The organism is Membranihabitans marinus (assembly GCF_021729155.1).
In the GTDB taxonomy this organism is placed as follows: Bacteria; Bacteroidota; Bacteroidia; order Chitinophagales; family Saprospiraceae; genus Membranihabitans; species Membranihabitans marinus.
Genome location: NZ_JAJQYA010000009.1, coordinates 57,672 through 160,619 on the forward strand (window position 1 = coordinate 57,672; position 102,948 = coordinate 160,619).

Annotated in this window: 77 protein-coding genes (1 of these 77 cut by a window edge); 49 read left to right on the forward strand and 28 right to left on the reverse strand. The window is 38.3% G+C overall.

Annotated elements, in window-relative coordinates; genetic code table 11:
- Together porG and LVD51_RS07870 are read left to right on the forward strand one after the other, a co-directional pair.
- On the forward strand, positions 1-13 hold the final stretch of the coding sequence (gene porG, locus LVD51_RS07865) for a type IX secretion system protein PorG (protein WP_236970665.1). 791 nt of this gene lie to the left of the window's left edge; 13 of the gene's 804 nt are visible here — the last part of the coding sequence; the start codon falls outside the window, past its left edge; the stop codon is at positions 11-13.
- A 32-nt stretch (positions 14-45) separates the two neighbouring features.
- A complete protein-coding gene (locus tag LVD51_RS07870) occupies positions 46-456 on the forward strand; it encodes a secondary thiamine-phosphate synthase enzyme YjbQ (RefSeq protein WP_236970666.1) in 411 nt (136 codons plus the stop codon).
- Positions 457-1,356: 900 nt separating this feature from the next.
- Here LVD51_RS07870 and LVD51_RS07875 read toward each other — a convergent pair.
- Both LVD51_RS07875 and LVD51_RS07880 read right to left on the reverse strand, forming a co-directional pair.
- Complete coding sequence (locus LVD51_RS07875; RefSeq protein ID WP_236970667.1) at positions 1,357-2,697, reverse strand: ABC transporter permease; 1,341 nt, start codon at positions 2,695-2,697, stop codon at positions 1,357-1,359.
- Between the two features lie 55 nt (positions 2,698-2,752).
- Positions 2,753-3,682: an ABC transporter ATP-binding protein gene (locus LVD51_RS07880; RefSeq protein WP_236970668.1), complete on the reverse strand. Its 930-nt coding sequence runs from the start codon at positions 3,680-3,682 to the stop codon at positions 2,753-2,755.
- A gap of 84 nt (positions 3,683-3,766) precedes the next feature.
- Between LVD51_RS07880 and LVD51_RS07885 the strand changes: the two genes are divergently transcribed.
- The 3 genes from LVD51_RS07885 to LVD51_RS07895 all read left to right on the forward strand — a co-directional run bounded on the left by LVD51_RS07885 (position 3,767) and on the right by LVD51_RS07895 (position 7,276).
- Complete coding sequence (locus tag LVD51_RS07885; RefSeq protein ID WP_236970669.1) at positions 3,767-4,438, forward strand: hypothetical protein; 672 nt, start codon at positions 3,767-3,769, stop codon at positions 4,436-4,438.
- A gap of 540 nt (positions 4,439-4,978) precedes the next feature.
- Positions 4,979-6,505: a replicative DNA helicase gene (dnaB, locus tag LVD51_RS07890; protein ID WP_236970670.1), complete on the forward strand. Its 1,527-nt coding sequence runs from the start codon at positions 4,979-4,981 to the stop codon at positions 6,503-6,505.
- 18 nt (positions 6,506-6,523) lie between these two features.
- Entirely contained in the window at positions 6,524-7,276 is a 753-nt protein-coding gene (locus LVD51_RS07895) for a pseudouridine synthase (RefSeq protein WP_236970671.1), read from the forward strand.
- Between the two features lie 42 nt (positions 7,277-7,318).
- Here LVD51_RS07895 and LVD51_RS07900 read toward each other — a convergent pair whose 3' ends face one another.
- Complete coding sequence (locus LVD51_RS07900; RefSeq protein WP_236970672.1) at positions 7,319-7,837, reverse strand: hypothetical protein; 519 nt, start codon at positions 7,835-7,837, stop codon at positions 7,319-7,321.
- A gap of 70 nt (positions 7,838-7,907) precedes the next feature.
- Between LVD51_RS07900 and LVD51_RS07905 the strand changes: the two genes are divergently transcribed.
- The 11 genes from LVD51_RS07905 to LVD51_RS07955 all read left to right on the forward strand — a co-directional run bounded on the left by LVD51_RS07905 (position 7,908) and on the right by LVD51_RS07955 (position 20,418).
- Positions 7,908-9,848 carry a CBS domain-containing protein gene (locus tag LVD51_RS07905; protein ID WP_236970673.1) on the forward strand — a complete coding sequence of 647 codons (1,941 nt, stop codon included), beginning with the start codon at positions 7,908-7,910 and terminating at the stop codon, positions 9,846-9,848.
- A 44-nt stretch (positions 9,849-9,892) separates the two neighbouring features.
- Entirely contained in the window at positions 9,893-12,847 is a 2,955-nt protein-coding gene (locus tag LVD51_RS07910; protein WP_236970674.1) for an amidohydrolase family protein, read from the forward strand.
- 35 nt (positions 12,848-12,882) lie between these two features.
- Positions 12,883-14,160: an amidohydrolase family protein gene (locus LVD51_RS07915; protein ID WP_236970675.1), complete on the forward strand. Its 1,278-nt coding sequence runs from the start codon at positions 12,883-12,885 to the stop codon at positions 14,158-14,160.
- A gap of 67 nt (positions 14,161-14,227) precedes the next feature.
- Positions 14,228-14,884 (forward strand): DUF4294 domain-containing protein, encoded by a 657-nt coding sequence (locus LVD51_RS07920; RefSeq protein ID WP_236970676.1) that lies wholly within the window; start codon positions 14,228-14,230, stop codon positions 14,882-14,884.
- The gene (locus LVD51_RS07925) at positions 14,874-15,977 is read left to right on the forward strand and encodes a diphosphomevalonate/mevalonate 3,5-bisphosphate decarboxylase family protein (protein WP_236970677.1); all 1,104 of its coding nucleotides are present in this window, start codon (positions 14,874-14,876) and stop codon (positions 15,975-15,977) included. The genes LVD51_RS07920 and LVD51_RS07925 overlap by 11 nt, the downstream gene beginning before the upstream one ends.
- Position 15,978: 1 nt before the next feature.
- The gene (locus LVD51_RS07930; protein WP_236970678.1) at positions 15,979-16,515 is read left to right on the forward strand and encodes a rhodanese-like domain-containing protein; all 537 of its coding nucleotides are present in this window, start codon (positions 15,979-15,981) and stop codon (positions 16,513-16,515) included.
- Positions 16,516-16,519: 4 nt separating this feature from the next.
- Positions 16,520-17,434, forward strand: coding sequence for a site-specific tyrosine recombinase/integron integrase (gene xerA / locus LVD51_RS07935; protein WP_236970679.1), 915 nt, complete (start codon positions 16,520-16,522; stop codon positions 17,432-17,434).
- 46 nt (positions 17,435-17,480) lie between these two features.
- The gene (locus LVD51_RS07940; protein WP_236970680.1) at positions 17,481-19,037 is read left to right on the forward strand and encodes an Ig-like domain-containing protein; all 1,557 of its coding nucleotides are present in this window, start codon (positions 17,481-17,483) and stop codon (positions 19,035-19,037) included.
- Complete coding sequence (gene lptB, locus LVD51_RS07945) at positions 19,034-19,780, forward strand: LPS export ABC transporter ATP-binding protein (RefSeq protein ID WP_236970681.1); 747 nt, start codon at positions 19,034-19,036, stop codon at positions 19,778-19,780. Before LVD51_RS07940 ends, lptB begins: the two co-directional genes overlap by 4 nt.
- Positions 19,764-20,036: a hypothetical protein gene (locus tag LVD51_RS07950; protein WP_236970682.1), complete on the forward strand. Its 273-nt coding sequence runs from the start codon at positions 19,764-19,766 to the stop codon at positions 20,034-20,036. Before lptB ends, LVD51_RS07950 begins: the two co-directional genes overlap by 17 nt.
- Complete coding sequence (locus LVD51_RS07955) at positions 20,026-20,418, forward strand: hypothetical protein (protein ID WP_236970683.1); 393 nt, start codon at positions 20,026-20,028, stop codon at positions 20,416-20,418. Before LVD51_RS07950 ends, LVD51_RS07955 begins: the two co-directional genes overlap by 11 nt.
- Here the strand turns inward: LVD51_RS07955 and LVD51_RS07960 are convergent.
- Positions 20,415-23,474, reverse strand: coding sequence for a hypothetical protein (locus LVD51_RS07960; RefSeq protein ID WP_236970684.1), 3,060 nt, complete (start codon positions 23,472-23,474; stop codon positions 20,415-20,417). The two genes, LVD51_RS07955 and LVD51_RS07960, sit on opposite strands and share 4 nt — an antisense overlap.
- Before the next feature lie 585 nt (positions 23,475-24,059).
- Between LVD51_RS07960 and LVD51_RS07965 the strand changes: the two genes are divergently transcribed.
- The 3 genes from LVD51_RS07965 (at position 24,060) to LVD51_RS07975 (ending at position 26,737) form a co-directional block, all read left to right on the forward strand.
- Positions 24,060-25,010, forward strand: coding sequence for a glycosyltransferase family protein (locus LVD51_RS07965; RefSeq protein ID WP_236970685.1), 951 nt, complete (start codon positions 24,060-24,062; stop codon positions 25,008-25,010).
- A 63-nt stretch (positions 25,011-25,073) separates the two neighbouring features.
- Positions 25,074-26,168 carry a patatin-like phospholipase family protein gene (locus LVD51_RS07970; protein WP_236970686.1) on the forward strand — a complete coding sequence of 365 codons (1,095 nt, stop codon included), beginning with the start codon at positions 25,074-25,076 and terminating at the stop codon, positions 26,166-26,168.
- A gap of 47 nt (positions 26,169-26,215) precedes the next feature.
- Positions 26,216-26,737: a YfiT family bacillithiol transferase gene (locus tag LVD51_RS07975; RefSeq protein ID WP_236970687.1), complete on the forward strand. Its 522-nt coding sequence runs from the start codon at positions 26,216-26,218 to the stop codon at positions 26,735-26,737.
- Between the two features lie 43 nt (positions 26,738-26,780).
- Here LVD51_RS07975 and aroQ read toward each other — a convergent pair whose 3' ends face one another.
- Together aroQ and recQ are read right to left on the reverse strand one after the other, a co-directional pair.
- Positions 26,781-27,206: a type II 3-dehydroquinate dehydratase gene (aroQ, locus tag LVD51_RS07980; RefSeq protein WP_236970688.1), complete on the reverse strand. Its 426-nt coding sequence runs from the start codon at positions 27,204-27,206 to the stop codon at positions 26,781-26,783.
- A 15-nt stretch (positions 27,207-27,221) separates the two neighbouring features.
- Positions 27,222-29,423, reverse strand: a complete 2,202-nt coding sequence (recQ, locus tag LVD51_RS07985) for a DNA helicase RecQ (protein ID WP_236970689.1) — start codon at positions 29,421-29,423, stop codon at positions 27,222-27,224.
- A gap of 98 nt (positions 29,424-29,521) precedes the next feature.
- Between recQ and LVD51_RS07990 the strand changes: the two genes are divergently transcribed.
- Both LVD51_RS07990 and LVD51_RS07995 read left to right on the forward strand, forming a co-directional pair.
- Complete coding sequence (locus LVD51_RS07990; RefSeq protein ID WP_236970690.1) at positions 29,522-30,523, forward strand: KpsF/GutQ family sugar-phosphate isomerase; 1,002 nt, start codon at positions 29,522-29,524, stop codon at positions 30,521-30,523.
- Complete coding sequence (locus LVD51_RS07995; RefSeq protein ID WP_236970691.1) at positions 30,501-31,211, forward strand: rhomboid family intramembrane serine protease; 711 nt, start codon at positions 30,501-30,503, stop codon at positions 31,209-31,211. Before LVD51_RS07990 ends, LVD51_RS07995 begins: the two co-directional genes overlap by 23 nt.
- Here the strand turns inward: LVD51_RS07995 and LVD51_RS08000 are convergent.
- On the reverse strand, positions 31,186-32,373 hold the full coding sequence (locus LVD51_RS08000) for an O-antigen ligase family protein (protein ID WP_236970692.1): 1,188 nt from the start codon (positions 32,371-32,373) through the stop codon (positions 31,186-31,188). The two genes, LVD51_RS07995 and LVD51_RS08000, sit on opposite strands and share 26 nt — an antisense overlap.
- 157 nt (positions 32,374-32,530) lie before the next feature.
- Here LVD51_RS08000 and pheS point away from each other — a divergent pair, with 157 nt between their 5' ends.
- The 4 genes from pheS (at position 32,531) to LVD51_RS08020 (ending at position 37,826) form a co-directional block, all read left to right on the forward strand.
- Entirely contained in the window at positions 32,531-33,565 is a 1,035-nt protein-coding gene (gene pheS / locus LVD51_RS08005; protein ID WP_236970693.1) for a phenylalanine--tRNA ligase subunit alpha, read from the forward strand.
- Positions 33,562-34,902, forward strand: coding sequence for a histidine--tRNA ligase (gene hisS, locus LVD51_RS08010; protein WP_236970694.1), 1,341 nt, complete (start codon positions 33,562-33,564; stop codon positions 34,900-34,902). Before pheS ends, hisS begins: the two co-directional genes overlap by 4 nt.
- A 12-nt stretch (positions 34,903-34,914) precedes the next feature.
- Positions 34,915-36,339 (forward strand): Asp-tRNA(Asn)/Glu-tRNA(Gln) amidotransferase subunit GatA, encoded by a 1,425-nt coding sequence (gene gatA / locus LVD51_RS08015; protein WP_236970695.1) that lies wholly within the window; start codon positions 34,915-34,917, stop codon positions 36,337-36,339.
- A 137-nt stretch (positions 36,340-36,476) separates the two neighbouring features.
- Positions 36,477-37,826: a transglycosylase SLT domain-containing protein gene (locus LVD51_RS08020; RefSeq protein ID WP_236970696.1), complete on the forward strand. Its 1,350-nt coding sequence runs from the start codon at positions 36,477-36,479 to the stop codon at positions 37,824-37,826.
- Between the two features lie 456 nt (positions 37,827-38,282).
- Here LVD51_RS08020 and LVD51_RS08025 read toward each other — a convergent pair whose 3' ends face one another.
- Positions 38,283-38,726 carry an Hsp20/alpha crystallin family protein gene (locus LVD51_RS08025; RefSeq protein ID WP_236970697.1) on the reverse strand — a complete coding sequence of 148 codons (444 nt, stop codon included), beginning with the start codon at positions 38,724-38,726 and terminating at the stop codon, positions 38,283-38,285.
- A 1,446-nt stretch (positions 38,727-40,172) separates the two neighbouring features.
- Positions 40,173-41,057 (reverse strand): MerR family transcriptional regulator, encoded by an 885-nt coding sequence (locus LVD51_RS08030; protein ID WP_236970698.1) that lies wholly within the window; start codon positions 41,055-41,057, stop codon positions 40,173-40,175.
- A 258-nt stretch (positions 41,058-41,315) separates the two neighbouring features.
- Between LVD51_RS08030 and bshA the strand changes: the two genes are divergently transcribed.
- Positions 41,316-42,455 (forward strand): N-acetyl-alpha-D-glucosaminyl L-malate synthase BshA, encoded by a 1,140-nt coding sequence (bshA, locus tag LVD51_RS08035; protein ID WP_236970699.1) that lies wholly within the window; start codon positions 41,316-41,318, stop codon positions 42,453-42,455.
- Between the two features lie 180 nt (positions 42,456-42,635).
- Here the strand turns inward: bshA and porZ are convergent, their stop codons facing one another.
- Together porZ and LVD51_RS08045 are read right to left on the reverse strand one after the other, a co-directional pair.
- Positions 42,636-44,930, reverse strand: coding sequence for a type IX secretion system anionic LPS delivery protein PorZ (gene porZ / locus LVD51_RS08040; RefSeq protein WP_236970700.1), 2,295 nt, complete (start codon positions 44,928-44,930; stop codon positions 42,636-42,638).
- Positions 44,927-45,544 carry a DUF937 domain-containing protein gene (locus LVD51_RS08045; RefSeq protein ID WP_236970701.1) on the reverse strand — a complete coding sequence of 206 codons (618 nt, stop codon included), beginning with the start codon at positions 45,542-45,544 and terminating at the stop codon, positions 44,927-44,929. Before LVD51_RS08045 ends, porZ begins: the two co-directional genes overlap by 4 nt.
- 261 nt (positions 45,545-45,805) lie before the next feature.
- On the opposite strand from LVD51_RS08045, the gene LVD51_RS08050 reads away from it, so the two are divergent.
- The 8 genes from LVD51_RS08050 to ppgK all read left to right on the forward strand — a co-directional run bounded on the left by LVD51_RS08050 (position 45,806) and on the right by ppgK (position 55,043).
- Complete coding sequence (locus tag LVD51_RS08050; RefSeq protein ID WP_236970702.1) at positions 45,806-46,291, forward strand: hypothetical protein; 486 nt, start codon at positions 45,806-45,808, stop codon at positions 46,289-46,291.
- A gap of 22 nt (positions 46,292-46,313) precedes the next feature.
- Positions 46,314-48,062: a S8/S53 family peptidase gene (locus LVD51_RS08055; protein WP_236970703.1), complete on the forward strand. Its 1,749-nt coding sequence runs from the start codon at positions 46,314-46,316 to the stop codon at positions 48,060-48,062.
- A 106-nt stretch (positions 48,063-48,168) separates the two neighbouring features.
- Positions 48,169-51,123: a glycoside hydrolase family 3 N-terminal domain-containing protein gene (locus LVD51_RS08060; protein ID WP_236970704.1), complete on the forward strand. Its 2,955-nt coding sequence runs from the start codon at positions 48,169-48,171 to the stop codon at positions 51,121-51,123.
- Positions 51,124-52,347, forward strand: coding sequence for an ABC transporter permease (locus LVD51_RS08065; protein ID WP_236970705.1), 1,224 nt, complete (start codon positions 51,124-51,126; stop codon positions 52,345-52,347).
- A 30-nt stretch (positions 52,348-52,377) separates the two neighbouring features.
- The gene (locus LVD51_RS08070; RefSeq protein ID WP_236970706.1) at positions 52,378-52,746 is read left to right on the forward strand and encodes a hypothetical protein; all 369 of its coding nucleotides are present in this window, start codon (positions 52,378-52,380) and stop codon (positions 52,744-52,746) included.
- On the forward strand, positions 52,715-53,392 hold the full coding sequence (locus LVD51_RS08075) for a peptidylprolyl isomerase (RefSeq protein WP_236970707.1): 678 nt from the start codon (positions 52,715-52,717) through the stop codon (positions 53,390-53,392). Before LVD51_RS08070 ends, LVD51_RS08075 begins: the two co-directional genes overlap by 32 nt.
- Entirely contained in the window at positions 53,389-54,282 is an 894-nt protein-coding gene (locus LVD51_RS08080) for a peptidylprolyl isomerase (RefSeq protein ID WP_236970708.1), read from the forward strand. Before LVD51_RS08075 ends, LVD51_RS08080 begins: the two co-directional genes overlap by 4 nt.
- Positions 54,283-54,287: 5 nt before the next feature.
- Positions 54,288-55,043, forward strand: a complete 756-nt coding sequence (gene ppgK / locus LVD51_RS08085) for a polyphosphate--glucose phosphotransferase (protein ID WP_236970709.1) — start codon at positions 54,288-54,290, stop codon at positions 55,041-55,043.
- Positions 55,044-55,302: 259 nt separating this feature from the next.
- Here the strand turns inward: ppgK and LVD51_RS08090 are convergent, their stop codons facing one another.
- From LVD51_RS08090 to LVD51_RS08105, 4 genes are all read right to left on the reverse strand, one after another.
- On the reverse strand, positions 55,303-56,712 hold the full coding sequence (locus tag LVD51_RS08090) for a tetratricopeptide repeat protein (RefSeq protein WP_236970710.1): 1,410 nt from the start codon (positions 56,710-56,712) through the stop codon (positions 55,303-55,305).
- 312 nt (positions 56,713-57,024) lie between these two features.
- On the reverse strand, positions 57,025-57,444 hold the full coding sequence (locus tag LVD51_RS08095) for a hypothetical protein (protein WP_236970711.1): 420 nt from the start codon (positions 57,442-57,444) through the stop codon (positions 57,025-57,027).
- Positions 57,445-57,466: 22 nt separating this feature from the next.
- Entirely contained in the window at positions 57,467-57,919 is a 453-nt protein-coding gene (locus LVD51_RS08100; RefSeq protein ID WP_236970712.1) for a hypothetical protein, read from the reverse strand.
- Complete coding sequence (locus tag LVD51_RS08105) at positions 57,916-58,521, reverse strand: RNA polymerase sigma factor (protein ID WP_236970713.1); 606 nt, start codon at positions 58,519-58,521, stop codon at positions 57,916-57,918. Before LVD51_RS08105 ends, LVD51_RS08100 begins: the two co-directional genes overlap by 4 nt.
- A 225-nt stretch (positions 58,522-58,746) precedes the next feature.
- On the opposite strand from LVD51_RS08105, the gene LVD51_RS08110 reads away from it, so the two are divergent.
- From LVD51_RS08110 to LVD51_RS08130, 5 genes are read left to right on the forward strand one after another with little or no spacing between them, the layout of a single operon-like run.
- Positions 58,747-59,292, forward strand: a complete 546-nt coding sequence (locus tag LVD51_RS08110; RefSeq protein ID WP_236970714.1) for a 1-acyl-sn-glycerol-3-phosphate acyltransferase — start codon at positions 58,747-58,749, stop codon at positions 59,290-59,292.
- Positions 59,293-59,299: 7 nt separating this feature from the next.
- Positions 59,300-61,402: an NAD-dependent DNA ligase LigA gene (ligA, locus tag LVD51_RS08115; protein WP_236970715.1), complete on the forward strand. Its 2,103-nt coding sequence runs from the start codon at positions 59,300-59,302 to the stop codon at positions 61,400-61,402.
- Complete coding sequence (gene ddpX, locus LVD51_RS08120) at positions 61,399-62,034, forward strand: D-alanyl-D-alanine dipeptidase (protein ID WP_236970716.1); 636 nt, start codon at positions 61,399-61,401, stop codon at positions 62,032-62,034. The genes ligA and ddpX overlap by 4 nt, the downstream gene beginning before the upstream one ends.
- 36 nt (positions 62,035-62,070) lie before the next feature.
- Complete coding sequence (locus LVD51_RS08125; RefSeq protein WP_394803163.1) at positions 62,071-63,033, forward strand: AAA family ATPase; 963 nt, start codon at positions 62,071-62,073, stop codon at positions 63,031-63,033.
- A 39-nt stretch (positions 63,034-63,072) separates the two neighbouring features.
- A complete protein-coding gene (locus LVD51_RS08130; RefSeq protein ID WP_236970718.1) occupies positions 63,073-64,161 on the forward strand; it encodes a DUF4837 family protein in 1,089 nt (362 codons plus the stop codon).
- 11 nt (positions 64,162-64,172) lie between these two features.
- On the opposite strand, the gene LVD51_RS08135 is transcribed toward LVD51_RS08130, so the two are convergent.
- Positions 64,173-65,036 (reverse strand): sugar phosphate isomerase/epimerase family protein, encoded by an 864-nt coding sequence (locus LVD51_RS08135; protein ID WP_236970719.1) that lies wholly within the window; start codon positions 65,034-65,036, stop codon positions 64,173-64,175.
- A 238-nt stretch (positions 65,037-65,274) separates the two neighbouring features.
- On the opposite strand from LVD51_RS08135, the gene LVD51_RS08140 reads away from it, so the two are divergent.
- Entirely contained in the window at positions 65,275-68,673 is a 3,399-nt protein-coding gene (locus LVD51_RS08140) for a HEAT repeat domain-containing protein (protein WP_236970720.1), read from the forward strand.
- A 452-nt stretch (positions 68,674-69,125) separates the two neighbouring features.
- Here the strand turns inward: LVD51_RS08140 and LVD51_RS08145 are convergent, their stop codons facing one another.
- The gene (locus tag LVD51_RS08145; RefSeq protein ID WP_236970721.1) at positions 69,126-70,811 is read right to left on the reverse strand and encodes an SWIM zinc finger family protein; all 1,686 of its coding nucleotides are present in this window, start codon (positions 70,809-70,811) and stop codon (positions 69,126-69,128) included.
- Between the two features lie 416 nt (positions 70,812-71,227).
- Here LVD51_RS08145 and LVD51_RS08150 point away from each other — a divergent pair, with 416 nt between their 5' ends.
- Together LVD51_RS08150 and LVD51_RS08155 are read left to right on the forward strand one after the other, a co-directional pair.
- Positions 71,228-73,381, forward strand: a complete 2,154-nt coding sequence (locus tag LVD51_RS08150) for an alpha/beta hydrolase family protein (protein ID WP_236970722.1) — start codon at positions 71,228-71,230, stop codon at positions 73,379-73,381.
- A gap of 12 nt (positions 73,382-73,393) precedes the next feature.
- On the forward strand, positions 73,394-74,332 hold the full coding sequence (locus tag LVD51_RS08155; RefSeq protein ID WP_236970723.1) for a dihydrodipicolinate synthase family protein: 939 nt from the start codon (positions 73,394-73,396) through the stop codon (positions 74,330-74,332).
- 143 nt (positions 74,333-74,475) lie between these two features.
- Here LVD51_RS08155 and LVD51_RS08160 read toward each other — a convergent pair whose 3' ends face one another.
- The 3 genes from LVD51_RS08160 to LVD51_RS08170 form a co-directional block, all read right to left on the reverse strand.
- The gene (locus tag LVD51_RS08160; protein ID WP_236970724.1) at positions 74,476-75,051 is read right to left on the reverse strand and encodes a DJ-1/PfpI family protein; all 576 of its coding nucleotides are present in this window, start codon (positions 75,049-75,051) and stop codon (positions 74,476-74,478) included.
- Between the two features lie 254 nt (positions 75,052-75,305).
- Entirely contained in the window at positions 75,306-76,547 is a 1,242-nt protein-coding gene (locus tag LVD51_RS08165) for an ammonium transporter (protein WP_236970725.1), read from the reverse strand.
- Between the two features lie 25 nt (positions 76,548-76,572).
- Positions 76,573-76,911, reverse strand: a complete 339-nt coding sequence (locus LVD51_RS08170; RefSeq protein ID WP_236970726.1) for a P-II family nitrogen regulator — start codon at positions 76,909-76,911, stop codon at positions 76,573-76,575.
- A gap of 1,349 nt (positions 76,912-78,260) precedes the next feature.
- Here LVD51_RS08170 and LVD51_RS08175 point away from each other — a divergent pair.
- The 5 genes from LVD51_RS08175 to LVD51_RS08195 all read left to right on the forward strand — a co-directional run bounded on the left by LVD51_RS08175 (position 78,261) and on the right by LVD51_RS08195 (position 83,439).
- Positions 78,261-79,493 carry an MFS transporter gene (locus LVD51_RS08175; RefSeq protein WP_236970727.1) on the forward strand — a complete coding sequence of 411 codons (1,233 nt, stop codon included), beginning with the start codon at positions 78,261-78,263 and terminating at the stop codon, positions 79,491-79,493.
- 393 nt (positions 79,494-79,886) lie between these two features.
- Positions 79,887-80,903: a ThuA domain-containing protein gene (locus LVD51_RS08180; protein WP_236970728.1), complete on the forward strand. Its 1,017-nt coding sequence runs from the start codon at positions 79,887-79,889 to the stop codon at positions 80,901-80,903.
- A gap of 27 nt (positions 80,904-80,930) precedes the next feature.
- Complete coding sequence (locus LVD51_RS08185) at positions 80,931-81,782, forward strand: sugar phosphate isomerase/epimerase family protein (RefSeq protein ID WP_236970729.1); 852 nt, start codon at positions 80,931-80,933, stop codon at positions 81,780-81,782.
- Between the two features lie 12 nt (positions 81,783-81,794).
- Positions 81,795-82,619, forward strand: coding sequence for a sugar phosphate isomerase/epimerase family protein (locus LVD51_RS08190; protein WP_236970730.1), 825 nt, complete (start codon positions 81,795-81,797; stop codon positions 82,617-82,619).
- A 19-nt stretch (positions 82,620-82,638) separates the two neighbouring features.
- Positions 82,639-83,439, forward strand: a complete 801-nt coding sequence (locus tag LVD51_RS08195) for an alpha/beta fold hydrolase (RefSeq protein WP_236970731.1) — start codon at positions 82,639-82,641, stop codon at positions 83,437-83,439.
- A gap of 751 nt (positions 83,440-84,190) precedes the next feature.
- Here the strand turns inward: LVD51_RS08195 and LVD51_RS08200 are convergent.
- The 7 genes from LVD51_RS08200 to LVD51_RS08230 all read right to left on the reverse strand — a co-directional run bounded on the left by LVD51_RS08200 (position 84,191) and on the right by LVD51_RS08230 (position 97,541).
- Entirely contained in the window at positions 84,191-85,336 is a 1,146-nt protein-coding gene (locus LVD51_RS08200) for a sialidase family protein (RefSeq protein WP_236970732.1), read from the reverse strand.
- Between the two features lie 23 nt (positions 85,337-85,359).
- Positions 85,360-86,760 (reverse strand): sulfatase-like hydrolase/transferase, encoded by a 1,401-nt coding sequence (locus LVD51_RS08205; RefSeq protein ID WP_262912744.1) that lies wholly within the window; start codon positions 86,758-86,760, stop codon positions 85,360-85,362.
- 464 nt (positions 86,761-87,224) lie between these two features.
- Positions 87,225-89,312: an alpha/beta hydrolase family protein gene (locus tag LVD51_RS08210; protein ID WP_236970734.1), complete on the reverse strand. Its 2,088-nt coding sequence runs from the start codon at positions 89,310-89,312 to the stop codon at positions 87,225-87,227.
- Positions 89,313-89,470: 158 nt separating this feature from the next.
- Positions 89,471-90,901 carry a neutral/alkaline non-lysosomal ceramidase N-terminal domain-containing protein gene (locus LVD51_RS08215; protein ID WP_236970735.1) on the reverse strand — a complete coding sequence of 477 codons (1,431 nt, stop codon included), beginning with the start codon at positions 90,899-90,901 and terminating at the stop codon, positions 89,471-89,473.
- Between the two features lie 140 nt (positions 90,902-91,041).
- On the reverse strand, positions 91,042-92,745 hold the full coding sequence (locus LVD51_RS08220; protein ID WP_236970736.1) for a RagB/SusD family nutrient uptake outer membrane protein: 1,704 nt from the start codon (positions 92,743-92,745) through the stop codon (positions 91,042-91,044).
- Positions 92,746-92,772: 27 nt separating this feature from the next.
- Entirely contained in the window at positions 92,773-96,369 is a 3,597-nt protein-coding gene (locus LVD51_RS08225) for a SusC/RagA family TonB-linked outer membrane protein (RefSeq protein WP_236970737.1), read from the reverse strand.
- A gap of 134 nt (positions 96,370-96,503) precedes the next feature.
- Complete coding sequence (locus LVD51_RS08230; protein WP_236970738.1) at positions 96,504-97,541, reverse strand: FecR family protein; 1,038 nt, start codon at positions 97,539-97,541, stop codon at positions 96,504-96,506.
- Between the two features lie 393 nt (positions 97,542-97,934).
- On the opposite strand from LVD51_RS08230, the gene LVD51_RS08235 reads away from it, so the two are divergent.
- Both LVD51_RS08235 and pckA read left to right on the forward strand, forming a co-directional pair.
- The gene (locus LVD51_RS08235; RefSeq protein ID WP_236970739.1) at positions 97,935-98,540 is read left to right on the forward strand and encodes an RNA polymerase sigma-70 factor; all 606 of its coding nucleotides are present in this window, start codon (positions 97,935-97,937) and stop codon (positions 98,538-98,540) included.
- 351 nt (positions 98,541-98,891) lie between these two features.
- Complete coding sequence (pckA, locus tag LVD51_RS08240; protein ID WP_236970740.1) at positions 98,892-100,454, forward strand: phosphoenolpyruvate carboxykinase (ATP); 1,563 nt, start codon at positions 98,892-98,894, stop codon at positions 100,452-100,454.
- Positions 100,455-101,196: 742 nt separating this feature from the next.
- Here the strand turns inward: pckA and LVD51_RS08245 are convergent.
- Positions 101,197-102,639, reverse strand: a complete 1,443-nt coding sequence (locus LVD51_RS08245) for a neutral/alkaline non-lysosomal ceramidase N-terminal domain-containing protein (RefSeq protein WP_236970741.1) — start codon at positions 102,637-102,639, stop codon at positions 101,197-101,199.
- Between the last annotated feature and the right edge of the window lie 309 nt (positions 102,640-102,948).

Genomic DNA, 102,948 nt, shown 5'->3' on the forward strand with positions numbered 1-102,948 from the left:
TATCAGTCGTTAAACTTTATTGTATTAGAGACAATCAAAACCCCCATGATAAAACAACAATCCATCATTTTGCCTCCACTCGGTAGAGGATTTCATTTGGTAACCGACAATATAATGCAACAACTCGGTCCATTGCCCAATTGTGGATTACTCCATCTATTTATTCAACACACATCGGCAGGGATCTGCATCAATGAAAATGCTGATCCAACGGTATTGCATGATTTTGAAATCATTTTCAATCAATTGGTACCAGAAAATATCAAGGGCATCCGCCACACCTATGAAGGACCGGATGATATGCCAGCCCATATCAAATCCACTCTGACTGGTCATGAATTAACGATTCCGATCACTAACCACCAACTCAATTTAGGTACTTGGCAGGGTATTTATTATTGCGAATTCAGAAACCACAGATCGTCACGTCATCTCATAGCAACCATCTATAGTTAATCTGGGAAGGTCTAATACTCCGACATCATTAAACCATTGATAATTAACCATTAACAATTAGTTACTAGCTACTAGTCATTAACAATTAATCACTAACCATTGATATTTAACCATTAACAATTAGCCATTGATAATTGATAATTAACAAATGGGTGATTTAAATTTAAATGCAGTGTCATCGCAGCACAGTGGCTGTGACTTCACTCGCCGTAGACCGATTTACGGGCTTTTCCCACCCATCCACGACACAGTGGTCGTGGCTCCTTCAAGCAATTATATTATTACTGTGACAAGTACTTAAACTTGTCAATTTAAATGCAGTATCGTCGCAGCGCAGTGGCTGCGACTTCACTCGCCCTAGACCGATTTACGGGCTTTTCCCACCCATCCACGACACAGTGGTCGTGGCTCCTTCAAGCAATTATATTATTACTGTGACAAGTACTTAAACTTGTCAATTTAAATGCAGTATCGTCGCAGCGCAGTGGCTGCGACTTCACTCGCCCTAGACCGATTTACGGGCTTTTCCCACCCATCCACGACACAGTGGTCGTGGCTCCTTCAAGCAATTATATTATTACTGTGACAAGTACTTAAACTTGTCAATTTAAATGCAGTATCGTCGCAGCGCAGTGGCTGCGACTTCACTCGCCATGGCCTACCCACCCGGAGCACAGTGGCTGAAAAACTATCGAATTACGGGGCAATCACGCCTCGGCACAGTGGCCTACCCACCCGAAACACGGAGGTTTCGGTTCCCTCACCATTGATCCATTAAGGATCAATGATGCTGCGCATTTTGTTCGGTCATCCTCGCCAAAGGTCGATTTACGACCTTTGATCCTTCGGATTTTGCTCGGTCACATTAATAATTAACCATTGACAATTACTAATTAAATCCTACTCCTTATAAAACAACCACTTACCCAACTCCCTAAAGCTGGCCTTTTTCCCGTACATTAATATACCCACTCGATATATTTTACCCGATATCCACACCATAAACACCACAGCCACTACCAAAAAAAACAGAGACATCACTATCTGCCACCACGGAGGATTAAACGCCAGCCGGGCTGGCATAACAATAGGAGAAAATAAAGGAAATATACTAGACCATATCGCCAAACTGCTATCCGGCACTCGTATGGTCGTCATCATTATATAAAAAGCCATTAAAACAGGAATGGTTATCGGAAGGATAAGAGACTGGCTATCCTGCATATCATCACCCACAGCTGATCCCACAGCCGCAAACAGAGATGAATATATCAAATACCCCCCTATAAAATAACATATAAATAATACCACCAATTTAAACCACTGAATCTCCTGAACCTCTTGCATGACTTGATATACCATATACTCCACTTCGTCGGGAGAAATAGAACCCGTTCGGTTAAGATTTTCGATGGTTTCCATATCGGTTTCAAAACCAAAAAACATATTGCCTATCAACACCAAGCTGGGAATAAGCAATATCCAAGATAAAAACTGTATCAATCCGATTAATCCAACACCCAGTATCTTGCCCATCATGAGTTCAAAGGGCTTAACTGAGGATATAATAACTTCTACGATGCGGTTGGTCTTCTCCTCCATCACACTTCGCATGACCATTGATCCATTGATAAAAACTATTAAATACATTATAAAACCCATAGCCATTCCCAATCCAGCACCCAAATAGGAACTGAACTCAGAAGACCGGCCTACCTCTTCCCCCGACGGATTAGATGAATCCGTACTTATGGCCGTAGTTTCTATAGTAACCCTGGTGTCCAACTGATCTAATTGAACTTGAGAAATATTCATTTCCTTTAATTTGAAATTTTTTATCTCCCTTTGGATAATAGACTTGAGGTTGGTCAATTTTTCAATATCCAAATTTTTATCTGAATAATAGGTCACCGTAATTTCATCTACAGCTACATTTTGAATTTTGGGTATCCACAATATTCCATCATAGGCCTCGCTGGAATGACTCCTCAGTGTCCTAATATCCTCCTTTGAAAAACTAAAATAAAGATTGGACTGATCTTTAATACTACCGTTAAACAAATTGGCTTGATCGACGATGAGAATACTTTTCTCGTCATCCCCATTATACCCCATAATCAACCCAACCACGACTATAAAGATCCCTAAAATCAGAGGCCCCAACAAGGTAGCCAACCAAAATTTCCTATTTTTTACTCGAATTAAAAATTCCCTCCTCGCAATTAATAAAATCTTCTTCATGTTAAATTTTTATGCTGGTATCAACCTGCTGAAGTGTCTAAAATGTCAAACCCAATTATGCATTGTGAACCATGGGCTTCACTTCACTAGGTGCTGTAACCAGTTTGATAAAAATATCATTGATAGACGGTAATATTTCGTGAAATTCCTTTAAGTAGTATCCTTCATCTAACCATTTCTTCATCTGGATATTGGCCGCAGCCAAATCTTCAAACTGCAGAACCAAGGCTGAATCATTATCGTTTTGCATGATCTCTATATCATTTGACACCACAGGCAACTGATTAGATGAAAAAGTAAATTGAAAGATATTGTCTTTGTGCTGCTGCTTAATCTCTTCAATGCCTCCAGTTAATACCAATCTGCCTTGATTCATCAACACAATCTCCTCACACACTTCCTCCACTTGTTCCATTCTATGAGTCGAAAATAATATCGTAGTACCATCTTCCTTCAACCGCAAAATCTCCTGTTTCATCATATTGGTATTTACAGGATCCAAACCACTAAAAGGTTCATCCAATATCAACAGTTTGGGTTGGTGGAGTATAGTAGCCACAAATTGGACCTTTTGTTGCATCCCTTTTGAGAGATCTTGAATTTTCTTTTTTTCCCATCCCTCCATGTTAAATCGATCGTACCACTCTTGAATTCTCAATCTGACCTCCTTTAATGACAATCCTTTTAACTGTCCCAAGTATTCAAGTTGATCTTGAACATTCATTTTCTTATACAAACCCCGTTCCTCCGGCAAATAACCAATTTCGGACTGATGTTCGCGATTCAATTCATGCCCCATAAAGGATATTTCGCCTTCATCTGCTGCTGTAATAGAATTAATGATGCGAATCAATGAAGTTTTGCCCGCACCATTGGGTCCTAGAACACCAAAAATTATACCTTCACGTACATTAAATGAAATTTTGTCCACTGCGGTATAATTTCCATATGATTTTGAAACATTTTTTATCGATAAGGTGTCCATATTTCAGTATTTTCACGTATAAATATATAGTTAGTTCTCTATTTAATTTTAGAACTCTTGATTTTTTTAAAAAAAACCAATCTTATGAAAACCAGTATTTTTAGAATAAGCTTATGTTTAATCGCTTTTTTATTTGTGCAAAACAGTTTTGCACAAGATATCTCAGAACGCTCTGCCGAGAGTGATGAAGGTCCTCACAATGCATATATTATAGTCATCGATGATCTCAATGAGAAAGTAGCCACCGATGTATGGGAAGACTTTATTAAGGATCACAAAAGCAAAATCAAACGCATTCGCAAATCAAAAGTGAAAATCGCTGAAGAAGTAGAAATCCCAGGTCTATCGGGTAAGGTTCACGTAAAATCTGAAATAGAAGGTTTAGGTAAATCCACTGAACTCAAATTGTGGTTTATCCAAAATGGTACTTATTTGTCCTCTACCGACCAACCGGAATCCTATGACCACATCGACCGATTTATCGACAATTATTTCCTAGCCTTAGATGTCGCTGAAGTAAAAGTAGAAATCGAAAACGAAGAAAATATTTTGAAAAACTTGGAGAAAGATCTCGACAAGTTGAAAAAAGACAATGACAAACTACACAAAGAAATCTTAAAGGCTGAGGAAACCATTCGTTTGGCCAAAGAAGACATCGAGACCAACTTGGCCGATCAAAAAACAATGGAGAATAAAATAGAAGATCAAAAGAAAATGGTAAACCAAACCAAAGACAAACTTTCGAAGATCCAATAAGACACATTTAACTATGTAACAATTTCTTCATAAGCCGTTCATTTTGAACGGCTTTTTTTATTTCTAATCCCCAACACCCCGGGGTTATCCACAATTCCACAATAACAGAAATTAAAAAATATTAAAAATAATAAGGGGAATAAGTTTTTTATTTCAAGAATCTTTACCAATAACCAATCACGGCATTACATATTATACATAATTATATGTAACAATTTTTTAACATTGCTTTTCCTACTATATTCCACTCAAGTAAATCAATAAATTACGTAATGATAAAGATCATATATATGATGATATGTCATTGAAAACGAAAGATTAAATATCTTATACCCAGATCATTCCATTCATCTAGTCAATGTGGATTATTTAAACTTATTCACGCAAAAAAGAAACTAATTAACATCAAAATGTGTATTAACTAACAGGAATTATTCATTTATCAACATTAAACCAACAAATGAAAAACAGAATGAAAAAAAAATCATATTAGATTATATTAGATTTGTTCCATTGCATTATATGTAAAAAAAATATTACATGTCTGAACCCACGAACTCTGTTAAAAAATTAAATACCAAACGCCTCAAAGCCATACGTCCTGAGAGCGACCCTCTAAAAGCAGGATATGGGAAGGTACAACCTCAAGCTATAGAATTAGAAGAGGCAGTATTAGGAGCATTAATGCTGGATAGAGAAGCCATGCCCAATGTTATCGACTTATTGCGGCCTGAGAGTTTTTATATCGAAGCCCACCAAACCATTTTTAGGGCTATGCAACAATTATTTAATCAAACCAAACCCATAGATTTACTTACCCTGCACGAAGAACTCTTGCAAATGGGTGAATTGAAAAATATAGGAGGAGCCACTTATCTAACCGAATTAACCGAAAAAGTAGCCTCAGCTGCCAATATCGAATTTCACGCTCGGATTATCGCTCAAAAACACATTAAGAGAGAATTGATAAGAGTATCGACCATGACTATCGAAAACTCATACGACGATACCATGGACGTATTTGAACTATTGGACGAATCCGAAAGAAGTTTATTTGACATTACTCAACAAAACCTTAATCGAAGTTATGAATCGCTAAGTACATTGGCCGGTAAAGCACAACGCAAAATGGAAGAATTGGCTTCCAAAAACGAAAGTGTAACTGGGGTACCATCAGGTTATAAAGATTTGGACAAAATCACCTCGGGCTGGCAACCTTCTGATATGATTATCGTAGCAGCTCGTCCAGGTATGGGTAAGACATCATTTACCCTGGCTTTGGCCAAGAACTCAGCCATGATGTACAACAAAGGGGTGGCCTTCTTTTCACTGGAGATGTCCGATGTTCAGCTAACCCAGAGATTGATAGCCATGGAATCGGGAGTGAGTATTAGTAAACTTAGAAATGGTAAACTCGAAGAAGATGAATGGAAACGATTTAACCAAGCTGTTGAAAAACTAAGTGAAGTTCCCATTTATATCGATGATACTCCAGCCATTAATATATTTGAACTCAGAGCCAAGTGTCGGCGATTAAAAATGAAGCACGACATCCAGATGGTTATGATTGATTATTTGCAGTTGATGACCGGCGGTGGAGACAAGAAAAATGGAACCCGTGAGCAGGAGATTTCTTCGATATCTAGAGCCCTCAAAGGTATGGCCAAGGAATTGAACATACCAGTAATTGCACTTTCTCAGCTATCGCGTGCCGTCGAAACCCGTAGCGCAGATAAGCGTCCACAACTTTCCGATCTTAGGGAATCTGGAGCCATCGAGCAAGATGCGGATTTAGTTTCCTTTATCTATCGTCCAGAATATTACGATATCATGACCGATGAGTCTGATCAAAGTTTGGAAGGTATTGCTGAAATTATCATTGCCAAACACAGAAATGGTTCTACTGACAATGTCCGACTGCGATTTATAAAAGAATTTACAAGGTTTGAAAATCTTGAAGAGTTTAGTTTTCCCGCTTTTGATCCATCTGGTGGTCAATCATCAGAAGATGAAGGCAGCATAACCAGACCTTCGAGAATGAATATCGATGACGATATACCGTTCTAAAACCACGAACTACCATTTATGATATCACAAGAGGAGCTTCATCAACATTCTTTATGGCCTATGCGACTGAATAAATTCATCGCATACGCTGGTATTTGTTCGAGAAGGAAAGCCGAAGAATTGGTAAAAAAAGGAAGTATCACGGTCAACGATGAAATCGTAACCCAGCCTTTTATCGAAGTTTTGGAAACCGATATTGTCAAATACAAAGGCGATATCATCAATATTAGTAAAAACTATTATTACCTTCTGCTGAACAAACCAAAAAACTTTATCTCCACAGCCAGCGATGAAAAAAATCGCAAAAGCATTTTGGACCTTATCCAGGAAAGTAAAACGGAAAGACTATATCCCGTCGGCCGACTCGATAGAAATACCACCGGACTTATTCTCATAACCAACGATGGACATTTTGCTCAAAAACTCGCTCATCCCAAAAACAATATTACCAAGATATACAGGGTAATCCTTGACAAAGATGTAGCAGCTGGGGATTTGGAAAAATTTCAAAATGGCGGTCAGCTCGATGATGGCTTCTTTAAACCCGATGTTGTCAATTTTGTGGATAGCAATAGTACAAAAGAACTCCACATAGAAATTCACAGTGGCAAAAATCGCATCGTTAGAAGGTATTTTGAACACTTCGGTTATACCGTTATCAAATTGGATCGAGAATACTATGCTGGGCTAACCAAAAAAGGATTGTCTAGAGGAAGATATCGCCGACTCACAGCCAATGAAATCCGAAACTTAATGCACTTGGGCAAATAATACCTTCACGCAAACAAATTTATAAGGGACTCATATACATCATTATTCAACTACTACATTGAACTTCAATCTGAGAATAGCTTCTACCGTCTGAGAGGCAGCAGACCTCGTTTCCAATCCAATTTTTATACCGATCTTGGAATTGTAAAACAGTCTCTGTAAATCTACGATATAGGGAATCATACTGAGGTCAGAACCCGTACCTATAGGCACCAATGCCAGTTCATAACTGAGGTATTCTTCTCTGGTATCGTCTGGATTAAACACGTATACAGTGGCCCGACGAACATAGCCCCAAGTCTGACCATTGGACACATTGGTAAGTACGGCAGAGGCAGGTTCTACTTTCAATACATCGGCAGCAGTAATATTTTTGGTCTCCAGATATTTTTCAAATTGAATACCTATGGTGGGGTTGAGAAAATAATGGGTTTTCAATGGTGCCAATCCCGCCCCAATACTGTAAGGTACATCTAAGGTAAATTGTCCTATTACATTTTGATTATCTTTGCATGAAGACATCAATAAGATAAATAAAAAAGCTAATATGTGGTATTTCATGTAAGTGGATCAATTTCTATATTTACATTTAACGCAAATATTTATTTTTTCGCATAATTAACAATTTTTAATGGGGAATAATAGCGTATCAAGGCTGATTTCTAAAGAAGAAAATCAAAATTTTAGCATCGCCTTACTCAAAGACTTGCATTGTCTTAAATATATGTTGGAAAACAACTGGTTTGAGACCGAGCCCATACGCATAGGTGCTGAACAGGAAATGGTACTCGTAGACGACTATTTCAAACCCAATCCTATTGCACCAGAAGTCCTCAAAAAATTTCATAAAAAACCATGGCTGACTTCGGAGTTGTCTAAATTCAATCTCGAAATCAACCTACAACCCCAAGAATTTCATTCCCATGCACTGTCGGCCATTGAAGCGGAAACTCGTTTACATCTCGATGAATTGCAATTGGAAATAGATAAATACCAAAGTCATATTGTACTGACCGGCATCCTGCCCACTTTGAGAAAGTACGATCTGTCCATGAAAAACCTATTCCCCAAACGCCGATATCGCTCTTTGTTATCGGCCATCAATGCACAGCGGAATAGTAGCAAAGCTTACGATTTGCGCCTGCGAGGTATAGATGAACTCGTTGTGCGTCACGACTCTCCATTGCTTGAAGCATGTAATACTAGTTTTCAAGTACACCTTCAAGTGCGGCCCAATGAATTTCGAGATATGTACAATATTGCCCAAGTTCTAACTGGCCCTACCCTGGCTATTGCAGCCAATTCCTCGGTAGTATTTGGCAGAAGACTATGGCACGAAACCCGAGTAGCTTTGTTTCAACAATCGATAGACACTAGATCTATTAAGGACCATATGAGGGAAATGAGTCCACGAGTCATCCTCGGCAAACATTGGATGAATAAGAATGTCATTGAAATTTTCCAAGAAGATATTGCGCGATTTCGCGTTTTGGTAGGAACCAAAACCATAGAAGACTCTATGGAGCTGATCAAATCAGGGAAAGTCCCCAAATTACGGGCCTTACAAGTCCACAACAGCACGATTTATCGATGGAATAGACCTTGTTACGGCATTAGCGAAACCGGTATACCCCACTTGAGAATTGAAAACCGTGTTCTCCCCGCCGGTCCTTCAGTCGTTGATGAAATTGCCAATATGGCTTTTTGGTTGGGCTCCATGGTGGGAATGAAGAACCGATATGGCGATGTTCGAAAACACATTGAGTTTGTAGATGTTCGAGATAATTTTGCAAAATCGGCCAGATATGGAATCGATAGTACATTCAACTGGTTTAAGGACAAAAAAATCAGTGCGACCGATTTAATCAAAAATGAATTGCTGCCCATAGCCCGAGAAGGATTACAAGCTCAAAATATCGACCCCCAAGACATCGACAAATTCCTGGGCATTATCGAAGAGCGAAACAATAAACATATGACAGGGGCTCGTTGGATGTTGCGCTCCTTCTCTTCCCTAAAAAACAGTGTAGACAAAGAATTAGCTCAAACAATACTGACATCCGCCATGGTCAAAAATCAAAAATCAGAGCAACCGATTCACACCTGGCCTTTTCCCTCAGCTAACGATTTCAAAATTGCCAATATGATAGCATATACCGTTTCCGAATGTATGATCACCGACATATTTACTGTGCGTCAAGATGATGTCATCGACATGGTCGCCGAAATGATGATTTGGAAACACATAAAACACGTTCCTGTCGAAGATAAAAAAGGGAACCTTGTAGGCATAGTTACCTACAAACAAATCATCGAAGCCTTCCTCAAACAAAAACACGATGGAATTCCCATCATTACCGTTGAAGACATTATGAATACTCAACCGCTGTGCACCGATCCAGAAACACCAGTTCGCGAAGCAATAGAAAAAATGGTGACCAACGAAACCGACGCCCTGGTCGTAGTCAATGAAAAGAAAGAACTCTTAGGAATGATTTCAGAGATGGAAGTCCTAGCCATGATCAATCGCTATCTAAAAGGACAGTCACCTCAAACTATTTTAGAATCTTAATATATTGTCCTCAACTCATAACAACATTAAAAGAATATCAAATCATGATTAGAAAAATTATCACACTTTTCCTTTTCATTAGCATTCATATCATTGGACTAAGTCAAGAGACCTTCCCCCGCAATGGAGCTGCCGATTATTCGAGTGGTCATGTAGCCTTTGTCAATGCCAATATTCACGATAGCCCAGGTCATATCATCGAAGGTGGTAGTATGATTATTAAAGAGGGTAAAATAGTGTCGGTCGGACAGAAATTAGATATTCCCGTCGGTGCCATTAAAGTAGACTTAAAAGGCAAACACATTTATTCTTCTTTCATCGATCTATACAGTCAATACGGTGTTCCTCCAACGCCCAAAATAAACAATCCTCCCACCGTTCAGATGAATTCTTTAAAGAAAGGTCCTGTGGGTTGGAATCAAACTATATCGCCAGAATACGCAGCAGTTAATGAATTTACCCTCGATGAAAAAGAGGCTAAAGAAAGACGGCTCAATGGATTTGGTTCCGTATTGTCTCATCGTATCGACGGAGTAGTCAGAGGTAGTGGATTTATCACTACTCTCAACAATACTCACTCTCAAACTACAGTACTCAAACCAACAACCTCCAGCCACCTATCATTCCGCAAGGGCTCAAGTCGACAGTCCTACCCCACTTCGCAAATGGGTATGATGGCCCTCATAAGACAACTCTATTTAGATGCAGAATGGTATCGCGAATATGGGTTCAAAGTAGAAACCAATCTCAGTTTATCGGCTTGGAATGAATTGCAAGATCTTCCGCAAATCTTTGAAGTATCCAACCATCAAGAAATATTACGAGCCGGCAGATTGGCTCGAGAGTACAACAAGATCTACATCATTAAGTGTAAAGGGGATACATACAAAAGGGTGGATGACATCGCAGATCTAAACATGCCATTAATTATTCCTGTCGATTTCCCAATGCCCTATGATGTGGAAGAGGTGATGAATGCAGATTTAATATCTTATCGTACGATGAAGGAATGGGAGTGGGCTCCAGCCAATTTAGCGGTGCTGGAATCACACAATATCCAATTTGCAATCACCGCTGATGGTCTCAGTAACAAAAAAGATTTTTTACCCAATATCAGAACAGCCATCGAATATGGCCTTTCCCCTCAAAAAGCCTTGGAAGCCCTAACTACTGTTCCCGCTCAATTGTTAAACGTAGATGATCAGCTCGGTGCACTAGCGCCGGGATATATCGCCAATTTTATCATCACCGATCAGGATATTTGGAACAAAAAAGCCAAAATATTAGAAAATTGGATTCAGGGGAAATATTTTCAAATCAATCCAGAATCCTCAGAATATCAAAATCAGTCCTATAAATTGACTATTGGCAACGAGGATTACCAACTCAATATCCATGACAATGGCAAAAGCGCTGATCTAATAGATGCCGACAGTATGAAAATGAAGGCCAATCTACAGACCGAACTCAACCGTTTTGATTTGATATATAAAAATCAAAACGATGAATATATAAGACTCATTGGTCAAAAATCGGGACAACAAATACAAGGTTCAGCCATAGATGCCGATGGAAGTACCCAATCTTTTACAGCTGTTCTTATTCCCAGTGATGAAAAAAAGATAGAAAAAGAAGATTCAGTCTCTATCCCTGAATTGAGTTCTATGATATATCCATTCGAAGCTTATGGCAGTCCAGAATTGCCACAAGCCCAAAAATACCTTATCAAAAACACCACGGTATGGACAAATGAAGCCAAAGGCATACTCAAAAACACCGATGTATTGATCGACAATGGGAAAATTGCCAAAATAGGCAAGATAACCAAGGCCGATAATGCCATAGTCATCGATGGTCAAAACTACCATCTCACCCCGGGCATTATTGATGAACACAGCCATATAGCTATCAACAATGGGGTCAATGAAGGGTCTCAAGCCAGTACTGCAGAAGTGAGAATCGGAGATGTCATCAATGCGGAAGACATCAATATCTATAGACAATTGGCCGGAGGTGTGACCACCTCCCAACTCCTTCACGGATCGGCCAATCCCATAGGAGGACAATCCGCCCTCATCAAACTGAGATGGGGTAAATCAGCCGAAGAATTAAAATTTAAAGGCGCAGCCCCATTTATCAAATTTGCCTTGGGAGAAAATGTAAAACAATCCAATTGGGGTGACCACCAAACCGTAAGGTTTCCACAGACCAGAATGGGGGTAGAACAAGTGTTTGAAGATTATTTCACTCAAGCAGAGACCTATCTCGCCAAGAAAAAATCCGGAGAAATTTACCGTAAAGATTTGGAACTCGAATGTCTCTCCGAAATCTTGACGGGCAACCGATTCATTACATGCCACAGCTATGTACAGAGTGAAATCAATATGTTGATGCACGTCGCAGAAAACCACAATTTCAGAGTCAATACCTTTACCCATATTCTCGAAGGTTATAAAGTAGCCGATAAAATGAAAGCCCATGGTGCTGCTGGATCAACATTCGCAGATTGGTGGGCCTATAAATATGAAGTAATCGACGCCATACCTTACAATGCCGCAATTATGAATAGTGTGGGTGTAAATACATCCATCAATTCTGACGATGCCGAAACCGCGAGAAGATTGAATGTCGAAGCGGGTAAAATGATGAAATACGGTGGTATGAATGAAGAAGAGGCATTAAAACTAGTTACTTTGAATCCAGCTAAAATGCTTCATATCGATGACAGAGTAGGTAGTATCAAGGTGGGTAAGGATGCCGATATTGTCCTTTGGTCTGGACATCCATTGAGTTATTTTTCTAGAGCAGAAAAAACCTTTATCGATGGTTGTTTGTACTTTGATAGAACCGAAAACGAAGATAGAGCTCAGATAATCAGAAAAGAAAGAGCCCAATTAATTCAACAAATGCTAAAAGCTAAAAAATCTGGCTCCAGGGTTCAACCCGTAAAGGAAAAGAAGCCTATCGAATATCACTGTGACACTATGGAAACCGAATAAACAAATCTAATCTATCAATAGCCAAATCAAATAATATGAATATTTATCAATATATTCTCATCTATACATTAACCGCACTTTCGTGGATATCGGTTGACGCACAAATACCCCCTCAACCTATTATCAAAGGATCTGTAGCCATTCAAAATGGAATCATTCATATTGGCAATGGGGAAATCATCCAAGGGGGATGCATCCTATTTGAGAATGGAAAAATAACCTATGTCGGTCAAGAGAATAGAAGTGCCGACACCGTAATCAATGCTCAATCTCACCATGTATATCCCGGACTTATAGCCATCAACACCATTATTGGATTAACGGAAATAGATGCCGTTAGGTCGACTAGGGATTTCTCAGAAATAGGAAGTATCAATCCACATATACGTTCCATCATAGCCTATAATACCGACTCCAAAATCATCCCGACTATTAGGTCCAATGGTGTTCAATTGGCAGAGATAGTACCGGCAAGTGGACGTATTACTGGTCAGTCTTCCGTAGTTCAACTAGACGGATGGAATTGGGAAGATGCAGTCTATCATTCCACCAATGGTATCCATATGCATTGGCCCAATCCCTATAGTTATTCTAAAGGAATTATCTCTCCGAACAAAAACTACATTACTGAGGTCGAAAAACTCTATCAATACCTCATAGAAGTCAACTCTTATAAAGACGACAAAGAGAAAAAAGAAAAAAACCTCAGACTGGAAGCCATGTCAATGGTATTGAAAGGGAATAAACCCTTATACATTCACGTGGATGATCAAAAAGCCATATTAGACGTTTTAGAATTTGGTAAAACCAATGAGTTAAAAGTAGTTATTGTCGGAGGGAGAGATAGTTGGAAAGTAGCCGAACAGATACGAAAATATGATGTATCCGTAGTTTTGGCCCCCACTCAGCGTTTGCCCTCTTCCGCTGATCGCGATATAGATCAACCATTTAAAACCCCATCCATACTCCAAGACCAAGAAGTCTTATGGTGTATTTCGGAGTCTGGATCTTGGGAACAACGCAATTTGGCCTTCCAAGCTGGTCAAGCTGTGGGATATGGATTAGATCAAGAAGCAGCCATCAGTGCTCTGACATTGAATACCGCCCAAATACTGGGTATTTCGGATAGGACAGGATCATTGGAAAAAGGCAAAGATGCCAATATTATTATTAGCACAGGAAATATATTAGATCCTATGTCTCAAAATATTATCTATAGCTTTATCCAAGGTCGCCCTGTAGATCTAGACAATAAACACAAACAGCTATACCGAAAATTCAAGAAAAAATACAGTCTATCGGAATCGAATTAATTTTGCGAAATAATAAAATTTAACTTCGCGTTTCAATCATGAGCTAAAGATTAATCGTTTATCTTATATGAAAATATTAATTTCTGTATGTATTACTCTATGCTGTTTTCAATGGGCTACTGCACAGCAGGACAAACCCAGTAATCGGCCCATCACTTATCCGGACTCGTCAAATGATAGTCAACTGGACTTTGATGAAATTACCATCAATGGAGAAATCGTTAAAGTGATGATCGTAGATGGCGACACCTTAATGCTGTCCGAATTTCAGGAAATTAGTGTAACCTCAAAACGAAAATTTAATTCTAGTGCAGAATACAGAAAGTATCTAATCTATCGAAAGTATGCACGAGAAGTATATCCCTACGCAGTAGAAGCTATTCAGACCTTTAAAACCGTAAACGAAGTAACCCAAGATATCGGATATTGGAAAAAGAAGAAATACGTGAGACGGGTTCAGGAGCAATTATTTAGTAAATTTGAGGATAACTTTAAAAATTTAACCAAAACACAGGGTAGAATTCTTATCCACATGATAGAAAAGGAATTGGATACCCCAATGTATTTGTTGATCAAAGACACTCGTGGCTGGGTAACCGCCAACTATTGGCAGGTATTAAGTGGGATGTTTGATTACGATTTAAAAGAGGGATATGTGGTAGGAAAAGACCCTATATTGGACCTTGTGTTAAATGATTTTGACCTAAAATTTAATGAAAAATAACCTTATGACGGAGCATTTTGAACCGATGGTAATAAAAGATTTCACCCCAATGGCCGGGACGACGCAATGGGAAAGCCCTTCCAACATTGCCCTAGTTAAATACTGGGGAAAAATGGGAAATCAAATTCCGCGAAACCCTTCCGTCAGTTTTACTTTACAAAACTGCGTCACTCGCACCCAGATCGATTGGTTTGAAAAAAAAGGCAATTCCTCTGAATTAGATTTTTATTTTGAAGGAAAGTTAAAACCTTCCTTTGGTCAAAGAATTCAAAAACTTATTGCCACCATAGCTGAACAAAATACCGTCTTAAATCAATATTCTTTTCGTATTTCTAGTACCAACACCTTTCCCCATTCATCCGGCATCGCCTCGAGTGCATCGGCCATGAGTGCATGTGCCGCTGGTATCATCGATATGCTTAGACAAATTAGAGAAGCTCAGGATTCTAATCCTTGGGACGAAGACTACTTCAAACAACAAATATCATTCTACAGTCGGCTCGGTAGTGGTAGTGCCTGTAGAAGTATTTATCCCAATGCTGCTCTTTGGGGAGAAGTATCTCCTGATCTGGGTTCCAATCTATGGGCGACCCCATTAGATCATTTATTGCACGATGATTTCAGACAGTATCAAGATGCGATTGTCATAGTAGACGATTCGACAAAATCAGTGTCCAGTACTATGGGGCATGGGCTTATGAATCAACATGTATTTAGTAAAATCCGCTTCGAAGAAGGACTGAGAAATACGGAAACCATGTTGAACATCCTTCGCACAGGAGACATTTCATCATTTATTGACATAGTAGAGCGAGAGGCCTTACAATTGCACGCCATGATGATGACATCCAATCCATCATATATTTTAATCAAGCCCAACACCTTAGCCATTATTGAAAAGATCAGACAATATCGCCAAGACAGCAATGTTCCACTCTGTTTTACTCTGGATGCTGGTCCCAATGTACATATTCTCTATCCATTCGCCTTCCGCGATAAGGTAAAGGAATTTATAGAAACTGAAATTATAGAGCTCAACCCGAAAATGAATTGGATTGCGGATGAAATGGGTTTGGGCACGAAACAGATATAAGATGAAGAAGCTAGGTATATATTTATCGCTTTCCTTTACCCTCCTCTTGGGTGGACTGCCTTTTGTGTACACTCAAAATCCGACCTCCATTCGAGTTTCCAATCCCAAATACGAACGCAAACTCAATACTTTACTCAGTTACAAACTTCCTCTGATATCGGTGGAATCTCTTCGCGAAAATCAATCCGAGGTCATTATCTTAGATACTAGGACTCAAGCCGAATACGAGATAAGCCATATTGAGGGTGCTCAGTGGATTGGTTATAAAAATTTTAATCCTCAAATATTGGCCGACCTACCGCCCTCAACCACTATTGTCACCTATTGCAGTGTGGGTTATAGAAGTGAAAAGATAGGGCTTAAACTCAAAGATATGGGATTTGAAAACGTATTCAATCTATACGGCAGTATCTTTGAATGGGTCAACTCGGGATATCCCATTGTCAATCATCAAGGCCAATCCACCTATGATATCCACACCTATAATCGATCTTGGTCACAGTGGATGACGAATCCTATTTTCCATAAAATTTACTAATTCTATGTTATGGAGAACTTATATACGAGGCTTTTCTACCTATTTGAGAATTGAACGCGGACTTTCTCAAAACTCAATTCTCGCCTATTCCAAAGATGTTGAGAAACTCGCATTGTTTGTATACAAGACTGATGGGGATATCGGTCTCCAACAACTATCTATTGATGTGATCCGATCCTTTTTAACCGGTCTACACCAAATAGGGATAGACAGCAGAAGTCAGTCCCGAATCCTAAGTGGGTTGCGCGCTTTCTTTAAATATTTATTAATAGAAGAAGTCATCGACAACGATCCGACTGAAGGCATAGAAATGCCTAAAATCAGCAAAAAGATACCTGACGTTCTATCTATTCGCGACACCAAAATTCTATTGGAAGGCATCGATCTCAGCAAACCACATGCCACGAGAAACAAAGCTATAATTGAAATCCTATACGCATGTGGATTAAGGGTAAGCGAATTGATCAACTTGCAAATCGACCATATTTTTTTAGATGTAGAGATGATTAAAGTCAGAGGTAAAAACGACAAAGAACGCCTAGTCCCCATCAGTCCTAGAGCTATCAAATACTTACATTTTTATTTAATGGAACGCAGGATATCCCCAATCTCCGAAAGTGACAAACACATTGTTTTTCTCAATCGCAGAGGCAGAAAATTGACCAGACATATGATATATCACATTATCAAGACAACGGCTACTGAAGTAGGTCTTCCCTATAAGATATCTCCCCATACCTTGAGACATTGCTTTGCCACCCACCTCATTGAAGGAGGAGCAGACTTGAGAACCGTACAAGAATTATTGGGTCATGCCTCTATTTTAACCACAGAAATATATACTCACATAAATAATGAATATCTTCGCGAAACAATTGAAAAATACCATCCATTGAATCAAAACAATGCACCAGACTAAAAACATATTAAAAAGCGCGATTTTACCATGGTTATTTGCAAGTGCAATGCTGTTATTTCAATGTGCTTCACCGGGCAGTATTCAAGGAGGGCCCAAAGACGAAAACCCACCCAGAGTGGACAGCCTTGCTTCATCGCCCAATCCTAGCCTTCGATTCGATGGTCGGGAAATCGTCCTTTATTTTAATGAATGGGTTCAACTAGAAGATCCCTATCAACAAATATTCATCAGTCCTCCCTTTACCGAAAGACCGAATTACAAACTCAAGGGAAGATCACTCATCATAGAGATCGATGAAGAAGAAGAACTCACACCCAATACCACTTACATTATCAATTTGGGTAAGGCCATAGTCGACCTCAATGAGAGCAATCCATTGCCGGACTACCAATATGTATTTTCGACGGGGGACTTCCTAGATTCTCTATCCATCAATGGAAAAGCCATAGATCAAATTACTGGAGAGCCATTGGAAAATATTAGTATGATGCTCTTTGACAATCTATCGGACACTGCCATCACTACAGTCTCGCCCTCCTATTTCGCTCGAAGCAATGCCGAAGGTGAATTTAAGTTTCAATACCTTAGACCGGGAGAATTTCAATTAATTGGCTTTTTGGACGAAAATCAAGATTTCAAATACGACGCGGATACAGAATCATTTGGTTTTTCGAATACCATTGTCAATACTTTACATCACCACGACACTACAATTACTTTGCCCATTTCTCTGGGCAGACCCCCTATCTACCTAGACGACGTAGACACTTCTTATCACGGATTGATTCAACTTACCTTTACAGAGGATGCCACTGATACGGCCATGATGTCCATTCGGACTTCTGATAGTGTGCGACTGATCCGCGACCAAAAAGTTGCAAATATTTGGTATGAAGACAGTCAACTGCCTCTGGAAGTGATTACTCGCAATACTGCTGGAATATCAGATACCATGACTGTCAACATAGTCAAACAATCTGCACCGGCATTTGAAGATATCAAAATAAGTAAACCATCGACTCCAATACTGGCCCATCAACCCATAAGACTAACCTCCACTTGGCCCATTGTGGATTTGGATGTCAACAATATAGAAATCGTAAAAAACAAAAATGAAGACGACATTCTAAGATTAGACTCTTTTCATATCGATTTCAACCAGATGGATCTCTATTATCCTTGGCAGGTAGATAGTAATTACCTCATTCAATTCCTTCCCCAATCCATAACCTTCAAAGACAGTGTAGTTCAAGATAGTCTATCTATTTCGCTCAAGCCTGTAAGTACGGAAAGTTTATCCTCTATCATCATCAACTTTTTGGTGGACAGCAGTCAGTACACTACCAATCAATGGATTGTGGAATTAATGCAAAAAGATAAACAGTTACAACGATTCATCATCAATGATCTAGAAAAACCACTGCGTATCAATCATCTAAAACCCGGAGAATACCAACTGCGATTAACCAAAGATGAAAACAAAAACGGAATCTGGGATGCTGCACGATTTTATGAGAAAAAGCAAGCTGAAGAACTTCTTAATATAGATATTGGGACAATTAGAGTAAATTGGATTCAGGAAACAGAGATAAAAATACCATGAAACTAGAAGCGAGAGATTTAAAAAAAATATACGGTAAAAGACCAGTAGTCAATGGGGTTTCTATCCAAGTAGAACAAGGTGAAATAGTAGGACTACTCGGGCCCAATGGAGCAGGTAAAACCACTACATTTTATATGACGGTAGGATTTATCAGCCCCAATGAAGGCAATGTGTATTTGGAAGATGAAGACATTACCAATTTGCCCATGTTTAAAAGAGCTCGTAAAGGAATTGGCTATCTACCACAAGAACCTTCAATCTTCAGAAAACTAAGTGTGGAAGACAATATTTTAGCCATCTTAGAACTCATGAATTACAGCAAAGCCCAACAAAGGGAAAAATTGGAATCACTAATTAGTGAATTTCGATTGGAAAAGGTTAGAAAGAATTCGGGAGATTCTTTATCTGGGGGTGAACGTCGACGAACAGAGATTGCTCGTTCCCTGGCATCCAATCCCAAATTTATCCTCCTCGATGAACCTTTTGCAGGGATTGACCCTATAGCAGTAGAGGATATTCAGTTTATCGTGGCCAAACTAAAGACAAAAAACATTGGTATTCTCATTACCGATCACAACGTACAGGAGACTTTGTCCATCACGGATAGAGCCTACTTAATGTTTGAAGGGAAGATACTTCGCGCTGGAACATCAGAGGAATTAGCCGCTGACGAATTGGTTAGAAAAGTGTATTTAGGTAAAAATTTTGAACTTAAAAGGAAGAACATTGATCCCAACTTGTAAATCGATACTCACTGGTATTTTCTGTATAGGGCTCTGCTGCAGTTGTCTAAAGACAGAGATATCTCTGCAGCCTGCCGATTATAAACTGATCGACTCTCTATACACCATGCAAAAAGATTCCTTAGCCACCGTCCTTGAAGCAGATTGTGAAGCTTTTCAAGATAGTGTACTGTCATTGTGGATAGACTCGATTAAACAAAAAAGAGAGATTGAGATTCAGCAATTGATTACCAAAGATAATCAAGATGAAAACTAGCCGACATACTTACAATATCTACAATAAGCCATGGGGTCTAATTATATTGACCTTATTGGCGTTCCATCTCACTTCTTGTAAAAGTGAGCCAGAACTGGATAGAGATACTCTTATATCCAATGAAATCAATAAAAGGCTCAACCAATTTATCCTAGCCCGTAAAACGGAATGCTACAACAACACGATGAACATGGCCATACGTCAGACCGATAGTCTGGTAAAACTAAATGCGGTAAAATACATAGAAGACGATCTCCATAGACCCGCCTTACCTGTCAAACCGCCCAAAGAATTGAGGCCAACTCCGAAGGATACCATTAAAAATCGCCCATTTCTAAAAGATAGCACAAAATCAATTCAAGCTACAGACACCATTAATTAATACAAGATTAATTTTTCGGATTGATAGAATCTTGTCCCTTTCTCAGTTACGTGCAACCAATACATTCCAGCAGGTAATTGAGGCATTTGATAATACAGAATTTCCTGACTTCCCAAGAGAGGGTATTCCTTTCTCCAAACCTGATAGCCCAAGGCATTGTACAATATCATTTCCGGTCGGTGCATGTCTTGAATTACTTTAATGGTCAATGGAACACCACCATTCCTGTTCAGCACATTGGGATGAACTTCTATCCAATTTTTGAGAATCAATGATGGTCTGACAAAGGTATTTAAGGGCACTTCCAAGCGAAATTGTTCATGACAACCTAATGAATCTGTAACCAAAACAGCAAAGGTATCTATGGGTTGATTCTCGATTTTATTGGTTGTATCTCCGGTCTCCCACTGATAAGAATAACCTCCCAGCCCTCCGGCAACCACAATCTCTATACTACCAGTGGAATCCTGACTTCCACTCCCTCTGACAATGGTATCTGTCAAGAATAAGTCGGAAAAATAAATATCCAAATGAAACACCGTATCGCAACTAAATATATTTGCTACCGTATCTACATATAAACCAGATTCAGTATATGGTTTATCTAAAAACCAGATTGTATCCCCCAAACATGCTGTAAACTCTCTATCTATATTTAAATAATGAGCTCTTTCTATGGTTAAATAATGCATAGAATCACAGCCATTTACACTGGTCAAATCGGCAAAATAAGAACCAATCGTCTTAAGGTAAGCATTGTTAAACAGTATGGAATCCCCAAAACACAACTGTACCGTATCTCGAATTAAATAATTGGGATAAACGGTAAGATTTATAGTGACTATAGAATCACAACCATTAAGGGTATTCAATGTATCTATGTATTTACCTGATTCGTACAAGATATCACCATTAAAATCATAGCCACCATCTCCGCATATTACGATATCTCTAGTTACTTGATAATTTTGAAAAATCTGTACCGTGTATTGAACTATAGAATCACAACCTCCTACAGCTTGTAGGGTATCCACATAATAAGAATTGGAATAGAAAGGTAAATCATCAATAATTATAGTGTCTCCATTACATAAGGGATAATAGACTGAAGTAATGATGGGGTCGTGGAATGATACATTGTATATCACTGTCGAATCACAGCCATTCACCGATTGCAAAAATTCCATCAATGTAGTGTCAGAATCATAATCTACACCTTGGAAACTAAAAACATCGCCTTGACATAATTTTTTGTCGATGGTAAAACTTCCTCCAGTATAAATTTCTAAATGAAATTCGACGATAGAGTCACAACCAGCATAATTCTGGAAGGTATCGATATAAATACCTGACCGGGTTAAAATAACAGAATCGGGACCAAAATATACCGTATCAGAGGGACAATGACCTTCAGAAACCAAAGTATAATCGTGTTCGGCCTCTCTTATACTTATTATATATAGACTATCACAGACCCGTATATCCGTTGACAAAACGGTGTCTCTTATTTCACTGTTTTCGCTATAGGTCTGACCTTTGTACTGGAATGATTGACCAGGACATAAATAAACCACCTCTTCATCTACTACAAGGGGACAAGTCACATCGATATCTATAGTATCACTGTACAATATAAAACCAGGGGTTCTGAAATTACTCATGCGAACACTGTATTTTCCTGCCCTACTGGGATTGGCATTGGACAACAACAGAGTATGGTTGGTATTTACATTGATTCTTTCACCATTGTGATACCAATTAAACTCTGTGGAAGAATGATTTTCATCGGTCAACAGTTCCAAGGTAAAATTATTCCCCTTGGATATGGTAAATGAGTCAAATTGAAAAGGAATATTGAATTGTGGTTGCAAAAACATAGTCTTTCCCAAATAAGAAGAATAGGGCAAGACATCAACAAAGGTGAAATAATTGTATTCTAAAAACAAAAACTCTAGATGGTCAAACAAATCAAGGGACAGAGAAATGTCCTTAAATTTATTGTTATTGAACCTGGCTTGTTTTAGACTTAACAAGTTTTCTAGGGTCGGTATTTCACCTTCAAATTCATTGTTATCGACCAATAAATAGTCCAACTCTTTAAAAATCAAATTGGGAATTTGGCCACTTAATTGATTATAGGATAGAATTAACTCTTCCAATTTGGGTAATTCTATAAATTCTTCTACATATATACTTCCTTGAACCTGATTATTGGCAATATCATATACACGAAGATTCGGCGCATTTTTTGGCCAACTAAAACTGCCTGTGAGTTGATTTTCGGAAACATCAAAAACTTCTAACTCTTCTTTATTCAAAATAGTAGGAAGTGATCCGGTAAGTTGATTTTTTGAAGCATTGAAATATTCTATATCTATCAGTTGCGTAAAGCCACCGATCTCACCGGTGAGCTTATTGTTTTCTACCAACAACCGCTTCAGTTTTGTCAACAGAGTAATATCAGAAATATCACCGCTAATATCGTTATTGGCGAACTCAAGTTGCTCCAAATTGATAAGGGACTTAAGACTAAATAGACTTCCCGATATATTGTTAAAAGTCAGATTAATAATTTTCAAATTAACTTTATTGCTATAATCTGGCAAGTCACCTTCAAACTGATTATAGGACAGATTGATTTCAATCAAATCATTGTTAATAAAAAATCCAGGCAAACTCCCTCTTATAAAATTTGAGGATAAATTAATTCGTTCTAGGTCGGGATTGGTGGTAAAATTGGGCAATGTCCCCACTAAATTGTTATTGGCCAAATTCAACACCTTCAATCTCGGTAGAACTAAGGCAGGTAAAAAACCATCGAGATTATTGTTGGGCAAATTAATTTCTTCTACGCAGCCTTCACTATTTAACTTCACCCCGTGCCATTTGGACATTGGATCATTGATATTCCAACGCTTAGTCCAATAAAGACCTTTAGTAGCCCCTAAAAAATCTAATAAGACCAAGGAATCACTTTGTCTATTGCAATCTTGAGCTAAGAGTGGTTGGAAAGAGATAAAAAAGAAGAATGAAATAAATATGACCAATTTATTCATAAGAATATAATTATTAACATTGTACAAATTAAAACTAATACTTATATAGCAAAAATCATTCCATATAGAGCATCCTCCATACAGATGAATATAACCAAGACACAACAAGATATAAAATATAGTTTCTCAATGCATTTTTACAATCGTTAATAATTCTGATTTATCACCGAAATCATTCATATCCGTTGTCTATAATAACCGTCTGCCTCCCCAAATTGAAAAAATATATCCTGTCCTACTTAGCTCCATACGTAAACAAAAATTTTCACTTAAATATATTATTAAAGATTTGAAATACACAACCTTAGAGTGACATTCAAAAGGAATAATAAGTTCCGAATTAAAATTTCTATCCATTCGTTCTATTTATATTGACATGAAGACGATAGGGGTGAATAGTAAAAACATTTTAAACACCATCATGTTATTGTAGACCGGAGACTAAAACCTGCATCCATCAATGATTCAACTACATTGTCCCTCGGAGTTATGTCCTATTTAATGTATAGGAGATCGATTGCTGAAAAAAAATATTGTAGTTTTGCACCGTCAATAAAAAGCATCGCAGTCCAGAAAAAATAAAGCATGAAAATTAGTGGATTCTCCATGGGTAAAAACACCCATAAACTATATTACCCCATGAAAGAGGCGGTATTATCAATTTTACCCATCGTTGATGAATATGTAATCGCTTTGGGAGACAGCGACGAAGACGATACAACCAGAGAAGAATTACTGGCCATAAATTCAGATAAAATCAAAATCATTGATACTGTTTGGGACATCGAGGCCTATCCATCTGGAATGGAACACGCCCATCAGACCGATATAGCGAAAGAAGCGTGTACGGGGGACTGGCTGATCCATTTGCAAGCCGATGAAATCATCCACGAACAAGATCATCAAACCATTGTAGACAAATGCCAACAGCGACTAAACAATATGGAAGTTGAAGGTTTCTTGTTTCAATACCACCATTTCTACGGCGACTACAACCATCTTGCTCATCAACATGGTTGGTATCAAAACGAGATAAGGATAATCCGAAATGACAAGGATATTCATTCTTTTTGGTCGGCACAATCTTTTAGAAGAATTCCCAATTTTGATGGGGTTAGTTATAAGACCAAGGAAGGGACACATAAGCTAAAGGTAGAAAAGATAAATGCACATATCTACCACTACGGATGGGTTCGTCCCCCCAGACTAATGCAAAATAAATCGAGAGCATTTAACAGCAATCACAAAGGGAAGTCGGTGGCCAATGCAGAATACGACGCCAAACCACCGGTATTCGATTATGGCAACATGAGCCAGTACACCCCATTTACAGGGAGTCATCCCGCAGTAATGACAGAGAGGATTAAGGAATTTGACTGGGCCGATGACTTGCATTTTGAAAAAAATTATCGTCCAAAACGCGAGAAGCTTAAGCACGAAAAGTTAAAATACAGAATATTGACTGCCATTGAGCAAAACATTTTTCAAGGCAAACATTTATTTCCATATGCCAACTGGATCGAAATAAAACCCTAGAAAATTCTAATAGAACTTCATCTAAAACAAAGCAAAACATAAAAAAATGTTTAATTTCCCTCTATGGGAAATAAGAAAATATCTCTTGTATTAAGCGGTGGCGGCTTTAAGGGTGCGTTTCAAGTAGGAGCATTGGAATACTTGATGTACAATCCTGTTTTTATAGAGAATGAAGTCATTGATATAGATCATTTCGATATTATTTCAGGAGTTTCTGTAGGCAGTCTCAATGGTGCTATGTTGGCCACTGGACAATTTGAAGTACTCAAAGACATCTGGTTTAATCAAATTTTAAATCAGGGTTCCAAAGTGATTTATCACTCCAAATACTTGGAACACGGTCTACCCAATACCGAAAAAATAATTGATGAATTAATTCCTGCCTTTGGGCTTTGGGACAAGATCCAACTCATTTTTTCGAAGAAAAAACAAGGGGAGTTTTTACAAAGAATTCAAGAAAACATTCTTGCTTTAGAGAGTTTCGCAGACAATAGTCCATTGCGATCCATTTTAGATCAATACATTTCTCAAGACAAATTTGTAGATGTACAATATAAAATAGGCTTTGTATCGCTGAGGGATGGCAATTACAAATCGCTTGGCCAGGAGGAATTCCCCAACGATGTAGAATTGCGTAAAGCCATATTAGCTTCCTCCACCATCCCAACAATATGGCCTCCTGTACCAGCTATTCGAACCCAAAAAGATGAATTTTATTTTGACAATGTAGACGGAGGTATTCGCAACGTAAGTCCTCTAAAGGACGTGATTGATGCCATCAATGCTCGCCCCAACGTAGGATCGGAGGAACACTATATCATTGTAATCAATTGTAGCACTCAACATTTACCCGTTATTCCCGCCAATCCCAGTCTGGTAGAAATAGCTGTACGGTCAATGTTAGATATTACTTATTCCGAAATTTTCAAAAACGATTTAGAGCAATTTATATGGATCAACAATATGTTAAAAGCTCAAAATCTCCAACAGCTCAAGATAAAAAACAAGACTTATCGCCGTTTTAAAATTAAGATAATTCAACCGAGTTATTCTATTGGCGGCACATTGGACACCGATCCTCAAGTCATTTTAAAATGGCGTGAAATGGGTTATGAAATGGCGGAAAAAGAAACCAGCAGTACCGATTGGAATGCTTAATATGAATTACATTTACGACATACTCTTGTGATATTAAACAACAACATATGAAAAATTTACAATATCCCATAGGAAGATTTCAATTTCAACCCCAAGAAAAGCTTTCTAATTATTTACAGTCCTTGACTTCATTGCCCAATAGCATAAAAAACATTATTAATGACTTTACAGAAGATGATTGGGCTATAACTTACCGTCCCGGAGGATGGAATGGTCGACAACTCGTCCATCATATAGCCGACAGTCATATGAACTCTTTTATCCGATTCAAGCTGGCTCTTACCGAAGAAAGACCCACTATCCGCCCCTATTATGAAGATCGCTGGGCATTGTTGGCCGATGTGAGCGCTGTCCACCCTATGGAATCTCTTCAGATTTTAACGGCATTACACAATCGCTGGACCATTCTTATCGAATCACTATCCCCAGAAGATCTTAATAAATCATTTTATCACCCGGGTGATGAAAAATGGGTTACGCTATTGGAAAACACGGCTTTTTATGCATGGCATTGCGATCACCACTTAGCCCATCTAAAACTGATTGACGATAAAAGAAAGAATCAATAGAATCGGATTTTCCGTCTTAAGAATACTATTATCTAACCTTGATCTACAGATCCAAGATTTGCATTACAGCCCATTTATAGCCCTTAAGCCCCATACCGATGACTATGCCATCGCAGACTGAGCTAAGGTAGGAATGGTGTCTAAAGCTTTCTCTTTTATGAATATTGCTAATATGTACCTCCATTTTGGGGATTTCCATATTGGCCAATGCATCGTGTATGGCTACTGAGGTATGAGTATACGCTCCCGCATTGATCACTAATCCATCCATGTCGGCTGCGGACTCCTGTATTTTATCGATTATAGCCCCTTCACTATTGGATTGAAAATAATGGAGGATGGCTGATTCTGAAAAAATAGTTTCCAATTCACTAAAATACGAGGCAAAGGTAGTGCTGCCATATATATGAGGCTGTCTCGTGCCCAATAAATTGAGATTTGGGCCATTGATGATTAAGATATTTTTCAAATCTTCCTTGATTTATTAATTTGCTAGTTCAGATAAAAATTTAATTCGTACCAATCTTATTTCATTCGCATTGATATCCTCTTCTTCCAACTCCCCCACTGCTAACTCAATAGAATCTGACTCGGATTCCAAGAAATAATCATAGATATCTTCAATGACGTATTCGTCAATATTTTCTTCGATATAATAATCTATGTTAACCTTTGTACCGGAAAACACGATCATCTCCAATTCCTCCAACAACTCATTGTATTCCATATTATTGGCTGAGGCTAAATCTTCCAAATCCATCTGCTTATCAATGCCTTGAATAATGGCTACCTTGGCTTTGGACTTATTGGCCATGGTTTTAATTACAAAGCCGTCAGGTCGAATGATATCGTTTTCTTCAACATAGTCGTTGATCAATTCCAGAAAAGGTTTGGCATATTTTTGGGCTTTTCCCATGCTCACCCCTGAAATTTTAGTCATATCCTCCATAGTCAATGGATACTGAGTAGCCATATCTTCTAAAGAATTCTCCTGAAACATCACGTACTTTGGTACTTTTTTTCTCTTGGACTGACTATCGCGCAATTGACACAACATCTTAAACAGAGTATCATCTAATGCTCCTGCTCTACTGCTGGCATAATCCACTTCATTTTCCTCCATGGTCTCATAGCTGCGATTGATACCCAACTTGATCTCATGAGGCTTTTTGATAAAAGCCCTGCCTTCGTCCGTCAATTTCAACACCCCATAAGTCTCTATATCTTTGACGATAAATTTCTTAAGAATGCCCTGTCTAAACATGGTATTCCAAAAATCTTTACCTTTTGCTTTGCCTTTGCCAAACCACTTGTGCTCATCCAATGAAAAACTTTTCAAAGTCTCATTTTCTTCCCCCATAATAAAGGTCACCAACATTTTGGCGGTATAGTTTTCCTTAAGAGAATCTATTACACTGAGTCCGTGTTTCATCTCCTTGGACACCTCTATTTTTTCTGCGGGATACCGGCAATTATCACACATTTTGTTGCATTTGTCTTCGGAATAGCCTTCTCCAAAATAATTCAACAAAAATTCTCTTCTACACTCAGCGGTTTCGGCATAATCCATGACTTCCTCCAACAATACCGTCCCCATTTCTCTTTCGGCCACGGGTTTGTCCCTTAAGAACTTCTCTAGTTTCATTAGATCTTTGGGGGCATAAAATGCCAAGCAATTGCCCTCTAGACCATCTCTACCTGCACGTCCTGTTTCTTGATAGTAGTTTTCAATACTTTTGGGCATATCGTAGTGAATTACAAAACGCACATCGGGCTTGTCGATTCCCATACCAAAAGCTATGGTGGCACAGATGACTTTGACGTCTTCCATTAGGAAGGCATCCTGAGTTTTGGCTCTAGTAGTGGCATCTAATCCAGCGTGATAAGGAGCTGCATTAATATTGTTCATCTTCAGGGTTTCTGCCAATTCTTCCGTAGTCTTCCTGTTTTGAACATAGATAATCCCCGAAGGACTGCCCATGTTTTGAATATATTGAATGACTTCCTTCATGGTATTCTGCTTATTGAGCTTAGGCCGAATATCATAATAGAGGTTTGTCCTATTGAAGGACGACATATATTTATTGAAATCTTTTAAGTGAAGATTTTTGATTATATCGCTTTGCACCTTGGGTGTGGCGGTAGCAGTCAAGGCAATTAAAGGGATTTCGTCTCCTATGGCATCTACCATAAATTTGATCTTTCGATATTCAGGTCGAAAATCATGGCCCCATTCTGAAATACAATGCGCTTCATCGACAGCAACCAATGAAATCTTAACAGAACTAAAGAAATGCAAATACTCCTCTTTAGTCAAGGTCTCCGGTGCTACATATAATATTTTGGTATCTCCATTTAATAAATCTTCCATCACTTGCTTGATCTGAGTCTTGTTCAAGGATGAATTCAAGAAATGAGCTATTTTATCCGACTGACTGTAACCCCGAATTAAATCCACCTGATTCTTCATTAAAGCGATCAAAGGGGATATGATGATAGCCGTACCTTCTAATAGAATAGCAGGCAACTGATAACACAATGACTTTCCTCCGCCGGTTGGCATAATAACAAAAGTGTCCTTACCTCCCAAAACACTCCTAATTATAGACTCTTGCGGTCCTTTAAATTGGTCAAATCCAAAATATTGCTGAAGTGCATTCTGCAATGTTTTTTCTTTTGATTCCATAATTGATATTTTATGACACCTAATTGATTTCGTTTACCTTTGTTGGGGTTGTCTCAATTAATTTATTTAATTTTCTTGAAAAATTATAACAAAAGTGAATGATTGTATTTAAATCCATCCTAAATATAGCAATAGACACTTTAAAAAAGGAAAAAAAAACGATTGAAGATCTTATCCCCTTCATCGAAGGCCCTTTTGAAGAGGCCGTTAAAGCCATCTATTATACTAAAGGTAAGCTAATTATTACAGGAATTGGGAAAAGTGCAATAATTGGTAAAAAAATAGTTGCCACTTTAAATTCTACTGGAACAATTGCTACTTTTTTACACTCTGCAGACGCAATTCATGGAGATCTGGGCATCATACATCCCGATGACACAGTACTTTGCATATCAAAAAGCGGAAATTCACCGGAAATACAAACTTTAATACCGATACTAAATAAATTTGGCAATACTCTAATTGGAATGACGGCTAATCCATCATCGATTTTAGCTAAAAACAGCCAATATTTAATTTATACTCCAGTGAGTGAAGAAGCCGATAAAAACAATTTAGCTCCAACTTGCAGTACCATAGCTCAAATGGCCATGGGAGATGCTGTAGCCATGTGTCTGGCCGAACTCAATCAATTTGATAGAGATAAATTCGCCAAATTTCACCCCGGAGGGCAGTTGGGCAAGGAACTACTGACTAGAGTAAAGCATTTAATGATATATCACGATGTTCCAAAGGTTTATCCTTCAGACAATATTGAAAAAGCAATCTTGGAGATGACGGCCAAACGACTGGGAGCCACTGCAGTATTGAACGACAATGACGACATCATCGGCATAATAACCGATGGAGATTTGAGAAGAATGTTAATGCAGCCAGATTTTAGCCTCAAAAAATCAGTAGTAGAGGTCATGAGTCAAAACCCTATATGTATCACTGAAGATGAGATGGCGACCCAAGCCCTAAAACTGATGCAAGAAAAGAGTATCACTCAATTAATAGTATTGGAAAAAAACCAATACAAAGGTATGATCCACTTACACGATTTAATTAAAGAAGGATTTTTAAACCAAAACAAATATGATATTTCCGATCGGCGATGACAATATTCACGGTGGAGCTAAACCATTTATGACATATTTATTTTTAGGAATAAATTTTCTAATATTTATTTATGAATACAGTTTAAATGAAGTTCAATTACAAGAATTCTTTAATGTCTATGGCACCATTCCTAGTCAAGCCATGAGAGGAGAGAATTTATACAGCCTACTGACCAATATGTTTTTACATGGGGGTATGGCTCACTTGGCCGGAAATATGTTGTTTTTGTGGATTTTCGCTGACAATGTCGAAGCCGTTATGGGATCGCTATCTTTCACTCTGTTTTATATAGTAGGCGGAATTGTGGCTTCACTGACCCATATTTGGATGAATATGGACAGCTTTATACCCAGTCTAGGTGCCAGTGGAGCTATCTCTGCTGTTTTGGGCACTTATTTAGTACTATTTCCCAGATCGCGTATAAAAATGATCTTTATTATTTTCTTTATGACCTTCTACATATCTGCCTTATTTTTTATTGGATATTGGTTTTTACAACAGTTTTTGTCGGTATATTCTGAGCAAGGTGATATGGGAGCGGCCTCTCAAGGCGTAGCTTGGTGGGCACATATAGGTGGATTTATATATGGAATTATCGTAGGATTGTTTTATAGAAAAAAAGCATCGAAATTTGAATTTGAACGCGAGTATCAGGCGCGATCTAGTAATCCGTGGAGAATACAGTAAATAATACAAATAGGGTTTCACCCACATAGACTTGCAAGGTATTTTCAACCAAACAACTCACCATGATCATCCAAAACACCGTCCATTCCATCGCTTTTTTTCGTTGACGCTGACCGATGATATACAAAGCATAGAGGGCTATACCTAAACCTATGAAACCACTTCCTGCCCACCAGGTAATAAACATATTGTGGATGACCTTGGATAACACTATATTGTCTTGGATTTGAAATTTCAAAGTCATTTCATCTAAAACATCGCCCAACCCTATGCCGAAGATGGGATGTTCTTGCCCTATCTCAATGCCCATGGCCATGGTTTTAAACCTAACCGCATCCGAATAATAATTCCATGCAAATCCATCCATATTTTGAATATCTTCTATCCAATATTGCCATTTGGCCTGCAGAAATGGAAAATAAATCATAGATATTCCAACAGCCAAAATTAGGGATAGCATGACCGTCAGTCTATTCGAACGCCAATGCTCCCACTGCCTCCACAGATAAATAACTAAACCAAAATAACCTATGACAATTCCCGACCTCACTGCGATAAAATGCAATTCGAGAAATACCACAACGGCGGCCAATCCATATATCCAAGGCCGAATAGTAGAATCCTTCCCTGTCATCCATTGATGGATAGACCATATAGCAGTTACCGCAATAATCAGGCTGGTCCTGATATGATTGTTGGGCAAGGCAAGAGAACCACCAGACTTTATAAGTTCAATGATCTCCTCGTTTTTAAATATAAAGAGCCCCACAATATACAATGCTAAAGTAAGGCTCGCCCACAAAAACTGATGAAAGACAAGATTTCTATTTCTCGATAAAAGCAATTTATTTTGACCGTAGGAAATAGGATAGACCAATAATGGCATACTCACATTGATTAAGTGAATCCAATGACCGGTATTATGAGTCCAAAATCCAGATACCACCACCAAGGCCAACAACATAAAATAGGGATGATATTTACTGCCTTCAACGGTTTCGGAAGGACTGGATACCTTTATTATGATACCGACTGCCAATAGGGCTACAATGATGGACAAGGCGGCCTTAGAAAAAACCATAGCCCAAGGAGTCAATACCCACATCGACAAAACCATGAAATCCAACTTTTGTCGGAGGGCATGCTGTTTCCCTTTCTCCATTACAATCAATTAATTTTTCTCACTAATCCACGGTTAGATACACAAAATTATAAATACCTAGGATTAATTTCAAGTTGATAAATCATCAATCTCTTTCATTGAAGTTAATAAAATTATACCTTTGCAGCTTTACATGGGTAATATATAGATTAATATTATGGACGCCATCAGTCAATTACAAGAATATCGATTAGAAATCGAGAATGCAAACTTTGAAAATCTTACTGATTTAGAAGATTTTAGGATAAAATTTCTGGGCAGTAAGAATATTCTTAAGCCGCTTTTTTCTCAAATAAAAAATATTGCCCCAGAACATAGAAAGGATTTTGGGCAACAAATTAATGCGGTAAAAGGCTTGGCAGAGGATAAATACCAAAGTCTGTTGAAGACTCTGAGTTCAAAAGAAATCAAAGATTCATTTAGCAATCTGGATTTAACTCGACCTGGTACTACAGAGGCCTTGGGTTCTCAGCATCCAGTATCAATAGTGATGCAAAGAATTATAGACATATTTTCCAGAATCGGTTTTTCCATCGCAAGCAATAGAGAGATAGAGGATGAATGGCATAATTTCACGGCATTAAACACTCCGGAAAATCACCCAGCCAGAGACATGACGGATACCTATTATCTAAAAAATGATTGGACGAGGATGTTGCGTTCTCAAACCAGTACGGTACAAGTCCATGTGATGGAAAATCAAAACCCTCCCATTCGGATAATTTCTCCGGGACGTGTGTATAGAAACGAGACCGTGTCTTCAAGATCCCATTGTCAGTTTCATCAAGTAGAAGGTCTGTACATAGATAAAGATGTGTCCTTTGTCGATCTAAAAAATACATTATTATATTTTGCTAAGGAAATGTACGGCAACGATGTCAAAATCAGACTTCGCCCTTCATACTTTCCATTTACTGAGCCCAGTGCTGAAATGGATGTGTATTGGGGATTAGAAACCGAAGCCGATTATCGAATCACCAAGGGTACAGGATGGTTGGAAATAATGGGATGCGGTATGGTTGATCCCAACGTATTGCGCAACTGTGGTATTGACCCCGATGAGTACAGTGGTTTTGCATTCGGTATGGGGATTGAACGACAAGCTATGAGAATGTTTGGCATTACCGATATTAGAATGTTTTTTGAAAATGATGTGCGATTCCTCAATCAATTTAGATCTGTCAATATATGAAGGTAGGATTGCCGAAAGGGACCAGAGATTTTGGCCCAAATGAGATATACAAGCGTCAGTATATTTTTTCAATTATAAAAAAATATTTCCGACTCTATGGATTTGCTCCTATAGAAACACCAGCCATGGAAAACTTAAGTGTTTTAATGGGTAAATATGGTGAAGAGGGAGATCAATTGTTGTTTAAGGTACTCAACAATGGCGATTATTTAAGTAAGGTATCCGATGAAGTTTTACAGACCAAAGACAGCCAAGCTTTGACGAAGGAGGTGTCTAAACGGGGGTTAAAGTACGATTTGACCATTCCATTTGCTCGGTATGTAGTCATGCATAGAAACGAAATCAACCTTCCCTTCAAACGATATCAAATTCAACCGGTGTGGCGGGCCGATCGACCGCAAAAAGGAAGGTACCAAGAATTCTATCAATGCGATGCCGACATTATCGGCTCCGAATCGCTTCAGTATGAAGCGGAGCTTATCCAGCTATACGACGAAGTATTTAAGACCTTAAAATTACCGGTAGAAATTCGTCTTAACAATAGAAAACTCTTAACTGGGTTAGCTGAAAAAATTGGGGCTGCTGAATTGCTCAACCCCATAACCGTAGCCATTGACAAGATTGACAAAATAGGTAAAGAGGGAGTCAGTAAAATCCTTACTGGTCTAGAATTAAGCGCGGAACAAATAGATAATATCTTTGAATTTCTAGAATTAAAAGATCTAGCAGAGATTAAAGTCTTTTTTCAAGACATTGAAATAGGGATGAAAGGTCATGAAGAATTGACAGAAATACTGTCTTTCCTATCCAATACTGAATTGGAAAATGAATTAATCATCGACTCTTCCTTGGCCCGTGGACTAAATTATTATACAGGAGCTATATTGGAAGTAAAAGCAAAAAATTCAAAAATAGGCAGCATCGGAGGAGGAGGTAGATACGACAATTTAACTGCCGCTTTTGGCGGTGAAAATCTCGGGGGAATCGGAGTTTCCTTTGGAGCAGAACGCATCTATGACGTTTTAGAAGAAAATCAACTGTTTCCTGCAGAAATGCAAGTGCCTCCGGTGATTATTTTGACACAGAGTCCTGACTATCATCAATACGGATTTCAATTGTTACAACAATTGAGAAAAAATGAAATTATCTCCGATTTGTATCCAGCAGGAGATAAAATGAAAAAACAGTTCAAGTACGCCAATAATATAGGTGCAAAATACGTAATTATAATCGGCGAAGAAGAAATGAGTCATCAATTGTTGTCCATTAAAAACATGGAAACTGGTGAACAGAGCAAAGGCACATTAGAAGAAATTACATCAATTATTTTATCCTAAAAATCGATAGCATTGAAGGACTTAACCCTAGAAGAAATTCGACATAAGGTAGAAACCGGTGAATTGACATTTGTTCAGGTTGCTGAATATTATTTGGCTCAAATAGACGCTCACGCCGATCTCAATGTTTATATTGAAGTATGGCAAGAGGACTGTTTAGCCCAAGCCAAAGCATTGGACGCCAAGTTGGCTGCTGGACAATCTCTAGGGGCGCTAGCTGGAGCATTTATATCGGTAAAAGATGTTATTTGTGTTGCAGGTAGATCCGTAACAGGGGGATCGAAGATACTTCAATCATACAAATCACCCTTTGATGCTACTGCCATAGAGAGGATAAAGGAGGCGGATGGCATATTGATTGGACGGACCAACTGCGATGAGTTCGCTATGGGATCGGACAACAGAAATAGTTATTACGGTCCTGTGAAAAACATGATAGGCCAAGATAAGGTACCAGGGGGATCATCTGGAGGGTCTGCTGTATCCGTGCAAATCGACAGTTGTCTGGTCGCTTTAGGATCTGACACAGGAGGTTCGGTGAGACAACCCGCAGCCTTAACTGGAGTTATCGGTCTCAAACCCACTTATGGAAGAATTTCTAGATATGGATTATTGGCCTATGCCTCATCTTTTGACCAAATCGGCTTAATTGGTCACAATGCCAGCGATATATTGGCCGTACTCAATGTTGCCAAAAACACCTGTGCAAACGATGGCACGGTTAGTGAAATGTCCAATAACCCAGTAGACCTAGAAGAAGTCGGTGAAAAATTAAAACTAGGCATTATGGCGTCGGCCTTTGAGCACGAATCCATCAATGAAGAAATCAAAGAAAAGTCTCTTGAATTTATCGAAGGGCAGTTGGCAGTCAATCACGACATATCACCAGCTAGTTTTGACTATCTGGATTATGTAATCCCCACCTATTATATACTCACCAGTGCAGAAGCTTCTGCCAACCTTAGCCGTTATGACGGCATCAGATATGGCTACAGAGCAGAGAACAGTGAATCCTTGGACGAATTATATTGCAATAGTCGAACCGAAGGATTCGGACCAGAAGTAAAACGCAGGATAATCACGGGTACTTATGTACTATCCAGTGGATATCACGATGCCTACTACAAAAAGGCGCAAAAAGCGAGAAGATTTCTCGTAAATACTTTCGAAGCATTAATGGAAGAGTACGATGCCATCATTGCACCGATTACACCAAAACTTCCTTGGGGTATTGAGGAAGAGATCTCGACGGTTGATTTATACCTATCAGATATATTTTCGGTACTTCCGAATATTATTGGGTATCCAGCTATTTCTATCCCGATTGGCCATTCTAAAGAAGGCTATCCGATAGGAATCCAAATAATTACAAAATCCTGGAATGAGAATAAACTGTTAAAATTGGCGAAAGAATTCAGTTTAGAACACCAATTATAGGGATTCAACCGTTTAATCCAGGTAAAATTTATTACATTTGCAGCTTAATTAACAAGTACAATTACATATTATAAATATTTTTAAAGTATATTTGCCTATAACTTAAACCTGTACATTTTCTTCACCAAAAATTCTTTATGAGAAAAGGGCTGTATTATAGCATTATTAGCATTTTTTTATTCCAAAACAATCCAATTGTTGCTGCCGATTTGAATGGGTCAGACAATGAAAATGTATTGGAATTGCAAATTTCTGAAGATATTGATGGATTACATACCATCATTCCTGTCTTTGAGAAAGGGCGTGCCATTAAAATAAGTAAACCCTATTTTAAAATTTACCCTGGTTACACCGAGCACTTAATAGGACGTGCAATGGTGTATTTCCCAGTCATTGAAGAAGTACTTAGCAAATACGACTTACCTGATGATTTAAAGTATATTCCATTTTTTGAATCGGGTTTACGACCGGATATCATATCCTCAGCTGGAGCGGTAGGATTATGGCAATTAATGAAATACACGGCCATGAATTACGGATTAACCGTGAATGGCGAATTGGACGAACGAATGGATTTTGAAAAGGCAACCGATGCCGCAGCACAATATTTGAAATCCCTATACGACGAATTTCAAGATTGGTCTCTTGCTCTTATGGCCTACAATGCAGGTCCATATAGAGTAAAAAAAGTTTTGAGAACTGTCGATCGTTCCAACATGGATGAAATCATTCGACGAATGCCATCCGAAACTCGGACATATTTAAGTAAAATCATAGCTGCCAAACTTATATTTACAGCCTATGACTCTTACAAAATTGTACCTGAAATGCCATCCCCTAGTGAGATACATTTAAAAACGATTCAACTAGAAAAGGGCTTTAGCTTGACCAGTCTGGCTAAGGAATACAAGGTATCAACCAATGAATTGGCTTCTCTTAATCCCCACATTAAGCAAAACTCCGTGTACAATTCCAAGAACAGTTTGGTTAATATACGGATACCCTATAGCCAAAATAATGAAAATCGTTTCCTAAAGACCGAGCATTATTTCAAGGATGTTGATGAATTGAAAAAAGTAGCGAATACATTGAATTTAAACTACCGTTATATTTTAATGAGTAATGGCTATTTTACGAAATCGGTATTTAGAGCGGGTTTGTTAACATTACAAATACCCCGAAATCAGTATATGGAAATTATGCAAATCATTGGTCCATCTGCCTTACCAAACCTGCAGAAACCGCTGTTGACCATTGATCATAATCCCATATATTTAAATAATAAGATTGAGAGCAAACGAGTAAATGAAAATGTGGAAGACGACACCTTCCGTTATTTTCTACAGCCTAGAGAGACTTTGATTGATGTTGCGACAAAATTTAACATTACTATCGAAACTCTATTGAAGCTCAATCCATCAATAACCAATACCATTATCCAAAGCGTGGTAGTGCCACGTCAGGTTAACACAATGGTGCACTTATAATAAAGATCTAGGTTAATCTACAACCTTTTAACAAAAAAGGCAGTTCCTCTTCAATGAGTGGAACTGCCTTTTTCTATATCCGCTATTATACCAATTACGTATATAATTGTCGGTTATATTTCGAATTAATGTTTTAGAGTCACGACTGAATGAAGTAGTCTGAAAGACTACCAAATGCCCATTGAGGGCATTTGGTGAAAGAGCCGAAACCTCCGTGTTTCGGGTGGGTTGGTAATGCGACTTTCAATACAGCCAATGGAAACGCAGGGACAACCCACGCTCGGCACAGTAAAGATTATCATGAAGTTGTATTAATATCAAGCCTTGGTGTAGAGACATGACGAACTGTAGCTAAATCATCTTAATATAAGAGAGTTTTAGACAAAAAAAGGCCGGGACTCAAAGTGAATCCCGACCTATCCAAACAAGTTCTAACCCCATGAACATGTCTCTTTTTTAACTTATCTCAATTTTTTTGACCTCATTGGTCTGCGCTTTTTCTGCCTTTGGCAAAACCAGAGTAAGTACTCCGTCTTTTATATCAGCTTGAATTTCATTCTTCACTATATTTTTACCAACAATAATAGATCGGTAAAAAGTTTCTTGACTAAATTCTTTCAAATGAACTTTGTCACTTGTTTCTGTTTCGCTCACTTGTTCTCGTTTGCCGCTTATCTTCAAAGTATCTTGTTCCAATGTAATCTCTATTTCGTCTTTAGTCCATCCTGGAACAGAAACTTCAATATTATAAACATCATCTTTCTCGATAATGTTCATTGGAGCAGAATTATTTCTTAATTCCAATTGTTTTTTGTAAAAGGATGTAGTTGGAACTTGGTCCAAAAAATTAAAAAACGGATCAATTATTCCACGGTTTCTTTGATTGGCTATCAGTCTCATACTATTCAAAATTTAAATACTATTAATTAATTTATTTTTTAAAATTCATTTTCGTATTGGATTTTAAAATCCCTTAAGGTGATCAAGCTTATTGAATTTTTTTACCCACATACACTTCAATCAATGCAATTAAAAGACCAATTCCTTTTTTTGATCAATTTGACAGTTATTTATAAAAATAACACGACATTATGTCAGCCACAACCCGAAACCAATGCCATTATGTCACTTTATCGCAATTAATCTCATTGCAACATAGATTGTTACCGAATTATTGGATAAAGACCAAAATGTAATAAAGGCCATGAATACTGAGCTATGGAAAATCATTGAAGAAAATTTTCGTTTCCTCCAACTATACCTAGAACAAACCCTAGTTTGAAATATTATTGATGGTAAATTGATGTATGGAATAAAAGATCATAGAAGAACAATTGAACATTTACTTCTTGAAAAAGAATAGAAGATTGACAGATGTTGGATAAATTTGAAAATGAAACATTAAATAACATATCATCGTCCTTTTGTATTTTTCAGTCGATCCAAGTGTTGTGGATGGAGGAAAAATCCAAATGGTCTTTTTGACCTCATATAATTATACACTTAAGGGATAAGTCCATTTCACCTTTTCCCAATCAGTCAATGTATAGACATTATCGAGGTTGTGAATGGAGGAGACTTTGAGTGATGTTCCATATTTCTTTCCAATTATTCAGGCTTTTCTACTCTACCCCACTTTTTCGTTTCCATACCACTGACTAGCACTGAATAATACGGTATCCCTAAAGTGACTAATTATATATTACCAACTCCCTCTCAGCCTATTTCTAGCCATATCCACAATAGCTACTCTGGCAAAGTAAAACTTTAAACTATGGCTTTATTATCTCTAAATACATGGATGGAGGAAAAATCCAGATGGTCTTTTTGACCTCATATAATTATACACTTAAGGGATAAGTCCATTTCACCTATTCCAAATCAGTCAATGTATAGACATTATCGAGGTTGTGTATGGAGGAGACTCTGAGTGATGATCCATATTTCTTTCCAATTATTTAGGCTTTTCTACTCTACCCCACTTTTTCGTTTCCATACCACTGACTAGGACTGAATAATACGGTATCCCTTAAGTGACTAATTATATATTACCAACTCCCTCTCAGCCTATTTCTAGCCTTATCCACAACAGCCATAAAAAGATCCTTAACCTATACAAAGGCTCATCCGTATCTCAATTCGATTCTCTTTTCTCCCTTAAAATCTACTGAAAGAAAAAATCGCTAGATATGAGCCAGATAGAGTAATCACTTATTGAATAAACAAAACTGAATATCATTTAAAGGAAAAAACTAAATTGTGTACTATCAATCATACCCCTTAGCAAAGGATATAGGGGAAACAACTTCACTGTGTAAGGACTAAAACCACAATGAGCATTGAAAACTATGCGGGAACTTTAAAAAAATCGGCCAATTCTGAAATATGACCTAAAACATGATGTTGCTTTAACTGGCTGCGACAATGTCCTTCAACTTGACATCCTGTAACCACCAACTTAGAATCTGGAAAAATCGTACTCAATTGATTTAAATAACTTTGGGTAGACATGGTTTTAAACTCTGTGTGAATCATGGTTAATATACAACATGGTTTCACCTTTTGTGACACCGCAGCCAAATCATCAAAACTCAAATTCAATCCTATATTTAACGTTTGAAAACAATTGAACTTACACACATACTCCATATACGCTAGGTATAATTCTTGAAATTCACCAGAAGGCAAAAAGATCAAGACCTTCCCCCTCTTATCACATGCGGGAACATCCATTCCTTCGATGGCAGTAATCAATTTCTTTCGCACAATTTGAGTGACAAAATTTTCATGAGCCTGATTCAATGTACCACACATATACAACAAAGCCGAATTTTCAATAAATGGAAATATATAATCAGAAACCGCCTTCATCAATCCGTGTTTCTTCCCATAATTATCTAATAGGGTCGTAAACTTTTGCTCATCAAAATCGAGAACAGCAGCGGTTAAACAATCCTGACGCAATTCTATATTTTGATCATTTTCCCCCAATTTAGTCAATTTACGGGCACGTTCACATGTAGACATAGTGGCTATCTGGCTGATCTTGTTACCATTATTATAAAGCAAGACCACATCTAATAATTTCTTTAAATCATCTTCGGTGTAATACCGAATATTAGAAGGTGTTCGCTTGGGAGTAATCAGGGCATACCTTTTTTCCCACATTCTAATGGTGTGGGCTTTTATGCCAGTAATGGTTTCTAAATCACTTATTGAATAATTAATCACAGGTCAATATATTTTTAATGCTTTTACAAGCCAATAACAATAGCCTCATTACTCAGATAACTATCCAAGATATTTTAATGTACTCTTTCTAAAAAGACTATGATGTAAACCCCAAAGTTATATTTTTGTTTATTTTTTAGATCACAATCCGTTGATTTTATCTAGGTTAATACGGAATTACTGCACAATCTCGTTCAGAATCAAAACAATCTAGAAAGGCGATTGGTTACTATAATTGAAAATGATTATCTTACAATTATGAAAATAGGAATTGTATGTTACCCCACCTATGGTGGAAGCGGAGTTGTAGCTACTGAAATAGGGATGGGCTTGGCCGAACTAGGTCACCAAATCCACTTTATATCTTACAAACGACCAGCTCGATTGATATCCTTTCACGAGAATATATATCACCACGAAGTGACTCCAGTAGATTACCCTCTATTCGAATACACTCCCTATGAAAGTGCTTTAACGAGTAAAATAGTAGACGTGGTAAAATATTCCAATTTGGATATTTTACATGTTCACTACGCCATTCCCCACGCCATAGTAGCTTACTTGGCCAAATCAATTTTGCAATCGGAAGGGATCAATATCCCCATTATTACCACCTTACACGGTTCCGATATAACTTTGGTCGGCAAGGATAAAACATTTTCTCCCGTTGTTACTTTTAGTATCAATCAAAGTGATGGGGTCACTGCAGTATCAGAACACCTGAGAAATGAAACCCTAAACAATTTCGATATTACCAAAGAAATTAAAGTCATCTATAATTTTATAGATTTTAAGCGATTTCACTGGACCAATAAAAATCACTTTAAGAAAATGTTTGCCCCTGAAAATGAAAAAATCATGGTGCATATATCCAATTTCAGAAAAGTGAAACGGGCTAGTGACGTAGTCAAAGTGTTTAAAGAAGTACACGACCGTCTACCTTCCAAACTATTAATGATTGGAGATGGCCCCGAACGTCCCAACATAGAACGCATGTGCCGTGAAGTAGGTCTATGTCATGAAATTAGATTCTTAGGTAAGCAAGATGCCATTTCTGAAATCCTAGCCATTTCCGATGTATTTGTACTTCCCTCGGCCAACGAAAGTTTTGGACTGGCGGCTCTTGAGGCCATGGCCTGTAAAGTACCGGTTATTTCAACGAATATAGGTGGAATTCCCGAAGTGAATATCGAGGGAGTTACTGGATTTTTAAGTGATGTCGGCGATATAGAAGACATGGCTAGAAACACCTTGAAAATATTGGAAAATCCAGAATTACACGAATCCTTTAGAAACAATGCCTATTTAAGAGCCAAACAATTTGATCTTAAAAAAGTACTTCCGATCTACGAAAACTATTACTTAGAAATTATCGAAAATTATAAAATCTCGATTTAATACCCTATACAGTTATAATATCTAACTTCAGTACCTCTATTGAGCAAGACTAGATCCTCAATATGGATGACCTTCATTCAACCATGTCTTTACGGCATAGGGTGATTCCTCTAAATATTATTATAGCTTTTTGTCACTTTGACGAATCATGATTTGTATTCTGAACAGTACCTATACCCATCAATGAAGTAAAAATATTTTGCCCACTTGAGTAAATGGTGATAAGGATTCATCCGAAGTAGCAAATACCAAATAAATCCCGCCTTTTACCTGTTGTCCATCTCTATCCAAACCATCCCATGCCAGTTGTCCTCCTACTGCCCGTCTCTCGTAGATCAATCGCCCATCTAATGATGTTATTCGCACCAAAGCATTATTGCTCAATTCCTTAATACCTATTTGACCGCCGAAGGTTGGGGGAACGGGATTGGGATAAACCACGGCTTTTTTTCTATCTACAAATTTAGTTTTGGTAGCTTCTGCCCGATAGGACAATAAGCCCCCTTCTGTCGATATATATACTTCTCCACTTTCTTCATCAATGGCTATATCATTGACAATATTGGAGGGTAATGGAGAATTCGATGTCGTAAAATGATGATCTATGTTATCGGTATTGCTATTGATTACGTATACCCCATTCTCAGTACCAAACCACTTCCGATTACCCGGATCGATAGCGATGGCTCTTATGTTTTCATCGCCCAATAAAATACCGGGAACATCGTCAATTTCAATGATGGGCTTTCGTCCTGCACAAATAGACTCCAGTGCTACACTTCCACAATCAAACCGCACCGGCCCACTTTGAGTTCCCACCCATACTACACCGTCCAAATCTACTGTAAGTTCGTTAATCTGAGCATTGTCAAACAAAGTAGCGTCACTACTATTGGGCAATATCAATCTATATTTGTCATCTGCATCGGTATTCCAATCTCCTAAATCGACAATCACTATTCCCAAATTTCGTACATCCATCCAGACAAAACCCTGACCGTCGACCACCAATCCTTCAATATTGGTCTCTACAGGAGAGGGAAAACTATGCCAATTTCCGTCCGATGTATAGACAACTATGGGGCGTGGTGCATAGTGATTGGCCATCCAAATATTTTTGGAGTCATCGATAAAGATATCGGAAACCCGAGTTCGCCCAGGATGAAAAACAGAATTTTGCAAACTAGAATTTTCTTCGTCAAATACCTTTATTTCACCATCCTTATAAACCACAACTCCGTCCCAGAAACTGCCAAAATACACCTCTTCTGTTTCCCCATCTACAGCTACACAAATAATATCTCTCATATCTCTTTCTTCCAGTTCGGCCACAGTATTTCTTCCATACAATTGCCATTCTCCAGATTCGTTGGTAAAAAATCCATCCTCTCTAAAAAGATTGTTATATATCTGATTGACCCCGCCTGTAGCACCGTACAACGAACCATTGAAAACACTCATTTCCGATAAAAAAAGAGAAGGCAATCCGTCGATAGATTGAAAATGACAGTCGCCGTCTTTGTATTGGCCTATTCCTTCGTCTACGACATAATAAAAACCCCCTTCTCCTTGAAAAATTATATCTTCCAATCCAGATAAACAGGGATTAAAAGTTTGCACCAATTGATTTCCATCCCACTCCAACACATTATCAAAATCATTAATCAGCAACAGACTGTTGACTTCGGGAACTAGTTTTTTAATCGGTCGAATCACTGGTATTCCAGAACCGATCAACACGGCCTGATTTTCATCCCATTTCATCACCACACCATCGGAAAGTGTATATATTTGGTTTTTCCACACCACCATTTCATCAATAGGATTTACCAATCCCAAAGGATAAACCGTCCAATTGGCGATATCTGCAAAATTTTGATCTAAAATCAATGAATATTGGTATAAATCATCGGCCGATACAGCAACCAAAGATCCGTTATCCCCATTGACTTCTAAATCCAATATTGACGATTGACTAAATAAGGTAGAACCAAATTCATGTGCCAGCAAATCAATTTGAACCACCCCAAAACTGGTGGCTAAAAAAGCAAAATTCCCACTGGAAACGATATCATTGATTCTTTTGGATTCGATAATATTGGCATTATTCTTTATCCCATTTAGGTTGACTACTCTGTCTTCAGTAACAATATCAATATTACCATTTTCGTATCCTATAATCAATGTTTTTATGTCATCTACATAAGTTGAGGTAGAAATACCTATATCAGAAAGACCATTTACCTTGTTCAATGTTTGCTCTTCCCCATCCTCTGGATAATATAGTGTAACTTGATAAGGATTGGTGGCGATAATGGAATTCTCCCCTTTACTTATTTCAAAATATCCTTTGGCTGGAAAATAACTTTTCCAATCTCCCAATCCATAAAATGAATTTTCCTGTCCATACAACTTGAATGAACAGGAAAATCCCAATACTATTAGCAATAATAAGTACCTTGTATATCTAATCATTTACGAAATAAATTTCCAAATATTTTCATTCCCATACCAGCAACGTCATCGGCGATGCTACCGTCACCATCTTGATCCAAGATAGAATTTAAAAAACTTGTTTGCTGTGAATTGTTGGAATTCATTGAACCCATTACCATATCCAAGATGGAACCCAATCCACTACTTCCTTGACTAGAATTTTTAGCTTTCCCTAGGGCTCCTAAAATAAAGGGCGCCAATTTAATAGCCATAGACTGCAACTGATTTTGTTGTACTCCAGTAGATTTGGACAATGAATCGAATATCTGACTTTGTTTACCACCAAAGATATGACCTAAAATCCCTGCCCCATTCAATGTTCTGCTATTGGTATTGGAACTACCTCCGCCCAATAAATTGCCAAGTACGTCATCAAAAATAGAACCGTCATGATCCTTCTCTATAGCGTTATTTAACGACATCATACCTTCAGGTGTGGAAGCATTCTTTCCGATAGCAGCTACCATAGTTTTCATTAAACTGTCCATGGCCGATTCCGTCTTTGCTTTGTCTTGTATGCCAATTTGTTGACCTAATTCTGCAACTGCTGGTTCTGAGAGGTTTTCAGTAAGTATATCCAAGATGTTTTTCATAATAAAATTAAATTTAAAAATTAATGATAAAAAATTTACCTTTTTACCATTCACCGCAGTCACAGCTGACCCACAGGATGGCTTAATATATTGTATTAACCAAAATAAAATATTGCTAAGCTTATATATTACAATGGCAGTATTTCGCACACATCAAAAGACAACTATAAACAGAAAGCTTTTACAACACTCAATAGTTCCATCCGTTAATGTATAAATAAATTTCAATAAATTTATGAAAAATACAAAAACCAAAGCTTCATGAATATAAACACCAACCTTGCTGGCAAATCCTCTACTCAGATAAGCGCAAAAACCTGGTATTTATTATGTCTTCTATTGTTTATGACGGGGCTAATGCAAAAAGGTTACAGCCAAGCTAAAGGCTGGGATCAATTGTCCGATATAAAAATAGAAAAAAAATACAACGAATTCTTAGGTTTTGAAATGGATATTCCAATTTTTTCTCCTGCAGTGCAAAAATTAGAGGGTAGCACCATTACCCTGGAAGGATTTATCATCCCCACCGCGGGCTACAAAAGCCATTCCGAATTTATATTTTCTGCATTGCCTTATAATCTTTGTTATTTTTGTGGGGGAGCAGGGCCAGAAACCGTCATGGAAGTGAAAGCCTCAAAACCCATTGAATACACGGCTGAAAAAATTGTTCTTCGTGGAAAGCTCCACCTAAACGCTGACGACCCCAATAGATTGATGTTTATATTGACTGAGGCAATACAGCCTTGATTTTGTTACCAAAAGAAACATTATGAATGGGTTAACCACAAGAAACCTCCTACTTTCAACTATCCTAGCTATATTTTTTTCAAATGTCTATAGTCAATCTAAGATAGACAGTCTTGTTATAGAGCGTTTTCAATTGGAAGATAGTGTCGAGTGTTTTCTAATTTTCAATTCACAAGTAGAGGCCATTGAAATCGATGACAATTTGAAAAAAGAACAGAAGGCTGAGATAGTTTACAATCACCTCTCCTCTATATCTCAGACTACTCAATCATCTATTATCGACAGTTTAATCCAATGGAATATTCCATTCAAAAGTTTCTATATCGTCAATGCGATCAAGGTAAAAATCGATAGTCATCATCTGGAATCATTGACAAGAGATAGCGCAATAAGTACTGTTGTTCCGGATTTCACTGTAGCTGTTTCCCAAATCACCGAACCTACATTTAATGTAAGGTCAAGTGAAAAATATCTCAATTGGGCCATAGAAAAAATTGGAGCAGACCAGGTTTGGAAACAAGGATATACCGGGAGAAATGTAGTTATCGGCGGTCAAGATACTGGGTACGAATGGGATCATTACCTTCTCAAGAACAAATACAGAGGTTGGATATCCAATGACAGCGCTGACCACAACTATCACTGGTACGATGCCATCGCAGGTCCCAATCCCATTCACCGTGATTCGGCCAACATTCCGGAAAACACACCATGCGGCTTTGGAAATTTGTCCCCATGTGATGACAACGGGCACGGAAATCATACCATGGGCATAGCATTAGGGTCGGGCAATGGAGACAGCTCCGGTATAGCACCAGGAGCACAGTGGATTGGGGTAAGAGTGATGGATCGCGGCTATGGTCAATTATCCACCTATCTATCTGGCCTACAGTGGTTTTTGGCACCTACCGACATCTACGGAAACCATCCGCGTCCAGAATTGGCTCCCGATGTGATAATCAATAGCTGGTCCTGTCCCCTAGTGGAAGGTTGTAGAGCGAATAATTTCTATTTATTGGACTCTGCCATCAATCGATTGACAGAATCAGGGGTTTTTGTTGTAGTATCTGCGGGCAATGAAGGTAGAAATGGTTGCGAATCTCTAACCACTTATCCAGCGATATTTGAAAACAGTTTTACCGTAGGTGCATCTACCGAATCAGACAGTATTGCCGACTTTAGCAATCGCAGTCCCAACATAGAAAACGGAGTCAAACCAGAAGTTGTAGCTCCAGGAGTAGGCATCCAATCGGCCTTCTTAAATGGACAATTGAAAACACTGTCTGGGACCAGTATGTCTGGACCAGTGGTCGCTGGTGTTGTCGCACTAATTATTGAAGCCAATCCAAGTTTGGCAGGGAAGGTCGATAAAATTCGTAAAATTCTTATCGAATCAACCTACGAAATAGAAGACAATCCTTGCGGACCGATGGCCTCTCCCAACTCGGTCTATGGTTATGGTAGAATAGATGCATTCAAGGCTGTTCAATTAGCCCAAGAAGTAACCACTCATGAAACAATTTTTACAAAAAACCCTATTGTCAAAATATATCCCAACCCCATACATTCGGGTTTTAATATAGATTTTGGGTTGATAAATAGTGAAATTAAATTAGATATCATAAATATAAATGGAAGTATTGTATTTAGTAAAAAGCTTACAAATACCAAAAACCACTACATTAACATAGAGTTTTTAAAAAACGGTATGTATTTTGTACGGTTAGTACAAGACCAAGGATGGACAATCCATAAAATAATAAAAATTTAAGAATAAATAATCGAACCCAAATTCAAGTGGTTTTGTTTTATTCTTTAAATACTATATATATTATGGATGGGTAATCTAAAGATACCGATTAGCAAAAAAAAACACTATGAAAATAAACTATTTACTATATCCATTACTATTTAGTTTCTGTTTTATCAATTCTGGAAATTCTCAAAACAATGTCGGGAGAAGCGCAGAAGATATATGGATAGACTCCATGTACAATAATATGAGTCTTGAACAAAAGATAGGCCAGCTTTTTATGATTCGGGCTCATTCTGACAAGGGACAAGATCACGTTGAATCCATAAGCCAGCAAATTAAAAAATATAAAATAGGAGGTTTATGTTTTTTTCAAGGCAGTCCAGAAAAACAAATACCCCTGGTCAACAAATTTCAATCTGAAGCCGATATTCCTTTGTTTGTATCTATGGATGCGGAATGGGGGCCAGCTATGCGATTTAAAGAAGACGTAGTCAATTATCCCAGACAATTGTTATTGGGTGCCATTCAAGACAACGATTTAATCTACAATTTAGGACAAGAAATTGGCCGACAATTAAAACTGATTGGCGTCAATATTAATTTTGCACCGGTAGTGGATATTAACAACAATCCTCTCAATCCCGTGATCAACGATCGGTCATTTGGTGAAGACAAATTCAATGTCACCGCAAAAGGATATATGTATATGAAAGGAATGCAAGACAATGGCATATTGGCTTGCGCCAAACACTTTCCCGGTCACGGAGACACAGACACCGATTCCCACAAGGATTTGCCCGTAATTAATCACGACCTCGCTCGTCTGAAGAATATCGAACTCTATCCATTTACCGCATTGGCCAAAACCAAGCTTGCTGGGGTAATGGTAGCTCACCTCAACATTCCTGCTTTGGACGATAGACCCAATATTGCCACCACTCTTTCTAAACCTACGGTCACAGGATTGCTCAAAGATTCTTTGGGATTTGAAGGACTGATATTTACCGATGCCCTAGAAATGCAAGGGGTAAGCAAATATTGGCCCAATGGGGAAGTAGAATTTAAAGCCTTCGAAGCGGGCAACGACATATTGCTCCTGCCCAACGACTTGCCTTTGGCCATTAATAGAATCAAGCAAGCCATTGAGAACAATGAAATACCAGAAGAAAGACTGGCTTCAAGTGTCAAAAAGATTTTGAAATATAAATATGAGTTGAATTTAACCAAAACACCAGCTCCTCTAGAGGTGGCAGACATAGGAGAAAAAATAGTTACACCCTATGCTCAAAACCTAAAAAAGGACTTAATCAATGCTTCCATTACTTTGGTTCGCGACCAACCCAAGCTATTGACTTTAGTAGGAGGAAATTCCTATACCAGTATTGCTATCGGTGAATCGGGCAACAATAGATTTCAAAACACATTATCCAAGTATGCCAGTATCAACTCGTTAAGGGTAAATAACGATGGAGATTTAGCAAAAATAAAATCCAGCGTCAAAGAAAAAGACCAAACCTATATCATCAGTCTTCACTGTAAATCTCGATATGCTTCTAGTCAATTTGGCCTATCTACAGAACAAATCAATTGGGTCAATAAAATGGCCAAAAACAATAAGGTTGTTCTAGTCGTTTTTGGAAGTCCATACGCATTAAAGTATTTTGACAATGTGAACACAGTTATATGTGGCTACAACAAGGATGATATTACCCAAGAAGCAGTAGCTAATGCGCTGTTTGGCAAACTTCCGTTCCGAGGCAAATTACCGGTTTCCGCTTCTCCTTTGAGTCCATTCAATCAGGGAATCACCACAGCGGCCCACACCATATTGCAATACGGCCAACCTGAAACAGTGGGTATCAACAGTCAATTTCTTCAAAAAAAAATTGACTCTCTCGTGGCCAGTGGAATCCGTGAGGAAGCCTTCCCCGGTTGTCAAATCATCATTGCCAAAAACAATTACGTAATTTATCAAAAGTCTTTTGGGCATCACACATATAGAAAACTCCTCCCGGTCTCCCAAGACCACATATATGACTTGGCTAGTATTACCAAGGTGGCAGCGACCACAGTAGCCATGATGAAATTATACGAACTGGGCTTAGTCTCCCTGGATGACTCTATAGGCACTTATATCCCTATGTTGCACAACACCGACAAATCTCCATTAATTATCAGAGATATTTTAGCCCATAGAGCAGGTCTGCAAGCCTGGATACCATTTTATCAATCGACGATGGAGAAAGGAAAAATTCCATTAACCAGTCCCGTCTATTACAGGGATGAGGCCAATGACACTTTTTCCATTCAAGTTTGTGACAATTTATATTTGCGCAATGACTATCCCGACACCATATATCAAAAGATAATCGATTCTCCACTGCGCCCGGGACAGGGATATAAATACAGCGATTTGGGGTTTTATCTTATGGCTAGATTGGTAGAAAATGTAACAGGACAGCGCTTAGATGAATTTGTAAAAGAAAATATTTACGATCCGTTGGGATTGAAAAACACTTCATTTCAACCCTATAAATATTTCCCTAAAAATGACATCGTTCCCACGGAGAACGACAAATATTATCGCAATACTTTAATTCAAGGCTACGTACACGATATGGGCGCGGCCATGTTGGACGGAGTCAGTGGTCATGCAGGTCTTTTTTCCAATGTATACGACATGACAGTACTATTCCAGATGTTATTAAATCAAGGCAGTTATGGCGGAGTACAAATATTCAACCCCCAAACCGTGGCTACTTTTACGACTAGGCATCCCAAAAGCAAAAGAAGGGGTCTTGGATTTGATATGAAAAATCTTGAAGCCAGTAGTAGAAGTTTAAATACAGCCGAATTGGCCGGGGACGAGACCTTTGGCCATCTCGGATTTACGGGTACAGCTGTATGGGCAGACCCAAATTACGACTTAGTTTATGTTTTTTTATCAAATAGAACCTATCCCAACTACCCCAATCGTCCAAATTTGTTAAGTTTACATAATTATCGTTCTAAGATACAGAATACCATATATGAAAGCATGGACGTACATCAATCATTTCCAGATATAAGTCAATAAATGTCGATATCTAATTCAATTGCTTGGAAATATTTTTTCAAAAGAAAAAACAATCACTTTATAAATTATATAAGTGGATTGAGCATTCTCGGTCTCACTATAGGTATATCCGCCCTTCTCTTAATCACCTCTGTGTTCAATGGATTTGAAGATCTCTTAATGAACATGTACAGCCAGACCAATGCCGACCTTTCCCTATCCCCAGCACAAGGCAAGACTATCGAATTGTCCGGGAAAGAATTAACACAACTCGGAGAAATTCCGGAAGTCATATCAGCTGCCCCCACCATTCACGAAACGGTACTATTTGAATACGACAACAACAATTTGGTCACCACATTATATGGTGTGCCCGAAAACTACTTTGAAGTAGTCGACCTCCGACCATTTAAATCCATGGGAGAACTCGACCTACGAACAGATGGTGTGGATCGAATCATACTAGGATCCAATTTAAAAATCAATTTGGGCGTTGTGCTTAACGATCCTTTTAGAACCCTGCAAACCTACTTCCCCAATCGAGATAAAAACACCTTTCTGGGCAAAAAACTGCTTAAAAAACAAAGCATTTCACCGATTGGCACTTATACTGCTTTCAAAGATGGCTCTGCCAATACTGCATATGCCCCTATAACCTATGTACAGCGACTCGTAGGCTACCCCGACCAAGTCTACTCAGGAGTTGAATTCAAAGTAAAGCCAGAAGCAGATTATAAAATTCTCAAAGAAAATATAAGAAAACTATTGCCCAACCACGAAGTCATTTTACTGGACAAATTCGAGCAAGACGCCGATCTTTACAAACTAATGAATATCGAAAAATGGATGGGATTTGCCTTAGTCTTATTTACCTTGATATTGATCGCCTTTAACCTCATAGGCTGTATCTGGATGATCGTCATTGAAAAGCAAGACAATTTTCGGATATTAAGGGCGATGGGGGCTAAAAAATCAGACATCAAGAAAATAGTCTTTAAATTGGGCAGTCTTTATGCCCTTACCTCCATAGCGGTGGGAACGGTCATTACTCTGACCATCTATTTTTTACAAAAGACCATTGGCTTAGTCAATATGTCTGAAGGTTTCATGGTAGAACAATATCCCACAGCCTTGGCATGGCAAGATTTTGCATTGGCTTATCTGGCAGTATTGACGATATGCCTGTTGGCTGCATGGCCGAGTGCACAAAGAGCTGTGAATCTAGCATATCGTGAAAAAAAATAATAGTATATTTACATTAATAATAATATACTTATGGAAAAATGGGAAGTCGATTTTGAGTGGTTGAGAATTCAGCATTTTGTTAAAGACATCATGCAGCAAGAGCATCTACCCGATCTCAATAATATATTATTGGCCATGGGACTGAGAGAATATGGACATTTAAAGACCAAATGGACCAAAGAAGAGAAAAGGGACTTAATGAATGTAGCAGCCTATGTACTACTCGAAATGGAAGGGTATTATCGGTTTCACGGATTGGACGATGAAGGCTGGCCACATTTTGAACTACTTAAAGTTTTTGATGTAAAAGGCGTTAAAGAACAAGAAGAATGGTTAAAAAATCAAATAATTAAATATTTTCACCTACATGTTTTTGAAAATGTTCCAGCAAATCAATAAGATAGGGATCCTCATCCTGATTTTTGCAATATCCTTCTCATGTAAAGATGACCAGGATAGCTATGTGAGAATTTCCACAGAATATGGGGATATCGATATTCAATTATACAATGAAACCAAGGAGTACAAAGACAATTTTTTGGAACTGACTTCATCTGGTTTTTACAACGATCTATTGTTTCATCGTATAATACCCAATACCATTATCCAAGGTGGTGATCCTGAATCTAAGAATGCAGCAAAAGGAAAATATTTAGGCCAAGGCGGGCCAGATTATACCTTAAAACCAGATTTTCGATTTGTTCACATCAAAGGGGCTTTAGCTGCAGCGAGAAAACCTGACGATGTCAATCCCCTCAAAGAGTCTTCTGGCTCCCAATTCTACATCACTCTAGGCCAAGATGTCACCGACGAAATGTTGAACAGTGTAGAAGAAGAAAGAAATTTTAAATACAGCGTAGAACAGCGCAAGCTATATAAACTAGTAGGCGGCATACCACAACTGGACCATGAGTATACTGTTTTCGGCGAAGTGGTTTCGGGTTTAGATGTAGTAGAAAAGATTGCCAAGATGAGAGCTGACGCCAATCAACGACCTGTAGAAGATATTCCAATGCAAATCACGATATTCAATCCCCACGAATGAAACACAGTACATTAATATTCATGGCATTAGTCTTGATCGCTATGTCATCGTGTAATAGACCTATTTCCAAATTTACCGCTCTACAACAAGAAGAGTTATCTGCCCCTGCGACCATTCAATTCGAAAATGAATCGAAGAAAGCCGATTTTTATCATTGGGATTTCGGTGATGGGGATTCTAGTTTTTTGGTTAGTCCAACTCATACATTTTACAAACCGGGTACATATACTGTAACCCTTCACTCTTCCAACGAGAAAAAATCAACCGTAAAAAGAAAAGAAATTACAATAACATCACCTAGATTTACAATGATTGAAATTCAAACAACCTATGGGAATTTACTTGTCGAACTATTCGACGATACCCCTAAGCACAAAGAAAATTTTTTGAAACTGATTAAAGAGGAGTACTTCAAGGATTTGCTTTTCCACCGTATTATTGATGGATTTATGATCCAAGGCGGAGACCCTGATTCCAGAAATGCCCCCGCCGGTAAAAACCTTGGAGCTGGTGGTCCAGGATATCAGATACCAGCAGAAATCGAAGCCGGTCACAAGCATTTCAAAGGCGCTTTGGCTGCAGCAAGACAGGGAGATATGGTCAATCCAGAAAAAAAATCATCAGGTTCTCAATTTTATATCGTCCATGGAAATTCTACTTCCGCCGATGAACTTAAGATGATGGCCAGACGCAATAATATTGAGTATACTGAAGAGGAAATCAATGAATACATAGAAAAGGGTGGCACCCCATTTCTGGACAATCAGTATACTGTCTTTGGTCAAATCATCAAAGGTCTAGATGTGATCGACAAAATCGCCAAAGCCGAGACCAATCGAGCTGATCGCCCCTTAGAAGACATCAAAATGAACATAATCGAAATCCAATAGTTAACATGAACAAAGAAATATTAGGCATTGATATAGGTGGAACCGGTATTAAGATGGGTATCACTGATATAGTAACAGGAAAATTGCTCACTGAGAGATATAAATTCCTGACGCCCAAACCAGCTACACCAGAATCGGTATCCATGGTTATCAAATCAGCCATTCAAGAGCGTTTTCCAGATTATCAAGGCCCAATCGGTTGTGGTTTCCCAGCCATAATCAAAAATGGCATTGCATTGTCTGCAACCAATGTAGACAAATCTTGGTTCAACCTCAATCTCGAAGAATATTTCTCACAAGAGTTGAATACCGATGTATATGTTGCGAATGATGCTGATGTAGCCGGATTTGCAGAAATCAATTTTGGCGACGAACAGATCAGAGATGAAGGGTTAATAATATTCCTTACCGTAGGTACTGGAATTGGGTCAGCCTTCTTCTACAACGGAGTAATGATTCCCAATTCTGAGTTGGGACACCTTTGGTACAACAACGATATCTACGAAAGACACATTTCCAATGTCGCTCGCAAAAATGAAGACCTTACTTGGAATGAATGGGGACAACGTCTCAACACTTATTTGAAACATCTTAATCGTTTGTTTTCTCCCAATATGGTAGTCATAGGTGGAGGAATCAGTAAAAAGTTCAATAAGTTCTCCGATGAGATCGACCTTCCTTTTCCTGTCATACCCGCCTCACTCCAAAATGAGGCCGGCGTAGTGGGAGCTTCGGTATACGCTTACGATAGAACTAAATAAAAAAAAGGAGACCATTTTGGTCTCCTTTCTTTTTTATCTATTTTTCTTGGATTTGACTCCATTCTTAATGGGCATACTTACTGTATCATTTCCCAGTCATTAGCAGGCCGAAATACCTTTGTAATTGTAACTTATTTCGGTTTGTAAAAAACTGAAGAATACCACCTTATTCTGCAATCAAGCGACCATCCTTTCAATAAATAACCAGTAGTCGATGGAACAAACAAACCAAAGGCCTTAGTCTTTTCGAATTTTTTATTTAGCTATTCTGAGGCGTAAAGAATCGAAGAAGAGATACAATATTGGCATCTAATTCAAGTCCATCTACCACTTCATAAAAGGTTCTATTGCCATCAAAATTTTCGACCAATGCCTCTTCCAAGATATCCATAGCCTCAATGTTTTTATCCATTTGAACCAAGAAGCCTGCTTTACAGTAAAGCAGTTCAGAATCCATGGCATTTTCGATACCCTCATCGATGATTTCCAGAGCCGCACTAAATTCACCTATTTTAAATAAAAACAATGCGTGCTTTTTCCAAATATAGGATTGATCTGGACCTATCTCTTCTGCCTTTTGGAAGTAATAGTGAGCTTTGGTAAATTCTTTTATTTTAACATACGCTGAAGCCAGTGATGCATAGTACTCTTCTCTTAGACTTTCGATCCGAATCGCCTTATAAAATGCGTTAATTGCATTGGAATAATCTTCTTTTTTGTAATGGCATCGGCCCAACAGAAAATATATTTCATCGTTGTAAGGATCTAGTCTTTGCGCCTTTTTAAAGATATGTTTGGCCTTATCGTATTCACCTAATCTCAGGTTACAATGACCGATCTGACATAAGATTTCAGAATCTGGACCGGTAATTTCATACCATTCCGTATAGCAGAATAAAGCCTCTTGATAACGTCTCAATTCAAACAAAAGGTCGGCACGATCCTGGTAACCCAATTCGAAGCTCGGCTCGATTAGGTAAGAATATTCATACGAAGTCAATGCTTTTTCATAATCCCCGTTACAAGCATATGCTTGACCAAGATTATACCAGGCCAAATACGAATATGGATCTTCGTCTATTATAGAATTGTGCAACACTATAGACTCATCGAATCGTCCTTCCATCTCTGTACACACCCATATTTTTCTAAGAGCGTTTTCATTGGTAGGATCACACAACAGGGCAAATTTGATAGAATCAAACATTTGATCGTATTCTTCTTTGGCCTCAAAGATCAGACCTTCTAAGAAAAATATTCTACCCAGTTCTTGATTGTCTGCACCATTTTTGATTTCCTCTAAAATGGTCTGAGCAGCTTTGTATTTTTTCAGTGATATCTTTATTCGAGCACCCAAGAGCTTGGTATCAAAATCATATGGGGCAATGGACAATGCGTCATTCAAAGCCTTCTCTGCTTCCTTCCATTTTTTCAAATAATATAGGCATTCAACTTTCTTAATATAAAAGTCGACGCTATACTTAAATCGATCAATGGCAATATTTGCCGCTTTAAGCGCGTTTTGATATTCTTGTTCTTCAGCATAATACTCTAATATTTGAAGGAAGGCATTTTCATCGAGGTAAAATTCCTCTCCAGAAATGAGCATTTCTTCAAAATTAAAGACAAGCTGGAATATGTCGAAGTTATTGTTTGGTTTACTTTCCATGTCACAAGGGGGATTTATAAAACTTGTCGGCGGTAAATATACTGAAATTATATTCACTACAAACAAATTACTTTAATACTTTCTCCACACTTGCCATACATTAATATTACTTTTAATACCAACACAAAACACTGTATTACAACAAGGTACACCTAACATACTTCATCTATTAAAATATTATACATCTATAAGTGTTTATAAACAACGCGTCAATAAATAGTTCTCACAACCATATCAAAAGTGTTAAAAATAAAAAAGCCGAACAACTTAATGCTCGGCTTCTAATTTTATCGATTTATCCTGGGTTATAGACTATTTTTTATTCTTATATCGATCCAATAATTTATGTCGAAACTCGTATTCAGCTTTTTCTAGAAGATATATCCTTCGATAACTTATGAGATCGGAGATTTCATCATAGAAATTAGATTTTAGCTCAACTATTTTCTTTTCATTGTCCAATTTATTGTGTAAAAATTCTCGGGCATTATTGTCGTTGAGATCTGCCTCCTTGATGTAATTTCTGTTCTTCAGCTCCCTCATTTTTGCAGTATAATCGTTATACACTGGCCAAAACACCTGTGCTTCTTTAACAGTTAGACTTATTCTTTCGGTAATATAAGCAACCCTTTGAGCTGTTATTTCCTCAAATTTATCTGGTCGTTTTTCTTGTGCATGTATAGCAGCAGTAACTACCACCATAAAAGCAATTATATTGACTATTCGTTTCATTTATTTAAAATTACTATTTATATTAATATATAATATCTTCAAAATCTACTAAATTCTCTGCTATATACTCATAATAGACCTCTATTTTATCCGACATTTCTTCATCGAATTCGGGGATATGATCCAAGCTCTCGACAATTTCAATCATATCTACATCTGAATATTCCAGATAATCTATGATATCAGTATTGGTATAAGATTCTGCTTTGGGCGTTGGAGACGGAACTCCAACAAAATATATGAGAAGGGCAACAGAAGCTGCAACACCCAGCCATAGGGTAAGTAGCCTTTGCCTCGAATCTGTCTTCTCAGGCTTCAACAATATAGGATTTTGGTCAGTGGTCTTGGCAAACAATTTTGCTTCCAACTCATCAAAATAACCTTCTGGTTGATGAAACAATCGACCGTTTTTGAGGTCTTCCATTTCCGACGAAAAGCCGGTGTTGGCAAAACCATCCTCCTGCATTTTCTTCATTTTAATATCATATTTTCTGTCATATAATCTTTTATCTTTTTCACCGCATGGTGATAGGAAGCTTTTATCCCTCCTTCGGAAAGTCCAGTCATAGACGCTATGTCTTTATATGGCCAATCTTCAAAATATCTAAATTCAAATATTTGTCGTTGTCTTTCCGGCAAATGTTGCACAGCCTTGACCAATGTAGCATGAATTTCATTGCCTTCAAAATAGGGATCAGCCAACAAACCATCTTCCAATCCCAGCACATGGTCTATATTTCCATTGCGCAATTGTTTATTTTTCCTAATAATCTGTAAAGCTTCTCGATAGGCAATACTAAAGATCCAAGTTTTCAGAGAGGACCTTCCTTCAAACGACGTCATTTTCTCAAAAACCTTTACAAAAGTATTTTGCAATGCATCATCAGTATCTTCGTGACTATACAAGACTTTTCTCAGATACCAATACAGTGGCTCTTTATATTCAGCAAACACCATTCTAAAACCGCGATTAATGGTTGCTGGATTATTAATCAATTGAAGTATTTCGCTATCGGTACTCTTAATCACTTTTAGCTTTACATTTCTAACATTTGTCTCAATTAATATTTCTTCCATCTAAAGTTACAAACTATTTCGAAAGTATCACTTTTTACAAAATCGCAAAACAATCAAAAGTTATCTCAATCCATAAACCAGAAAATTTCAGGTACTTATATGGTCTCGTTTTATATTAGAGACAGAAAAAGTCTAAAGGTTTAATTATCTTAAATAATTTTAGTCTAGATAATTTAAAATGATAGAACATTTCATATTTTGGCTAGAGAATAGAAGCAATCATCAATGTCGATATCACAAAAAATAGCAAAATTTATCCTTTCCCTTTGGGGATGGAAGATAACTGGCAATATTCCCAATACCGCAAAGGGAGTCTTTATTGTGGCCCCTCATACTCATTGGCAGGATATTCCACTGGGTCTTTTGGTGCGTACTGCCATTGACCTAAAGGTGTGTTTCGTGGCCAAAAAATCACTTTTTAAAGGTTTGTCGGGAAGAATATTTTACGCCCTCGGCGGCTATCCTGTCGATCGATCTAAAAATCGTGGATTTGTTGATGCCGTTGTCGATATATTTAATAGCAAGGAGTCATTTTTCATAGCCATTGCACCTGAGGGGACTCGTAAAAAGGTCTCAGAATTTCGATCGGGATTCTATTACATTGCCCATAAGGCTAAAATACCAATGTATCTTACTAAATTTGACTTTGAGAATAAGTGTGTTGACTTTAGTCCTCCATTCTGGACCACTGACAACGCAGAAGAGACCATCGCCACTGTAGAAAACTATTTTAGAGGGGTGAAAGGAAAAATTGTAAACCGAAGTTTCTAACGATATTATGACCCAAGACTCCATCCTTGAATACAATAAAAAGACCAAATTTTTTCTAGGTTTAGACCATAGTTCTGAGATTGATCAGTCACAGTATCTTGAGTTATTGACTGTGCTGAGATTTCATGAGCACAAGTATTACATAGAGAACCAAGCCTTGATCACAGATCGAGAATTCGACCTTCTCTACAAGTTAACCGAATCCATCGAGGCTGCTCATCCCCAGTGGCTGGATCCTTCCAGTCCTACCCAGCGAATAGGTAGCGACATCAACGATACTACAGACACTATCACTCACCTATCTCCAATGTTGTCTTTGGCCAACTCCTACAATGCCGATGATCTTATTGACTTCGACAGACAAGTCAAAAAGGCACTTGATACAGATGAAGATATCGTCTACGCGGTAGAACCCAAATACGATGGAGGGAGTATCGTCCTAGTCTATGAAAATGACAGATTAATCAGTGCTGCCACTCGGGGCAATGGAGTTGAGGGTGAAGATATCACGCCAAATATGAAGGCCTTGAAGACCATCCCTCTATATGCTCCATTTAGTAACATCGGCATACAAAAAATAGAATTGCGCGGCGAAGCCCTTATTGCAAAACAAACCTTTGCCGAAGTAAATATTGAACGGGCCAAAAACGATCTGCCTCTCTTTGCCAATGCCCGAAATGCAGCTACTGGCGGTTTGAGGATGAAATCACCCACAGCCACCACTGAAAGAGGGATAGAGGCTTTTATTTATCAAATCGCATATTGGGAACATCAAGACCTGGCCAATGACCTCGATAGTCACTTCAATCGCATAGAGTTGTTGGGCACCTTGGGATTTAAAGTGCCGTTAGAGGAAAAAACCAAATGCCGTAATATTCATGAAGTCATCGACTTTTGTCAATATTGGGCCGAAAATAGAGATCGATATGGGTACGAGATCGACGGCATGGTGGTAAAAGTAGACTCCATCCTCCAACAAGAAAATATAGGAAGTACTGCTCATCATCCCAAATGGGCAATTGCCTATAAATTTAAAGCCAAACAAGCCCGATCGGTATTGGAAAAGGTGGATTTCCAAGTAGGGAAAACGGGATCAATCACTCCGGTTGCCAAAATCACACCTACTGAATTGGCCGGTGTAACCATATCTTCCATATCTCTTCACAACGAAGACTTTATCCAAACCAAAGACATTCAGCTCAACGACACCATATTGATTGAACGAGCCGGCGATGTAATTCCCTACATTGTACAATCCTTCCCAGAACTCCGAAACGAAGAAGTACACCCCATAGAATTTCCCAGCCATTGTCCAGTTTGTGACACGGCTTTGACTCGAGCTGAGAATGAGTCGGCCTGGCGTTGCCTCAATAGCAATTGCGAAGCACAGGTGCTACAAAAAATGATCTATCACGTCTCTAAAGACGCTATGGATATCGAAGGTTTGGGCAAATCGAATATTATTAAATTCTTCGAATTGGGTCTTATTAAGGACATCAGTGATATATATCAATTAGATTATTCAGCCATTCAGTCGATGGAAGGTTTTGGAGAAAAATCTGCCCAAAATATTAAAAATAGCGTGGATAAAGCTAAGCAAAATCCACTGCATCGATTATTGCTCAGTCTGAGCATCCATCATTTGGGCAAAAAGGCAGCTAAAATTATTGCAGCTGAGATTCATTCCATCTTTGATTTACAAAATTGGGATTTAGATCGTTTTCAATCCATAAAAGACATCGGCCCAGTACTGGCAGGCAATGTAATTGACTTTTTCAACGTTGAATCTAACGTCGAGTTGTTGCGTAAAATGGAATCCTACGGCGTCAACACGAATCAATTAGAAGCCGATTTGCCGATAACTGTAGCATCGGGATCGGTTTTCGAAAACAAAACCATATTGTTTACTGGCAGTTTGCAATTGTTTTCAAGAAAAGAAGCCCAGGAATTAGCAGCACAACACGGAGCCAAGGTAATATCGGCCGTTAGTGGGAAACTCGATATTTTAGTCGTCGGTGAAAAACCGGGCTCTAAATTAAAAAAAGCTCAAGCATTAGGCAGTGTAGAGATAATGACCGAAGAAGATTTTAAAGCTAGAATAGATATATGATTACTCCATACTATAAGCTGTTGATGATTTTGTGTTTGCCCTATGCCCTATCGGCTCAAGACACCTTAGTGGATACGATGAATCAAACTGAATTTATAAATATTCAAAGTATTGATTCTACTATTGTCTTGGACATCAGATATGCCAGTACCAATAATTTTACCAAGAAACAAATGTACGATTGCGGCAAGTGCTACTTAAAAACCAATGTGGCTTATGCTTTGGCTGAAATTCATCAATATCTGAAGACCCAGGGTCTGGGTATTAAGGTTTTTGACTGTTATCGTCCCCAATCCATTCAATACAAATTGTGGGATGCCGTTCCCAACCCTCATTATGTGGCTCGTCCGCATAAAGGATCTGTACACAACAGAGGTGGAGCCGTCGATCTGACCATTGTCGATACCGATGGGCAGGAATTGGACATGGGTACAGACTATGATTTTTTTGGGGAAAAAGCCCATCAAGAATTTAAAGATTTACCTAAAAACATTTTAAGTAATCGAAAGTTACTTAAACAGACTATGGAAAAATATGGATTTGAACCGATCCGCACAGAATGGTGGCATTACGATTTTGTGGGAAGTGACGACTACGCATTGTCGAATGTGGTTTGGAATTGTAATAATTAATAAGTAAACTCAAAAATTGAAATATTTATGCAGGAAATAAAGTTCGCTACCAATAAAGAAGCCGTTGACCAACTGGCTGAGAAATACCAAGATCTTCAATCGGAAATTGGAAAAATCATTGTCGGCCAAAAAAATGTGGTTGAAACAGTATTGATTTCTTTATTTAGCAATGGTCACAGTCTATTGGTCGGCGTTCCCGGTTTGGCAAAAACGCTCTTGGTCAGCACTATATCTGAAGTTTTGGATCTTGAATTTAAAAGGATACAATTTACCCCAGATTTAATGCCTTCTGATATCACTGGATCAGAAATATTAGGAGAGAACCGTCAATTTCAATTCAATAAAGGACCTATTTTCTCCAACATTGTCTTGGCCGATGAGATCAATAGAACTCCCCCAAAAACTCAGGCGGCCCTATTGGAAGCTATGCAGGAAAGATCGGTTACAGTTGCTGGTCAAAATTTTAAACTACCCCATCCTTTCTTTGTATTGGCTACCCAGAATCCCATTGAACAAGAGGGTACTTATCCATTGCCAGAAGCTCAATTGGATAGATTCATGTTCAATATTCCACTGTCTTATCCTAGCTATGCCGAAGAATTGGAAGTGGTCAAAGAAACTACTGGCTTACAATCCACAGTAGTACAACACATTCTCAATGCCAAGGAAATAATGTTTTTTCAGCAACTAATCAGAAAAATACCCATTGCCGACAACGTATTAGAATACGCTGTAAAATTGGTACACAAGACTAGGCCTGATGGTGAATACTCTCCTTCTGTAGTAAAAGAATACATTCAATGGGGAGCTGGACCACGTGCTTCTCAGTACTTGGTATTGGGTGCCAAATGTCATGCGGCCATTAAAGGAAAATACTCCCCTGACATATCTGATGTGCAGGCTATAGCCAATTATGTGCTGAGACATCGTATCGTAAAGAACTACAAAGCTGAAGCTGAAGGATTAACCGAGGAAAATATTATTGATCAATTAATCTAAAATACACCATAACCTAAAAGTACTGCATCTAATCCTATAATGAAGTATATTACAATGTCTTATCCATCTCTACTAAATATTATTTTATTAATAGGTTTATGTACCCTAAGTTGTAATTCCAATCGGGATCCATATACCTCTCAAATAAAACCACCGGCCATTGGTAAAATTTACCAAATCAACGTGCTTTCGGACGAGGAGACCTTGGCATCACCAGTATTGGATTCAGTAGATTTCAATTATGGGCAGGCATATCCGATATTGCCTCAACCAGAACCTTATTTTGAATTGAGACAATATTCCGTTGAAGATTTAGATGCACAACCTATTTTGAGAGAACTAAAATGTTTCTTACTCCTGGCGGATTTTAGTCAAGATAACAATATGACTAGAATGGTGGAAAAGGACTTTAGAGGTCGATTGGACAAAACCCAATCAGGTGTCAAAATAGGTAAGGATAAATGGGCTAAAGATCAATTAATCGTGTATATATACGCCCCCAATAGAGAAGCTTTAATCAATGAAATAGAGCGATCTTACACTACTATATCCAAGGAAGTAGAAAAGTTTTATCAAAGTATGATTCGATCCACGGTTTTCGTCCAGGGCAATAATCGAGCGATTACCGATAGTATCCAACAGATATTTGGAATAGACATGGCCATTCCAGCCGATTACACTACGGCATTGGTCACCGATTCTGTAATGTGGTTGCGACAAGAAATCCCAGACATTAGCCGATCTATCCTCATTTTTAAACGTCCGTATAAAGATCCCAAAGATTTTTCGAGAGAGGGAGTTAAAGCCCTAAGAAATAGAGTGGGAGAATATATTTCATCTTCTCTTCCCAACACTTATATGAGGATAAATGACACCGATCTACCTCTGTATATCAATCAATTGGAGATCGATGGCAAATACGCTGTTCAAGCAAGGGGAATTTGGGAAATTGTCAATGACTTTATGGGGGGATCCTTCGTGTCTTATGCCATACTAGATGATGTAAAACAAGAAATAATATTTGTCGATGGATTTGTTTACTCACCAGAGAAAACCAAAAAATTATCCATGCTTTACCTAGACTATATCCTTAGACAGGTTAAACTGTCCAAGGATAGTCCACAGTAATATTTAGGTTATTATTTAAAATACTCCTTTAGGAATATCATACTTTCAGGTACTTGCTGATAGGGTTGAGGACTTTCATCCTCGATATAGAAATACTCAATATTGGAATCTTTAGCTGCCTCCAATACCCCTTTCATATCGATTTGTCCTGTTCCCAAAACAACATCGTTTTCTACTGGAGTCCGTCCACTAAAATCACCGACCACTCCTTTTTTGAGATCTTTTAAGTGCATGAGCCGCATTCTATCACCATACTTTTGAATTAAGGCAACAGGGTCATGACCGGGATGAGCGACCCAAAGAATATCTAATTCAAAACTCACATAGTTCGGATCAGTGTTTTCAACGATGTAGTCGTAGAAAGTACCGTCTTTGTAAGGTCTAAATTCGTAACCGTGGTTGTGATAACAAAATGTCAATCCATTCTCCTTTAACTTTTTACCCGCCGTATTAAAAACTTCAATAGCGTGGTCAGCATGAGATTTATCAAATGGTGCAGTATGACTAATATAAGCTACTCTCACGTATTTGGCACCAAGAGTCTTGGCCTCTGAAATCACCTTGTCCAAATCTTCCTGGATTCGACTATAACTCGTTCCATAAGAAGTACAGATCATTCCTCTTTCGTCCAACATTGACCTCAAGTCTCGAGCCGAGGCACCGAACAAACTTGAAAATTCCATATTGGTAATCCCCAATGCTTTTATTCTGTCCAAGGTGGAAGGAATATCTTCGCCCAAACTTACTCGAAAAGTGTAGGAAACAGCCCCCAATTGACTAGGTTGAAGTGAATTATTGCCCTTATTGGCAATGCCGCATCCTATATTGATACACAACAGAGCTAATAGCCCGATTTTTATTATTTCTTTAACCATTTAAAAAGTTTTTTTCACACAAAATATCTTTATCTTATTTTCACGTTTATTGAAAAATAGTAGAACATCGATATCGTTTTAAAAAATAAAATTCCCGAACAATATACAAATAAATATATTATATTTAAATTAATTGATTTCCATTTACAATAATATGCATTTCAAAAAAATCTCCTTACTTTTGATCGCATACGACTCCAAGTTCACCCATAAATTGAGATTATACATTTTAAAAAGCATGAAGTTAAATATCTACATTTTATTTTTTGGTCTATTATTAGGATCCTGTAAAGAATCCATTCCTCCTATTTATCCAAATCGATCTGTAGAATTAAAACCAGAGCAAGCTTTGGAGATCTCTAAGAAGCTCCAACAAGAAGTAAATGTCACAGTCGCAGATCCTTTTGAACTCACCCTATGGGCTTCGGACACATTGGTCAACGATCCTATAGCCATCAGTATAGATGACCAAGGAAGGGTATTTTATACCAGTGCCATTAGACAAACCCATTCAGAATTTGATATACGACAACACAAAAATTGGATGACGGCTTCTATTTCCTTTAAGACGGTAGAAGATCGAAGAGCGTTTTTGCGCAAAACTTTTGAAGCTGACAGTGAAGAATCAAAACGTTTTTTAAAAGATCTCAATAATGATGGGGTCAGAGATTGGAGAGATTTGACGGTTGAAAAAGAAGAAATTTGGTTTGTCGAAGACAATTCAGGAGATGGGATTGCCAATCGCAGTCAACTGTATTTACAGGATTTTCACGAAGAAATAACCGATGTTGCCAATGGAATTGAGGTCCATGACGGAGAGGTATACATTGCCATCGGTCCCGATTTTTGGCGAACTAAAGATATCGACGGCGATTTGATTGCGGACAAAACAGAGTCTATCAGTCACGGTTATGCCGTTCACATTGGCTTTGGGGGCCATGGTATGTCTGGAGCAACCATCGGTCCTGCAGGGAGAATATGGTGGGGCATCGGTGATATTGGGGCCAATATTATCGACAAAGAAGGCAAACAACACGCCTACCCCAATGAAGGAATAATAGTTCGGTCGGATATCGATGGAAGTAATTTCGAAGTATTTGCCCATGGATTGCGCAATACTCATGAATTTGTTTTTGACAAATACGGCAATCTTATCACCGAAGACAACGATAGCGATCAACGCGGAGAAAGAGAACGCCTCACCTATTTAATCGATGGTTCTGACAGTGGATGGCGGATCAATTGGCAATTTGGAAAATATACCGATTCTACAAATAATGGGTACAAAGTGTGGATGGATGAAAAAATGCACATCCCCAGATGGAAAAACCAAGCAGCTTATTTTCTTCCTCCAATAACCAATTATATCAATGGTCCAACAGGACTGGTCTACAACCCAGGAACGGCTTTGAGTCCGGATTGGTACGACCATTTTTTCATCGCAGAATTTAGAGGTACTCCAGCCCGATCACCTCTTCACGCCTTCACATTGGCCAGCGATGGAGCCGGATTCAAATTGGACAAAACCCAAGAAGTCGTCAATGGTCTACTCCCTACAGGTCTAGATTTTGGACCAGATGGATCCCTGTATTTCGGAGATTGGATCGATGGGTGGGACCCCAAGAGGCAAGGTAGAATTTGGAAACTAGATATACCAGGACAAGAAAATAGTCCCATAAGAGCACAAACTAAAGAAATACTACAATCCAATTTTTCTAATAAAAAACAATCAATTCTTTCCGAATTGCTATACCATCAAGACTTAAGAGTCAGAAAAAAAGCGCAATTTGAATTGGTCAAACGAGGGGAAGATGGATTTGAAATCTTAAATTCTGCCATTAATCAACGAGAAAATCCAATAGCTAGGATTCATGGCATCTGGGGTATTTCCCAACTGGCAAGACAAGTAGACAAAGACTATGCCTCTGTACTGGTTCCCCTATTGAGAGATCAAGACCCAGAAATATGTGCTCAAGCAGCAAAATATTTAGGAGATGTCAAATATCACAAAGCTGAAGAAAGTTTAATTCCATTGCTTAATCATTATTCACCCAGAGTGCAGCTCTTTGCCGTGGAAGCCCTCGGTAGAATAGAAAGCGAAAATGCCGTCCACCCCATCTTGGACTTAGTGGAACGCAACGATAATAAAGACACTTGGTTGCGACATGCAGCCGCCATTGCTCTGGCGAGAATTGATGATGCCGATCCATTACTGGATTTGGTTGATGATCCATCTAAGGCCAAAAAAATAGTAGCAGTAGTAGCTCTTCGAAGAATGAGCGACAAGGGTGTGGCAAGATTTCTTCAAGACGACAGTCAATACATAGTGGCTGAGGCAGCTCGGGCTATTAACGATGACCTTTCCATCCCCGAAGCATTGGAAGATTTGGCTAATATTTTAACTGAAAAAAGAATAAATAAGGAGGTTATTTTAAGAAGAGCAATCAATGCCAATCTTAGAGTAGGCAACCCCGAAAACATCGACAATTTAATAGAATTTATTCAGATGACTTCGGCTCCTGCAGCAATGAGGGCTGAGGCCATAGCCACCTTGAGTTCATGGTCTAATCCATCGTTATTTGATCGGGTAGATGGAAGATATAGAGGTCCTCTGTCGAGGGATGCATCCATGGCACGTGAGAAATTGAATCCACTTTTACCTCGGCTATTGAGAGAGAAAAATAATATTGTTCAACTTGAGACTGTAGCCGCCATTGGTCGATTGAAAATCGATACCTATGATCAAAAATTGATCAATCTTCTATACTCGACCACCGATGCCGATATTAAGAAGACTATTTTAAACACTTTGAACACCTTGCAATCTTCTACTTTAGAAATCGCATTGGAAAGAAGTCTTACCGACAAAAATGCCGAGGTAAGATCAGAAGCTTTAAAGCTCTTGCCCAAGTCCAATATTTCACCACAACAATCTATTAAACTCTTTAAAAAAGTACTGCGGTCTGGGACTATCTCTGAACAACAAGCAGCATTGATTGCTTTGAGGTCGATATCTTCGGATAATGCCTCTACCATACTCACAGAGTCGATGAATCAGTTGATCGCAAAGAGATTACCGCGCGAAATTGAATTAGATTTGATAGAAACCGTTGAGTTGCAAGAAGATGAAAATCTAAAACAACTACTTCAAACTTACAACCAGTCCAAAGATAGCAGCGATATAGTAGATCAGTATAGAGAAGCCCTATACGGAGGTGATGCAGGCAAAGGTCGACGATTGTTTTACAACCATCCCGAAGCTCAGTGTATTAGATGTCACGCGGTATTTGAAGTGGGTGGAAATGCTGGTCCGGGACTAGCCGAAGTAGGGAAACGTCTTACTCGAGCTCAGATCCTAGAGTCTTTAATTGACCCCAGTGCCGCTTATGCTCAAGGCTACGGAATTGTGTCGACAACGCTAAACAACGGTGAAACTCTCGCTGGTACCGTTGTAGATGAGGATGAGGCATCGTTGGTGATTAAGATGGGTAAAGGCGACATTAAAACCATTGCCAAATCAGATATAAAGGAGCGCAAAAACAGTCCCTCAAGTATGCCCAATATGAAGACGATCTTGAAAAAGAGCGAAATGAGAGATATTGTAGCGTTTTTATCAGGATTAAAAGAAATACACTAGAGAAAAAGTCATAGCATTAGTGTCCTTACAGCAAGTAGATTTTAATTGTTAATTTATTAATGGATAGGTGAGGCTGTAGTATGGAAGCCATGCTTCCTCTCCATTTACCAGAGAAATTATCATCTTCTTAAAGTCGGAACTACACTTCTTTCTTTCATTTGTCATATTTTTTAAAGTTATCTTAAGCTCCTATATTTTTTGCCCTATTTAACATACTACTACCAGGTTAGATAGCCACTGTGCTCCGACTAGGCTTGCTAAAATGAAGGATCCGAGGCCACTGCGCCTCGGGTGGGTTCGAAACTGTGCCCAGGTGTGATTACACTTCATTCGATCATGAATTTCATTTGCTCATTATAAAATCCATTTGGGATTAAAAGTTTTGTGTTTCGAAAACAATAGTTCAATAGTGATGGTATTAGGGAAATGGGATATCCCCAAAAAGTGTATTCCTATATCTCCAATTTATCCAATTCTTCGATTAAGGCTCTTCGGTAGGGATATGTTGCTCTCAATTTTGCAATCACCTTCTCCCCTTCTTCTTCTCCCCCATTTTTCCTCATCCTTTTTATTATTTTACACATCGCTCGATAATAATTCCGACCCGTATTGTTAATCATAAAATCAATAATTAAGGTAACATAAAGGTCCATGATCTCTTTGCGATAGTGAGGCAATAAAAGTTCTTCATACTGTTCTAATGCGTTTAAGGAAGGTTGTTTTTTTATATGTAAAAACAATTCATCCCAATATTCTTCGACGATATAGATCTGTTTGAGCACTTCTTGATGTTGCCAATATGTCATGGTTTTAAGCTCATCGATCATAGATGCAATAAAGTCATCCCACTGATTACCTGGAAAAATCGATTTCAAAATCTGATAATATTCCTTTGAACCATGATAATCATTCATAACTAAATGACGAGCATATCCGATAATATTCTCTTGATCTTCCTGAACAATAGCTATTTTTAATAACCAATGATACCAAGGCCTAGTAGACCTATTAAATTTAGACTCATCTTGTTTTATGCCTTTTTTAGCCAATAGCTTGGCCCGATCATAATCCCCATTATCAAACGCTCTTTCAATTTCAATATCGCGAATACCAGGGTTGGACAAATGACTTTTAATATATTCTTCGACCACAGTATCGTCATAAAACCTTCTGATGAGTTCTAACCTTAATATTTCAGACTCTTCTTTCCCCCCCGACTTTTTATGCTGATCTAGGCATTCAAATACTTTTTCTGCCTCATCGGTATCGCAAGCTAGAGAACTAGCGATTTTCATCATAGCGGCATGACCATTCCACTCTTGATATGTTTCGTAGTCATAAGCCTTTATACAGTAATCAAAAACCTGCTTTCGCATTTGAGGACTCAATGGTGACTCTGACAATTCAAACAACATATCTAGCGCCTTATCAATGTGAAAACCTATCTCTCCATAATCGGCAGGCAACTTTCCATGACCAACGGACAAAGCTTCCAACAGAGCGACAAGGATATCAAATGCCACTTCAAAAGTCTCGTCTTCCATTGCTTGAACAGCACGATTAAAAATCGGCCGAAGCATTAACTCTACAAAAGGAGAATCAACATCTGTCCTCCAGCCATTTTTTTTAATAGCCAATCTTATAACTGCCTTCAGCCTTTTTTCATAAAACGCTTTGGAATGATCCTCTAATAAATCATCAAATCTAGCCAATAGACGCATTCGAAATTTTTTGTCGCTAGAACTTTCTTCCTCGATAAATTGAAGAAGATCTAGAGGGGAAATTTTTTTCAATACCTCCTTTACTTGCATCCCTTCCGACTTAACTCTTTTGGCTTTTTTCTTTTTGACTTTTTTGGTTTCAAAATTTAAATCATCTTGTTGAATAAAAAATATAACGGCAACTAAGTGACTGCATATCGGACTGCCGTTTGGACAACTGCAATGGTGATCGACAATAATATCACTGTTTATTTTTAAATGGACGGTGTATACATCGGTATCCGATACTCTGGCAATATACTCTCCAGCAGAAGTCTCTGCGAACTCTTTTACTCCACCTTTTGAAAAACAGTTTAGACCTCTATTCAAGATTGCCTCATCTATTACTTGTTCGAAAGAGGATAATGAAATGTTCATAATATTAATTTTTTATAAATAACGAGACAGTAGATCATGTTTAAAAATGAATCTTATAATTTACAACTTTTTTTACCGTAAAAAAATTGAATTCAAGTCCATAATAGGTAAAAATAATCTTAACCAAAGTTTTTGAAGTAAAGGTCTTTTTAATGCTCATTACTCTTTTCCATAGAAGAGAACCACCAACAATATTTCCAGTAAATCAAATACATTTAGCGTTTTTATTTTATTGTATTAAAAAGGGTTTAAAAAATCCAATGTTATAAATATTATAAAATCCAACAATTTACTGTATTAAGGAAGTATTGTTTTCATATTCCAATAAACAATGCTTAGTTTAGATTTTTGTAAAAGATTCTTTTGAATTTTCACTATTAACCTATAAATATCATTGATAAAAACCCTTTAATAACATGAAATTGAAATCTATACTCATAACCTGCTTCCTATTGCCATTGTTTTTAACGGCACAAAATACTGATGTATTTAACTTTTGGAGCAATTTAAGAGATCCAGAAAATGATTTATACCAAAATCTGAAAGCGCTTGCATTTGATTATTTAGATGAGCGTGAGGCAGAAATTGCCTCTCTGGACAGCCAGCAAGATTGGGAATTACGTCAGCAATACATCAAGGAAAAATTAAATGAAATGATGGGCCCTTTTCCTGAGAAAACCCCACTTAACCCAGTCATTACTGGAAAGTTGGAGAAGGAAGACATGATTATCGAAAAACTCTATTTCGAATCCTATCCCGGATATTATGTCACCTCAGTTTTCATATACCCCAAAGGCCACAGTGGGAAAATGCCTACGATAATATTCTGTAGTGGACATACTCCAGATAGTTTTCGAAGTCCGACCTATCAAACCATGATTTTCAATTACGTAAAGAAAGGTTTTGCTGTTTTAGCTTTTGACCCAATAGGTCAAGGAGAAAGAATTCAATACCTATCCGACAATGGCAAACCGACCAAAAGCTCCACCATTGAGCACTCTTATCCAGGGGTACAATCTTTTTTAGCTGGGCGATCTCCTGCACATTATTTTGTATGGGATGGTATCAGAGCTATTGATTATTTGGAGACCAGATCCGATGTAGATATGAATAGAATCGGCATTACGGGTCGATCGGGCGGAGGGACTCAAACGGCATATATTGCAGCCATTGACGACAGAATTTACGCCGCTGCTCCAGAATGTTATATCACTTCATTTAAAAGTTTGATGAATTCTATGGGCCCACAAGATGGAGAACAAAATATGATCAATGGCATTTACAACGGCATAGATTTATCAGACTACATCAATGTTCGTGCCCCTAAACCCAATCTGATGGTCACGACCACTTCTGATATTTTCAGCATTCATGGAGCAAGAAAAGTATTCAGTGAAACAAAAAGAGCCTATGCAGCCTTCGGATTCCCCGACCACACACAAAAGGTAGAAGACGATGCAGGACATATGTCTACCCTTAAAAATAGAGAAGCGACATACGCCTTCTTTCAAAAACATTTAAAAAATCCTGGATCGTCTAAAGACCAAAAAATTGATACCCTGTCCAATGAAGAGCTTTTCGTCACTCCCACAGGCAATGTGTTTAGAGATTTAAAAGGCGAGAACATGTATAGTTTGAATAAAAAGTGGTTTAAAACTCAACAAAAATCACACCGATTGATTACAGAAGGATCGGAATTAGACCCTCTTAAATTTGTAGGTCAGGTCAGAGACATTATCGGTTATCAACCTCAAAGCAAAACAGGCATTGAAAGAATATTTTCGGGAAGATCGGATCAAGAATATTATATGATGGAAAAATATTTGTTGCATCATGAAGACGACAGTTATACCCCATTATTATGGTTGAAACCAAAGTCCACTCATAAAGGAATGGTCCTATATTTAGATGAATTGGGCAAATCCAATGCCTTAAATGAAGAAGCCAGTGTCAAGCAACTTTTAGCTGAGGGATATTCCGTTATCGCTCTGGATCTATTGGGAGTTGGCGAAAATGGAGGCAATTACCAAGGAGGTGATGCCAGAATACAAGATGTTCCCGTCAATGTATGGTTTGCCAGTCTATTGATTAACCAACCCATTATTGGTAAACGAGTTCAAGAAATTGCAGCTGCCATTGATCTGATAGAAGACAACAACGCCAATCACTTACCCCTATACGGGATGTCTACTGGTTCTTTGGGTGTGGAATTATTGCATACTGAATTATTGACTTCAGCATTCAATGGAGGAATTATCTTAGATAGCCCACTGTATTCATACGAGGATATGATCAACAATTTAGATTACAAGGCCAAGTTTATTTTTTCCTCTGTAGCAGGGGGTCCACGATATTACGACTTACCTGATATTATGAAAATTTTGGGTAACGAAAAAATATTATTATTAGATCCGAGATCGGGAAATGATACCGTCGTCGAAACCTCTTCTAATAATGGCTTGACCACTTCTCAGATCAAATCAGAAACCAGTGTTGAAGCCATGATCACCGTAGATGAGGACAATAAATTAAATTTAATTTCCAATTTTTTATCAAAACATTCTAAATAGATTATTGGATTTATGACAAATAAAACATTATATCCTCTTTTCGGAATAGTATCTGTACTCAACACACCATTCACTGTTGACAACGAAATAGACTATCCTGGCCTCAAGAAAAACATACAATATGCCCTGTCGGCTGGAGTAGCAGGCTTCTTGGTACCGGGAATGGCGGCTGAAGTACATTCACTTTCAAAAAGAGAAAGAATGGATTTGGTCGGTTTTGTATTGGGAGAGGTCAATGGAAAGATTCCCGTCATTGTGGGGACAAGCGAACAAGATTTTAGTAAAAACCTCCAACTCTTAGATGAGTACATTCGTTTGGGATGTAGTGAAGTACTCTTCCAAATTCCCTATCAAAACGACGATGATTTTTCCGAAAAATTTATGAGGCTAGCCGATTTAGGACCTAAGATGATTATGTTGCAAGACTGGGATTTTAATGGCTATGGTCTACCAGATGAATTAATATTGAGTTTGTTTGAAAAAGTAGAATCTTTTCGTTGTTTAAAAGTGGAAACTATACCAGCTGGTGTTAAATACAGTCGTATTATCGAGGGGAGTAATGGAATGCTCAATGTCAGTGGAGGCTGGGCGGTTATGCAAATGATGGAGGCCTTGGAGCGAGGCGTCCATAGTTTTATGCCTACCGGCATGCATTATACATACACAGAAATATATCGGCTATTTAAAGGTGGCCAAATAGAGGAGGCAAGGCAATGGTTTGAAAAAATATTACCTGTATTGGCATTCTCCAACCAACATTTAGATATTTCTATTTATTTCTTTAAAAAATTATTACATAAGCAGGGTTACTATGATACCGACGCTGTGCGATCTCCTCAACTGACATTTGATTCTCATCATCAGCGACAAGCAGCATATCACATTGACCGAATCATAAGTATAGAATCTGAAATAGAGAAAAACAGAAATTCTAAGTCGATTAATTTCTAAAAGGAGTAAACATTAGAGTGATGACCTAGAGGTCATCTATCAACTTCATTCTCAAGAGAATCAGAGAGGAGGGAAAAATAAAAACCTCCATCGTTACAACAACGGTGGAGGTTTTCTTTATTACAAAGTCCTATCTATATATCTTATAACGATATTTCAGCTCCTAATACTTTTAAAAAAGCAGCTATCCATTTGGGATGTGCCGGCCATGCAGGCGATGTAACCAAATGCCCATCGACCACTACATCGGTGACTGGCACAGATACATACTCCCCTCCAGCCAATGTAACCTCAGGAGCTACTGCAGGATAGGCTGTCAATTTTTTACCTCGGACTACATCTGCAGCGGTTAAGATTTGTATTCCATGACATACTGCTGCCAATGGTTTGTTGTTTTCTGCAAAATATCGAGTTATCTCGAGTACTCGTTGATTCAATCGAAGATACTCTGGAGCTCTTCCTCCGACAATAACCAATCCTTCGTAATCGGCTTCTTGTACGGCATTGAAATTATAATTTAAAGCGAAGAGATGACCTGGTTTTTCAGTATAAGTTTGATCTCCTTCAAAATCGTGGATAGCCGTTTTAATGGTATCCCCTTGTTTTTTATCAGGGCATACGGCATGTACTTCATAACCCACCATTTCTAGCATCTGGAATGGAACCATTGTTTCGTAATCCTCAGCAAAATCTCCAGTGATTAACAATATTTTTTTCATAATAATATAATTTTATTTCTAAAGTAACGCCCATTCTTAGCTTGAGCATATCTAACAGCATTAAATTAATATTAAATTCAAAAATAAAGTAAAATATTTCTTCGGCAAGGAAGTCAATTCAAATATTTCTGTTGGGATTTACCCTCTCTATAGTTGATCTATCCTAGGGTAATAACAAAAAGAAAACCCAGCATACTTTTACACTGGGTTTTTCTTTAGAATATATAAAATACAATAATGGAATAGGCATTTTGTTATTTGACAGCTAAATCTTCAGATCGCGGTGCCAAATCATGATAAGCAGGCATATCGTGTTCTGCCATATCTAGACCTTGAGTCTCTTCTTCTACACTTACTCTTATACCCATAGTAGCTTTAACTATATAAACCACTGCAAATACAAAGATGAAAGTAAATACACCGATAGATACGATACCGATCAATTGTGTCATCAATTGAGATAATCCTGCCATTGATCCAAAGATACCTACGGCTAATGTTCCCCAGATACCACATACTAAGTGCACAGATGTCGCACCTACAGGATCGTCTAATTTCATTTTGTCAAAGAATACTACTGAGAAAGGAATAATGATACCGGCTATCAATCCAATCAATATTGATTCCATTGGACTCATCAAGTCTGCACCAGCGGTAATTCCTACCAAACCTCCAAGGATACCATTTAATACCATGGTCAAATCATGAGATTTGAATAAAGCATGAGCTGTGAAGAAAGAACCTATAGCTCCAGCTGCAGCTGCCAATGAAGTGGTTACAAAAACCAAAGATACGGCATCGGGATCAGCTGATAATACAGATCCACCGTTGAATCCAAACCATCCAAACCACAATAAGAATACACCTACAGCGGCCAATGGAATATTGTGACCTGGAATTGGGTTAATGCCATTTTTAGAATATTTACCCAATCTTGGGCCGAGTAAGATAATGGCTGCCAATGCACCCCATCCTCCTACAGAGTGTACCAATGTTGAACCGGCAAAGTCATAGAAACCCATCTCGTCTAACCAGCCACCGCCCCACTTCCACATACCTGTAATAGGGTAAGAGATGGAAACAAATAAAAGGCTAATAACTAGGAAACTTTCCAGTTTCATTCTTTCTGCTACTGCACCAGAAACGATGGTACAACATGTAGCGGCAAACATACCCTGAAATATAAAGTCCGTCCAGTATGTATAACTTCCGTCTGCATATCCAATAGAATCTCCTTCTGGTAAAGCCAGTCCAAATTGGGCAAATCCAATTAGACCGTTCCACGATTCACCGGGGTACATTAAACTAAATCCGATGATATAGTAACTGACCAAACCAATTGATACGATCATTACGTTTTTAAATAATATATTGATTGCGTTTTTTCTCTGCACCAAACCAGCTTCTAATGTCGCAAATCCCAAGTGCATAATGAATACCAGCACCGTGGCTATAAGTATCCATAAATTGTTTGTTGTAAATAAATTTGTATCCATTGTAATAATAATTTGTAGATTTTTTTTAAATAGCCATTTCGTTTTCTTCGGCGTTTCGGATTCGATAGATGTTTTCAATAGGTAACACGGTTATTTTACCGTCGCCAATTTCCCCAGTTGCCCCTGCTTTGAGGATGGTCGATACGATATCACCGCATTTTTCATCTGATGTGTAGATGTCCATTTGAATCCGGTCAATATACTCCGTACCATAGGAAGAACCACGGTATACCATTTTCTCACCTTTCTGCAAACCGTATCCTTTTACATCTTGTGCTGTAAAGAATTTTACATTAATATTCGCTAACGCATCTTTTACAGTCTCAAATTTGCTTTTGCGAATAATGGCTTCAATTTTTTTCATAATTACCCATTTTTAGTTATCAATCAAGAATTTAGTTCAGCATGTCATATGCTCGAATAATGCCTTTTTGTTGATACAAATATACATTGGGCAAACCCCTCCAAAAATTTCGATAATTGGAAAAATGTGTATTTGAAAACGAGGGAAAATATTTATAAAATGCTGAATTAAAACCACTTAACTCCACCACTATTGTTTGTTTCAGACCGTATTTTTAATACTTTATTTTTTTGTAATTCTGCTACATTCTCTCTGAGATGTGGAAAAATATAGTGTTTTATTGCAATCAATTGTTTGTATTTTTATACCTATAACCCAATACTATCCTTACAAAACCTTCGTTGTAGGGAATTAACCCTTAGGAAAATAGCGACAGCTATTATTATAAAGGGTTATGTCGATTTCAATTATGGTTCTTTTGATAGTGGAATATGGGATCAACGATATCCACTTTTTGTTTTGTTGACAGATCTACTTATCCTTACACTTTATTATTTCAGTCAGATTTTGACCATATCTTATCAGTTTTGGTTGAGAAAACCACTACTCGACAACACATTCTATAGAGCATTTGAGCAATATCCAATCAATTACATATATTAATTTGTATTTTTTAATAATTTATTGCTACTTTTATAGATTTCGAAGAATTAAAACAAACTTTAATTGTCAATAAAGTAATACAGATTTTATAAATACCAAGTGGAAAAGTTTAGAATCAATACTCGGTCTTTGAAAACAGATATTTTTATTATGATTATTCAGGGAAGGAAGCTGCCCCAACACCAAATTATAATTTTTTACTCAATTATCTAATTGTAATATTATTCAGCCTTTAATATCTATTCCGATAGAGAAAAGTGAAAATAACTTAACTACGAGAGGACTGATACTTAAGTTTATAACGAGAACCATGAACGGATAGTGATAGAAGTAGTAATTCTGGGCAATTCCCACCTAGTTGTGGTCTTATTATTCTCAGCATACATAAAATTAAGGAATTGTCTTTTAATCCCTTACACCAATATAATAGTATTAATCACCTTATTATAATCATAATAAAGTCTTGATTTACCTATTGTAAAAATTCTTTACCAATTCAATTCAGACCATTAAAAAGATTTTACTTCATGTTTAAAATTAACCGACTTTGGCTATAAAGATTGATACAATGCGCTGAAACTATATGTATTAAAGTAGGTAAGATTAGGAAGGTTGAAGGTTAGATTGTCTTAATTTTAAAATACTAGTGATTGAATATTAACCAAACCACAATCATTTTTTATATTGGCCAATTATTTTTTAGAATATATAAATTGCAATTAACGAATATTTCAAAATTTATACAAATGAACGAAAACATTAACACTAAGGCATTATTTTACGGCAGTTGTTTTGCGCTGATAACCACTGCTTTTACCTTCGCAATCAGGACTGGTATCCTACCCGAACTCGGCGAACAATTTGGTTTGACGGCCAAACAATTGGGTAATATTAACAGAATGTGGTTTTTGGGCTTCCCCATTTCTATGATATTGGGCGGGTTGTTCTACCATACATTTGGACCTAAAAACATCATGCGAGTTGCATTTGTTATGCATGCCATTGGGATTATCATGACTATTTATGCTGGCGGTTACGTTGCATTGATGATATCTACCTTAGCCATTGGATTGGGCAACGGTTGTACTGAAGCTGCCTGTAATCCAATGATTGCAGATGCTTATTCGGGAAATAAGGTGGATAAGATGCTAAATCGATTCCATATGTGGTTCCCAGGTGGTATTGTTGTAGGAAGTTTAATATCCAAATTTATGACCGATATGAATATGGGCTGGCAAGCTCAGATGTGGGTTCTTATCATTCCAACCATCGCCTATGCAGTATTGTTCTTTGGCAAGACCTTCCCAAAACCTAAGATGGAAGCAATGAAATCGATAAAAGAAAACCTCTTGGCTATGTTATCTCCGGTATTTATCTTCTTGTTCTTCTGTATGATACTTACTGCAATATCAGAATTTGGACCACAACAATGGTCAAGTATTATCTTGAGCAAAAGTGGAGCAAGCCCAATGTTGATATTGGCTCTTGTGACTGGATTAATGGCAGCACTAAGATTCTTTGCCGGACCAGTAGTTAGCAAATTGGGACAGACTGGTGTTTTATTAGGAGGTTCTATTTTTGCGGCCTTAGGGATATATTTCTTTAGTATCGCCACTGGACCAATGGCCTATGTTGCAGCCATTTTCTTTGCGGTTGGAGTAGCTTATTTCTGGCCTGTAATGATCGGAGCTGTAGCCAAAAGAGTTCCACTCAGTGGTGCTTTGGGTATGTCCATCATCGGTGCCATAGGAATGTTTTCATCGGCCATGTTTCAACCCATCATCGGAGGTTGGATCGATTCTTCAAGAGAGACTTTAGCGGCATCTGGACTTATGGAATCCGAACTCGAATTGGCGGCTGGTCAAGCGACTTTATTAAAAATGACCATTTTCCCAATTATCCTTATTGTATTGTTTACCATTTTCCACTTTTGGCAAAAGGGTAGCAAAGCACCAGAAGTGGTAGCTGCCACACATTAATATTGTTATCAACAACTATTCATATAGAAATGGGCTATCTATTCATTTAGATAGCCCATTTATTTTACCAGCAAAGTCAAAGCCAATTATTTTTTAATCGCGTATATTTTTAGGAAAGACTAGGTAAGCAAAGTCTATGAAAATCTTATTTTTAGATTTAATATCTAGTTATGTTTTATTCTTAAAGCCATGACTAATATTTATATTGGAATATCAAAAAATAATAGAAAGATTGTTCTGAATCATCTGATTTTTTTTGCTATAAACCTTGATTTTGTTATATATATTGTCAATCTTACACTTTATATTTATATTTCAAAATGTATGGCATCCAATATTCGACATTACTATTAGAAAATATCTAAATATAATTATAGTATAAAACAATTAAACATGAATAAATTAATACAAAAGATTGGCGCCATCATTGTATTTGCCATTTTGGGCAATCTTGCCTTGGCTCAACCCGGGGTAACCTGGCTCAGTTTTGAACCAGAAGGGAAGATGTCCAATGGACAGCACATTGTCCTATTGAGTGGAGATGAAGAGTATCGATCAGAAGAGAGTATGCCGATGTTGGCCAAGATTCTAACTCATACCTACGGGTTTAAAACCACCGTCCTTTTTGCCATTAATGAAGAGACAGGAGAAATAGACCCCAATCATCAGACCAATATCCCAGGGATGAAAGCCCTCGAATCAGCAGATTTAGTGATTATGTTGTTGCGATTCCGAGAACTTCCAGACGAACAAATGAAATATTTCGACAACTACCTCAAGAGCGGCAAACCCATCATTGGATTGAGAACTTCTACCCATGCCTTCCGATATAGTAGAGACAAGGATAGTCCCTATGCCAAATATGATTTTTCTCAAAACAACAGCGTTTGGTCAGGCGGATTTGGCCGTCGTGTACTTGGAGAAACCTGGATCAATCACCATGGTATCCACGGCAAGGAAGGAACGAGAGCCCTAGTTGATGGATTGGCCGAAGTAGCCAAACATCCGGTTCTCGAAGGGGTTCGCGATATCTGGTGCCCTACCGACGTATATGGCATTATTGAATTGCCCGAAGATGCGACTGTTTTAATTTGGGGCCAGTCAACCAATGGAATGACGGCGACCTCACCGGTGAATTGGAAGAAGTCCATCATGCCAGTAGCTTGGACGAAATCCTATAAAATCGAAAATGGCAAAACGGGAAAAGTATTTACCACTACTATGGGAGCTGCTACCGATTTGGTAAATCCCGATCTGCGTCGATTGGTCATCAATGCCTGTTATTGGGCTTTGGACAAAGAAAACATGATCGACCCTAGTAAAAGTGTAGATGTTATAGGTAGTTATAATCCCACCCAATTTGGTTTTAATCAATTTGTAAAAGGAAAGAAACCCAAAGATTATCAATAAAATTATTTGAATATAAAATAGACAATAATGACTAAAATAGGTTTTAACGTCCTGGCATGGACGGCATCGATTTCCAAAGATCTTTATCCCACTGTACAGCGATTGAAAGATATTGGCTATGACGGGGTAGAGATATTTTACGGCAATGACGATGTAGAGGAGTATCAGAGATTTGGAGAATTTTGCGATTCCATCGGCATGGAAATAACATGTGTATTGGGCTTAGGTCCAGATCAAAATTTAATCGACCCAAGCGCCGATGTTCGAGAAGCTGGGGTAAATCGAATCAAATGGGCCATCGACAGAGCTCGAGATATGAATTCAACCCTAATTTGTGGTCCTTTTCATTCCGCTTTTGCTACCTTTTACAATAAACCACCAGATGCAGAAGAATACGCTCGCAGCGCAGCTGGACTAAAACTAGCAGGAGATTATGCGGCCGAACACAATGTATTATTGACTCCCGAAGCCATCAATCGATTCGAGTGCTATTTATGCAATACCATGGAGCAATTATCCTCCTTGGTGGAGGCCGTCAATCACCCCAACGTAAAGGCTCATTACGATACCCATCATGCCAACATCGAAGAAAAAAGCATTCCCGATGCCCTGAGACGCGTGGCTCCAGTATTGGGTCATGTCCATATTAGTGAAAATGATCGAGGCACACCAGGAGAGGGTCACATACCCTTTGGTGAAACCTTTGAGACATTGTCCGAAATAGGATATTCAGGATGGTTAACCATCGAGGCATTTACTCGAAATGATCCCGGTTTTGCCAATTCGATAAACGTATGGCGAGAATATTCCGCCCCTTGGGATGTAGCCGAAAAGGGTTTTGAATTAATACAATCCAACATCGAAAAATACAATCTTTAAAATCTATATAAAATGAATAACCTCCCTTTTAAATTTGGATCCGAGGTCTATACTTGGTTTATGAAGGAAAATGGTAAAGCCTATGAAGGACAACTCAGCCATATGATCGACATCATTGCCCGTGCGGGCTTCGAAAGTATCCAACCTATTTACTCTTGGATGGGGCCCTTGGTGGATCCAGTATTATTAGCCGAAAAATTGGAAGAGGCAGGTATAGTTTTATCTGCCTTATCCCTAGTCTTGGATTGGAATCACGATGGCGAGACCGATGAAGAACGACGTATAGCCGATTCTGCCATTTCCTTGCTAGAACATTTTCCCGATGCTGTCCTGTGTACCGTTCAAATGCCTACCAGTAGAAATGACTTAGAAGCCAGAAGAAAATACTTAGTCAACAATGTCAATGCAGTGTCTCAAAGGGCCGTAGATCGAGGTATAGCCTGTAGTTTTCACCCCAATTCTCCAGAAACTTCAACCAATAGAACAGAAGAAGATTACAAAGTGATCTTAGAGAATCTCAATGATGCTGTTACTGGATGGACTCCAGATGTAGGTCACATTATCAATGGAGGGATGGATCCATTATCGAAGATGAAAGAGTATCAATCCCTCATCAACCATGTACATTACAAAGATTGGGATGGTGAACCCGAATTTGTATTAATGGGTAATGGTAAAATCGATCTTATAGGCATTACTCAATGGTTAAAAGATATTGGATTTAATGGCTGGGTAGTATGTGAAGATGAAGGAAAGGAAGCTTTAGACGATCCCGATTTTGTAACTTTACACGATGGGCAATGGATCAATAAAACGCTGATTCCCAATATTAAATAAATAAAAAAATGTTGTCAGTATGTCAATAGCAAAGGTCAATGGAATCGATATGTATTATGAACGACACGGTAGTGGATACCCACTGCTCATGATCATGGGCATTACGGCGAGAGGATCAGTATGGGAAGATCATTTAGTGTACTGGTCCCAATTTTTCGAATGTATTATCGTCGACAATCGAGGAGTAGGTCTATCATCAGTTCCAGATGGTGAGTATACATCATTAGAAATGGCCCAAGATTATGCAGCCCTGTTAGATGAACTCAATATTGATCGGTGTCATGTTATTGGCTGTTCCATGGGCAGCATCATCGGTCAGCAATTGGCCATTCATTTTCCGGACAAAGTCAACAAACTGATATTGATGTGCCCATGGGCTTACTGTGATCAACGAACAAAGTCTATTTTTGAAGTCATGGTTCACTGCAAGACCCACTTCAATCCAGCGGAGTTTAGTCATTTTATTCAGACATTGATATATTCCAATGAGACCTGGGCCAAGCCAGGCAAAGTCGACGAATTTACTGCCGATCAACAAGATGCTTTGACCGATGACCTTCCACAGTCATTGCAGGGTTTAAAAGGTCAAGCAGCAGCGTGTATTCACCATAGCGTATTGGAGGATTTAGCCCATATCCCTCATCCTACCCTAATTATAGGCGGCAAAGATGATGCTTTTATACCGGCATGGATGGCTGAAGAAATGGCCACAACCATTCCCAATGCCGACATTCATCTATATCCGAAATCTGGTCACGCCTTTCATTGGGAAAATATAGAGGATTTTAATCCCAGAGTTGCAGAATGGCTGAATCGATAATGACTGAGCATGACTGAATGTAACTGAATGAAGTCACGTAGTGACCAAATACCCTTAATGTGAACGACTATGACTGAATGAAGTTGTCCGGAGGACAACCAAATCCAGTAAATGTGGATTGCGTGAGGGAACCGAGAGCTCCGTCTCTCGGGTGGGCAGACTTCATCTCGTCATCGAATATAATGGAATCTCGTCATGCCACAGTGGGCATGACTTCACTCGCCAGAGCCCCATTTACGGGCTCTGGTGCAAGCACCTTGCTCGTTCACCTCCGTGTTTCGGGTGGGTTCGCCACTGTGCTCCGGGTGGGTAGGCCAGGGCGAGTATAGTCGCAGCCACTGTGCTGCGACACTGTATTTAAATTGACAGGTTTAAGTACTTGTCACAGTATTAATATAAATGTCTTGAGGGAACCACGACCTCTGTGTCGTGGGTGGGGAAGCCAGGGCGAGAGAAGTCACGACCTCCGTGTCGCGACAACATTACATTAAAATTGACAAGGATAAAATTTCATATTACAATATAATATAATAGAATTGAAGAAACCGAGTCCTCCCGGCCGAGGCTTGATTGCCCTGTTAATCCCATGGCAAATACGGCTGACTCAGGCGTCATCTTCTAACAAATATAGCGGACGTTTAGACGCAATGTCATGGGTCTAAATTGATTGAAGTAAAGACACATAACCTTGTGTCTTTACTTCATCCAAATCGATACATAACCGACAAATACATTTGATATAAGAATAAAACTATCTTTGGACTTCCACCGGATCGAATACCGTCGCTGCGATATAGCGATAGGGGGATTCTGGTCTCAAAATAGCATGATTCCAATAATACACTATCACCAACTTGCCATCCGGCCGCTGAATCATTTTGGGATATCCAGCATCGGTAGTGGCACCATCTTGTCTCAATATAATTTCAGGTCCCCAAGTCTGTCCATCATCACTACTAAATTTTACGCAAACTCTAGAACCTGTAGGCTGTCTTACAATATATCCTAAAGCTAAATCATTGTTTTGCATCCGAACCAAGGCTGGTGGAGATCCTCCTTTTCCTGTATCTTCTACAGCAGCATCAATTTTTTTCCACGAATGTCCATCGTCTTTGGACACATAGCTGGCTATTGAACTTTTGCTATCCACAGTTCTTGCTCGAACCAAGGTTAAGAATCCATTCTCGCCAATCCTAACAGAAGAAGGCATTATCTCAAATTTTTCGGGTTCCGGTCCTAAAAACCCCAATTTATTCCAAGTCAATCCTCCATCTTCAGTTCGAACACATAATACTCGGCCTTCTTTTTCATTACTTTTGGCCACTGTTAAAAACGCCGTTAATCGATCTGGTCCGTCCACTATGTAGTCCGTTCGTGTAGCCACTCCTTTTGTCCCAAAATTGGGTAGCATATAAGGACCATTCCACTGCTTCCCTTTATTATAGGAATAATAAAAATGTGATGGCCCAGTACTATTGGTCTGCCTTAAGAATGTCAATGCCAAATCGGGATGACTAAAATCTATTTTCTCAGTCAAGGTAGTTGGTTCCACTTTGACATCATCAGCCAATCGATTATTATACCGCCATCCGGTCTGTCCTCTATGATAGGCATCCTCAATGGTCCATGTCAATCCTCCATCCAAACTCCGACCGTACTTATCTCTGGGAATCAAATGATCGTAGGTATGCCCCCCTCTGGCCTGATGATTAGATGCAACAAATCCAACCACTATTTCATTTCCATAATTCCAAATACCGTGATTGGCTGGCCATCCTGCAAATCGACCTTCTTCATAGTACACCTTATGATGTTCAATAGACGACTGTGCTTGCAATCCAACAGTTTGAGATAATAACAAAACTGCGTAAATTCCTAATAAATAATTCTTAAACATATATAATTGATTTTAATATTCTTCTATTTCAATGAAGCCTCAATATTTGATCTCCATTCCCCATAAGCCTTTTCCAATTTCTGAACCATCTCAGGGTAAATACTTAATAAATTTTCCTTCTCTCCTATATCCGTAGATAGATTAAAGAGATAAGATTGATTATCGCTAAAAACAAATTTCCATTCTTTATCGCGAACCGCATAATCAGCTCCCTTTTTCCAAAAAACCATTCTATCCTCCAGACCTTTGTCACTGACTAAGGCAGGCCCTATATCAATTCCATCCACCATCTTATTGGATGAAATATTGGCAACTTTCATAAAGGTAGGAAACAAATCCATGGTCATCGTCGTGGCTTCTGACCGCGTATTCGCATTTATCATCTTCGGCCAATGCGCAATAAAAGGAACGCGATGACCGCCTTCAAATACTTCTGTTTTTTGTCCCCGCAATGGACCGTTGTCAGATATGTTTTCGAAGCTATGACTGCCTTGATTATAATCATAATATCCACCATTGTCAGAGGTAAGGATCACTAGGGTTTCTTCATCCAAGCCCAGTGCTTTTAATTTCTTCATCACTTCGCCTACACTTTCATCGACGGCTTGAACCATGGCCTCAACATGCGGCCGTACATTGGACTCATCTGGTATTATTCCCCATTTATCCATTTCGTAATTATGGCTTGGTTTTCGATGCATCGGATCATCTGGACCCTGCCATGGAAAATGAATAGCGATATGAGAAATAAAAAGAAAAAAAGGTTGATCTCGATAAGTCTCTATAAAATCTACTGAATATCTCGTAATCAATTCCGTACTATAGCCATTCTCCATGGCCAAAGTATCATTGTGCCACCAATCTTCCATCCCCCAACGATTGATTTGGCTGTGGTGATCTCCGTCTCCTGAAAGTAGTCCTCTAAACTCATCAAATCCGTAATTATTGGGCAAATAAGGAGATTCTACTCCCAGATGCCATTTGCCAAATAATGCCGTACGATATCCCGCTTTTTGCAAAAGGGAAGGGAAGGTAATCTCGTCCACTGGAAACCCTTCGTCTTTTTTACTCGCATTGAGTGCCCCTTCAAATCTTTGGCCAAATCGATACTGATACATTCCTGTTAAGAAGGCCGCACGTGTAGGTGAACACATCGGACCGTTGGAATGAAAATCGGTAAACAATCGCCCCTTCTTGGCCAGAGCATCCATATGAGGAGTAAAATCTATGGTAGAATTATAAGCACCGATATCACCATAGCCCAAATCATCGACCATTATAACAATAATATTTGGATGATTCTTTCTGTCAATTAAATTTGAGTGAGACTCATTTTGCCCATAAACAGACCCTAAGCCGATCCCATAAATAAAAAGGCAAAACAAACAAAAGATGATTTTAAATACACGACGCCTATCCACCATAATCTTGGTATGAAACGACTATTTTACAACAAAAAATTGATGTTTTAACCGGAAGTATATGTATTAAAATGGATTTCTAAGTATAGTACAAGTAAAAGCCAAAATTAAATAGATCCCTCTTTGAAATAGCTAAAAAATCAAATTGGAATAATTGAAGTTGCACTTCCCAAAACCGAATAATTTCCCGATCCATTCTTGAATACGTTTTACATAAAAACATAGACAATATCATCTACTTCCGGGATTTCATCTTATTTAAAGGCATCTTCATTATTTAATAATGAATAGTTTCCAATATTATACGTAAACCTTATTTGACCTATACCGACTGAATAGAATAAGGGGAGAACCTATGGGTAAAAAGGGCAGGAAAAATTCATTTCCTGCCCTTTTTCTATTGTATTATATTGGTTAAAATAATTCTACACCTAATACTTTAGAAGAATAATTCCCCTGCCGAATGACTATTCAAATTCAGGATTGGCATCCCAAACATCATCCATTATCAGATTTTTTTCCTCTAATAGCTTATAGCAATCAGGTAAATCAAAATGGGCTAGTACATCAAATGGCATACAAGACAGAGGCCATTTATAAAATTTAGACTCTGCTATTTCGGAGAAACTTTTCAATGGGTTTTTAAGTTGGACCTCCCTGACATTTTCATCTATTAAACTGGCAAGAGTCGCTGGCAAAGAACCAAATCCTTTTCCTATTATCTTAAATTCAGAATAACCCACAGACTTCAACCAATCCAAAACACAGAGTAGGTCATAAGTTCTTCTACCCAAGAGTGGTGATCCAAGCAAATTGGCCATCATCGCATAAAAATACTCCGATCGAAAAGCTATGCTATAATTTATCCTAGTATTAGGTGCCGTTTGACCGAAGCCTCGCAAGTCACAAGTATAATAATCGTAATCCGTATGACTCACGACCGTATTTCTCACGTATTCGTCATTGACCAAATCCTCATCCATGGACTCATGTGACACATAAATCACGGCTTTGCGTTGATTGACCGTTGGTCGTGAATATATTAATTCATCCATTAATTTGTATACGGCCACCTCAGCACCAGGCTCAGTCTCTACCATATAATCACTGACAAAGGTTTTGGGAAAAGACGGTTCCTTTCGACCTCTAAATATTTTATAATCAAATATTTTAGTAGAATAAGGGATATTCAATACCGACTTGACTGTAGTCTGCAATTGACTTAAATTTCCAGGGTTTCTGGTCTGCTTTAATTGTAGGGATTGCTCACGCACAAAATCTCCAACAACTTTAGATTCCTCATGACTCAACTGACCATTAGGCGTACACCACAAATCTTCATCCTTTTCCAATTCGATCTCCGGTTCTAAAGAATCATCTGAAATCTTCGTGATGCTGTTAAAAAATCCATACATCGCTTCTCTTCCCGATTGGTGATAGCCGTGATAGCCATCACCTACAAACAATTGAATATTATCTTCGGCACCGAGCAACTTGTAAAAATGTCTCAGTTTATGATAGACTTCTTCAGTTCCTCTAACATCGAAAAAGTCCTTTTCTTGACTAATCAATATGACTGGTTTAGGCGCCATCGCAGCAATAAAATCGAAATGATCGAGTCCATTTTCCAAAACAAAAGGCACATATTGTTCAGCATCTTGCACTTCTTGATTCTCAAAATTTCTGCGAATGGTATTGACAAAACAACTTGGTGCAGCCATGGTGAGTCGGGGTTCGACACCACACAACCAAGTAGTTTGTGTTCCTCCTCCGGAGTTTCCTGTTACACCTATATGATTTTGATCTACTTCTTTTCGAGTAAACAAGTAGTCGATACCGCGAACACAGTCCCATGCAAACCATCCTGCAATAGATTCACCGACCAAGTTCAATGGATTCCCGACATAGATGTGTTCCGTTACTCCCCATTTCACCTCGCTTTTCCGATCATCCGTCGGAAATTGCAAACGCTCGCCTTGGCTAATCGGGTCGATTAACAATACCACATAGCCTTTGAGTGCCAGACTTTGAGCAAAATGTTGATATACACTGGTTTTAGCTTCTCTGGTATGACCACAAGTCCCCAATACCGCAGGTCGTGGTTTACGTCCTCCTTTGGGTAGGTAAAGATTGGCCGTTACCACATAGCCAGGTCGACTTTCATAGGTTACCAATTCGATCCGATATCCTTTTCGATCAAGTTTACCAACGACCTTGGCATTTAAAGGATTTTTCTCGGGAAAAGGACCGATACAATCCAAGATTTTGCGCTTAATAGAATCCTGGTATTCCAACGCCTCTTGGTAAGAGTTGAGTCCCATGATCTTTTGGGTATGCAATGCATCCTTTTCTCGAATTTTATCCTGATAATAGCTGTGCAGGCTACTGGGAAATCGATTGACTGGCTGGGTCAATTTCAATTCCCCTTTGTTTTCAATATTCTCAGGCCCTTTAGCTCCCGTATTTTCACCTTTTAAAGTTGTGACGCCTGCGGTGTATAATCCCACGCCAGAAAGGCCTGACAACTTTAAAAAATTCCTTCTGTTTTCAATCATAATAGATGTCCTTGAATTAATAATTTAAATTTTAGTTAATACATATTATTTTTGTCCAAATTATGCAAGCGCTTCAAATTTACATTTATTTACAATCAATTCACAGTATAAAACAACTCTTTTTATGTCCTTTATAAATTCATCTAATTTTTAACGGCCTATTTTAAGTCATCTAAGAGTTCCAATAAGGCTTCAGTGACTTTAACAGAAGTCATTCTCTCCACACGATTGATCGTCGGCCATGTTTCATAACCTCCCATATCAATTTCTTCAGGAGTAGGCAAATAGTTTAGACATCCATTGGCTAGTCCAATCGTAAAACAATCCTTGAAAGGACTTTTCTGTTTTAATTCTAACCCCATTTGAGAAAATGCTTCAAAAGGCAAGGCTGTTACACCCAAATCCCCTATTCTAAAAGCCTGCAATAGAACCTCTATAGAATCGGGCCAGTTGGCTTCCATTGCAAATACACGTTGTGCATACATCTTCTCGTATCTAGAATAATAGGGCTTTTGAAAATCAGGACGGGCTTGAATTTTCGCAACATTAGCCATAACTTCAGGAGTTGCCCGGTTTACCTTTAGCCTTATCATCGATTGCCTAGCATCGATAGGCACCCAGGATTGGTATTCCACCTCTTGTAATGCCTTAAATACTTTAGCTGCCAAATCCTGGGCCACTAGATTCATTTTCACATAGGGAGGATGACCCTCTGCCTCCTTACTAAAATCAAGATTATTAATATTTCCCGAAGTTCCATTAGACATAATGCCCACAAATCGAGGAAATAAGACATCCTCTGACATCAAATCATCTAAGTAATCACCGAATAAACTAAAATAATCAGCCGAAATTTCATCTTTCGGAACACCCCCAACATAATGCAAGGAATAATTAGCCAATACAGAGATCGGACGTCCTGATAAAGCTTTAACGGAAATAAAGGATAGTTCAGGATCCACAACACCTGCGGGTTTCAATGATTGAGGATTCAAAAAACCAGGATTCATTTTGACAATATCTTTTGTGCCATAAGGGCTGTAGACTGAATCTTTCATAATCCAACGTCTCACAAAAACATAATCGTCCACTTCAATACCTCCCCAAGCGATCATAGCAGGCTCTTTATTGTTATTAGCTATAATAATGGCATCCGCTATTTTCCTTGCCAAAAATTGACTATACTGATTTAGATGTGCGTCATCTGGCAAATATTCATCGCCCATCGCACCTGGGCCAGAATGAGTATGAGTAGCTGAAACCAAAATATTTTCTCTATCAAAATCTATTTCTGCAACTACAAAATCCTTAGCCACCTCAATAATACGCTTATTGATTTCTACCACATCAACTACAACTAATGCTATTTTTGAAACACCATCATCTAATACCAAACACTTGGCATTTAGCGGATCATGTATATGTTTAGCCGAAGGCTGAACCCAATTACCATATATTTTAGTCCCAATAGGTGGAGTGATGTCAATTTTTGATGCCCCTGCTTGGAATACACCATTTAGGCCGAAGCCCTGTATTGACAACCCAACAATGAAGAAAAAAAACTGACCAAGAATTTTCAATATATCCATTTAAGATTAATTATTTCATTTTAATAAAAACCGAATTCTATATAAAAAAAATGTCTGAATACAGATTTTATATTGTATTCAGACACTTTTACATTTTAATACTTTTAAAATAACATTATTGTAATTTCAATCTAGAGTAATTACCACCCTGGGTTCTGAACTAAATTTTTATTCAATGTTAACTCCGTAGTAGGAATAGGACTCAAATAATCTTGATTCTCTCTAAATTGATAGCCGTTGGGGATAGCCGTTTGAAAGAAATCAATCAATCCATTTTCATCCAACTTTACCTTAGTTGTATAATCCGGAAAATCTTCCTCAGAAAAAGGATAACCTTTCGGCCTTTTGTTTTTAAATAAGGCATGAGCTGCCCAACGCATATAGTCCATACTGCGCAAGCCTTCTAATGCCAATTCTACCCTCCTTTCGCGTCTTATTTCATAAAGGGCATCGGATATAGGATAACCGTAGTCTAATAGGTTAGGATCTGCACTTTGTGGCTGAACGGTAAACTCTGGCATACCTATTCTAGCACGTAATTGATTTAATTCAGTGTAAGCAATCTGACCATTTAACTCATTCAAGGCTTCAGCATAATTTAATAATACTTCACCATATCTAAATAAGATATAGCCGGTTTCACTATATCTTCCCCCTAAACCTGCTCCTGGAGAATGGGGATTTGAACCTTTCTTCAATTGAAACCCTGTTGTATTTAAGCTCAATCCAGATCCTGTAATTTGGGGTTTATCAAAATTTAGATTATCCTTAGCGATCCAAAGATCCCCTGGCGCCCATACACTCGCATGTAATCGTGGATCAATATCAACGGCTATTTTCGAAAGGAAGGCATTCCCTTTAGTTGTATTCGCCACTTCCAAATAGTCATATGGATGCCCCTCTTTATCGAGATATGAAGTCACTAGACTCCAAGTTACACCGACTTCATTGGGATTATTAATCGTCGCGTATTGCATATCATTCCCCACTCCATCTGCCAAACTAAAGCTTCGACAAAACAAAATTTCATCTACACTATTCATATCATCAAGACCAAACATTTCGTAATAATCATTATGTAATCCCACTTGGTAATCCCCATTATTAATGAGTTCTTCTGCTGCATCGACACAAGCTTGAAAATATTTATTGGGATCGGCACTAGGTGTTCCAAAAATGGTATTAGCATGATATTTTTGCCAAGTACCTTCATACAAAGCAATTCTCGTTTTAAAGGCTAGGGCCATTTCTTTATTAATTCTATTATTTCCTACTTCTGATTTGAATTTCAATATGTCAACTGCCTGATCCAAATCTGCCAATATATGATCCACAATTACCGTTCGTGGTTCTCTTGGCTTTGTAAGCAGCTCAGTATCGTTGGGCGACAATTCACTGTCATACCATGCAACGTCACCATACTTCTTAACCAATTCAAAATAATACCTCGCTCTAAAGAAATGAGCTTCTCCAACAATTGATTTATAGACCTCATAATCGTCTTCGCATCTTTCATAGTTATCAAAAAATAAATTAACGGCACGGATTCTTGTCCAATCTGACCGCCAAGTACCGCCCACCGATCCTCGTTCCCCATTCAATATTGAATTAGGAGTCCCTACAATAGCATTGTCAGCATCTCTGATATTATAACCATTTCCATTTTGATAATCTAAATGGGTTGGAAAATCCTCGTAAAATTGAACGATATAGTTTTCCAAATCCTGGGAAGAACGCCAATAGGACTCCTCACTGGTAGCATCCAATGGTGGTCGGTCCAGAAATGAATCTGAACATGAAGTAACAATAGAAAGAAATATAAAATATATAAATAGCTTTTTCATGATTTATCTTTTAGTTTAATAGATCAATTACAGTGTAATCGTCAAGCCCATAGAAAATACTCTATCAGCTCCATAGGTTTGACCGGCTCCACCGGCATACCCAACCAAAGCGACAGGGTCAATTCCCTTAATCAAATCAGTAAATGTGGCCAAATTTTCACCCGACACATACACTCTCACTTTGGAAATATTATATTTCTGCAGAAGTGAGGCCGGAAGATTGTAACCAATCTGCATATTCTGAATTCGCAAATAAGATGCATCTGCTAAATACCTAGTAGCTGGTTTTCGATTTTTATCATTATGGCCATTGACTATATAGGTACGTGGCCAGAATGCATCTAGATTGATATTGGCATCTCCTTCATACAATCCAGTATACTTATCCCCTGGTCGATCTCTATAATAGTCTAAATGATCTGGCGTAATCGTTGTAAAAGGCAACCAATCCAAGCCCCAATATCTAATATTATTCCCACCTTCAGGGAAGAAAAAGTCTCGTTTCCCAGTACCTTTCATAAGTATAGAAAAATCAAATCCCTTATAATTCATACCAGCGGTGATCCCATATTGATATCGAGGTGTTTCACTACCGATAATTTTTTGATCACCTGGATCATCTAAAGTATTGGCACCTTTATTAACGGCTCCATCTCCATTGGTATCAAGATACTTAAGGTCACCAGGATACCAATTATTAAAGATATATCCCATATCAACTTTTTCTAAATACGAATCGACATCAGCTTGATCTCTAAACAACTCATTTGCGGTATATCCCCAAATTTCTCCAACTTCTTTTCCAGGATACCATGTTGTAATTAAATTGTTAGGATTTAAATATTCTGTAACAATGGTTTTAACATCGTAGATATTTACTCCTACAAACCATGACAAATCCTTGCCTTGAACCACTTGATTCCACTTCAAAGAAAGCTCCCATCCTCTAGATCTCAAATTCGCATTATTTGAACGAGGTACACTTGCTCCCAAAACGTTGGGCGCAGGCTCGGATGGGCCAATCATATTTTCTGTATTGCGCTCAAACAAATCAAAATCCGTCTGTAATCTATGATCAAAGAAACTGGCATTGATCCCAATATTTTTGGTCGTAGCCGTTTCCCATGTCAATGAAGGGCTAACAATACTAGGAGTTCCAGTAAATCCTATTTTCCGAGTCCCTCCATAGCTAAACAACCAATCCAATTTATCGGCTTGGTATGGGATCAATGCTATATCTTGATAAGGTGATACTTGTTGATTACCCAATTGTCCCCATGATGCTCTTAATTTAAATGCATTGACATGTTTTTGAATAGGCGTCCAAAAAGCCTCTTTATCCAAGTTCCAACCTACAGAAAAGGACGGGAAAAACCCCCACCTTTTACCTTCTTTAAACCTTGAAGTTCCATCGTATCTCGCATTGGCTTCCACTAAGTATTTTTCTTGAAAATTATAGGTTAATCTAGTAAAATATCCTTGAGTCGAAGAATGAGTTATGGCCTCCTTAGCAACTACATCCCCAATAGCAGTATTCAACGAAGGCACATCCAAATTGGTCAAATGACTCCTAGCAGAATTAAGGTTGTGATAATTGTTTAATTCATATTGCATACCGACCAATGCATATATATTATGATTGCTATTAATATTCCAGTCATAGGACGTATAAACATTCGATGCCCAATAGGCATTATTCGTCAATGTTTGAGTGATCTTAGTAAACTGAGGTGGCGTAAGCACAACACTCTTATCAACCTGATGAATGCGTGATGACAAAATGCGATCTGAAAACTCATTCACTCTCGAAGAATATGAAAAATCCGCATTGATCCGCCAATTTTTCAAGGGGCGTATTTCAGTAGCAATTGTTTGCCAGTTTTCGGTAGTTGTTTTCTTATCCGAACCTCTATCTAGGATTCCAGGAATATTAGATCCTTGCGCATAATTACCATTACCATCGTATTTCGCTTCACTTGGAAATGTTCTTGCAATTTGTCTAAACTGAAGAGAGTAACCATTGGTTGCACCCGCATTAAAAGCTTCTCTTGGAGATTTGATAAAACGAGTGTTATAACTCACATCCCACCAATCAGTAAGTTTGGTGTTAATTTTGGCCATAATATTATATCTTCTATAATAATCAACGCCATAATTCATAATACCTTCTTGATCTAAGATTCCGGCAGACAAATAGTAGGACGTCTTTTCGGATCCGCCTTTAATCGATATATTATGTTGTTGATTGATACTTGATCCATAGTGCTCATCATACCAATCATAATTCCCATAAGCTTGATCATAACCAGACCAAGTACCATTAGCCAATGGATAGGTTTCAAAATTGGTCGCATCTGGTGTTGTAAATTGTCGTAAATAATCGACATCATTATTTTGAAATGCAATCATTCTGTCGATAATATCATCCGTAAATGATCTGCCACCAGTTGAGTTTTCACCCGCTTCATTTACAATACGTGCATGGGTATATGAATCCAACATTTCAGGCAAACGAGAGGCCGTGTTCAAAAACACATTCCCCGAGTAGGTTACACTTATTTTTTCATTTTTCTTTCCACTCTTAGTTGTTATCAAAATCACACCATAGGGAGCTCGAGCTCCATAAATAGCAGAAGCAGCCGCATCTTTAAGTACTGAAATTGATTCAATATCCTCAGGATTTATCAAATCCATGTTACCGGGGACACCATCAATTAATATAAAAGGACTGCCACCATTTAAGGATCCCATCCCTCTGATATTAATATCCAATGAAGCTCCTGGTTCAAATCCATTGATGCCAGGACTAAAGTTTAAACCCGGAGATTGACCTTGTAAAATTTGAGAAACAGTATTAGCTTGTCTATCTTGTATTTGTTCGTTACTAATAACATCTACTGCACCAGTCAAATTAACCCTCTTCTGTGTACCATACCCCACAACTACTAATTCATCTAATGTCTGGGCATCTTCCAACATGGTTACATTTAGAACTGTTTTTCCAGCTAAAACGATTTCTTGTGTTTGATATCCGATATATGAAAACACCAATACGGCTTGTTCAGACACTTCTTCCAAAGAAAAACGACCATTAAAATCAGAAGCACCACCATTATCTGTTCCTTTTTCTAATACATTGACACCAATTAAAGGCTGTCCTTCAGAGTCTGTTACCAATCCAGAGACAGTGAGGGCTGAAATTTTTAGTTGCTTAAGTCCAAAATAGTCCATTTTATTGGGCAAAGTCTCTACTCGCTGGATCGTTTCCCTTTTGAGAACGATATAATTTTCATCTTTGACCACATATTGAATGCCGATGGGTTTTAAAATGGATTGCAAGACTTGGCCCAGAGATTCGTCGGCTGCTTGAAAGACCACTTCTTTGTCCATTTCTACTGCATTGACACTGTATACGAAGTGTACATCGGTTTGCAATTCTAAGGAGCGAAGGGCTTGATCCAATCGAATGGACTCCCATTCTACAGATACCTTTCGATCCAATATTTGAGCATCGGAAACGCCTGCAAAGGCCAGTCCGGAGAAGAATAATAACAATATTAACTGCTGTGCAGAAAATCGCATAATTACATATATTAGCGAATCCTTAGTAAAAATAATTTTCATATCTTTAAATGTTTTTTGTTGTGATTCAATAAAAAATAAAGGCTTTTCGGCCTCTAAACAGGAATGTTGCAGCATTCCTGTTTTTTTATATTAGGTTTTCTTTGCCATATGATTCAATTTTTATTTTGTTCTAACTAATTACAGCCTGGTCCATTAATGGTATACACTTCCCCCGAATGATGTATGATTGCATTCAGTGCTTCGGCCACCATATCCATAGTCTTATCCAATGACTGATCTGTAAAATCGGCTCGTATCATACAAGCCTCCATATTGGAAGACAATACCACTTTTATGTTAAATTTCTGCCCGATCCGTTGAGCAGCCTCTACCATCTTTACATTGTCAAAATGCATATCGTATTCAGTACCAGCAACATATTCTTCTAACTGAGTGGACACCACTCCTTCATTGCTTGGCATCAACTCCATTTTTTGCAATAAATTTTCCTTTCTCTGAAAGAGTCCCTTTTCCTTGGGCAACAATTCTATACGTTGTTTCCCTAATGTATCGGAAACCGCTACCTTACCCGTCAATACAAAAACTTCAGTTTCATTTTCCCTACTTCGAATGTTAAAGCTCGTCCCCAACACTCGGGTTTCTATTCCTGCAGACAACACAACAAAAGGCTTTCGAATGCCCATTTCTGATCCATCCATCGTTTGTTTACTGATCTCAAATAATGCCTCTCCTTCCAATGTAACCATACGCATGGTATCGGAAAATTGACTGGGGTAAGTCAATCGACTCTCACCTTTCAACCACACTATACTTCCATCTGCCAACAATACTTTTTTACTTCCACTATCCGAACTACTTTGAACCTCCAGCGTCACGACCTCTGGATGGTAGATCTGCCATACATATTTAGCGATCAGTCCAAATAAACTGAGGATAATCAATACTGAAGCGGCCCTAACCATATAGAATAATGGTCTGCGTTTTCTCCTTCTTTCTAAATCAATAGTACTGCTTTGGGAAGATTCAATCTTGCCTACCATTTCATGGTAAAGATTTCTTTTAATCCTTTCCTTCTCGGATGGAGAGATATTTTGAAACAACCCTTCTTGCGATCGGTGTTTCAACCAAGACTCCAGCCAATAAATTTCTTCGGGACTGGCAAGTCCGTCATTGTATCGCTGGATTATTTTTTCGAATTCTTCGTCAGTCATATATTTTTAAATTGCAGAGACCATCCTATTGCTTTCAATAGTAAGTAACTTCACAAATAGTTAACACCTACTTAACAATAGATTTTTTATAAAAAAATATTACTTCCGGCGCCAAATTCGAAGTACACAACTAAATATCAACCTTTTACACTTTTATACAATTTTTTTATTATTTTTAAAAAAAGCTACTGCCTAAGGACAAAACAGTCAACCACAATGATATCATAAGCAACTAGAATAAAAGGAGACTAGATTATTCTACGAAATATTAGATTTCATTCGTTCTGTATTAAATAAATAATATATTTTTATATTTTTATCGAAATGACTTTAAACAATATCTCTTCGTTGTATTCCATTGTTTGGATTATTTGTATGCCCTAAACAAATGCTATGACTGTGATAAAAAACCTGTTGGATGACACTTATCTGCTAGAAGGTCTGAGCAAAGGACATTCTCAGGCATTTGAACAGATATATCAAAAGTACTGGGAACAACTCTATGGATATGCATATAACCATCTCCACGATCACAGTAGTAGCGAAGAAGTATTGCAAGAAGTATTCTTATATCTTTGGGAAAAACGAGAAAATATTGAGATTAAAACCTCATTGTCTTCCTACCTCCACTCTGCGGTGAAATATAAGATGCTCAATATTATGAGATCTCAAAAAGTCAGGAAGCACTACGCTGATGATTTTAGAGCCTTTATGTCAGAATCAGACCAACCAATGGCTGAAAAAATGCAAAATCTATCTGATTTAAAAGAATTAATAGAATCCAGTTTGGCCAGTTTACCCCCCAAATGCCAACAAGTGTATCGCATGAGCCGACAACAACATATTCCCAATCAGGAAATAGCGGAACAACTCCATATCACCAAAAAAACAGTAGAAAACCACCTCACCAAGGCACTTAAACACCTCAGAAATTACCTTGCAGAATACGACACCATAATTTCCCTAATGGTCATGACCATATTATCTTGGGTGATCTAATCCTTCAATCTCATTATTAAATATCATCACTTCTCTCCATCTGTTCAATTCTGGCAGAATAGGCAATATATTATCTATTTAATCCCGTTAGCTATTAGTTGCATTAGTAGAAGGCTTTTAATTTTGCTATAAATTAAAATGATTAATAGTCAGTATAAATCCAACTCACACTAATCATATGACATAATAACAATAAAATTATTTGCATTTTATCCAAAAAAATAGATATTTAAAGTCAAAAATAAACAATTAATAATATTTACCTACCAAATCACATTTAGTACTCGAAGAATAATCCTAATTTTGTCTATCATTTACTCACTGAAAAGAATATTATAAAATACCATTGATATGATTGCTAACAAAAACCTTAATCTCGTACCAGCAGCCCTTGTCCAAAAAACCATAGAAAGACATGAAGGTAGGCTGAGTGACGCAGGCGCTCTATGTGTAAACACTGGAAAATTCACTGGACGATCTCCCAAGGATCGATTCATTGTGGAAGACAGCAATACCAAAGACAGCATAGATTGGGGACCGATAAACATTGCTATAGCTCCACATTATTTTGACATGTTGTACGATAAGATGACTCAGTATATGGAGAGCATTCCAGAATATTTTACCAGACAAGTGTATGCCTGTGCATCGAGCAAATACAAACTCCATATCAAGATACATACCGAATATCCATGGCAAAATATTTTTGTACACAATATGTTTCTCCGGCCTTCTGAGCAAGAATTGGCGGTTTTCAAAGAAGATTGGACGGTTTTGTCATTTCCAAGTGTATTAGCCGATCCCAATATCCACGGCACCAGACAAGAGAATTTTTCAATAATCAATTTCACTAAAAAAATCATCCTAATCGGAGGAACCGCCTATACCGGGGAAATTAAGAAGGGGATATTCTCTGTTTTAAATTATATTTTACCCGAGGAGCGTAAGGTATTGAGCATGCATTGTTCCGCCAATGTGGGCCCAGATAGCGATACCGCCTTATTTTTTGGTTTGTCTGGTACTGGAAAGACCACATTGTCCAACGATGAACACCGTCGACTCATCGGCGACGACGAGCACGGTTGGTCTACCTCCAATATTTACAACTTAGAAGGGGGCTGTTATGCCAAGACCATCGACCTCTCGCCTGGCAAGGAACCTCAGATTTTCAAGGCCATTAAATTTGGCGCCCTATTAGAAAATATTGGATTCAAAGCCGATGGCGTAACTCCGGATTACAGCGACAAATCCATTACAGAAAATACTAGGGTAAGTTATCCTATCAATCATATAGAAAACATCATGTACAATTCGCGAGGCGATATTCCACGCAATATTTTCTTTTTGACTTGTGATGCTTTTGGTGTTCTTCCTCCAATATCCAAGCTCAATAATACCCAAGCTATGTACCACTTCCTAAGTGGATATACAGCCAAAATAGCCGGTACAGAAACAGGGATTACCGAGCCGCAAGCCACTTTTTCAGCTTGTTTTGGATCGCCATTCCTTCCTCTTCACCCTACTCGTTATGCGGATTTATTGGGAGAAAAATTAGAAGAAGGCATTGATAGCGGTGATGGCAAAATAAAAGTATGGTTGGTCAATACTGGATGGACTGGTGGTCCATATGGTGTAGGTTCGAGAATAGAGCTGGTCTTCACCAGAAACCTTATTAAAGCCGCATTGTCTGGAGCCCTCAATGATGTAACTTACAAAGACGACAATATTTTTGGTCTACAAGTACCTCAGTCTTGTCCCGATGTACCCAATGCCATACTCAATCCACGAGATACTTGGCGCAATGAATCCGAATACGATGAAATGGCCAAAAATTTATCCCAATTGTTTAAAAACAATTTCAAAAAATTTGAGGAAAGAGCTCGTCAAGAAGTGATCGATGCAGGACCGAAGTAAAGATATAGGTAGGGCGAATGATAGATCGGGATTAATACCCAATGCCTTGCGTCTAAATTGGAAGTATTGTAGAGACACAAAGTTTTGTGTCTCTACAATAAATCGAAAGATAACCGAGTAAAAATCCATGACTGAATATAACTGAATGAAGTCACGTAGTGACCAAATACCCTCAATGTGAACGACCAAAATGCAAAGCATCGTAGACCGTTAATCGGTCTACGGATGACCGAGCAAAATCCGAAGGATCAAAGGTCGTAAATCGACCTTTGATGAGGATGACTGAATGAAGCTCGGAGAGCCATTGACCGTAAATCGGTCAATGATGAAGGAACCGAAACCTCCGTGTTTCGGGTGGGTAAGCCTCCGCGTTCCGGGTGTGAACGAGCAAAATACGTAGTATCCAATGTCCATTTAGGACATTGGGCGAGTGAAGTCCCAGCCACTGTGCTGTGACGAGATAGCATAAAATTGACAAGGATAAAATTACATTTTTCAATAATAATATAATAGAATTGAAGGAGCCGAGGTCAGTGCGCCTCGGGAGGGTTCGCCACTGGCTCCGGCGTGATTGTTATGCAAAACCTTTGAAAAATTCCATTGTATCGAGGCGTGATAGCATTTCCAAATGGAAGCGAAATATATGTAATCTCGTCATGCCACAGTGGACATGACGAGTATTTATAAAAACTGACGGAGTGGTATAGATTTTGAACAGACAGAATTTAATTTACAGCTTCATCTATTTAGATAAGCCATTGACGACCTTGGCCACCGTATTGGCGATTCGATCCTCCACATCCTCGGCCCATTTCCATGCAGGATGGCCATACTCGTCCAAATGTGGACCTCCTTCATAGCCACCTTCCGTCCATACCCGATGAGATGGTATGTAAGCCGCCATTTCATTGGCATATCCACATACCCAGGTCGTTTGCTCAGCATATTCCGTTTTAAATCTCAGAGAATAATCAACGACCGATTCCCCTCCTATACCGATAAGCAAAAGCTCCTTCCCCAATTTCCAAGCTTGCACAGGATACGCATAGGTCGTAGACAAAGGTATCCCCGCATCCATCTTGGCCAAGATCCTTTTCGCCCATCGAGCCTGAATTTTATTTTTACTATCCAATAATGGTATCAGGGATTCTCTGGTTGCCATCTCCTCATAAGCCAAATCCACGTATTCAAAACCCGACTCCAATCGAGAAGAAATCAGTTCCATAGGTTGGCTTAACACCTCGGCCACAGCGTCGGACAACATCTTTCCATATTTACGACATAATTCTACCGTCCTTCGAGGCAGGGGATTCTGATCGCCACCACAAGTATTGAAAAACATAGCCGCCGTACCTGGATATTGATCTTCTATATTAATTTGTGCAAATCCCGGATAATCTCCACTCCATGTATGTAAGGAAATTGTTGTAGGATGACACGCATACCCAAATACCACTCCGATAAGATGTCCCGACAACCCCTTCAGAGCCAATACAGGTACGCAATGATCAACTGGACCTTTGAGTTCTTCACCCCTTTCTCGAATAGCTATTACTTCGGACTCCACATTTTCTCGCCTGTTGACGGCGAAACTACATTTTCCTTCCCCCTTATATAATCGTGCATCCTGCCAATTGCTCAATGCCTCCCCGACAGCATCAGCGATCTGCTCTGCCGTCCATTCCGAATACTCAGCCACCAATTTTTCCTGTTCAGCCTCTACTGGATAATAATCGTGTAAATCATCGGTCAATCGCGGACCAGAATGATTATGGGAAAAAGTCAACATAAAATCTCGACGCTGAATCTTATACCTTTGATACACCTTATTGTAAATACTCTCGTACACGGTCTTTGACATTCCTTGATGATCAGTAGTAGCCATAACGACCATCTTCCCATCATTGCTTTTTAGAGCCATTACTTTGACATAGATGTCGTGAATTTTACCATAAGGTACTCGCTTATACCCATAACCTGCCAACCAAACTTTGGTCTGAGGGGTGATGACTCTTTTTCCAATTCCTACCTGCCATATTTCATCCTCCTCATTTAATCCTTCGCGAGTTTTATCTCCTCTATATTTGACATCGGCAAATATTGAAGATGGCAATAAAGAGAATAATGACAAAGCCGTTACATTTCGAAGAAAATGGCGTCGCGTAGGCTGATTGGATGCATTCATAGTTAAAAAAATAATGATATTGAAAGACCATATACGGTCAAGTATATTGATAAAAATTCAAGTTAAAAGTTTTTTATATAAAAAATTATTAACTCATTGATTTTCTATTCTCATATTTAGCATAACAATTCACCATCGACCTTCAACCATCATTGGCCACTAAACGCTACAAACAAAAGTTTGACCTTCTCCCCTCCTAATCCCCCGAACTACTATACACATTTTAGACCAATAGACCAATAGACCAATAGACCAATAGACCAATAGACCAATAGACCAATAGACCAATAGACCAATAGACCAATAGAC

What these genes read in the sequence shown, in the direction of transcription:
- LVD51_RS07885 (WP_236970669.1), top strand. Translation starts at nt 3,767, where the DNA reads ATGAAAACCAGTATTTTTAGAATAAGCTTATGTTTAATCGCTTTTTTA.
- LVD51_RS08245 (WP_236970741.1), bottom strand. Translation starts at nt 102,639, where the DNA reads ATGAATGCATCCAATCAGCCTACGCGACGCCATTTTCTTCGAAATGTA.
- LVD51_RS08110 (WP_236970714.1), top strand. Translation starts at nt 58,747, where the DNA reads ATGTCGATATCACAAAAAATAGCAAAATTTATCCTTTCCCTTTGGGGA.
- LVD51_RS08145 (WP_236970721.1), bottom strand. Translation starts at nt 70,811, where the DNA reads ATGAACATTTCATTATCCTCTTTCGAACAAGTAATAGATGAGGCAATC.
- LVD51_RS08150 (WP_236970722.1), top strand. Translation starts at nt 71,228, where the DNA reads ATGAAATTGAAATCTATACTCATAACCTGCTTCCTATTGCCATTGTTT.
- bshA (WP_236970699.1), top strand. Translation starts at nt 41,316, where the DNA reads ATGAAAATAGGAATTGTATGTTACCCCACCTATGGTGGAAGCGGAGTT.
- LVD51_RS07870 (WP_236970666.1), top strand. Translation starts at nt 46, where the DNA reads ATGATAAAACAACAATCCATCATTTTGCCTCCACTCGGTAGAGGATTT.
- LVD51_RS07965 (WP_236970685.1), top strand. Translation starts at nt 24,060, where the DNA reads ATGAAAATTAGTGGATTCTCCATGGGTAAAAACACCCATAAACTATAT.
- LVD51_RS08175 (WP_236970727.1), top strand. Translation starts at nt 78,261, where the DNA reads ATGAACGAAAACATTAACACTAAGGCATTATTTTACGGCAGTTGTTTT.
- LVD51_RS08225 (WP_236970737.1), bottom strand. Translation starts at nt 96,369, where the DNA reads ATGAAAATTATTTTTACTAAGGATTCGCTAATATATGTAATTATGCGA.
- LVD51_RS08220 (WP_236970736.1), bottom strand. Translation starts at nt 92,745, where the DNA reads ATGAAAAAGCTATTTATATATTTTATATTTCTTTCTATTGTTACTTCA.
- LVD51_RS08180 (WP_236970728.1), top strand. Translation starts at nt 79,887, where the DNA reads ATGAATAAATTAATACAAAAGATTGGCGCCATCATTGTATTTGCCATT.
- LVD51_RS08025 (WP_236970697.1), bottom strand. Translation starts at nt 38,726, where the DNA reads ATGAGACTGATAGCCAATCAAAGAAACCGTGGAATAATTGATCCGTTT.
- LVD51_RS07970 (WP_236970686.1), top strand. Translation starts at nt 25,074, where the DNA reads ATGGGAAATAAGAAAATATCTCTTGTATTAAGCGGTGGCGGCTTTAAG.
- LVD51_RS07975 (WP_236970687.1), top strand. Translation starts at nt 26,216, where the DNA reads ATGAAAAATTTACAATATCCCATAGGAAGATTTCAATTTCAACCCCAA.
- recQ (WP_236970689.1), bottom strand. Translation starts at nt 29,423, where the DNA reads ATGGAATCAAAAGAAAAAACATTGCAGAATGCACTTCAGCAATATTTT.
- LVD51_RS08195 (WP_236970731.1), top strand. Translation starts at nt 82,639, where the DNA reads ATGTCAATAGCAAAGGTCAATGGAATCGATATGTATTATGAACGACAC.
- LVD51_RS08200 (WP_236970732.1), bottom strand. Translation starts at nt 85,336, where the DNA reads ATGTTTAAGAATTATTTATTAGGAATTTACGCAGTTTTGTTATTATCT.
- porZ (WP_236970700.1), bottom strand. Translation starts at nt 44,930, where the DNA reads ATGATTAGATATACAAGGTACTTATTATTGCTAATAGTATTGGGATTT.
- LVD51_RS07915 (WP_236970675.1), top strand. Translation starts at nt 12,883, where the DNA reads ATGAATATTTATCAATATATTCTCATCTATACATTAACCGCACTTTCG.
- ddpX (WP_236970716.1), top strand. Translation starts at nt 61,399, where the DNA reads ATGATTACTCCATACTATAAGCTGTTGATGATTTTGTGTTTGCCCTAT.
- LVD51_RS08185 (WP_236970729.1), top strand. Translation starts at nt 80,931, where the DNA reads ATGACTAAAATAGGTTTTAACGTCCTGGCATGGACGGCATCGATTTCC.
- LVD51_RS08000 (WP_236970692.1), bottom strand. Translation starts at nt 32,373, where the DNA reads ATGGAGAAAGGGAAACAGCATGCCCTCCGACAAAAGTTGGATTTCATG.
- LVD51_RS08165 (WP_236970725.1), bottom strand. Translation starts at nt 76,547, where the DNA reads ATGGATACAAATTTATTTACAACAAACAATTTATGGATACTTATAGCC.
- LVD51_RS08235 (WP_236970739.1), top strand. Translation starts at nt 97,935, where the DNA reads ATGACTGTGATAAAAAACCTGTTGGATGACACTTATCTGCTAGAAGGT.
- LVD51_RS07955 (WP_236970683.1), top strand. Translation starts at nt 20,026, where the DNA reads ATGAAAACTAGCCGACATACTTACAATATCTACAATAAGCCATGGGGT.
- hisS (WP_236970694.1), top strand. Translation starts at nt 33,562, where the DNA reads ATGAAGGTAGGATTGCCGAAAGGGACCAGAGATTTTGGCCCAAATGAG.
- LVD51_RS08095 (WP_236970711.1), bottom strand. Translation starts at nt 57,444, where the DNA reads ATGAAACGAATAGTCAATATAATTGCTTTTATGGTGGTAGTTACTGCT.
- LVD51_RS08210 (WP_236970734.1), bottom strand. Translation starts at nt 89,312, where the DNA reads ATGATTGAAAACAGAAGGAATTTTTTAAAGTTGTCAGGCCTTTCTGGC.
- LVD51_RS07900 (WP_236970672.1), bottom strand. Translation starts at nt 7,837, where the DNA reads ATGAAATACCACATATTAGCTTTTTTATTTATCTTATTGATGTCTTCA.
- ppgK (WP_236970709.1), top strand. Translation starts at nt 54,288, where the DNA reads ATGAACAAAGAAATATTAGGCATTGATATAGGTGGAACCGGTATTAAG.
- LVD51_RS08105 (WP_236970713.1), bottom strand. Translation starts at nt 58,521, where the DNA reads ATGGAAGAAATATTAATTGAGACAAATGTTAGAAATGTAAAGCTAAAA.
- LVD51_RS08075 (WP_236970707.1), top strand. Translation starts at nt 52,715, where the DNA reads ATGTTTTTGAAAATGTTCCAGCAAATCAATAAGATAGGGATCCTCATC.
- dnaB (WP_236970670.1), top strand. Translation starts at nt 4,979, where the DNA reads ATGTCTGAACCCACGAACTCTGTTAAAAAATTAAATACCAAACGCCTC.
- LVD51_RS08190 (WP_236970730.1), top strand. Translation starts at nt 81,795, where the DNA reads ATGAATAACCTCCCTTTTAAATTTGGATCCGAGGTCTATACTTGGTTT.
- LVD51_RS07990 (WP_236970690.1), top strand. Translation starts at nt 29,522, where the DNA reads ATGATTGTATTTAAATCCATCCTAAATATAGCAATAGACACTTTAAAA.
- LVD51_RS08090 (WP_236970710.1), bottom strand. Translation starts at nt 56,712, where the DNA reads ATGGAAAGTAAACCAAACAATAACTTCGACATATTCCAGCTTGTCTTT.
- LVD51_RS07905 (WP_236970673.1), top strand. Translation starts at nt 7,908, where the DNA reads ATGGGGAATAATAGCGTATCAAGGCTGATTTCTAAAGAAGAAAATCAA.
- LVD51_RS08135 (WP_236970719.1), bottom strand. Translation starts at nt 65,036, where the DNA reads ATGGTTAAAGAAATAATAAAAATCGGGCTATTAGCTCTGTTGTGTATC.
- LVD51_RS08170 (WP_236970726.1), bottom strand. Translation starts at nt 76,911, where the DNA reads ATGAAAAAAATTGAAGCCATTATTCGCAAAAGCAAATTTGAGACTGTA.
- LVD51_RS08020 (WP_236970696.1), top strand. Translation starts at nt 36,477, where the DNA reads ATGAGAAAAGGGCTGTATTATAGCATTATTAGCATTTTTTTATTCCAA.
- LVD51_RS07910 (WP_236970674.1), top strand. Translation starts at nt 9,893, where the DNA reads ATGATTAGAAAAATTATCACACTTTTCCTTTTCATTAGCATTCATATC.
- LVD51_RS07940 (WP_236970680.1), top strand. Translation starts at nt 17,481, where the DNA reads ATGCTGTTATTTCAATGTGCTTCACCGGGCAGTATTCAAGGAGGGCCC.
- LVD51_RS07875 (WP_236970667.1), bottom strand. Translation starts at nt 2,697, where the DNA reads ATGAAGAAGATTTTATTAATTGCGAGGAGGGAATTTTTAATTCGAGTA.
- LVD51_RS07895 (WP_236970671.1), top strand. Translation starts at nt 6,524, where the DNA reads ATGATATCACAAGAGGAGCTTCATCAACATTCTTTATGGCCTATGCGA.
- LVD51_RS08070 (WP_236970706.1), top strand. Translation starts at nt 52,378, where the DNA reads ATGGAAAAATGGGAAGTCGATTTTGAGTGGTTGAGAATTCAGCATTTT.
- LVD51_RS08100 (WP_236970712.1), bottom strand. Translation starts at nt 57,919, where the DNA reads ATGAAGAAAATGCAGGAGGATGGTTTTGCCAACACCGGCTTTTCGTCG.
- ligA (WP_236970715.1), top strand. Translation starts at nt 59,300, where the DNA reads ATGACCCAAGACTCCATCCTTGAATACAATAAAAAGACCAAATTTTTT.
- pckA (WP_236970740.1), top strand. Translation starts at nt 98,892, where the DNA reads ATGATTGCTAACAAAAACCTTAATCTCGTACCAGCAGCCCTTGTCCAA.
- LVD51_RS07920 (WP_236970676.1), top strand. Translation starts at nt 14,228, where the DNA reads ATGAAAATATTAATTTCTGTATGTATTACTCTATGCTGTTTTCAATGG.
- LVD51_RS08045 (WP_236970701.1), bottom strand. Translation starts at nt 45,544, where the DNA reads ATGAAAAACATCTTGGATATACTTACTGAAAACCTCTCAGAACCAGCA.
- LVD51_RS08055 (WP_236970703.1), top strand. Translation starts at nt 46,314, where the DNA reads ATGAATGGGTTAACCACAAGAAACCTCCTACTTTCAACTATCCTAGCT.
- xerA (WP_236970679.1), top strand. Translation starts at nt 16,520, where the DNA reads ATGTTATGGAGAACTTATATACGAGGCTTTTCTACCTATTTGAGAATT.
- LVD51_RS08080 (WP_236970708.1), top strand. Translation starts at nt 53,389, where the DNA reads ATGAAACACAGTACATTAATATTCATGGCATTAGTCTTGATCGCTATG.
- LVD51_RS08060 (WP_236970704.1), top strand. Translation starts at nt 48,169, where the DNA reads ATGAAAATAAACTATTTACTATATCCATTACTATTTAGTTTCTGTTTT.
- LVD51_RS08215 (WP_236970735.1), bottom strand. Translation starts at nt 90,901, where the DNA reads ATGGATATATTGAAAATTCTTGGTCAGTTTTTTTTCTTCATTGTTGGG.
- pheS (WP_236970693.1), top strand. Translation starts at nt 32,531, where the DNA reads ATGGACGCCATCAGTCAATTACAAGAATATCGATTAGAAATCGAGAAT.
- LVD51_RS07880 (WP_236970668.1), bottom strand. Translation starts at nt 3,682, where the DNA reads ATGGACACCTTATCGATAAAAAATGTTTCAAAATCATATGGAAATTAT.
- LVD51_RS08140 (WP_236970720.1), top strand. Translation starts at nt 65,275, where the DNA reads ATGAAGTTAAATATCTACATTTTATTTTTTGGTCTATTATTAGGATCC.
- LVD51_RS07925 (WP_236970677.1), top strand. Translation starts at nt 14,874, where the DNA reads ATGAAAAATAACCTTATGACGGAGCATTTTGAACCGATGGTAATAAAA.
- LVD51_RS08205 (WP_262912744.1), bottom strand. Translation starts at nt 86,760, where the DNA reads ATGGTGGATAGGCGTCGTGTATTTAAAATCATCTTTTGTTTGTTTTGC.
- LVD51_RS08155 (WP_236970723.1), top strand. Translation starts at nt 73,394, where the DNA reads ATGACAAATAAAACATTATATCCTCTTTTCGGAATAGTATCTGTACTC.
- LVD51_RS08130 (WP_236970718.1), top strand. Translation starts at nt 63,073, where the DNA reads ATGAAGTATATTACAATGTCTTATCCATCTCTACTAAATATTATTTTA.
- lptB (WP_236970681.1), top strand. Translation starts at nt 19,034, where the DNA reads ATGAAACTAGAAGCGAGAGATTTAAAAAAAATATACGGTAAAAGACCA.
- LVD51_RS08160 (WP_236970724.1), bottom strand. Translation starts at nt 75,051, where the DNA reads ATGAAAAAAATATTGTTAATCACTGGAGATTTTGCTGAGGATTACGAA.
- LVD51_RS07930 (WP_236970678.1), top strand. Translation starts at nt 15,979, where the DNA reads ATGAAGAAGCTAGGTATATATTTATCGCTTTCCTTTACCCTCCTCTTG.
- LVD51_RS08050 (WP_236970702.1), top strand. Translation starts at nt 45,806, where the DNA reads ATGAATATAAACACCAACCTTGCTGGCAAATCCTCTACTCAGATAAGC.
- LVD51_RS08230 (WP_236970738.1), bottom strand. Translation starts at nt 97,541, where the DNA reads ATGACTGACGAAGAATTCGAAAAAATAATCCAGCGATACAATGACGGA.
- LVD51_RS08065 (WP_236970705.1), top strand. Translation starts at nt 51,124, where the DNA reads ATGTCGATATCTAATTCAATTGCTTGGAAATATTTTTTCAAAAGAAAA.
- LVD51_RS07995 (WP_236970691.1), top strand. Translation starts at nt 30,501, where the DNA reads ATGATATTTCCGATCGGCGATGACAATATTCACGGTGGAGCTAAACCA.
- LVD51_RS07960 (WP_236970684.1), bottom strand. Translation starts at nt 23,474, where the DNA reads ATGAATAAATTGGTCATATTTATTTCATTCTTCTTTTTTATCTCTTTC.